Source organism: Synechococcus sp. BO 8801 (assembly GCF_002252675.1).
Taxonomy (GTDB): Bacteria; Cyanobacteriota; Cyanobacteriia; order PCC-6307; family Cyanobiaceae; genus Cyanobium.
Genome location: NZ_NQKY01000010.1, coordinates 1 through 99,487, shown reverse-complemented (window position 1 = coordinate 99,487; position 99,487 = coordinate 1). Strand labels below are relative to the sequence as shown.

General features: G+C 70.3%; 83 protein-coding genes. 43 read left to right on the top strand and 40 right to left on the bottom strand.

Annotated elements, in window-relative coordinates; genetic code table 11:
• Both CJZ86_RS09585 and gloA read right to left on the bottom strand, forming a co-directional pair.
• Nucleotides 1–563: Clp protease N-terminal domain-containing protein (locus CJZ86_RS09585; protein ID WP_286145712.1), on the bottom strand; the 563-nt coding region annotated here is incomplete at its 3' end.
• Nucleotides 553–954 carry a lactoylglutathione lyase gene (gloA, locus tag CJZ86_RS09580; RefSeq protein ID WP_094585726.1) on the bottom strand — a complete coding sequence of 134 codons (402 nt, stop codon included), beginning with the start codon at nucleotides 952–954 and terminating at the stop codon, nucleotides 553–555. The genes gloA and CJZ86_RS09585, both read right to left, overlap by 11 nt.
• A gap of 100 nt (nucleotides 955–1,054) precedes the next feature.
• On the opposite strand from gloA, the gene eno reads away from it, so the two are divergent.
• Nucleotides 1,055–2,350, top strand: coding sequence for a phosphopyruvate hydratase (gene eno / locus CJZ86_RS09575; RefSeq protein ID WP_094585725.1), 1,296 nt, complete (start codon nucleotides 1,055–1,057; stop codon nucleotides 2,348–2,350).
• A gap of 18 nt (nucleotides 2,351–2,368) precedes the next feature.
• On the opposite strand, the gene CJZ86_RS09570 is transcribed toward eno, so the two are convergent.
• The 7 genes from CJZ86_RS09570 to CJZ86_RS09540 all read right to left on the bottom strand — a co-directional run bounded on the left by CJZ86_RS09570 (nucleotide 2,369) and on the right by CJZ86_RS09540 (nucleotide 9,843).
• Entirely contained in the window at nucleotides 2,369–4,066 is a 1,698-nt protein-coding gene (locus CJZ86_RS09570; RefSeq protein WP_094585724.1) for an ABC1 kinase family protein, read from the bottom strand.
• Nucleotides 4,066–4,407 (bottom strand): hypothetical protein, encoded by a 342-nt coding sequence (locus CJZ86_RS09565; RefSeq protein ID WP_094585723.1) that lies wholly within the window; start codon nucleotides 4,405–4,407, stop codon nucleotides 4,066–4,068. The genes CJZ86_RS09570 and CJZ86_RS09565 overlap by 1 nt, the downstream gene beginning before the upstream one ends.
• Before the next feature lie 34 nt (nucleotides 4,408–4,441).
• Nucleotides 4,442–5,023, bottom strand: a complete 582-nt coding sequence (locus CJZ86_RS09560) for a hypothetical protein (protein ID WP_094585722.1) — start codon at nucleotides 5,021–5,023, stop codon at nucleotides 4,442–4,444.
• Nucleotides 5,024–5,066: 43 nt separating this feature from the next.
• A complete protein-coding gene (locus tag CJZ86_RS09555) occupies nucleotides 5,067–5,507 on the bottom strand; it encodes a type II toxin-antitoxin system VapC family toxin (protein WP_198960111.1) in 441 nt (146 codons plus the stop codon).
• Nucleotides 5,504–5,746: a type II toxin-antitoxin system Phd/YefM family antitoxin gene (locus CJZ86_RS09550; protein WP_094585721.1), complete on the bottom strand. Its 243-nt coding sequence runs from the start codon at nucleotides 5,744–5,746 to the stop codon at nucleotides 5,504–5,506. Before CJZ86_RS09550 ends, CJZ86_RS09555 begins: the two co-directional genes overlap by 4 nt.
• A 142-nt stretch (nucleotides 5,747–5,888) precedes the next feature.
• The gene (gene argJ, locus CJZ86_RS09545) at nucleotides 5,889–7,124 is read right to left on the bottom strand and encodes a bifunctional glutamate N-acetyltransferase/amino-acid acetyltransferase ArgJ (RefSeq protein ID WP_094585720.1); all 1,236 of its coding nucleotides are present in this window, start codon (nucleotides 7,122–7,124) and stop codon (nucleotides 5,889–5,891) included.
• 4 nt (nucleotides 7,125–7,128) lie between these two features.
• Nucleotides 7,129–9,843 carry a cyclic nucleotide-binding domain-containing protein gene (locus tag CJZ86_RS09540; RefSeq protein WP_094585719.1) on the bottom strand — a complete coding sequence of 905 codons (2,715 nt, stop codon included), beginning with the start codon at nucleotides 9,841–9,843 and terminating at the stop codon, nucleotides 7,129–7,131.
• A gap of 131 nt (nucleotides 9,844–9,974) precedes the next feature.
• Here CJZ86_RS09540 and coaE point away from each other — a divergent pair, with 131 nt between their 5' ends.
• Complete coding sequence (coaE, locus tag CJZ86_RS09535; protein WP_094585718.1) at nucleotides 9,975–10,595, top strand: dephospho-CoA kinase; 621 nt, start codon at nucleotides 9,975–9,977, stop codon at nucleotides 10,593–10,595.
• On the opposite strand, the gene gatB is transcribed toward coaE, so the two are convergent.
• Complete coding sequence (gene gatB / locus CJZ86_RS09530; protein ID WP_094585717.1) at nucleotides 10,573–12,054, bottom strand: Asp-tRNA(Asn)/Glu-tRNA(Gln) amidotransferase subunit GatB; 1,482 nt, start codon at nucleotides 12,052–12,054, stop codon at nucleotides 10,573–10,575. The two genes, coaE and gatB, sit on opposite strands and share 23 nt — an antisense overlap.
• A 109-nt stretch (nucleotides 12,055–12,163) precedes the next feature.
• Here gatB and CJZ86_RS09525 point away from each other — a divergent pair, with 109 nt between their 5' ends.
• Nucleotides 12,164–13,306 (top strand): FAD-dependent oxidoreductase, encoded by a 1,143-nt coding sequence (locus CJZ86_RS09525; protein ID WP_094585716.1) that lies wholly within the window; start codon nucleotides 12,164–12,166, stop codon nucleotides 13,304–13,306.
• Here the strand turns inward: CJZ86_RS09525 and CJZ86_RS09520 are convergent.
• The 3 genes from CJZ86_RS09520 to ndk all read right to left on the bottom strand — a co-directional run bounded on the left by CJZ86_RS09520 (nucleotide 13,303) and on the right by ndk (nucleotide 16,341).
• On the bottom strand, nucleotides 13,303–15,144 hold the full coding sequence (locus CJZ86_RS09520) for an adenylate/guanylate cyclase domain-containing protein (RefSeq protein WP_094585715.1): 1,842 nt from the start codon (nucleotides 15,142–15,144) through the stop codon (nucleotides 13,303–13,305). The two genes, CJZ86_RS09525 and CJZ86_RS09520, sit on opposite strands and share 4 nt — an antisense overlap.
• The gene (locus CJZ86_RS09515; RefSeq protein WP_233133943.1) at nucleotides 15,144–15,812 is read right to left on the bottom strand and encodes a FecR family protein; all 669 of its coding nucleotides are present in this window, start codon (nucleotides 15,810–15,812) and stop codon (nucleotides 15,144–15,146) included. Before CJZ86_RS09515 ends, CJZ86_RS09520 begins: the two co-directional genes overlap by 1 nt.
• A gap of 70 nt (nucleotides 15,813–15,882) precedes the next feature.
• Nucleotides 15,883–16,341 carry a nucleoside-diphosphate kinase gene (gene ndk, locus CJZ86_RS09510; RefSeq protein WP_094585713.1) on the bottom strand — a complete coding sequence of 153 codons (459 nt, stop codon included), beginning with the start codon at nucleotides 16,339–16,341 and terminating at the stop codon, nucleotides 15,883–15,885.
• 108 nt (nucleotides 16,342–16,449) lie between these two features.
• On the opposite strand from ndk, the gene CJZ86_RS09505 reads away from it, so the two are divergent.
• Nucleotides 16,450–18,606 carry an FUSC family protein gene (locus CJZ86_RS09505; protein WP_094585712.1) on the top strand — a complete coding sequence of 719 codons (2,157 nt, stop codon included), beginning with the start codon at nucleotides 16,450–16,452 and terminating at the stop codon, nucleotides 18,604–18,606.
• A gap of 17 nt (nucleotides 18,607–18,623) precedes the next feature.
• The gene (gene speA / locus CJZ86_RS09500; RefSeq protein ID WP_233133942.1) at nucleotides 18,624–20,636 is read left to right on the top strand and encodes a biosynthetic arginine decarboxylase; all 2,013 of its coding nucleotides are present in this window, start codon (nucleotides 18,624–18,626) and stop codon (nucleotides 20,634–20,636) included.
• Here the strand turns inward: speA and CJZ86_RS09495 are convergent.
• From CJZ86_RS09495 to CJZ86_RS09480, 4 genes are read right to left on the bottom strand one after another with little or no spacing between them, the layout of a single operon-like run.
• On the bottom strand, nucleotides 20,621–22,522 hold the full coding sequence (locus CJZ86_RS09495; protein ID WP_094585711.1) for an adenylate/guanylate cyclase domain-containing protein: 1,902 nt from the start codon (nucleotides 22,520–22,522) through the stop codon (nucleotides 20,621–20,623). The two genes, speA and CJZ86_RS09495, sit on opposite strands and share 16 nt — an antisense overlap.
• On the bottom strand, nucleotides 22,519–23,604 hold the full coding sequence (locus CJZ86_RS09490) for a FecR family protein (RefSeq protein ID WP_143594115.1): 1,086 nt from the start codon (nucleotides 23,602–23,604) through the stop codon (nucleotides 22,519–22,521). Before CJZ86_RS09490 ends, CJZ86_RS09495 begins: the two co-directional genes overlap by 4 nt.
• Nucleotides 23,605–23,608: 4 nt before the next feature.
• Complete coding sequence (locus CJZ86_RS09485; protein ID WP_094585709.1) at nucleotides 23,609–24,328, bottom strand: FecR family protein; 720 nt, start codon at nucleotides 24,326–24,328, stop codon at nucleotides 23,609–23,611.
• Nucleotides 24,329–24,363: 35 nt separating this feature from the next.
• Complete coding sequence (locus tag CJZ86_RS09480) at nucleotides 24,364–25,068, bottom strand: SIMPL domain-containing protein (RefSeq protein WP_094585708.1); 705 nt, start codon at nucleotides 25,066–25,068, stop codon at nucleotides 24,364–24,366.
• A gap of 89 nt (nucleotides 25,069–25,157) precedes the next feature.
• On the opposite strand from CJZ86_RS09480, the gene CJZ86_RS09475 reads away from it, so the two are divergent.
• Both CJZ86_RS09475 and CJZ86_RS09470 read left to right on the top strand, forming a co-directional pair.
• Nucleotides 25,158–26,639: a mechanosensitive ion channel family protein gene (locus tag CJZ86_RS09475; protein ID WP_094585707.1), complete on the top strand. Its 1,482-nt coding sequence runs from the start codon at nucleotides 25,158–25,160 to the stop codon at nucleotides 26,637–26,639.
• Nucleotides 26,639–28,591 (top strand): CHASE2 domain-containing protein, encoded by a 1,953-nt coding sequence (locus CJZ86_RS09470; protein WP_094585706.1) that lies wholly within the window; start codon nucleotides 26,639–26,641, stop codon nucleotides 28,589–28,591. Before CJZ86_RS09475 ends, CJZ86_RS09470 begins: the two co-directional genes overlap by 1 nt.
• On the opposite strand, the gene CJZ86_RS09465 is transcribed toward CJZ86_RS09470, so the two are convergent.
• The 3 genes from CJZ86_RS09465 to CJZ86_RS09455 form a co-directional block, all read right to left on the bottom strand.
• Nucleotides 28,545–29,279 carry a hypothetical protein gene (locus CJZ86_RS09465; protein WP_143594114.1) on the bottom strand — a complete coding sequence of 245 codons (735 nt, stop codon included), beginning with the start codon at nucleotides 29,277–29,279 and terminating at the stop codon, nucleotides 28,545–28,547. The two genes, CJZ86_RS09470 and CJZ86_RS09465, sit on opposite strands and share 47 nt — an antisense overlap.
• 82 nt (nucleotides 29,280–29,361) lie before the next feature.
• The gene (locus tag CJZ86_RS09460; protein WP_094585704.1) at nucleotides 29,362–29,685 is read right to left on the bottom strand and encodes a DUF3307 domain-containing protein; all 324 of its coding nucleotides are present in this window, start codon (nucleotides 29,683–29,685) and stop codon (nucleotides 29,362–29,364) included.
• A gap of 120 nt (nucleotides 29,686–29,805) precedes the next feature.
• Nucleotides 29,806–33,834, bottom strand: coding sequence for a CHAT domain-containing protein (locus tag CJZ86_RS09455; RefSeq protein WP_094585703.1), 4,029 nt, complete (start codon nucleotides 33,832–33,834; stop codon nucleotides 29,806–29,808).
• Between the two features lie 275 nt (nucleotides 33,835–34,109).
• Between CJZ86_RS09455 and CJZ86_RS09450 the strand changes: the two genes are divergently transcribed.
• Nucleotides 34,110–35,843: a ShlB/FhaC/HecB family hemolysin secretion/activation protein gene (locus tag CJZ86_RS09450; RefSeq protein WP_094585702.1), complete on the top strand. Its 1,734-nt coding sequence runs from the start codon at nucleotides 34,110–34,112 to the stop codon at nucleotides 35,841–35,843.
• A 3-nt stretch (nucleotides 35,844–35,846) separates the two neighbouring features.
• On the opposite strand, the gene alaS is transcribed toward CJZ86_RS09450, so the two are convergent.
• The 3 genes from alaS to CJZ86_RS09435 all read right to left on the bottom strand — a co-directional run bounded on the left by alaS (nucleotide 35,847) and on the right by CJZ86_RS09435 (nucleotide 42,256).
• Nucleotides 35,847–38,525 carry an alanine--tRNA ligase gene (gene alaS, locus CJZ86_RS09445; protein WP_094585701.1) on the bottom strand — a complete coding sequence of 893 codons (2,679 nt, stop codon included), beginning with the start codon at nucleotides 38,523–38,525 and terminating at the stop codon, nucleotides 35,847–35,849.
• Between the two features lie 76 nt (nucleotides 38,526–38,601).
• Entirely contained in the window at nucleotides 38,602–40,455 is a 1,854-nt protein-coding gene (gene glsA, locus CJZ86_RS09440) for a glutaminase A (protein ID WP_158219538.1), read from the bottom strand.
• The gene (locus CJZ86_RS09435) at nucleotides 40,448–42,256 is read right to left on the bottom strand and encodes an HD family phosphohydrolase (RefSeq protein WP_233133941.1); all 1,809 of its coding nucleotides are present in this window, start codon (nucleotides 42,254–42,256) and stop codon (nucleotides 40,448–40,450) included. Before CJZ86_RS09435 ends, glsA begins: the two co-directional genes overlap by 8 nt.
• A 243-nt stretch (nucleotides 42,257–42,499) precedes the next feature.
• Between CJZ86_RS09435 and CJZ86_RS09430 the strand changes: the two genes are divergently transcribed.
• Complete coding sequence (locus CJZ86_RS09430) at nucleotides 42,500–42,949, top strand: hypothetical protein (RefSeq protein WP_094585698.1); 450 nt, start codon at nucleotides 42,500–42,502, stop codon at nucleotides 42,947–42,949.
• Nucleotides 42,946–46,044 (top strand): DEAD/DEAH box helicase, encoded by a 3,099-nt coding sequence (locus tag CJZ86_RS09425; protein WP_094585697.1) that lies wholly within the window; start codon nucleotides 42,946–42,948, stop codon nucleotides 46,042–46,044. Before CJZ86_RS09430 ends, CJZ86_RS09425 begins: the two co-directional genes overlap by 4 nt.
• A gap of 21 nt (nucleotides 46,045–46,065) precedes the next feature.
• Here the strand turns inward: CJZ86_RS09425 and CJZ86_RS09420 are convergent, their stop codons facing one another.
• Entirely contained in the window at nucleotides 46,066–47,226 is a 1,161-nt protein-coding gene (locus CJZ86_RS09420; protein WP_233133940.1) for a fatty acid desaturase family protein, read from the bottom strand.
• A gap of 70 nt (nucleotides 47,227–47,296) precedes the next feature.
• Between CJZ86_RS09420 and CJZ86_RS09415 the strand changes: the two genes are divergently transcribed.
• The 5 genes from CJZ86_RS09415 (at nucleotide 47,297) to CJZ86_RS09395 (ending at nucleotide 51,329) form a co-directional block, all read left to right on the top strand.
• On the top strand, nucleotides 47,297–48,163 hold the full coding sequence (locus CJZ86_RS09415; protein WP_094585695.1) for an SWIM zinc finger family protein: 867 nt from the start codon (nucleotides 47,297–47,299) through the stop codon (nucleotides 48,161–48,163).
• Between the two features lie 186 nt (nucleotides 48,164–48,349).
• Nucleotides 48,350–49,240 carry a DUF1194 domain-containing protein gene (locus tag CJZ86_RS09410; RefSeq protein ID WP_094585694.1) on the top strand — a complete coding sequence of 297 codons (891 nt, stop codon included), beginning with the start codon at nucleotides 48,350–48,352 and terminating at the stop codon, nucleotides 49,238–49,240.
• A gap of 106 nt (nucleotides 49,241–49,346) precedes the next feature.
• On the top strand, nucleotides 49,347–50,225 hold the full coding sequence (locus CJZ86_RS09405) for a hypothetical protein (RefSeq protein WP_094585693.1): 879 nt from the start codon (nucleotides 49,347–49,349) through the stop codon (nucleotides 50,223–50,225).
• The gene (locus CJZ86_RS09400) at nucleotides 50,200–50,757 is read left to right on the top strand and encodes an MEKHLA domain-containing protein (RefSeq protein ID WP_353615219.1); all 558 of its coding nucleotides are present in this window, start codon (nucleotides 50,200–50,202) and stop codon (nucleotides 50,755–50,757) included. The genes CJZ86_RS09405 and CJZ86_RS09400 overlap by 26 nt, the downstream gene beginning before the upstream one ends.
• Before the next feature lie 137 nt (nucleotides 50,758–50,894).
• Nucleotides 50,895–51,329, top strand: a complete 435-nt coding sequence (locus CJZ86_RS09395) for an Hsp20/alpha crystallin family protein (protein ID WP_094585691.1) — start codon at nucleotides 50,895–50,897, stop codon at nucleotides 51,327–51,329.
• Nucleotides 51,330–51,334: 5 nt separating this feature from the next.
• Here the strand turns inward: CJZ86_RS09395 and CJZ86_RS09390 are convergent, their stop codons facing one another.
• On the bottom strand, nucleotides 51,335–51,700 hold the full coding sequence (locus CJZ86_RS09390; RefSeq protein WP_094585690.1) for a PilZ domain-containing protein: 366 nt from the start codon (nucleotides 51,698–51,700) through the stop codon (nucleotides 51,335–51,337).
• A gap of 147 nt (nucleotides 51,701–51,847) precedes the next feature.
• Here CJZ86_RS09390 and CJZ86_RS09385 point away from each other — a divergent pair, with 147 nt between their 5' ends.
• On the top strand, nucleotides 51,848–53,635 hold the full coding sequence (locus CJZ86_RS09385) for a diflavin flavoprotein (protein ID WP_094585689.1): 1,788 nt from the start codon (nucleotides 51,848–51,850) through the stop codon (nucleotides 53,633–53,635).
• Complete coding sequence (locus CJZ86_RS09380) at nucleotides 53,635–55,452, top strand: diflavin flavoprotein (protein ID WP_094585688.1); 1,818 nt, start codon at nucleotides 53,635–53,637, stop codon at nucleotides 55,450–55,452. Before CJZ86_RS09385 ends, CJZ86_RS09380 begins: the two co-directional genes overlap by 1 nt.
• A gap of 83 nt (nucleotides 55,453–55,535) precedes the next feature.
• On the opposite strand, the gene CJZ86_RS09375 is transcribed toward CJZ86_RS09380, so the two are convergent.
• The 6 genes from CJZ86_RS09375 to CJZ86_RS09350 form a co-directional block, all read right to left on the bottom strand.
• Nucleotides 55,536–56,447 (bottom strand): hypothetical protein, encoded by a 912-nt coding sequence (locus CJZ86_RS09375; RefSeq protein WP_094585687.1) that lies wholly within the window; start codon nucleotides 56,445–56,447, stop codon nucleotides 55,536–55,538.
• A gap of 240 nt (nucleotides 56,448–56,687) precedes the next feature.
• Nucleotides 56,688–57,401, bottom strand: coding sequence for a DUF1194 domain-containing protein (locus CJZ86_RS09370; protein ID WP_233133939.1), 714 nt, complete (start codon nucleotides 57,399–57,401; stop codon nucleotides 56,688–56,690).
• Between the two features lie 420 nt (nucleotides 57,402–57,821).
• Entirely contained in the window at nucleotides 57,822–58,055 is a 234-nt protein-coding gene (locus tag CJZ86_RS09365) for a hypothetical protein (protein ID WP_233133938.1), read from the bottom strand.
• An 86-nt stretch (nucleotides 58,056–58,141) separates the two neighbouring features.
• Nucleotides 58,142–61,021 (bottom strand): aminomethyl-transferring glycine dehydrogenase, encoded by a 2,880-nt coding sequence (gene gcvP / locus CJZ86_RS09360; protein ID WP_233133946.1) that lies wholly within the window; start codon nucleotides 61,019–61,021, stop codon nucleotides 58,142–58,144.
• Between the two features lie 95 nt (nucleotides 61,022–61,116).
• Nucleotides 61,117–61,506 carry a glycine cleavage system protein GcvH gene (gcvH, locus tag CJZ86_RS09355; RefSeq protein WP_094585684.1) on the bottom strand — a complete coding sequence of 130 codons (390 nt, stop codon included), beginning with the start codon at nucleotides 61,504–61,506 and terminating at the stop codon, nucleotides 61,117–61,119.
• Nucleotides 61,507–61,533: 27 nt separating this feature from the next.
• Entirely contained in the window at nucleotides 61,534–62,727 is a 1,194-nt protein-coding gene (locus tag CJZ86_RS09350; RefSeq protein ID WP_233133945.1) for a methionine gamma-lyase family protein, read from the bottom strand.
• Between the two features lie 320 nt (nucleotides 62,728–63,047).
• On the opposite strand from CJZ86_RS09350, the gene CJZ86_RS09345 reads away from it, so the two are divergent.
• Nucleotides 63,048–63,920, top strand: a complete 873-nt coding sequence (locus CJZ86_RS09345; protein ID WP_233133944.1) for an acyl-CoA desaturase — start codon at nucleotides 63,048–63,050, stop codon at nucleotides 63,918–63,920.
• Between the two features lie 9 nt (nucleotides 63,921–63,929).
• Here the strand turns inward: CJZ86_RS09345 and CJZ86_RS09340 are convergent, their stop codons facing one another.
• Nucleotides 63,930–64,745: a DUF8644 domain-containing protein gene (locus tag CJZ86_RS09340; protein WP_094585681.1), complete on the bottom strand. Its 816-nt coding sequence runs from the start codon at nucleotides 64,743–64,745 to the stop codon at nucleotides 63,930–63,932.
• Nucleotides 64,746–64,801: 56 nt separating this feature from the next.
• On the opposite strand from CJZ86_RS09340, the gene CJZ86_RS09335 reads away from it, so the two are divergent.
• The 4 genes from CJZ86_RS09335 (at nucleotide 64,802) to CJZ86_RS09320 (ending at nucleotide 68,678) form a co-directional block, all read left to right on the top strand.
• Nucleotides 64,802–65,818: an acyl-CoA desaturase gene (locus CJZ86_RS09335; RefSeq protein WP_094585680.1), complete on the top strand. Its 1,017-nt coding sequence runs from the start codon at nucleotides 64,802–64,804 to the stop codon at nucleotides 65,816–65,818.
• Between the two features lie 42 nt (nucleotides 65,819–65,860).
• Entirely contained in the window at nucleotides 65,861–66,322 is a 462-nt protein-coding gene (gene rplI, locus CJZ86_RS09330; protein ID WP_015110235.1) for a 50S ribosomal protein L9, read from the top strand.
• Between the two features lie 118 nt (nucleotides 66,323–66,440).
• Nucleotides 66,441–67,850: a replicative DNA helicase gene (gene dnaB, locus CJZ86_RS09325; protein WP_094585679.1), complete on the top strand. Its 1,410-nt coding sequence runs from the start codon at nucleotides 66,441–66,443 to the stop codon at nucleotides 67,848–67,850.
• A 177-nt stretch (nucleotides 67,851–68,027) separates the two neighbouring features.
• Nucleotides 68,028–68,678, top strand: coding sequence for a sterol desaturase family protein (locus tag CJZ86_RS09320; protein ID WP_353615218.1), 651 nt, complete (start codon nucleotides 68,028–68,030; stop codon nucleotides 68,676–68,678).
• A gap of 6 nt (nucleotides 68,679–68,684) precedes the next feature.
• On the opposite strand, the gene CJZ86_RS09315 is transcribed toward CJZ86_RS09320, so the two are convergent.
• Nucleotides 68,685–69,251: a cysteine hydrolase family protein gene (locus CJZ86_RS09315; RefSeq protein WP_094585677.1), complete on the bottom strand. Its 567-nt coding sequence runs from the start codon at nucleotides 69,249–69,251 to the stop codon at nucleotides 68,685–68,687.
• 91 nt (nucleotides 69,252–69,342) lie between these two features.
• Here CJZ86_RS09315 and mnmG point away from each other — a divergent pair, with 91 nt between their 5' ends.
• From mnmG to CJZ86_RS16735, 4 genes are all read left to right on the top strand, one after another.
• The gene (mnmG, locus tag CJZ86_RS09310) at nucleotides 69,343–71,298 is read left to right on the top strand and encodes a tRNA uridine-5-carboxymethylaminomethyl(34) synthesis enzyme MnmG (protein ID WP_094585676.1); all 1,956 of its coding nucleotides are present in this window, start codon (nucleotides 69,343–69,345) and stop codon (nucleotides 71,296–71,298) included.
• 26 nt (nucleotides 71,299–71,324) lie between these two features.
• Complete coding sequence (locus tag CJZ86_RS09305) at nucleotides 71,325–72,167, top strand: hypothetical protein (RefSeq protein WP_094585675.1); 843 nt, start codon at nucleotides 71,325–71,327, stop codon at nucleotides 72,165–72,167.
• Nucleotides 72,168–72,185: 18 nt separating this feature from the next.
• The gene (locus CJZ86_RS09300) at nucleotides 72,186–72,797 is read left to right on the top strand and encodes a chorismate lyase (RefSeq protein ID WP_094585674.1); all 612 of its coding nucleotides are present in this window, start codon (nucleotides 72,186–72,188) and stop codon (nucleotides 72,795–72,797) included.
• A 77-nt stretch (nucleotides 72,798–72,874) separates the two neighbouring features.
• Complete coding sequence (locus CJZ86_RS16735) at nucleotides 72,875–73,393, top strand: hypothetical protein (RefSeq protein ID WP_143594113.1); 519 nt, start codon at nucleotides 72,875–72,877, stop codon at nucleotides 73,391–73,393.
• Here the strand turns inward: CJZ86_RS16735 and CJZ86_RS09295 are convergent.
• The 3 genes from CJZ86_RS09295 to CJZ86_RS09285 form a co-directional block, all read right to left on the bottom strand.
• Nucleotides 73,314–73,835, bottom strand: a complete 522-nt coding sequence (locus tag CJZ86_RS09295; protein WP_094585673.1) for a DUF1269 domain-containing protein — start codon at nucleotides 73,833–73,835, stop codon at nucleotides 73,314–73,316. The genes CJZ86_RS16735 and CJZ86_RS09295 overlap by 80 nt on opposite strands.
• A 68-nt stretch (nucleotides 73,836–73,903) precedes the next feature.
• On the bottom strand, nucleotides 73,904–74,587 hold the full coding sequence (locus CJZ86_RS09290) for an RNA helicase (RefSeq protein ID WP_233133937.1): 684 nt from the start codon (nucleotides 74,585–74,587) through the stop codon (nucleotides 73,904–73,906).
• Between the two features lie 129 nt (nucleotides 74,588–74,716).
• The gene (locus CJZ86_RS09285; protein WP_094585672.1) at nucleotides 74,717–75,259 is read right to left on the bottom strand and encodes a SprT family zinc-dependent metalloprotease; all 543 of its coding nucleotides are present in this window, start codon (nucleotides 75,257–75,259) and stop codon (nucleotides 74,717–74,719) included.
• A 61-nt stretch (nucleotides 75,260–75,320) separates the two neighbouring features.
• On the opposite strand from CJZ86_RS09285, the gene CJZ86_RS09280 reads away from it, so the two are divergent.
• The 8 genes from CJZ86_RS09280 (at nucleotide 75,321) to CJZ86_RS09245 (ending at nucleotide 87,573) form a co-directional block, all read left to right on the top strand.
• Nucleotides 75,321–75,743 carry a hypothetical protein gene (locus tag CJZ86_RS09280; RefSeq protein ID WP_094585671.1) on the top strand — a complete coding sequence of 141 codons (423 nt, stop codon included), beginning with the start codon at nucleotides 75,321–75,323 and terminating at the stop codon, nucleotides 75,741–75,743.
• A gap of 3 nt (nucleotides 75,744–75,746) precedes the next feature.
• The gene (ligA, locus tag CJZ86_RS09275; RefSeq protein ID WP_094585670.1) at nucleotides 75,747–77,843 is read left to right on the top strand and encodes an NAD-dependent DNA ligase LigA; all 2,097 of its coding nucleotides are present in this window, start codon (nucleotides 75,747–75,749) and stop codon (nucleotides 77,841–77,843) included.
• 73 nt (nucleotides 77,844–77,916) lie between these two features.
• A complete protein-coding gene (locus CJZ86_RS09270) occupies nucleotides 77,917–78,987 on the top strand; it encodes an endo-1,4-beta-xylanase (RefSeq protein ID WP_094585669.1) in 1,071 nt (356 codons plus the stop codon).
• Between the two features lie 123 nt (nucleotides 78,988–79,110).
• Entirely contained in the window at nucleotides 79,111–80,397 is a 1,287-nt protein-coding gene (locus tag CJZ86_RS09265) for an HlyD family secretion protein (RefSeq protein WP_094585668.1), read from the top strand.
• Entirely contained in the window at nucleotides 80,394–82,580 is a 2,187-nt protein-coding gene (locus tag CJZ86_RS09260; RefSeq protein WP_094585667.1) for a glycosyltransferase, read from the top strand. Before CJZ86_RS09265 ends, CJZ86_RS09260 begins: the two co-directional genes overlap by 4 nt.
• A gap of 90 nt (nucleotides 82,581–82,670) precedes the next feature.
• On the top strand, nucleotides 82,671–83,465 hold the full coding sequence (locus tag CJZ86_RS09255; protein ID WP_233133936.1) for a peptidylprolyl isomerase: 795 nt from the start codon (nucleotides 82,671–82,673) through the stop codon (nucleotides 83,463–83,465).
• On the top strand, nucleotides 83,462–86,404 hold the full coding sequence (locus CJZ86_RS09250) for an ABC transporter transmembrane domain-containing protein (protein ID WP_094585665.1): 2,943 nt from the start codon (nucleotides 83,462–83,464) through the stop codon (nucleotides 86,402–86,404). Before CJZ86_RS09255 ends, CJZ86_RS09250 begins: the two co-directional genes overlap by 4 nt.
• Complete coding sequence (locus CJZ86_RS09245; protein WP_094585664.1) at nucleotides 86,404–87,573, top strand: HlyD family secretion protein; 1,170 nt, start codon at nucleotides 86,404–86,406, stop codon at nucleotides 87,571–87,573. Before CJZ86_RS09250 ends, CJZ86_RS09245 begins: the two co-directional genes overlap by 1 nt.
• Here the strand turns inward: CJZ86_RS09245 and CJZ86_RS09240 are convergent.
• Nucleotides 87,539–88,438 carry a class I SAM-dependent methyltransferase gene (locus tag CJZ86_RS09240; protein ID WP_094585663.1) on the bottom strand — a complete coding sequence of 300 codons (900 nt, stop codon included), beginning with the start codon at nucleotides 88,436–88,438 and terminating at the stop codon, nucleotides 87,539–87,541. The two genes, CJZ86_RS09245 and CJZ86_RS09240, sit on opposite strands and share 35 nt — an antisense overlap.
• Nucleotides 88,389–89,075, bottom strand: coding sequence for a TVP38/TMEM64 family protein (locus CJZ86_RS09235; protein WP_094585728.1), 687 nt, complete (start codon nucleotides 89,073–89,075; stop codon nucleotides 88,389–88,391). Before CJZ86_RS09235 ends, CJZ86_RS09240 begins: the two co-directional genes overlap by 50 nt.
• Nucleotides 89,076–89,126: 51 nt before the next feature.
• On the opposite strand from CJZ86_RS09235, the gene CJZ86_RS09230 reads away from it, so the two are divergent.
• Both CJZ86_RS09230 and CJZ86_RS09225 read left to right on the top strand, forming a co-directional pair.
• Entirely contained in the window at nucleotides 89,127–90,677 is a 1,551-nt protein-coding gene (locus CJZ86_RS09230; protein WP_094585662.1) for a jacalin-like lectin, read from the top strand.
• Nucleotides 90,678–90,704: 27 nt separating this feature from the next.
• The gene (locus tag CJZ86_RS09225; protein ID WP_094585661.1) at nucleotides 90,705–91,562 is read left to right on the top strand and encodes an NAD(P)-dependent oxidoreductase; all 858 of its coding nucleotides are present in this window, start codon (nucleotides 90,705–90,707) and stop codon (nucleotides 91,560–91,562) included.
• A 323-nt stretch (nucleotides 91,563–91,885) separates the two neighbouring features.
• On the opposite strand, the gene CJZ86_RS09220 is transcribed toward CJZ86_RS09225, so the two are convergent.
• The gene (locus tag CJZ86_RS09220; protein WP_094585660.1) at nucleotides 91,886–92,218 is read right to left on the bottom strand and encodes a winged helix-turn-helix transcriptional regulator; all 333 of its coding nucleotides are present in this window, start codon (nucleotides 92,216–92,218) and stop codon (nucleotides 91,886–91,888) included.
• A 95-nt stretch (nucleotides 92,219–92,313) separates the two neighbouring features.
• Between CJZ86_RS09220 and CJZ86_RS09215 the strand changes: the two genes are divergently transcribed.
• The 6 genes from CJZ86_RS09215 (at nucleotide 92,314) to CJZ86_RS09190 (ending at nucleotide 95,757) form a co-directional block, all read left to right on the top strand.
• Nucleotides 92,314–92,934, top strand: coding sequence for an FMN-dependent NADH-azoreductase (locus tag CJZ86_RS09215; protein ID WP_094585659.1), 621 nt, complete (start codon nucleotides 92,314–92,316; stop codon nucleotides 92,932–92,934).
• Nucleotides 92,935–93,152: 218 nt separating this feature from the next.
• Nucleotides 93,153–93,392: a DUF4160 domain-containing protein gene (locus tag CJZ86_RS09210; protein ID WP_094585658.1), complete on the top strand. Its 240-nt coding sequence runs from the start codon at nucleotides 93,153–93,155 to the stop codon at nucleotides 93,390–93,392.
• Nucleotides 93,364–93,660 carry a DUF2442 domain-containing protein gene (locus CJZ86_RS09205; RefSeq protein ID WP_094585657.1) on the top strand — a complete coding sequence of 99 codons (297 nt, stop codon included), beginning with the start codon at nucleotides 93,364–93,366 and terminating at the stop codon, nucleotides 93,658–93,660. The genes CJZ86_RS09210 and CJZ86_RS09205 overlap by 29 nt, the downstream gene beginning before the upstream one ends.
• Before the next feature lie 76 nt (nucleotides 93,661–93,736).
• Nucleotides 93,737–94,426 carry an SDR family oxidoreductase gene (locus CJZ86_RS09200; RefSeq protein ID WP_094585656.1) on the top strand — a complete coding sequence of 230 codons (690 nt, stop codon included), beginning with the start codon at nucleotides 93,737–93,739 and terminating at the stop codon, nucleotides 94,424–94,426.
• Nucleotides 94,427–94,568: 142 nt separating this feature from the next.
• Nucleotides 94,569–95,309 carry a helix-turn-helix domain-containing protein gene (locus CJZ86_RS09195; protein WP_094585655.1) on the top strand — a complete coding sequence of 247 codons (741 nt, stop codon included), beginning with the start codon at nucleotides 94,569–94,571 and terminating at the stop codon, nucleotides 95,307–95,309.
• On the top strand, nucleotides 95,302–95,757 hold the full coding sequence (locus CJZ86_RS09190; RefSeq protein ID WP_233133934.1) for a VOC family protein: 456 nt from the start codon (nucleotides 95,302–95,304) through the stop codon (nucleotides 95,755–95,757). The genes CJZ86_RS09195 and CJZ86_RS09190 overlap by 8 nt, the downstream gene beginning before the upstream one ends.
• A 146-nt stretch (nucleotides 95,758–95,903) precedes the next feature.
• Here CJZ86_RS09190 and CJZ86_RS09185 read toward each other — a convergent pair whose 3' ends face one another.
• A complete protein-coding gene (locus CJZ86_RS09185) occupies nucleotides 95,904–98,723 on the bottom strand; it encodes a valine--tRNA ligase (protein WP_198960110.1) in 2,820 nt (939 codons plus the stop codon).
• A gap of 60 nt (nucleotides 98,724–98,783) precedes the next feature.
• Here CJZ86_RS09185 and CJZ86_RS09180 point away from each other — a divergent pair.
• Nucleotides 98,784–99,487 (top strand): DUF2157 domain-containing protein (locus CJZ86_RS09180; protein ID WP_143594112.1); only part of this gene is annotated, 704 nt, incomplete at its 3' end.

Here is a 99,487-nt window from a genome sequence, read left to right as displayed (position 1 = left end):
GGCGGCGGGGCCGGGGCCGGTGGGGCCGCGACCGGGGCCGCCGGTGGTGCGGGGGCGACCGAGGGCACGGCAGACCCGGCTGGCAGGGGTCGCCACTGGCGCAGCAGCAGGTCCTCGCTCAACCCCTCCTCCGCCAGCAGGGAGGCCCCGATCCGGGGCTCCGCCAGCAGGGCCAGCAGCAGGTGGGGCACATCCAGCAGGCGCGATCCCCAGGCGGCGCGGCGGCGATCGGCCTCCTCCAGCAGGTCCTCGAGGGCATCGCCGATGTACAGGGTGCCGCCGCCGCCATCCGGCTGTTCGGCGCAGAAGGCTTCGAGCCGGTCCAGCAGCCGGTCCTCGTCGAGGGGCAGGGGGTCCACCCAGGTGGCGAAGCGCCGGTTCAGCAGCAGGGTGAGCAGCAGGTGCTCCACGTCCATGGCGCCGTGGCGCCAGCGCCGGGCCTGCTCCTGGGAGGCGATCAGCAGATCCCAGGCGGCGTCGCTGAAACGGTCGGGATCGCCGGTGAGGCTGGCCGCAGCGCCCCCAGTTCCCCGGTCGTCACGCAGGCGGGAATCAGTGCGCATCGGACCGTGACGACGTCTGGATCAGTTCCACCTTGTAGCCATCCGGATCCTCCACGAAGGCGAGCACGGTGGTGCCGTGCTGCTTCGGACCGGGCTCCCGCACCACCCGCCCGCCCTTGGCGGCGATCGCTGCGCAGGTGGCGTAGATGTCATCCACGCCGATGGCCAGATGGCCGAAACCGGTCCCGAGCTCGTAGGCCTCGGTGCCCCAGTTGTGGGTGAGCTCCAGCACGGTGGTGTCCGTCTCGTCGCCGTAGCCGACAAAGGCCAGGGTGTACTCGCCACCGGGATAGTCCTTGCGGCGCAGCAGCTTCATGCCCAGCACCTCGGTGTAAAAGCGCAGGGAGCGCTCCAGATCACCCACCCGGAGCATGGTGTGGAGGAGTCGCATCGGCGGTGCACCAGCTGGGGCCATTCTGACCAGGGTGGCGCAGGGAACACAGGCGAGGGCGGAGGGTGACCCATAGGATTCGCCCACCAGCACACCGCCTGTGTACGACTCCCTCGACCTCGTCATCGACTCCATCGTTGCCCGCGAAGTGCTCGACTCGCGCGGCACCCCCACGGTCGAAGCGGAGGTGTATCTGGAGGGAGGGGCCAGCGGCCGCGCCATCGTGCCCAGCGGCGCCAGCACCGGCGCCCATGAGGCCCACGAGCTGCGGGACGGCGAGAAGGCCTACTTCGGCAAGGGCGTCAGCAAGGCGGTGGAGAACATCGAGGAGCGCATCGCCCCGGCCCTCTGCGGCCTGAGCGCCCTCGACCAGGGCGCCGTCGACGAAGCCATGAACGAACTCGACGGCAGCGACAACAAATCCGCCCTAGGCGCCAACGCCATCCTGGCCGTGAGCCTGGCCACGGCCCACGCCGCCGCCAAGGCCCTTGGCCTGCCCCTCTACCGCTACCTGGGCGGCCCGATGGCCACCCTGCTGCCGGTGCCGCTGATGAACGTCATCAACGGCGGCGCCCACGCCTCCAACAACCTGGACTTTCAGGAATTCATGCTGGTGCCCCATGGGGCCGGCAGCTTCCGCGAAGCCCTGCGCATGGGCGCCGAGGTGTTCCACACCCTCAAGGGTCTGCTCAAGGACCAGGGCCTGTCGACGGCGGTGGGCGACGAGGGCGGTTTCGCCCCCGACCTGGCCGGCAATGATGCCGCCGGTGAACTGCTGATGCAGGCGATCGAGAAAGCCGGCTACCGGCCCGGCGACCAGATCTCCCTGGCCCTCGACGTGGCCAGCACCGAGTTCTACGCCGATGGCCGTTACGCCTTCGGCGGCGGCAGCTACACCAGCGCTGAGATGGTCGACCAGCTGGCAGCCCTGGCGGCCCGCTTCCCGATCGTCTCGATCGAGGACGGCCTGGCCGAGGACGACTGGGAGGGCTGGCGCCTGCTGACCGAGCGCCTGGGGGGCACGGTGCAGCTGGTGGGCGACGACCTGTTCGTGACCAACACCACCCGCCTGCAGCAGGGCATCGAGCAGGGGATCGCCAACTCGATCCTGATCAAGGTGAACCAGATCGGCTCGCTGACCGAAACCCTCCAGGCCATCGACATGGCCACCCGCGCCGGCTACACCAGCGTGATCAGCCACCGCAGCGGCGAGACGGAGGATGTGACCATCGCCGACCTGGCCGTGGCCACCCGGGCCGGCCAGATCAAGACCGGCTCCCTCAGCCGCAGTGACCGGGTCGCCAAGTACAACCAGCTGCTGCGCATCGAGGACGAGCTGGGCAGCCAGGCGGTCTACGCCGGCGTGGAGGACCGGGGACCCCGGGGCAAGGCCTGAGGCCGCACCCGGCCCCGCTCACTCCCGCCGGGTCGGGGCCGAGACACCGGGCAGCTGATCCAGGCGGCCATCCCGCTTGAGGCGCGCCTGCATCTTCAGCCAGCCGACGGTGAGGGGCAGGGCCAGCACCACCGGCACGGCGGTGAGCACCGGGCGGCTGCTCACCGCCAGCACCGAGGCGGCGACGGCCAGGGCCCCGATCAGAACGGACTGGCCGGCGCTTTGCTGGGCCAGGGCCAGGCGCCTCAACAGGCGATCGGTTTCGCCGGCGCGGATCAGCACCTGGAGATCCCCCTGTTCGATGCGGGCCAGGCTTTCGTCCAGGCGCCGCGGGATGCCGAAGGCGCGGCTGCCCACCTCGGCCGCCTGGCGGGAGAGCTCGCTGAACAGTTCGTTGGGGCCGTTGCCGCTGGCGGTCATGAGGGGCAACAGGTAGGGACGGGCGATGGCGATGAGGCTAAAGCCCGGATCGAGGCTGCGGCCCACCCCCTCGAAGGTGGAGAGGGCCCGCATCACGAAGATCAGCTCGGGCGGCAGCCGGAACGGCTGGCCGTAGACGAGCTCGTAGAGGTCACCGGAGAGCTTGTCGATGACGTTGGCGCTGAACGGTGGCGTGAGGGCTTCGGTGAGCATCACCCGCACCAGCCGCCGCACCGGCCCCTGGTCGATGCCGGCGGCGATCAGGCCGGCCTGCTGCAACTCGTCCACCAAGGAGGCGGCATCCCGGGCCGCCGCGGCCCGCACCATCCGTCCGAGCCGGCTGCGCAGCCGCTCGGAGATCTGGCCCATCATGCCGAAGTCGTAGTAGATCAGCGCCCCGTCACTGGCGACGGCGAGGTTGCCGGGATGGGGGTCGGCGTGGAAGAAGCCGAAGCGGACCAGCTGCTGCAGATAGCTGGCCGCCCCCTTCTCGGCGACGGCCGACGGATCGATGCCGGCACTGACCAGCGCCTCACGGTCGTTGATCTTGATGCCAGGGACGTAGTCGAGGCAGAGCACCCGCCGGGAGCTCAGCTCCCAGATCACCGCCGGGATGCGGATGCCGGGGTCGTCGAGGAACTGCTGGCGGAAGCGGGCGGCGTGCTCCGCCTCGAGGCGGAAGTCCAGCTCCCGCAGCAGCACCCGCCGGCACTCCTTGGCGATGCCCACCCAGTCACGGCCGGCCCCCCAGCGGGGATGGCGCTGCACCGCGGCCGCCACCTGCTGGAGCACCTCCAGATCGAGGCGGAACAGGCGCTCCAGCCCCGGCCGCTGCACCTTGAACACCACCTGGCGGCCGCTGCGCAGGCTGGCCCGGTGCACCTGGGCCAGGCTCGCCGAGCCCAGCGGCACGATCTCCAGATCGATGATCTCCGCCCGCCGCTCGCCCAGCTCCTGCTCCAGCAGGGACTCCACGACGGGGAAGGGGAAGGCCGGCACCCGGTCCTGCAGATGGGCCAGTTCCTCCACCACGTCGGCGGGCAGCACGTCGGGGCGGGCCGAGAGCAGCTGGCCCAGCTTGATAAAGGCGGAACCGAGCTCGAGGAACTGGGCCGTGAGCCAGCGGGCCCGACGGCGCTGGCGGGCGGCCTGGGCTTGCGGGGTGCGTCCGCCCGGGTAGGTCCAGGGGCGGGCGTCCCACCAGAGGCCGGCCAGCAGCTGGAGCACGAGGCGCCAGATGCGCAGCGAACGCCAGAGGCGGGACAGCAGGATCCCGGGGGTGGAGAGGGCCGCCATCAGGCCTGCCCCGGAGACCGCGGCGGACCATCGGGGGCGGCGGGCATCTGGTCGAGGCGCCGGGAGAGTTCGGCCACCTTGGCCCGCAGTGCATCGATGCGCTCCTGGGGATCCTCGGCGGCGCCGCCTCGGGACGCGGAGACACCGGCGTCGCGGTCGTTCTCGATCCGTTCCGCTTCCATCGACACCTCCTCCCAGAACAGAGTGAGTTCCTGCTGCACCCGGGCGGGGGCCTCCTGGGCGAGGGCCGCCAGGGTGGCGGCCGCGTCGGCCAGACCGCTGCCCAGACGGGCGGCCAGGCGGTTCATGGCCGCCTGGGCGAGGGACTGCGGCGCGCTCATGACCTGACCGGAGGGTTCACCGAACTGTGGCAGATCAGGGCTGGCTTCCGGGGGCCAGTGGGGCGCTCAGCGGAGGCGGGGCGATCGGCGCGGGACCAGCGGACTCCCGCTCGCGGGCCGGGGGCGTTCGCGGCGGCGGCAGGACAGGGGCGGCCGGGAGCTCGGCCTCGGGGGCCCCGGGGGCGGCCGGCTGGTCGGACGGGGGCGTCTCGGCGCCCTCGAGCAGGCGCTGGCGCTCCTGGGCGTCCCGCTCCTCCATCTGGCGGCGACGCTCCTCGATCGCGGCCTCCTCCTGTTTCTGCTCCTGCTCCAGCTCGAGCAGATCGAGATCGCCGCGGATCTCGCGGGCGTCGCCGCCGAAGCGCTGGCGCAGGGAATCGAGCGTCGTCCCCGGGGCGGGCTGCACATCGAAGCGCTGGCGGCTGCCCCCCTCCTCCGGGCCGGCCAGGCTGAGCAGGCGCAGGCTGGCGGCGTAGCCCACGCCGAAGCAGAGCCCCACGATGGCCCACAACCGCCAGTCCCAGGCGGGGCGGCCCGTCGCCCGCTGCTTGCCGCCGGGGGGCGCGCCCCGGGGAGGGGCACCGCCGGGGGGGGAGGAGGGCCTGGCCGTGACCATCGACGTCCGCGCAATCGCTGCCATCTTGCCCGGCTGGGGCCGTTCAGGCCCCGGCGAACAGGGCGACGCCGATCGCGGCGGCGGCGCGATTCAGCCGGCGATCGAAGCTGGCGAGGGTGGCATCGAGGCGCTGGGCCAGTTCCAGGTAGCTGGCGTCGTAACTGGAGAGCCCATGGGTACGGGCCAGGGCCAGCAGGCGGGCTCCGCGATCTGGTGGCGGCCCAATGTCGGTCTGGAACGGCAGGCTGTTCAGCCGGGCCAGGAACAGATCGCTGTCGGCCTGGGGGATCACGGAACGCCGCTCCGCCACCAGCAGGGCATTGGTGACCTCCAGATGCCAGAGACCGGGAACCCACCAGGGCACGTCACCGCAGGCGTCGAGCAGGCGATTGGCCCTTTCCGCCTCGCTGGGCTGCTGCCGCTCGAACGCCCACGCCAGGGCCATCGACGCATCGATCACCAGGGTCGAGGGCGCCCCGCTCACCGTCGCCCCTCGCTCACGAAGCTGGCGACATCGGCCGCACTGACACCGCGAATCCGCGGGAACGCCCGCAGGGCCGCGACCGCCGCGCCCACGCCCTGGCCGGGATCGCTGCGGTGGGGCACCAGATCCGCCACGGGTTTTCCGCGCACGGTGATGGTGAAGCGCTCACCGTTTTCCACGGCGCGCAGGAGTCGGGAGAGCTGGGCCTTGGCCTCGAAGGCCCCGATGCTGGCGTCCATGAGCCATGAGCTGGTTCACGAACTAGTTTATTCAGCCCCGGTGGACGGCGCACTGACTTGACCCGCCACGGCCAAAAGGTACAGCGTGTTGATGGGCGCGCCTGGGGTCTGCAGATCTCCTGCGAAAGACCAGCCCCCCTCCCTACGTCGTGTAATCGGCGTTGATGCGCACGTACTGATCCGAGAGGTCACAGCCCCAGGCCAATCCGCAGCCGGGCCCCTGCCCCACCCGCAGCCGGATCGCCACCGTGTCGTCGGCCAGGTAGGCGCCGGCGGCGCGGGCCTTGAGGTAGGCGGAGGCGGCCGGACGGTCGAAGGCCAGGGGCTGGCCCGCTGCCATCAGCTGGTGTTCCCCCAGCCACAGGGCCACGGCCTGCGGATCGAAGGGCACCCCGGCCCGGCCGGCGGCGGCCACGATGCGGCCCCAGTTGGGGTCGCGGCCGTGGACGGCGCACTTCACCAGCGACGAGCCGGCCACGGTGCGGGCGATGGCGCGGGCGCCGGCGTCATCGGTGGCGCCCTCCACCCGCACCTCGATCAGGCAGGTGGCGCCTTCGCCGTCGCGGGCGATCGCCCGGGCCAGGTGCTGCGACACCGCCGTCAGGCCGGCCTCCAGTGCCTCGAAGTGCTCCGGGCCCAGGGGCTCACCGGCGGCAAAGGCCAGGTACGTGTCGTTGGTGCTGGTGTCGCCGTCCACCGTGATCGCGTTGAAGGAGCGGTCCACCGCCCGCTTCACCATGTCCTGCCAGATGTCGGCCGGCACGCCGGCATCACACGTCAGGTAGCCCAGCATCGTGGCCATGTCCGGGTGGATCATCCCAGAGCCCTTGGCCATGCCGCCGATCCGCACCCGGCGGCCGCCCAGCTGGGCCTCCAGGGCGATCGCCTTGGCCACCAGATCCGTGGTGAGGATCGCCTCGGCCGCCGCACCGCCGCCCGTGGGGCCGAGGGCGGCCACCAGGGGATCGAGGCCCGCCACGAGCACCTCCATCGGGATCGGCACGCCGATCACGCCGGTGGAGCAGATCAGCACCTCGTCGGGCGCCAGGCCCAGCCGCCCGGCCAGCTCGGCGGTGGCCCGCAGGCTGTCGGCCAGGCCGCGCTCGCCGGTGCAGGCGTTGGCCTGGCCGGAGTTGGTGAGCACCGCCCGGGCGTGGCCGCCGCCGGCCGCCAGGCGCCCGGCGCAGAGGTCGACGCAGGCGGCCCGCACCAGCGAGGTGGTGAAGGTGCCGGCGCACGCGGCGCCGAACGGGGAGAGCAGCAGGGAGAGATCCGGCTTGCCGGAGGCCTTCAGGCCGGCGGTGACGGCGGCGGCCAGGAAGCCCTCCGGGGCCGTGACGCCTCCGGGGATCGGCTGCCACGGAGAGGGAGGGGTCACGGACTCAGCGGGGGACGTTGGTGGTGCCCAGCTTGCCGTAGGAGTCCTCGAGCCTCAGGGCGAGGGTGTGCAGCAGACCGCGGTTGAACTCCGAGGACTGCTGCAGCAACTGCTCGAACTCCGAACTCTCGAACACCAGCACCGTGGCGGGTCCGTCGATGGCCCGCACCGCGGCGCGGCGGGGATGGTCCACGAGGAAGGACACCTCTCCGATCGGTTCGCCGCTGTGGATCCGGGCCATCGTCTCGAGCCCGCCGTCGCTGGCCGAGGGGCGCCGCACCTCGCAGCGGCCCTCCAGCAGGATCGCCACGGTGTCGGGGGAATCGCCGACCGAGAACAGCACCTCGCCGTTCTGCAGCTGCCGCTCCTCGCCCCAGTGCAGCATGTTGATCAAGGCCGCCGGCGACAGTCCCGCCATCAGCGGCACCTCCAGGAGCCGGCGGAGGCGCCCGCCCAGGGCGAGCCCCTCCCCGGACCGCAGCCGGTCGAGGGCCGCGCTGCTGGGCAGACCCACCCTCGGCTCCCGCCGCAGGGCCGCCGCCCGCGCCGGATCCCGCTGGTCCTGCACCCACAGGGCCCACAGGGCGGTGTCCGGATCGGGGTCCCGCCACAGTCCATCGAGCACGTCCGCCGGATCGGGGAGCGGGTCGAGGGGGGCGGGGACCCCTGCGCCTGCCGGGGCCCACCGTTCCCGGTCCTGGCGCCGCAGCTGGGTGAGCACCCCTTCGGGGACATGGGGGAGCAGCCCTTGGAAGCGCTGCACCAGGGGGTCGTCGGCGGCGAAGGGCTGCAGGGAGGGCGAGACGGTGACGAACAGGCTGACCAGTTCGCGATCGATCACCGGCAGCAGCGGCCGAAGCAGGGGCTCGCCGGCGGCGGCCTGGGCCAGGGCCTGGCGGGCCGCCAGCCTGTCGCGGACCTGCTGCAGCTGCTCCTCGGCCCGCTCGCGGGCGAAGCTGGAGGCGGGCCCGAAGGAGGCCAGCAGCTCCGACCAGCTGGCCTCATCAAGCGCGTACTCCTGGCGGATCCGCTCCAGCCGATCGCCGTGGTCACCGTCGGCCAGGGCCGTGCTCAGGTCGCCGAGGCCGGTGGTCTCGAGCAGATCCTCGATCGCTTCGGCGGCGGCCTCCTGGCGCAGGCTGCGGATCTCCCGCTGGCGATGGTCGAGCTGCAGGATCCTGGGGTCGCTGACCGAAAGCTCGCGCACGGCGGCGTGGTGGTCCTCCTCCTTGAGGTCGAGGGACTGCCGCAGCTCCTCCAGCTGAACCAGGGCGGCGGCGCGGTCGAGCCGGCCGCTGCCGAACAGGTCGGAGAGCACCTCGCGGTAGATCCCGCGCTTGGTCTGGCTGATCTGGCTGGGCAGCACCTTGGCGAGGGTGAACACCTCCCCCGGGCTGAGCTCCGCCAGGGAGCGCCCGTCCAGCAGATCGCCCATCTCCGGCACCAGCTTCTCCAGCTGCTTGCGCAGGCTGGCGCTGGTGCTCTCGCGGGTGTAGGTGGCCTTGTCGCGGGACCAGCCCCGGTAGAGCCACATGCCGCTGACGACCAGCACCAGGGAGCGGATCAGCTGCCCGCCCCTCGGACCGAGGAGGCCCAGCGAGGGATCGGCGAACCAGAAGAAGATGTTCACCGCCAGGAAGGTGGCGGCCAGGCGGGTGCGATGGCCCGCCACGGCCGTGGCCCGCTCGGCCGGCAGCCCGGCGAGGCCGGATCGCAGCCAGCGTTCCAGAGCCCCGAACAGGGCCACCGAGAGGACGCCGCCCAGCACCAGCAGGGCGGGCATGGTGAACCAGCGGGGCAGCACGGTGTCCCAGCCCCAGAACACCAGGGGCTGGGCGATCCGATCGATGGCGCGCGCGTCGTAGGCCCAGAGGCCGCTGCGCAGATAGTCGATGCCGCCGGGCCCCGCGGCGCGGATCAGCAGAAAGAAGGCCAGCACCAGGCCGGGATAGGAGGCCCAGGCCCAGGCCAGACCCTTCTTGCCGCTGAAGGTCTGCCAGTAGGCCCGCTCGGAGTCGATGTCGATGCAGGGGGCCTGGCAGGCCACGCAGGCGCTCTGCAGCTTGCCCTTCTCGCCGATGGTGCGGCACATCGACTGGGTGATGCGGGAGGTGGTCTCCAGGTGGGCGGGGCTGCCCAGCAGGCTGCGGGGGCCGGTCACCACGGCCTGCACCGGCGCCATCGGGCAGAAGTACTGGCACCAGGCCTTGCCGCCGTAGGCCCAGCCCACCGCCAGGGCCGCCGCCACCGTGAGCGCCAGGAACAGCCCCAGTCCCAGGGGGCTGCTGTTCACCACCAGCAGCCGCAGGCTGAGACCGGCGATGAACAGGCTCCACTGCAACTGCACGTGATGCTGTCCGAGCCAGGAGTCCGCCTCGATCTTCACCACGTCGCGGCGGCCGCCCTTGCCGGGGACGGTGCGCTGCCAGCGGAGAGCGCGGAACAGCTGGGAGAGGAAGGCCAGCGGGCAGATGCGGCGCCAGACCTCGTGGCTGAGCGCCACCAGGATCAGCAGACCGCTGGGCACCACCAGGCCCCAGAAGATCTGGTTGCCCTCCCGGCTGTGGCACTCCAGCAGGGGGCCGCAGCGATCCAGGTCGAACGGCCAGGGATCGACGCCGGGAAGCAACAGGCTGACGATCAGCCCCAGCCAGCCCACCAGCAGCACCCAGCGGGTGAGGCGGGCCTGTTGCTCGGACCAGGAGCTGAAGAGTTGCATCGTGCCGGCGGGGGACGGGCCAGCCGTTAGCTTGCGGCGCACCGGCGGATCTGTCCGCCGACCGAAGGGAACGCTCACGTTCCGTCGTCCCGACGGCGACGCCCCAGCCACCGCTGCCACCCAACCGTTCCATGGCACAGCGCCGCATCGGCCTCACCGGCGGCATCGCCAGCGGCAAGAGCACGGTGGGGCGCCTGCTGGCCGAGCGCGGTCTGCCGGTGCTGGATGCGGATGTCTATGCCCGCGGGGCGCTGGCGCCGGGCAGCCCAGGCGCCCGGGCCGTGGCGGAGCGCTACGGCGAGCAAGTGGTGGCAGAGGGAGCGGGTGAGCCCGGTGAGCCGCTGCCGGCCCTGGACCGGGCGGCCCTCGGCCGGATCGTGTTCAGTGATGCCGCCGAGCTCCGCTGGCTGGAGCAGCTGGTGCATCCGCTGGTGCGCCGGCGCTTCGCCGCGGAACTGGAGCGGCTGCGGGAGGCGCCGGCCGTGGTGCTGATGATCCCGCTGCTGTTCGAGGCGGGGCTGGACACGTTCTGCAGCGAGATCTGGCTGGTGGACTGCGACGAGGACCAGCAGCTCCAGCGCTTGATGGGGCGTGATCGGCTCAGCGCTGACGACGCCCGCGCCCGGCTGGCGGCCCAGTGGCCCCTGGCGCGCAAGCGGGCCCTGGCCACGGTGGTGCTCGACAACCGCGGCGGGCCCGACGCCCTGGCGCCGCAGGTGGAGACGGCGCTCAGCCCTTCAGCTGCTCGCTGAGGATCCGGTTGGCCAGCTTGGGGTCGGCGCGGCCGCCGGTGCGCTTCATCAGCTGCCCGACGAAGAAGCCCTGCAGCTTGGTCTTGCCGCCGCGGAAGGCCTCCACCTCCTCCGGGTGGGCGGCCAGCAGCTCCGCCACGATGGCGGAGATCGCCGCCGGGTCGGAAATCATGCCCAGGCCGCGGGACTCGACGATCGCCGCCACCGAGCCGCCCTTCTCGAGCAGTTCGGGCAGCAGGTCCTTGGCGATCTTGCCGCTGATGGTGCCGTTCTCGATCAGCTGCACCATCTCGGCCAGCTGCTCGGGTTTCAGCGGCAGCTCGGCGATCGACAGCCGGTTGGCGTTCACGTGGGCGGCGATGTCGCCGGTGACCCAGTTGGCCACGGCCTTGGGGTCGCCCCCGGCCGCCACCGCCGCCTCGAAGTACTCGGCCATCGAACGCTCATCGGTGAGCACCCGGGCGTCGTAGATCGAGAGGCCCAGGCTTTCGGCATAGCGGTGGCGCTTGGCCGCCGGCAGTTCGGGCAGCTCCGCCAGCCAGCTTTCGCGCTGCTCCGGGCTCACCTCGATCGGCCCCAGATCGGGATCGGGGAAGTAGCGGTAGTCGCTGGCCCCCTCCTTGCTGCGCATGCTCTTGGTGAGCTGCTTGGCCTCATCCCAGAGGCGCGTCTCCTGCACCACCGGCTCACCGGATTCGTAGGCCTTGATCTGGCGGGCGATCTCGAAATCGATGGCCTTCTGGATCGCCGAGAAGGAGTTCATGTTCTTGATCTCCACCTTCACGCCGAAGGGGGCATCGGGGCCGCGGCGCACGGAGATGTTGACGTCGCAGCGCAGGGAGCCCTCCTGCATGTTGCCGTCGCTGACGCCCAGGTAGCGCATGATGCGGCGGATCTCCGAGGCGTACTCGGCCGCCTCCCGGCCCGTGCGCAGGTCCGGCTTGGAGACGATCTCAGCCAGGGCGACGCCGGCCCGGTTGTAATCCACCAGCGAGTGGGTGGAGCCGGCCAGGCGGTCGCTGCCGGCGTGGACGAGCTTGCCGGCGTCCTCCTCCATGTGCAGCCGCTCGATGCCCACCTTCTTCAGGTAGGTCTCCTTGCCCTTCTCGGCCACCTCCACCTCGATCCAGCCGTTCTCGGCGATCGGCTGGTCGTACTGGGAGATCTGGTAGTTCTTGGGCAGGTCGGGATAGAAGTACTGCTTGCGGTCGAACTTGCTGTGCTCCGCCACCTGCAGGTTGAGGGCCAGGGACGCCTTGACCGCGTACTCGAGCACCTTCTGGTTGAGCACCGGCAGGGTGCCGGGCAGGCCGCACACCACCGGGTCGATGTGGGTGTTGGGATCGTCGCCGAAGCTGGTGGAGGCGGCGGTGAAGATCTTGCTGGCGGTGCCCAGCTGCACGTGGGTCTCCAGGCCGATGACGGCCTCCCAGGCCCCCTGTTCCTTTGCTTCAGCCATGGTCGCGAGTCCTGCCGGCGCTGTCGGCCCCCCGCGCTCGGCCGGAGGCACTGGGGGCGATCCTAGGCAGCGGCAGGCGGCCGCTTGAATGGGGCCTTCAAAGCTGGAGATGAGCGCCCTGGCTGGCCCCCCTCCCGACGCCGAACCCGTCCTGATCCTCGGCGGTGGCCTGATGGGTCTGGCCATCGCCCACCAGCTGGCCCGTCTCGGCCGCTCCGCCACCGTGCTCAGCCGCCGCCGCAGCGAGGCGGCCGGCTTCGTGGCCGCCGGCATGCTGGCCCCCCACGCCGAGGGGCTCAGCGGGCCGATGCTGGCCCTGGGCCAGGCCAGCCTGGAGCGGGTGCCGGCCTGGGTGGCCCGCATCGAGGCCGACAGTGGCCTGCCCTGCGGCCTGCGCCCCTGCGGCATCGTCGTCCCCTTCACAGGTGCGGCCGAGCGGGACGCCTACCCCACGGCCCCCTTCGGCGAACCCCTCGACCGGGCGGGGCTGGAGCGGGAGGTGCCGGGGATCGGACCCGCCTGGCGGGCGGGCCTGCTGTTCGCCCAGGACGGACAGATCGACAACCGCCGCCGCCTGATGCGCGCCCTGGAGCGGGCCTGCGCCGCCCTGGGGGTGCGCTTCGAGGAGGGCACCGAGGTGCTGGAGCTGCTCACCGAAGGCGGCGGGCGCCTGCGGGGGGTGCGGCTGCGCCGGGCCGAGGGGGGCGAGCACGCCATCGCCGCCACCACGGCGGTGCTTGCCTGCGGCGCCTGGAGCGGCCGGCTGCTGCCGTCACTGCCGGTGCATCCGGTGAAGGGGCAGATGCTGTCGCTGCAGGGCCCCAGGGCCAGCCTGGAGCGGGTCGTGTTCGGGCCCGGCACCTACCTGGTGCCGCGGGAGGACGGCCTGCTGGTGGTGGGCGCCACCAGTGAACCGCAGGCCGGCTTCGACGACGGCCTCACCCCCGAAGGCCAGAAGCAGCTGCAGACCGGCATCGCCGCCCTGCTGCCGGAGGCGGCCCTGTGGCCGCCGATGGAGCGCTGGTGGGGCTTCCGGCCCGGCACCCCCGACGACGCGCCGCTGCTCGGCCCGGGGCCCATCGAGGGGCTCTGGCTGGCCACGGGCCACCACCGCAACGGCGTCCTGCTGGCGGCCATCACGGCGGAGCGGATCGCTGCAGCGATCACCGCGGCCGGCTCCGGGACAGGTGCGGCGCCCGACGCCCTGCTGGCGCCCTTCCGCTGGGACCGGCCGTTCCCGTTGGGGGCCTAGCCAGGCGCGGCCCCCAACGGCCGCAGCCCCTGGAGGGCATAGACCTCCAGGGGCACGGGCCAGCCCTTGATCCGGTGGCTCCCCAGCGGCAGCACCTCCAGCTCCTCCGGCAGCAGGGCCAGCAGATCGCCGCTGACCAGGATCGGGTGCTCGGGGAACAGGCGCGTCAGCCCCTCCAGGCGGCTGGTCACGTTGACGCTCGCCCCCACGACGGTGAACTCCAGGCGCTGGGAGGAGCCCAGGTTGCCGGCGATCACCTCGCCGAAGTGGAGCCCGATCCCGTGCCGCAGCGGTGGGATGCCCGCCGCCGCCAGCTCAAGGTTGAGGGCCTCCAGTCGCTCCTGCATGGCCAGGGCGGCCCGCACCGCGGCCCGGGCCTCCTGGGCATCCCCCCGGCTGCGGGGCACCCCGAACTCCGCCATCACCGCGTCACCGATGAACTTGTCGAGCAGGCCCTCCTGCTCCAGCACCGCCCCGGCCATGGCCTCGAAGTAGCGGTTGAGCAGGGCGAACAGCTCGGCGGGCTCCAGCACGGCGCTCAGGGGCGTGAACCCCACCAGGTCGCTGAACAGCACGGCGCAGCGGGCCCGGCTGCCCACCGCCTGGTTCCAGAGCGGCCCGGGGCTGCGCAGGATGTCGCGCAGCAGGGTGGGGGAGACGCGCCGGCTCAGCACCTGGTGCAGATAGGCACGCTCCCGGCTCTCCGCCAGCCCCTGGCCCACGGCCCGCACGCCGCCCCCGGCCACGGGGGCCAGCAGCAGGGCGGCCAGGGGCAGGCGCAACAGGGCCAGGGCCCACGCCGCCCAGCCAGCCACCAGCACCGTCCCTGCCAGGGCCAGCGCCAGCTGCAGGGTGCCGCCGGCGCTGGCGGGGCGCCGCAGCAGCAGCCCCGCCAGGGCGCCCCAGCCCAGCAGCAGCAGCCCGTCCCCCGCCAGGGGCAACCGCCCCAGCCCCCGGCCCTGGAGCACGTTGGCCAGGGCCACCGCCTGGATCTCAGTGCCGGCCATCGGGCCGAAGGGCGTCTCCTGCAGGTCCCCCAGGCCCGGGGCCGTGACCCCGATCAGCACGGTGCGGCCCCGCCAGGTGGAGGCCGGCACCTCCAGCACCCGCCAGGCCGGAACGCGGGGCATGGTGCCGGCGGGACCGGGAAAGTCGAGCCCCATCGGCGCCGGCGGCGGCGGCGCCGGGCGCACCAGGAAGGCCATCGGCCGGGGCAGGGGCGGCGGGAAATCGCCCAGCCGGGCAGCGATCCAGTCCTGGCCCGGCACCGCCTCCACCACCCCCCGGGGGGACTGGAGCAGGGTGGTGAGGCCGGGGGCACCCAGCGGCTGGATGGGCAGCCGCAGCCGGCTCTGCACCAGCCCCCCCTCCTCCTGAACCCCGTAGACCGCCGCCAGGTGCACCCGCTGGCGCCAGGGGGCGAGGGTCGCGGCGAAGGCCCGGTCGTCGGCGGGGCCGAAGCGGCTGGGCTGGCTGAACTCGATGTTGAACAGCACCCGGGCCGCCCCCTGCTCAAGCACATGGGCCGCCAGCCGGGCCTGCAGGGCCCGGGGCCAGGGCCAGGGACCCATCTGGCGCCACAGGGGCGATGCCTGGCGCTCGCCCGGGGCCAGCAGCTCCCCCAGCTCCAGGGAGTCGGCGTCGATGGCCAGGATCACCGGGTCGGCCGGGGCGGGACGGGCCCCCCGCAGCAGGAAGAAGGTCTGGAGGAGCTGGTCGTCGAGCAGCCGCGGCCCCTGGCCCAGGGGCGTGAGGGGCGCCCGGTCGAGGCCCGCCAGCAGGGGGGCGGCCAGGGCCAGCCACCAGAGCCGGCGCCCCAGCCCGGGCCAGGGGGGCATCAGGGGGTGAGTCCGAGTTCGCGCTCGAGCACCGGCAGCGTCTCCATCGGCGCCCCGAAACCGTTCAGCAGCTCGCTGTTGCGCCGCCGCAGCCTCGCCTCGCTGGCGTCGATCCGGCGCGGGCCCTTCCAGCCCCCGGGGGTGGCCTCCAGCCGCTGGCCGCTGGCCAGCTGGTAGACGGTGCCGTCATCGGCGCGCACCTCCACCTGCCCTTCCCAGCTCAGGAAGAGAACCGAGTCGGCGGTGTCCTCGATGAAGACCGTGGTGCCCTGGATCGAGGCGGTGCCCACCCGGGTCCGGATCTGCAGGGGGGTGGGACTCTTCGTCCCGGGAGCGATCCAGGCGATGATCCGGCCGCGCACCAGTTCGAGCAGCGTCGGCTCGATCCTCAGCAGGGCGTTGCCCCCCAGGCGAAAGCTGCGGCCATCGGCCAGCAGGATCTGCAGCCGGCCAGGATTCTCGGTGCGCAGCACGGTGGACGGACGCAGCACCTGACCCACCAGGGCCGGGCGCTCCGGCGCCGCCGGCGGCATCACATAGGCCGGCCGTGACGGCACCTCCACCACCCGGGGCACCCGGGGGGCCGCCGTGGCCCCGGCGAGGGGGCCGGCAGCGGGCAGAGCCCATGCAAGGCCGGCGACCAGCACGGCCACGGGCGCCAGCTTCATCAGCCTGGGAGGCCGGAGGCTTCTGCGCAGCAGCATGACCTGGGGACCCGAAGGTCCCCAGAATGGCCGCTCAGGGCTCGACCCGCCACACCTGGTCGGCCGGCGTCCACTCGCACAGCTCGGAGGGCTGGAACCAGAGGCCGATCTCGAAGACGGCGGTTTCCGGGGCATCGGAGCCATGGATGACGTTGCGGCCGATGTTCACCGCCAGGTCGCCGCGGATGGTGCCGGGTTCGGCCTCCAGGGGCTTGGTGGCGCCGATCAGCTTGCGAGCACTGGCGATCACGCCATCCCCTTCCCACACCATGGCCACCACCGGCCCGCTGGTGATGAACTCCACCAGGCCGGCGAAGAAGGGGCGCTCCCGGTGCACGCCGTAGTGGCTCTCGGCCAGTTCCCGGCTGGGCACCAGCTGCTTGAGGCCCACCAGCTTGAAGCCCTTGCGCTCGAAGCGGCCGAGGATCTCGCCCACCAGGCCCCGCTGCACCCCGTCGGGCTTGATGGCGAGGAAGGTGCGTTCGGTGGCCATGGGGAAGGGAAAGGTGTTCGGGCCATCGTCCGCGCTGGGGCTGCCGCTTGGCAAGCAACCCCGTGACCGCCGGGCGCCATACGATCGGGGCCACCCCGGCCGCCGCGGATGCCCGGAGCAGCAACTGGGCGCGCCACCTGGCTGGCCGCGCCGGGGGCCGGGCCCAATCTCCGGCTCGGCCTGCGCACCACCCTGGCCAGCGTGCCGCCGCTGCTGGCCGCCGCCCAGCTGCACGAACCCGCCCTGATCTGGATGGCCCTCGGGGGGCTGTACGTGAACATGGCCGACACGGGTGGGGCCTACCGCACCAAGGCCACGGCGATGGGGCTCGCCTCCCTGCTCGGCGCCCTGGCCCTCGGCGGCGGCATCGGCCTGGCGGCCTGGCCCTGGCTGTGCGTTCCGGCGATGGCCGCCGTGGCGCTGGGCTGCGGGATGCTGGCCCTCTACGGCAACAGCGGGGCCCTGATCGGGCTGGTGACGGCCTGGTGCTTCCTGATCGGCATCAACGTCTCAGAGCCCGATCCGGCCAAGGCTCTGGCCTGGTCGCTCCTCTACCTGGCCGGCGGGGGCTGGGCCACCTTGCTCGCGCTCGCCCTCTGGCCGCTGCGGCCCTACCGGCCCGTGCGGATCGCCCTGGCCGCTGCCCATCGGGCCGTCGCCCGTTACCACCGCCTGGCCTGCCAGGCCGATGGCGGCCCGCCGGCCACGGAGGCCCAGCTCTTCACCGAAAAGCTCAGGGTCCGCGACGCCCTCGGCAGCGCCCGGGCCACCCTGGCGGACACCCGCAGCGGCCGCCTCGGGGCCAGCCCCGCCGACGGGGCCTTCACCCGCCTGATCGAGACCACCGACGCCCTGTTCGTGACCAGCGCGGCCCTGGGGGACCTGCTGGCGGCACTGCCGGCGCCGGAGCCATCCACCGTGCACCGGCGCCTGCAGGCGCTCAACGGCCGCTGCGTCGACGCCCTGCTGCAGCTGGAGCAGGCGCTGCTGGGGCGGGGCCCCCTGCCCGCCCTGCGGGACCTCAGGCAGGAGCTGGAGGGGATCGCCGGGGCAATCGAGGGCCTGGATCCGGCGCTGCGCGACACCTACCGGCAGATTCAGGCGGCCCAGGCCCACTGGATCGCCACCCTGGACGGGGCCGGCGAGGCCATCCCCCTGACGGCACTCAGCCCCACCCAGGTGCCGACGGCCCTTGCCGGCGCCGGGGGGCGTGCCGCCCTGGCCCAGGGCTGGGCGACCCTGCGGGCGAACCTGACCCTGGAGTCGAGCGTGTTCCGGCACGGGCTGCGCTTCGGCGTGGCTTCGGCCGCCGCCGTGGCCGTCTACACCCTGTTCGCCCTGCCGATCGGCTACTGGATCACCCTGACGGTCTCGGTGATCCTGCGGCCCTCGGCGGGGGAGAGCCTGTCGCGCACCGGCCAGCGGGTGCTGGGCACCGTGCTGGGGGGGATCGTGGCCATCGTGCTGGCCACCTGCTTCCCCCACCCGCTGATGCTGGTGCTGCTGCTGGTGCCCCTCACCCTCGTGATGATGGCGGTGCTGCCGGTGAACTACGGCCTGTTCGTCTTCTTCCTCACCCCCTGGATCGTCCTGTACAAGGACATCGACCAGCCCGGCGACTGGAACCTGGCCCTGTGGCGGATCGCCAACACCCTGATCGGCGCCGCCCTGGCCCTGGCCGCCATCCATCTGGTGCTGCCGCGCTGGGAACGGTCCCAGCTGCCGGCCCGGCTGGCGGCCAGCCTCCGCTGCAATGCCCGCTTCGTGCAGCAGGTGCTCGACCGGCTGCAGGAGCCGCCCCAGGCCGCCCCCGGGCCGCTGGCCACCCCAGCCGAGGTGCGCCTGGAGATGGGCAACGCCCATGTCTCCATCCAGCGCTTCCTGAGCGAAAAGCCTGCCCACCGGGCGATGGCGGTGCCCCTGATGGCCTTCCTGCTGCACAGCCAGCGGCTGATCGACGCCGCGGTGGTGCTGGGCCGCGGCGATCCCCGCCGTGACGGTCGGCCCCTGCCGCCCGGCTTCGGGGCGCTGCGGGAGCGGCTGCCGGCGTCCCTGGCGGCCCTGGCCACGGCGCTGGAGCAGCACAGCCGGCCCCCGGACCCGCCGGAGCGCCCCCGCCCGGACACCGGCGGCGACCCCCTGGCCCGACAGCTGGGCCGGCTCGTCGATCCGGTGATCGGGCTGCACGACGCCGTCGCCGCCTGGAGCGACTGGCAGGGCCTGCCGGCCGCGGCGCCCCGCCTAGATTGCCCGCCTGAGGCCTGAGCCAAACCAAGGCTGCGATGGTGTTCGCCGAACCGACCAGCCCCCCGGGCGTGCCCTCCGTCGCTTCCGGGCGGCCCGACGCCTGGAGCGCCGCCGACGGGGCGGCCCTCTACGGGCTCGACCGCTGGGGTGAGCCCTACTTCGGGGTGGGCGCCCGGGGCCACGTGATCGTCCAGCCCCGCGGCGACCGCGGCGGCTCCCTCGATCTGGTGGAGCTGGTGCGGGAGCTGCAGGGCCGCGACCTGTCCCTGCCGCTGCTGATCCGCTTCGACGACATCCTTGAGGACCGGCTCGAGCGTCTCCACGGCGCCTTCGAGCGGGCCATCGCCCAGTACGGCTACAACGGCCGCTACCAGGGGGTGTTCCCGGTCAAGTGCAACCAGCAGCGCCACGTGGTGGAGCAGCTGGTGGAGAGCGGCCGCCGCTGGCACTTCGGCCTGGAGGCTGGCAGCAAGGCCGAGCTGCTGATCGCCCTGTCCCTGCTGGACGATCCCGACGCCCTGATGATCTGCAACGGCTACAAGGACCGGCGCTACATCGAGACGGCGATCCTGGCCCGGCGCCTGGGGCGCCAGCCGGTGGTGGTGATCGAGCAGGCCGATGAGGTGGAGCGGATCATCGCCGCCAGCAGCGCCCTGGGCGGGGCCCCGTTCATCGGCATCCGCGCCAAACTCTCGGCCCGCAGCACCGGCCGCTGGGGCAGCTCGGTGGGCGAGCGGGCCAAGTTCGGCCTCTCGATCCCCGACGTGCTCACCACGGTGGAACGCCTGCGGGAGGCGGGCCTGCTCGACGACCTGCGCCTGCTGCACTTCCACATCGGCAGCCAGATCAACGACATCGCCGTCCTCAAGGACGCCCTGCAGGAGGCCGGGCAGATCTATGCCGAGCTCACCCGGCTGGGGGCGCCGATGGGCTTTCTGGATGTGGGCGGCGGCCTGGGCATCGACTACGACGGCAGCCGCACCGCCACCGCCGCCTCCACCAACTACTCGCTGCAGAACTACGCCAACGACGTCGTCGCCACGATCCGGGAGTGCTGCGAGCCCCACGGCATCCGCCCGCCCACCCTGGTGAGTGAGAGCGGCCGGGCCCTGGCCAGCCACTTCAGCGTGCTGGTGTTCGACGTGCTCGGGGCCGGCGGCCGCGGCGAAACGGTGCCGCCGCCGGCCGAGGGGGAGGCGCTGATCCTGCGCAACCTGCGCGACACCCACGCCCTGATCACGGCGATCGCCGCCGAGGGTGGTCTTGAAGGGGACGACGCCGGTGAGCGGGCGGTGGTGGAACGGCTCCAGGAGGCCTGGAACGATGCCCTCAAGTTCAAGGAGGACGCCCTCACCGCCTTCCGGCTCGGCTACCTGAGCCTGCCGGAGCGGGCCACGGCCGAGCGCCTCACCTGGGCCAGCTGCCAGGCGATCGCCCGCCAGCTCGAAGGCCTGCCCCCAGGCACCGTGATCCCCCAGGAATTGCAGGCCCTGCCGGCGGCGCTGGCCGGCACCTACTACGCCAACCTTTCGGTGTTCCGCTCGGCGCCCGACACCTGGGCGATCGACCAGCTCTTCCCGGTGCTGCCGATCCACCGGCTCGACGAGCGCCCCACCCGCCTGGGCAGCTTCGCCGACCTCACCTGCGATTCCGACGGCAAGATCGCCCGCTTCATCGACCGGGGCCAGGTCAAGCCCCTGCTGGAACTGCACGGCCTGCGGCCCGGCGAGCCCTACTGGATCGGGCTGTTCCTCGGCGGCGCCTACCAGGAGGTGATGGGCAACCTGCACAACCTGTTCGGCAGCACCAACGCCGTGCACATCCGGCTGGCGGCCGGCGGCGGCTACCGGGTCGACCACGTGGTGCGGGGCAACACCAACGCCGAGGTGCTCGAGGCGATGGAGCACGACCCCGACCTGCTGCTGGAGCGGCTGCGGCTGGCCAGCGAGCAGGCGATCGGCCGGGGCGACCTGGCGATCAGCGATGCCCGGCGCCTGATGGCCCACCTGAAGGCCAGCCTGGAGCAGACGACTTACCTGGAGGCCTGACCTTCCCTGGAGGCCTGATCCGCCAGGGCGACGGTGAAGATCTCCACCTCCCCGAGGCTCTTCACCGCCTGGGGGCCCAGGGAGCGGGCCGCGAGCCCGGGGTCGGCCGCGATCAGGCTGGCGGTGTGGGCGTCACACACCACCGCCGCATCCACATTCCGGGTGGCCGATTCGAGCCGGGCCGACAGGTTCACCGTGTCGCCGATGACGGTGAACTCCATCCGCTTGGGGCTGCCGATCTGGCCCACCATCACCTGGCCGCTGGCCAGGCCGATGCCGTTGTCAAGGGTGGCGATGCCCCGCCGCGCCCAGTCCTCGTTGAGGCCGGCCAGGGCCGCCCGCATGGCCAGGGCGCAGCGCACCGCCTGGCTGGCCTCCTCGGCCACCCCCCGGCTCACCGGTGAGCCGAAGACGGCCATCACCGCATCGCCGATGAACTTGTCGACGGTGCCGCCATGGGCCATCACCACCTCCACCATGGCGCCCAGATACTCGTTGAGCTGGAGCACGTGCAGCTCGCTCTGGCCTTCGCCGCTGCGCTGCTTGGTGAGCACCGTGAAGCCCTTGATGTCGGTCATCAGCACGGTCACCTCCAGCAGGCGGCCGCGCAGGATGCCCTGGGCCGATTCCGGGTCGGAGAGGATCTCCGCCACCACCCCGGGGGCCACGTAGCGCTCGAAGGTGCGGCGCAGCCGCCGCCGCTCCTGCCCCTCCCGCAGGTAGGCATCCCCGCCGTAGAGCAGGCCCAGCAGGACCAGGCCCGAGGAGGGCGCCAGCAGCGGCAGCCAGCGGTTGGCCTGCTGCAGCGCCACCACCACCACGCCGCCCTGAAGAACCAGCACCAGGACCACCAGGGCGAGGCGCCAGCGCAGGTCGGTCCAGCGGAGGGCCGCCCCCAGCACCAGCAGCAGCGGCAGCAGGGCCAGCAGGGCCCGTCCCGGCGCGCTGCGGGGCCAGGGCTGCAGCCCGTCCCCCTGCAGCGAATTGGCGGTGGCGGTGGCCAGCACCTCCAGTCCCGACAGGGGGCCGAAGGGGGTGGGGTAGCCGTCGGTCCCCTGGGCGACCACCGGGCCGAGCAGCACCAGCGCCCCCTGGATCTCCTTGCGCAGGGGATGGGTCTGCCAGCGCGCGGGGTCGAGCACCTCCCAGGCCGGCAGGCGCTGGAAGCTGCCCTCCGGGCCATAGAAATTGAGCGCGCTGGCCCGGTCGTCCTGGCGGCTCCGCTGGCCCCCCAGCCGCAGCAGGGTGGAGGAGAGGGCGCTGTGGCCCTCGGCGCCGCGGGCGGGGAGCACGCCGCTGGCGTAGGCCTCGGGGTGGCGGCTCGGCTCGCTGGAGGTGCCGGCGAGGATGTTGGTGAGCCCGAGGGAGCCGGTGCCGCCGATGGCCGCCAGGAAGCGCTCCGGCCGCACGAAGGTGAGGGCTCCAGCTCCCTGGGTGTCGCTGGATTCGAGCATCTCCGCCGCCAGGGCGACCCGGCCGGGGTAGCGCCGCAGCCGCAGCTCCAGGGCATCGTCATCGGCCGGCCCCTTGCCGCTGGGCCCCTCGAAGACCACATTCACGGCCACGGCCCTGGCGCCGGCCTGCAGCAGCTTCTCCGCCACCATCCCGTAGGTGGCCCGGGGCCAGGGCAGGCTGCCGACGCCCTTCGCCCATTCCGGGATCCTGCCTTCCTCCTCGAACCAGTCCCCCTGCTGGAGGGTGGCGTCATCGACCGTGACCAGCACCACCTTCGGCGGTGGTCGGCGGGGGCCGCGCAGCAGCAGCAGCTGCTGCTCCACCCCCCGCTCCCAGACCCGCATCCGGGGCCCCGGCCAGCCGGAGCTGACCCCCACCCAGGCCAGCACGGCCACCACCAGGACCCTGAAGGTGCGGCGTCGCGCCATCATCGCGGCAGCGGGCTCCAGAGCGTGCAGATGGCGACGGCCCGGCCGGAGCGCTCCAGGCGCACGCAGTCGATGGCCTGGGCCTTGGGACGGTTGATCAGGATCTGGGTGTGCAGGGGCGAGCCCATCCAGCGGGACACGATCACTTCGGGGTTCCAGGCGGCGGCCGGCATCGGGCAGGCGATCACCTCACTGGTGGGCATGAGCCTTCCCTTCGCCGCCATGCGCTCCTGGAACGCCCCCCAGAGGGCGCGGTCGTGGTCGCAATCGCGGCTGGCCAGCACCCCCTCGAGCACCGGGGCCAGATGGGCGGCATTCTCGGCAGCCAGGGGCGCCGGCAGGGGTTGCAGGGCGGGGCGCCCGCCCTGGGCCCGGTAGCGGTTGATGATCTCCACCAGGGGGTCACGGCTGACCGACGGCCTGGGCGCGGTGGGGATCACCCCGGGGAAACGGCGCTCCACAAAGGCCTCCAGGGCCGCCATGCCGGGCAGGGGGGCCGTGAACCCCTCGAACAGGGGCCCCCGCAGGATGGCGGCGTAGTCGTCCGCCGACAGGGGTCGCTGCCAGAGCAGGGCCCCCTGGCTGGAGAGCCGCACCCTGGTGCCCCCCGCCACGAGGATCGGCGCCCCAGGCAGGGGCCGTCCATCGGCAAGGGGCTGGAGCTCCACCGAACCCTCCAGCACCGCCACCTCCTGCTCGCCGCCGTCGAGCAGGGTGATCACGTAGTTGGTCCCCCGGGTGCTCAGCCGCGAGGAGCGGGTGCAGCCGTTCTGCTGGCCTGACACCAGGATCTGGCCGCTGCTGAGCAGGAAGCAGGTGCTGCCGAGGCGCAGCTGGGAGAAGCGGTTGAGGCGGCCGGCGGCACCACCGGCAAAGCCCAGCTGGCCGCGGCTCTTCTGGGTGCGGACCAGCTCGGGTGTGAAGGCCCGCTCCTGCACCTGGGCCTGGCGCCGTTCGATGTACAGCTCCCGGCCATCAAGGATCTCCTGCACGACGGCCGATCCAGTCGGGCTCGCCACGCTGGCGCTGGGCCAGGCCAGGGCCGCCGCCAGGGTCGTCAACAGAAGCCGGTGGGGTCGGATCACCGGCTCAGAAGAAGCGCGGCAGGCCGAAGGGCAGCGACGGCGGACTGACCGGAACGGGCAGGTTCACCCCCGGCACCCGGGAGCGGATGTAGCTCTCCAGGGAGCCGTAGGCGGGCAGCGGCACCCGGAAACCCTGGAACAGGGGGCCGCCCAGGATGCTGTTGTAATCACTGACGCTCAGCCCCAGGATCGCCAGCACCACCCCGGCGGGGGAGAGCCGCAGCTTCTGGCCCGCTTCCACGGTGGTGGCGGGCTTTCCGGTGGGTTCCCCGTCGGCGAGGGGCTCCACCTCCACCGACCCCTCCAGCACGGAGATCTCCGCCTCCCCCGACTCGTTGACGTCGAGGAGGTAGTTGGTGCCCCGCACGCTGAGGCGGGCGGAGCGGGTGCAGCCGCTCTGCTTGCCGGAGACCAGGATCTGACCCTTTTCGATCAGGAAGCAGCCCTGGCCCAGCTTGAGCAGGGCGAAACGGTTGAGGCGGCCGGCGGCGCCGCTGTCGAAGCGGATCTGGCCCCGGCTGTTCTGGGTGCTGACCTTCTGGGGGGCGACGGCCTTCTCCTTCACCTTGGCCGTCTTGCCATCGATGAACAGCTCGTTGCCATCGAGGATCTCCTGCACCACGGCGCTCTCGGAGGCCCGCACCGGCAGCGGGCCGAGGGCGGGACCGACCAGGAGCACCAGGATCGGCACCATCGAGAGGCTCGGCAGGTGGCGGCGGCGCATGGGCTCAGGGCTCCGGTGCGGATGGCCCATTCTGCTCAATGGGCGCAGAACCGCACCATCAGGCCCAGCCGATCCTTCGGTTGGGCCAGTTCGGCGGGATCGAAGGGGGGAGCGGCCTCGGCGGCGGCGGCCCGCATCATCATCGGCCGCAGGTCGTTGCCGTCCACCTGCACCTCCAGGGGGGCCAGCCGGCTGAGACCCACGGCGGCGGCCACCTCCCTGGCCTGCTCAAGGGCGTCCTGGTAGGCCGCCCGCAGCAGCTGGCGCCGCACCGCCCCATCCAGGCCGCGATCGGCTTCGGTGGCCACCGGCGCCAGCCGCACCCCGCTCAGGGCCCCCACCTCCCGGATCAGGGCCTGCAGCCGCTGGGGCACCAACCGGCCGCTGACCTGCAGGCTGGCCGTCACCGCCGCCGGCCGGTTGCGTTCGGCCTCGCGCTTCCAGGTGCTCGGGGAGGTGACCCGCAGCTCCTCCACCTGCTGCCCCTGCAGGGCGGTCCGCACCGCCGCCAGCCGCTCCTGCAGGCTCTGGAGCGCCCCATCGGCCGTGGCGGCCTCGGCCTCGAGGGACAGGGAGAAGGCCAGGCGGCGGGTGGGCCGTTCCTGTTCAGCGCTGCCCCTGGCCTCGAGCAGGGTGCCCTCGCAGCGGAGCTGCACCTGGGCGACCACGGTGCCCGGCCAGGAAGCGAGCGCCGTCAGGCCCAGCAGCGGGACGACGGAGCGCAGGCAGATCGGGCGCATCGACTTGGGGGACGGTTGCTTCCAGCCTGCTCCGCCATGGAGCCGACGGCCAGGATCGGCGGCAGGATGGGGCGATCGAAGCGAGCGCCTTGGCCCTGCTGCAGATCTGGATCGGCGCCCTGGCCGCCACGGCCGGGCTGCTGGTGCTGGCCCGCCTCTGCCGCCACCGGGCCCTGCCCACCGTGCCGCTGCGGTTGCCGCTGCTGGCGATCGCCACCTGGGCCCTGCTGAGTTCGCTGCCGCTGCAGGGGCTGCCGCCGGCCTACCGGGTGTGGGTGCTGCTCACCGACGACCTGCTGCTCACCTACGCCGCCATCCTCCTGGCCCTCTGGGCAGCCCTGCAGGTGCCCGCCCACCTGGGTCTGTGGCGGCCGCCGCCGCAGCTGCTGATGCAGCTGCTCACCCTCGGCAGCGGCGCCCTGGCCACGGTGGTGCTGGTGCGCCAGTCGGCACGGCTGGATCTGGTGGGCCTGGTGACCACCTCCGCCGTGCTCACCGCCGTGATCGGCCTGGCCGCCCAGGAGTCCCTCAAGGACCTGTTCGCCGGCCTGGAGCTGCAGCTGGGGGACGAGTTCACCGAAGGGGACTTCCTGGAGCTGGACGAGGGGGTACGCGGGGTGGTGGTCCAGGTGAGCTGGCGGGACACCATGCTCCGCAACATGGACGGCCAGCTGGTGGTCGTGCCCAACAGCCTCGTCACCGAGGGGGTGCTGCGCAACCTGGGCCGCTCCGGGGCCGTCAGCAACCGGTTCAGCGTCGGCCTCGACTACGACCTGCCGCCCGCCCAGGCCAGGGCCCTGCTGGAGAAGGTGGTGCTGCAGCATCCCAAGGTGCTGCGGGAGCCCGCCCCCCGCATCCGCGTCAAGGAGTTCCAGGACAGCGCCATCGCCTACGAGCTGCAGGTGTGGCAGCGGGAGCTGGGGGACGGCGCCATCGGCGACCTGCGCAGCGACCTGCTCGAGCAGATCTGGTATGCCCTGGCCCGGGAAGGCCAGAGCATCCCCTTCCCGGTGCGTGAGCTGCAGCCCCGCCGCTCCCGGGACCGGCCCCAGCTCCCCGCCAGGCCGTCCCCCAAACAGTGCTGCCAGACCCTGGCCAGCGTGGGCATCTTCACCGACCTGAGCAGCGAGCAGCTCGAGACCCTGGTGGATGGCAGCCACCAGGTGGCCTACGGGCCCGGCGAGGCGGTGGTGCAGGAGGGGGCCGAGGGGCGTTCGATGTTCCACGTGCTGCGGGGAAGCGTGGAGATCCTCAAGGAGCTGGAGCCGGGCCACACCGTGGCCGTGCGCCAGCTGGGGCCGGGTGAGGTGTTCGGCGAGATGACCCTCTTCCTCGATGCCCCGCGCAGCGCCACGGTGAGGGCCACCGAGGAGTGCCTGCTGCTGGAGGTGGACCGGGACAGCATCAGTGGCCTGCTGAACGAGAATCCGGACCTGCTGGAGCGCTTCGCCGCCATGGTCCAGGAGCGCCAGGCGGAACTGAAGAGCCTCGACCGCGAACAGCACGCGGAGCGCTCCAATGCTCTGCTGGACACCATGAAGCGACTCTTCTACGCCTTCAAGGGCAGCTGATGGACAGCGGAACCCCGCCCGACTCCAAGGCAGCCACCTGGCTGGCCCGGCTGAAGGCCCTGCATCTGGGGGATGGCCTCCGCTCGCTCGTCCCCTACGCCGCCGCCGGCCTGCTGCTGCTGGCGCTGCAGCGCAGCCCCGTCAACGAAACCCTCAACCTGCTGCTCTACGACCTGATCACCAGCCTGCGTCCGGCGCCGCCGGGCACGGACAAGCCGATCACGATCATCGGCATCGACGAGTCGGACCTGGCCACCTACGGCTTTCCCATCGACGATCGGGTGCTGTGCGAGGCGATCGACCGGCTGAGCGCCGGAGGGGCGGTGGCGATCGGCCTCGACATCTACCGCGACCAGGGGGTGGGCCCCGACCAGGCCTGCCTGCGCGAACGGTTCCGCACCAATCCCCGCCTCGTTTCGATCTTCAACGTGGCCGAAGCCATCGGCCCGGTGCCCGGGACGCCGGCCGATCGCCAGGGGTTCAACGATCTGGTGCTGGATACCGACGGGGTGCTCCGCCGCGATCTGGTGCATGTGGCCGGGCAGGACGAAGCCACCGTGTCGCTGGCCCTGCGCCTGCTGGAGGTGGGCAAGGGCCAGCGGAGCCTGCGGCAGCGGCTCGAGAAGGGGAGCGAACCGGGCCCCTGGCTGGAGCCGGCGTCGGGGGGCTACGACCAGCTCGATGCCGCTGGATACCAGCAGATGCTGTCCTTCCACCAGCTCGGCAGCTTCCACCTCTGGAACCTCCAGGATGTGCTCGGCCGCCGGCCGATCCCCGCCGACCAGATCCGTGGCCACATCGTGCTGATCGGCAGCACCGCGCCGAGCCTGCGGGACCTGTTCCCGGTGCCCCAGACCCGCTCCACCCTCGGGGCCAGTCAACTGCTGGTGCCGGGCGTCGAGATCCATGCCCATCGCCTGGCCGCCCTGATGGACCGCAGCGTCGCCGGCGACCCCCGGCGCCTGCGGACGCTGCCGGGCTGGGTGGAGCGGGTCGCCGAAGTGGTGGCGGTGGTGCTGGGGATCGTGCTGGGGGAAGCCTTCCTGCTGCTGCGCCGCAGCGTGCTCGTGGTGGGGCTGGTGGCCAGCCTGATGGTCGGTGGCGCCGTGCTGCTGCTCTACAACTTCGTCTGGGTGGGTCTGAGCCTGCCCCTGACGGGTTTCATCGCCATGGCCGGCGCGGGCTGGGTGCGCCGGGGCGCCTCCAGCCAGAAGCAGCGCCAGCAGATCGAGCGGCTGCTGGGCCAGACCACCTCCCCGGCCGTGGCGCGCCAGCTCTGGAACCAGCGGGATGGGCTGCTCAGCGACGGGCGCTTCGAGGGGCGCCAGCTGCCGGTCACCGTGCTGATGTCAGACACCTGCTCATTTACGAGCGTGTCGGAACGGCTCAGTCCCGGAGAGCTGCTCGACTGGCTGAACCGGGGCATGGCCCTGTTCGTTCCCGCGATCACGCGCCGGGGCGGGATGGTCAACAAGTTCACCGGCGACGGCCTGCTGGCGGTCTTCGGGGCCCCCCTCAGCAGCGGCGAGGAGGCCGATGCCAAGGCGGCCATCGATGCCGCCCTGGCCATCCAGCGGGCCGTGGACAACCTCAACGAGGAACTCCAGAAGGAGGGACTGCCGGCGATGGGGCTGCGCATCGGCGTCCATTCCGGCGCCGTGCTGGCCGGATCGATGGGCAGCAGCGAACGGCTGGAATACGCCGTGATCGGCGATGCCGTGAACTGCGCCGCCCGGCTGGAGAGCCTTGACAAGCAGCGTCAGACCAATCTCTGCCGGGTGCTGGTGTCCTCCAGCACGTTGGATCTGCTGCCCAAGGGCCTGCCGCTGGAGTGGCTCGACTGGGGGGAGCTCAATGTCAAGGGGCGCACCGAGCCCCTGCGGATCTGGGAGCTGCGGGGTGGCCTCAGGCGGGACAGCGCACTGGAATCTGCTCGGGCCACTGGGCCGTGATCAGGTCGGACAGACCGAAGGCGGTGCCGACCTCCGCCCGGGGCACGCTGGCGCCGCAGGAGCGGCGCAGCTTCGCCAGGGAGGCCTGCACGGCCCCATCCTCCTTGGAGGCATCGGTCACCAGCAGGCTGAGGGCCGGCGGAGATTCGGCGGCCACGAAGCTGAGCGGATCGGCGGGGGTGGCGGTCGCCGCGGCCCCGGGGCAGAGGTAGCTCGACTCCCACATCGTCGGCACTTTCACCGAGGGGAGGCTGATCAGGGTGATGCCCGGGCCGGAGGCCGGCAGCACCCGGCGCTGGCCCGAGGTCATCGAACCATCCGCGGTGCCGCGTCCGCTCAGGGGCCGGAAGGTGATTTCCAGCGGGCTGGGGGAGGCGCTGGGGCCTTCGAGCAGGCCGAGGTAGCGGTCCTTGCCGGGGGCGAAAACGCTGCTGTCCGGCACCAGGTGGGCCAGCAGGCGGCTGGAGCAGTCACCGCGGGTTCCTCCGCCGACGCGGCGCCCCGGGAAGGTCTTGCGCAGTTCGCTCTGGGCCTGCGCCTGCGGCGGCTCCAGCACCGCCAGCGGGGCCAGGGTCAGCAGGCCGGCCGCCAGCACCATCAGGCCCCTGCGGCCGGGGCGAATTCCAGCCGTGTGACGGGCAGCCGTGTGACGGGCAGCCTGGCGTTGGTCGACAACGGCTTTGCTCATGGCCCCTCTGTCCAGGATCGCTTTCTGAATAACCGATTTCCGCATGAAAACTGTCTTCATGACCACAGTTGACGGCAACGTTTCATGACAACCAGAACCCAGGCGATGCGTGCTGGATGGCCAGCCAGGCCCAGAGGAGCTTGGTGATGATGTGAAGGGCCTGGTCGAACGACAGGGTCCAGAGACGACGGCATTTGCCGAAGTCAATCAACAGATGCACGATCCACTCTGCCACACCCAAAAGGGGGGACTGGGTGATCGCGCCCACAAGAAACCCATGGATGGCGGCATGGGAGGTGAGCCACCAACCCCAGCCGAGGGTCACACCGCAACCGGGGCATTTCTCCCGGGCCATACGATCGCTCTGGAGCCCGAAATCCCCGACGAAATGGGCCATCGCCAGCATCAGAAAGACGTTGAAGACGGCTGGAAGATCAGGCACAGAATGAAGAACCGGGGTGGCCGGAGAGGCGCGTCAGGTGAGGCAGGGGGAGGGAACCGGGCCACGGAACCCGTGGGTGAGGCCTCACCAGGGAGTCCCGATCAACTGAACCCCGGCCCAGAAGTAGGGATGGGTCACGCCTGCCGCAATCCGACGCCGCTGGGATGGGCTCAACTCCGTGAGAAGGGGAACGCCATCGGACCCGATGACCTTATCGCCTTCCAGCCGCACCTTGCCAGTGGACATGGCCTGGCGCGTGGCCCGCAGGGCATCGGCTTTCTGCATCCCCTGGTCGAGGAAGCGATAGAGCTGCAGGAAATAGGCAGAGGTGGCGACATCGTCGACATACCAGAGCGTGCCGATGGCACTGCGGGATCCCGCCTGCAGGGCCAGGCCGGCGAATCCGAGTTCGCTGTCGCTGTCGCCCAGGGCCGTGCGGCAGGCGCTGAGCACGAACAGTTCCAGCGGGCTGCCGCTGCGCTGCTGGCGCAGGCTGGCGAATTCCTGCAGGCTCACCGAGCCGGTGCCGGTGTAGATGCGCGCCTGGGAGGGGCCACCGGGCAGGAATTCGGCATGGGTGGCCACGTGCAGGCGCTCGTAGTGCGGGTCGGCGGCCCGGCTCAGCAGCACCTCCGGGGAAAAGTTTTTGTTGAGGAACCGGTCGACCCCGACCCCCTCCGGAATGCCGGCCAGTTCCTCGGGCACCAGGGGCAAGGGGCTGAGCCCCTCGAATTCCGAGGCTCCCGCCGCCAGCACCCGCCCCCGGGTCTGGCGCGGAGGCCCGAAGGAGGTGAGGTTGAGGGACGGGGTCATCGAGAAGCCGTAGCGATCTCCGAAATAGCTGGTGCCGTCGTGGAGGGCCGCGAAGGGGAGGCCCTGGAGGCCCCGGTCGGCGACGATCACCAGGGTGGTGATGCCCTTGGCCCGCAGTTCCGCAGCAATGGGCTCGATCAGGGCCCGGTGGATCTGCCGTGACGGGGAGTCCGGATTCTCCACCTGGAGGGGCTCGAGGCGGGCCAGCTGGCGGTAGAGCGCCCGCAGCTGCTCCCCGAAGCGTTCCCTGGAGAGCTCGACACGCTTGCCGACGGGCTCCCCCCGGCGGCTGAGCAGGATCAGATCGAGGAACGAGTTGGTCGGTTTCTTGCCGCTGGTGTCGGCGGCCTTGGGCTCCTCGCCCGCGGCGGGCTTCTGTTCGGTGAAGGACACCATCAGCACGGCCGGATTGAAGCGCTCGTCATCCCGGTCCCCCTTCTGGGAGGCCTTGCTCAGCAATTGCTGCAGTTCCTCGAGGCGCATGGTCCCGCCGGAATCTCCGGCCATTCCCACATCCCCGAGGGTCCGGCGCACGTCCTCGGTGCGCTGCTGATCGCCGTCGGTGATCGCCGCGGCCACCTGGGCCGTGGAGAGGCTGCTGGTGGTGGTGGTGAGGGGGCCGGGCACCGGCACCGACCCGCCCGTGAGACTGAAATCCGCCTCCGAGAGGTTCACCGCCAGGGCATCAGAGCCCACCCCGCGCTGGATGCTGCTGACGGTGGAGCCGAAGGGGGTTGTCTGGGTCGAGGGGAAGATGCGGTAGCCGAGATCGGGCAGGAGGAACGACGGGGCCGGCGGGCTCGAGGGGCTCGGCGGGGAGGACGGTGATGGGGTTGCCGGAGACGTGACCGCCTGGGGTGGGAGCGGGGTGACGGGCGGTGTGGGGATGACGGGCGGATCGGGCGGGGCCGGGGGCGGCGGCGGCGTCGCCGCCAGATCGCCGCCGAAGCTGAATGGCAGCTGGGGATCGCCGGTCGTGACGACGCCCTGAAGCGTGAAACCGATCGGCAGGACGATCTGGGCGGGATCGAAGGCGCCGGTGATGCCACGGGCCCGGATCAGCTCGAAGGGGGTGATGACCCCCACGACCGGGGGCGACACCACCTCCAGCCCCCCGCCGAGGAGGGTGTCGCCGAAGACGGAGAGCTCGTCGGGGGTGGAAAGATCGAACAGCAGCCGACTGTTGGGCTCCAGCGTGAGGCTGCGGGCACGAATCTGCAGCGCGCCGACCGGATCGAGCAACGCCTCCGGTGCCCCCGGCAGCAGGGAGGTTCCGTTGGTGAACGTCCCCAGACCGGAACCCACCTCGATCAGGCCGGATCCCTCGATCGTTCCTTCATTCCGGAAGGCGGCGCCGTCGATCAGGAGCCGCGCCGAACCATTGCCCTGCAGGACGATCGAGGCCCCGGGGGAGACGGCCGCGCTCTGCAGGTCAAGGGTGGCGCCGGGAGCGATCACGATCGATCCGGCGTTGTCGAGGGCCGCCAGCTGGTTGGCCCCCGACAGCTGGAGCTGGGCCCCGCTCTCCACGGCCAGATTCGGGCCAGCGATCGTGGCCTGGTTGAGCGCCAGGGTCGCCCCCGTGGCGACATTGATCAGGGTGGTCTTGACGGGGGTCAAATCCGTGACCGTGCCACGGTCGATCAGGCTGCTCTGGGCCGAAGGGCCGATCTGCAGCAGCGCCGTCGAGAAGGCGGTGACGTTGCGGCCGGGCCCCTGGACATAACGCCTGGAGATATCCAGAACGGCCGGCCGGCCATCATTGAAGCTCGATAGTTGAATGGCCCCGAAACTTGTGGGGCTCCAGCTGAATTCTCCGGTCCGAATGGTGCCGGAACGAAGCTGGAAGGGTTCGATGGCTCCGGTGAGTTCGATGTTGCCGTCGATCCGGGACGCCCCCTGGAAGGTGCGCAGGGTTCCGGTGTTGATGTCCACCGCGCCCTTCTGCCAGCTGATCGCTCCCACGGGGGCGGAGGGATCGGCACTTTTCTGGTACCAGAGATTGACATCCAGCCTCCCGGTCGCGGAAGTGTTCGAGAAGGCCGTGGGATCCACGCCCGGGACGTTGATCTGGATGTTGCCATCGGCCCTCAGCTCCAGGGTGGCGTTCGCCCCGGCCGTCTTCTGCACCGGGGCCAGCAGGGAGATGGTCCCCGACTGGGTCCCGGCAGGGTCGGTGGTGTCCACGATCACCGTCTGGCCTCCGTTGAGGGCGGTGTTGATCAGCCCCACGTCGATCAGCGACGCCGAGCCCGGCAATCCGCCACCGGAACCGCCGGGCGGAGGACCGCCACCGGATCCGGCGGGAACGATGTCGATGTCGCGGGGGTCGATCAGCCAGGTGCCGCCCCGCCCCCGCGCCGCCGACAGATCGGGAGCGGTGGAGAGCACCAGGCTGCTCGCCGAGGTTTCGACGAAGCCGCCATCGCCGCCCTGGGGACCGCCCCGGGCGCTGATGACGCCATGGACCTCGGCCCGCTGCTTGCCCAGGATCTCGATGCTCCCGCCCCGGCCAGCGCCGCTGGCATCCGCCCGCAGGCTGGAGCCGGCCATGGAGACCCGTTCCCCGGCCAGCCGGATGCGGCCGCCGTCCGGGCCGGAGACCTCCACCGTGCTGTCCTGGAGCGACACCGCCTGCCCCTGCAGGGCCACGTTGCCGCCAGGCGCCTGCAGCCGGGATCCCCCCAGCAGCACGTGGCCGCCCTGGGCATCCAGAAGAAGGCCCCCATCGACGGTGAGCAGGCCGCCGTCGATGGCCAGGTCCCCCTGGGCGGAGAGGCCCAGCTGACCCAGGCTGGCCGGATCGGTGCTGAGACCGGACAAGCCCAGAAGCGGAGTGCCCGTCAAGGCGGCGGCGGCGGCGGCCGTGGTGCCGAGCACGTCGAAGCGTCCGTCGCCCACCCGCAACGTGGTGGCGGTCGTCAGGTTGAGCTGCTGGACGTTGGTGAACGTGCCGGCCCCGCTGAGTCGGAGCCCCCCCGGGGAGAGCCAGACCAGGTTGGCCGGACCGCTGAGGGTGACGGCCTTGTCGATGAAGCTGCCCAGGGGGTGGGTGACCCCCACCATCACGTTGCGATGCCCACCCACATCGAGCGTGACGCCCGTGATCGCCCCGCGGGTGTCGAAGGCGGAGAAACGGTGAAAGAGGTTGGCCCCGGCGGAGGTGCCCCCCCGGATCGCACAGGCCCCGCTGGAGCAGCTGCCGCCGAGTTGGCCATTCACCACACTGCCGAGTCCGAGGATCCCGCCGGTGGCGGTGATCTCACCGGCGGCAACGGGGGAGGCCAGCAGGCCCAGCACAACCGTGAGCCCCAGCGGCAGGAGGCGAGACCGCCGTTGCGTCAGCCATGCCGGACAAATGAGGCGGATCCGGACCAACTCACCGGGCAAAAAGTAGCGGTTGTTACTCAAGATTGGCCCCACTCTTCACCACAGCAGGTAAGTTCCCTAGGCGCCGATGGCTGAACCACTTGCTGGGTCATCATTCACGCCTCAGGTGTTAGTCCACCTGATCTCATCAACACCTCAGCAAGCTACCAGCCTCTCTTTCTGAGCGGGAACTCGGCCCACCCTGCATGCTCCTCCTTCTCGCCCAGCTGGTGGCTCCGCCCCTGCAGGATGGGCCGATCCGCCTTCCGGGCCCGCCCCGCCAGCTGGAACGGCCCTCTCCCGCCGAGCCCCAGCCGGCCCCTCCGGTCGACGTCCGCCCCCTGGAGACTCCCGCCCCCCAGCCCGACGGCGGCGGAGCCCCGCCCGCCGGCGCTGGCCCCGCCGCCCCGGAACCGGCCCCCCAGCCCCCCACCTCACTGGCACCGGCCGCCCTGCCCGAGATCCGCGGGCTGACGCTCTACACCCCTGAGCAGGTGCCCACGATCCTGGCCGAATGCAGCAGGATCACCGATCCCCAGGAGCGGCTCAAGGCCTGCGCCGTGGCCCTGAGCACCCGGCTCGTCTTCGACGGGTACGTCAGCAGCCGTGTCTATGTGGTGAGCGACCCGGCGCCGGGGTATCTCGATGTGGTGGAAGGCCGTGTGGTCGGCATCCAGGTCTCCGGCAGCGATCCCTGGCTGAACCGTCGCGTCGGCCGGCTGTTGCGCCCCCTGCGGGGCCAGATCCTGCGGCTGTCGACGGTGGAGCTGCAGCTGCAGCTGCTCAAACGGCAGCCGGGAATCGAGAGCGTGCGGGGCACCCTGGCCCGGCTGGGCAGCGACCCCTCCGAAGGGGTGTTCCGCGTCGCCGTGGAGCCCTCGCGGGAGCCCTGGCAGGGGGATCTGTCCCTGCGCAACGACGGCAACAGCGGCTCGGGGGAGTTCCGCGCCGTGGCCACGCTGCTGAAGCCGAGCCTGCTGCGGCGCGGGGACACGCTGCTGGTCTACGGCGAGCTCGATGCCACCGACACCCCCGAGCTGGGCGCCGCCATCGCCTCCCTCAGCTACACCTACCCCTTCAGCGACAACCTCAGCCTCACCGGCGGCATCGGCTTCAGCCGCCGCAACCTGGTGGAACTGCCGGCCCCGGCCGACGGGTTCTCCACGAACCAGTACCAGGCCCTGGCCCAGTTCGAGTGGGTGTTCCGCGAATCCCTCAGCCAGCGCTGGAGCCTGTTCGCCGGCTACAGCAACAGCCGCAGCAACATCTACGAGCAGGGCAGCTCCCTGCCGGTCTCGGTGCCCGCCAGCGTCCGCGCCCCCGCCGGCGGCTACCTGCGGCTGGGCGTCAACGGCAGCGGCGCCGGCCGCCACAGCAGCTGGAGCGGCAGCGCCTACCTGCTGCAGGGGGTCGCCGCGGCGACCCCGACCGTCCAGCGCCAGGAACTGGCCGAAGCGGGCATCACGGCGGGCCGGGCCACCGCCATCGGCGGCTTCCTCTCCGGCTCCTGGACGATCTCGCCCCGCTGGCAGGTCAACCTGCGGACCGCCGCCCAGCTGGCCTTCGCTCCGCTGACCTCATCGATGCAGTTCACCCTCGGCTCCGATGTGGGGCTGCGCGGGCTGCCCGGCCAGCTGATCAGCGGCGACAGCGGCTGGCTGGCCAGCACCGAAGCGGTCTGGACCTTCTGGGACAGCAAGACCAGCGCCCTCCAGCTCGTCCCCTTCATCGGTGCCGGCGGCATCCGCACGAGCTTCAGCGGCGGCACCTTCGGCGACACGGTGGGCTCCGGCGGCGTGCTGCTGCGCTGGCTGGCCAGCAACCACTGGTCGGTGGAGCTGGGCTGGGCCGTGCCCTTCTCCACCACCGACAACCTGGGCCCCTGGAACGACTGGCTGCTGGGCCAGGGGCTCTACACCCGGGTGAACTACCGCTTCTGAGCCTCAGCCACCCAGCTGGGCGGTCAGCAGCCGACGGGCCTCCGCCAGCGCCCCATCGAGGGCGGCGCCGTCCCGCCCCCCCGCCTGTGCCAGCTGGGGCCGGCCACCGCCGCCGCCGCCGCAAAGCTTGGCGATGCCACCGATGAAGGCCCCCGCCTTGGCCCCGGCGGCCACCACCGCGGGGCCGAAGGCCGCCACCAGGATCACCTTGCCCAGGTCCGCCGGGTCCGGCAGGCCGCCGAGCACCACCGCCGCCCCCTCCCCGAGCTGCTGCTGCAGGCGCTGGGCCGCCTCCTGGAGGCCGGCGCCATCGACGCCATCGAGGCGCTCCACCAGCAGCCGATGGGAACCGAGCGCTTCGGCCCGCTCCGCCAGGGCGCTGGCCTTGGCCGCCGCCAGGGCCCCCCGTGCCGCCGCCAGCTCCTTGAGGGTGGCCCGCAGCTCCTCTCCCTGGAGGGCCACCCGCTCGAGGATCTCGCCGGGCTGGGCCTTGAAGCGATCGGCCAGCTCGCGCACCACCCGGTCACGCTCCCGCAGATAGGGGAGCAGGGCCGGACCCGCCACGGCCTCGATGCGGCGGATGCCCGCCGCCACCCCCGTCTCGGCGACGATCCGGAACAGGCCGATCTCGGCGGTGTTGGCCACGTGGGTTCCGCCGCAGAGCTCCATCGAGACGCCGGGCACGTCCACCACCCGCACGACCTCGCCGTACTTCTCACCGAACATGGCCACGGCCCCGGCGGCCCGGGCCCGCTCCAGGGCCATCTCCGCCACCTCCAGGGGGTGGGCCTCGGCGATCCAGCCGTTGACCAGGTCCTCGATCCGCTCCAGCTCGGCCGGGGTCAGGGCCCGGGGGCAGTGGACGTCGAAGCGCAGCCGGTCGAAATCGACCAGGGAGCCCGCCTGGGAGACGCCGTCATCCACCACCTGCTTGAGGGCCGCCTGCAGCAGGTGGGTGGCGGTGTGGTGGGCCTGGGCGCGGCGGCGGCAGCTGCGATCCACCCGGGCCTGCACCACATCGCCCACCGCCAGACGGCCGCGCTCGATCCGGCCGCTGTGGACGAACACGCTGCGGTTGCGGCTCACCGCCTCGATGGCCACGATCAGGCCTCCCCCGACCCCGGCGCCCCCTTCCCCGGCCAGCAGCACGCCCCGGTCGCCCACCTGGCCGCCCGATTCGCCGTAGAAGGGGGTGCTGTCGAGCACGATCTGCACCGCATCGCCGGCGGCGGCGGCGGTGGCCGGTTCCCCGTTCACCACCAGGGCCAGCACGCAGGCCGGCTGGTCGAGGGCTTCATAGCCACGGAAGTCGGTGGGCTCGAGGGCGCCCGCCACCTGCTCGATCGCCCCCTGGAGGGTGAGGTCGATGCTGACGGCCGCCGCCTTGGCCCGCTGGCGCTGGCGCTCCATGGCCGCCTCGAAGCCGTCCAGGTCCACCGTCAGGCCGTGCTCCTCGGCGATCTCCGCGGTGAGCTCCAGCGGGAAGCCGTAGGTGTCGTAGAGCTCGAAGGCCGCGTCGCCGCTGATGCGCTCCGGCCGGGCGGCGAGCACCTCGGCCAGCAACTTCTCGCCCCGCTCCAGGGTGTCCAGGAAGCGGGCCTCCTCCCGCACCAGCTCGGCCAGGATCACCTCGCGGCGCTCCGGCAGCTGGGGATGGGCCGGGGCCATCAGCTCGATCGCCGCCTCCCCCATGACCGCCAGGAAGGGACGGTCGATGCCCAGCAGCCGGCCGTGGCGCACAACGCGGCGCAGCAGGCGGCGCAGCACGTAACCCCGGCCCAGGTTGGAGGCGGTGACCCCATCGGCGATCAGCTGGGTGATGGCCCGGCTGTGGTCGCCGATCACCTTCAGGGAGGTCTGGGCGCGGGCGTCGAGGGCGCGGTAATCGACCCCTGCCAGCGCGGCGGCGGCTTCCACCAGCGGATAGATGAGGTCGGTCTCGTAGTTGTTCGGAACCTGCTGCAGGATCTGGGCCATGCGCTCCAGACCCATGCCGGTGTCGATGCTGCGCCGGGCCAGGGGCGTGAGGGTGCCGGCCGCGTCGCGGTTGTACTGCATGAACACCAGGTTGTAGAACTCGATGAAGCGGCTGTCGTCCTCCAGGTCGATGCCGTCGTCGCCCCGTTCCGGGTGGAAGTCGTAGTAGATCTCCGAGCAGGGGCCGCAGGGGCCGGTGGGGCCGGAGGCCCAGAAGTTGTCGGCCTCATCCATGCGGATGATCCGCTTCGGATCCACCCCCACGGCATCACGCCAGAGGGCGGCGGCCTCGTCGTCCTCCCGGAAGACGCTGACCACCAGGTTGGCCGGATCGAGGCCGAAGACTTCGGTGGTGAGTTCCCAGGCCCAGGCGATCGCCTCCTCCTTGAAGTAGTCGCCGAAGGAGAAGTTCCCCAGCATCTCGAAGAAGGTGTGGTGCCGGGCCGTGCGGCCCACGTTCTCGATGTCGTTGGTGCGGATGCACTTCTGACTGCTGGTGGCCCGGGGCGCCGGCGGCGCGGCCTGGCCGAGGAACACCGGCTTGAAGGGCAGCATGCCGGCGATGGTGAGCAGCACCGTCGGGTCGTCGGGCACCAGGGAGGCGCTGGCCATCCGCCGGTGCCCCTGCCGCTCGTAGAACGCGAGGAAGGCCTCCCGGATCTCGGCTCCGCTGCGGGGCCTGGGGCGGGTGGAATCGGCAGCCATCACAACAACGCAGGGAGAGGTCCTGGGACAGGCATGATCGCCCAGCGCCGGGGCCCCCGGGGTCGCTCCGCTGGCCTCAGTAGTGCTCCATCAGCGTCAGCTGGACGCTCGTCTGGCTCAGCTTGGCGCCGATGTCGCAGGTGAGCGCCTTGAGCAGGGCGATCACCACGTCGGGATGGCTGGCACTGAGCTCGTCGAAGGCGTTGCGGTGCAGCACCCAGCACTCGCCGGGGCGGGTGGCGATGATGTCGGCGGTGCGCGGCGTCTGGGCCACGAAACCGATCTCGCCGAAGCAGAGCCCGGGGCCGAAGGTGGCCAGCCGGGTGGAATGGCTCTGTCCGTCGCCGGTCTTGATGTCGAGGGCGATGTCGAAGGAGCCGGAGCGCACCAGGAACAGCTCGTCGCCGGGATCCCCCCGGCGGATCACGAAATCCCCGGCCATGAACGATCGCCTCACCAGGTGCTCCGCCAGGATCCGGCGGTGGTCCGCCCCCAGGGCGGCCAGGACACCCTGATCCGCCAGATCGTCGTCGTCGCCGTTGTCCGCGTCGGCCGCGGGGGCGTACCAGGTGAGCAGCAGCTCCTCGGCGGCCTCGAGGGCGGAATCCAGGTGCTCATAGGCATCGATCCGTTCGGTGATGGCCCAGCCGGCCCTGGACACCAGGGGCAGCCGGCCGGCCCGCGACAGGAGGATCTCCACCCCCTGATCCTCCAGGGAACAGAGCTGGCGGTCCAGCAGCCCCGAGGACTCCATCGGGCACTCGGTCACGTGGGCCAGATCAAGGATCAGGATGCGCACGTCGCCGCTGAGCCGCACCAGCTCGGCGGCCAGCTGCTCGATGCCGCCGAAATCGAGCACCCCCTGCACGTGAATGATGCGCACTTCGTCCCGGTGGGGCGCCAGGATCTCCAGCTCCCGCTCACTGCGCCAGCGGCGCGATTTGCGCTGGGAGCCCTGGTAGGAGCGGCGGATGGTGGCATCGACCTGGTAGTACTGATTGAACAGGCTCAGGCCCACTCCCGCCGACAGCTGGCGGCAGACCGCCACCCCCCGGACGCTGTTGCCGAAACCGTCGAGGGGCGGTGAATAGGTGGCGATGCCGAGTCGTCCAGGAATCACCGCCATGACGCCGCCGGCGACGCCGCTCTTGGCCGGGATGCCGACGTCATGGAGCCACTGGCCGGCGAAGTCGTACATGCCGCAGGTGCCCATCAGGGCCAGCACCCGCACGGTGATGTCATAGGAGAGGGGCTGGCCGCCGGTGAAGGGATTGCGGCCCTGGCAGGCCAGGGTGGCGGCCATCACGGCCAGGTCGCGGCAGGTGACGGAGATGGCGCACTGGCGGAAATAGAGATCGAGGGCCGGCTCCGGATCCGATTCGATGATGTTGAAGTTGCGCAGCAGGTGGCCGATGGCGCGGTTGCGGTGGCCCGTCTCCTTTTCCGAGCGGTAGACGGCCTCGTTGATCGTCAGGGGCCGGCCGGCCAGCTCGGCGAAGTACTCCAGCAGCAGATCGACGGCCCCGCCGGGGTTGGCGTCACAGATCTGGGCGGAGGCGGCGATCGCCCCGGCGTTGATCATCGGGTTGCGCGGCTTGCCGGAGTCCGGATCCAGGCTGATGGCGTTGAAGGCTTCCCCGGAGGGCTCCACGTCAATCTTGCTGGCCATGACGTCGAAGGAGAGCATCTTCAGCGCCAGGGCATAGATGAACGGCTTGGAGATCGACTGGATCGTGAACTCCTTCCTGGTGTCACCGATCTCATAGATGCGTCCGCCCGAGGTGGCGATGACGATGCCGAAGTCGTCGGGGCAGGCCTTGGCCAGCTCGGGGATGTAATCGGCCACCCTCCCTTCCCGGACCCCGGCGAAGGAGGCGTGAAGCTCGCCCAGCAGTTCCTGGATGACGTTGGAATGGGGCTGGTCAGGCATGGGGCCCCAGCAGGGCGTCCAGATCCACCGGATCGATCTGGTCGGCGGCCATGAAGCGCTCCGCGTAGGTGAGGTAGGCGCCGGATCGCAGGAAGAGCGCGAAAAGGTCCGCATCGATGCGGCCGCGATCCCGCAGACCGGCCAGGATCGCCAGGGACTGGGACAGGGGCATGCCCCGCTTATAGGGCCGATCGGCGGCGGTCAGGGCCTCGAAGATGTCGGCGATGGCCAGGATCCGGGCCGGGATCGACAACTGCTCCGCCCCCAGCCCCCGAGGGTAGCCGCGGCCGTCGAGGGTTTCGTGGTGCCCTCCCGCGATCTCCGCGACGCGGGCCAGGGAGGGGGGAAAGGTCATGCTCTCCAGCATCACGATCGTGTGGATCATGTGCTCGCGGATCTTGTAGATCTCCTCGGGGGTGAGGGTGCCCCTGGCCACCGAGAGGTTGTAGAGCTCGCCGCGGTTGTAGAGCAGTTCCGGCACCGCCAGGTTGAACCCCCAGCGGGCCTCCGGCACCTCCTCCGGCGGCCGGGGGATGCGGTGGTGGGGGGCGTCGTCGAGCAGGAACTCCCGGGCGGGCAGGGGCGGCGGCGGCCCGCTGTACCGGGTCTGCTCCTCCCAGCCCAGGCCGATCCGGTCGTCGAAATGGCGCCACCAGGTGCGCTCCGCCAGCCGCCGGAGCTGGGCGAGATCCTCCGGATCGGTGCCTTCGCTGCCCAGGTTGCAGCGGGCCACGCAGGCGAAATCCTGCTGCAGCTCCTGCTCCAGCCGGGCGTACTCCCGCTCCAGGGCGACCGGGTCGCCGCCCGCCAGCAGACCCTCGAGCATGGCGATGCGTCCATCCCGGAGCAGCACCTCGAAGCGGGTGCGGATCTCGTGCAGCCGGTTGGCGGGGGCGTCCAGCTTGGTGGCCTTCTCCACCACCGCCTCGGGGGTGACGATCTTGCCGCAGTCGTGCAGCCAGGCCGCCGTGCGGAACTCCCGGCGCTCCGCCTCCCCCTTGAAGCGGAAGGGGGCCAGCGGCCCGTCTTGGGTGGCCTCCGCCGCTTCCGCCAGCAGCAGCGCCAGCTCCGGCACCCGGGAACAGTGGCGGCCCGTGTGGGAACTGCGGGCATCGATCGCCCCCGCCAGCAGGGCAATCATCGAATCGATCTGCCGCTGCTGCCCCTCCAGGGCCTGGGTGCGCTCGACGCAGACCGCCGCCAGGGCGGCCAGGGCCTCGATCAGCTGCTGGTCGCCGGCGTCGTAGGGGCGCACCAGCGAGGGGGCCGTTTCAGGGGTGAGCAGCGAGGAGGACTCCCGCTTCCTGTTGATCAGCTGCATCACCCCCACCACCTCCCCGGCCATGGTCCGCAGCGGCACCACCAGCATCGAGACCGCCCGGTAGCCCATGCGGCGATCCAGTTCGGCATTGAAGCGGTAGGGACGGTCGGCGGGGATCGCGTAGACGTCGGGCAGGTTGAGCGCCTCACCGTGCAGGGCCGTCCAGCCCACCAGTCGCTCGGGGGTGATCGGGAAGCGCTCATCCAGCAGGGTGGCATCGATGCCGGTGTCGCCGGCGGCCAGGGAGCTGTTCTGGAAGGCGGTGAACCAGAGCCGCTTCTCCCCCTTCTCCTGCTCCACCAGGTAGATGCTGCCGGCGTCGCTGAGGGTGAGATCCCTGGAGCTGGAAAGGATCTGCCGCAGCAGGGCCGGCAGGTTGACCGCACCGCTGATGGCGGTCGCGATCTGCAGCATCTCCGGCAGCGCGCGCCGTGCCTGGTGGGCATCGGAGGCGTGCGGTGGCGGATGGGCGGCGCTCAAGGGGGTGGCCAACCGTGGTGGGAGTCCGTTCCCTGCCCGGCAGCAGTGACGCGTGACTGGAATCAGGGAAACACCGGAAAGCCGTGACGGCAACAGCGGCCTGCTGCCGAGGCCCAGTGGCCGTGCTGGAGGGACGTTCTGTAGAGCTGCTGGAACAGCGATGGGCTGGCTGACCCGTAGCACTGGCCACAGCCGATGAATAATGTAAGGCTGCCGGTGGCCAGGCATGATCGGGCCATCGCCATGGCCTTGCCGTTGACCCAGGCGTCCGACGATTCCCGTGCCCGTCTGCGGCTGCAGTCCCTGTCGTGGGCGCTGCTGGGCGGGTTCGCCGCCGCCCTGATCGGCCTGCCGGCCGGCCTGGAGAGTGGGCTGCGCTCGGCGGGCTGCGGCTTCTTCTACGGCCTGCTGGCCTTTCACCTCCAGCGCGTCGATCCGGATGACGACCACCTGGCCGCCGGCCTGGTGGGGGCGGTCTGCGGCATCCGCAGCCTCGGGGGCCCCGTTCCGGTCACCGCCCTGGCCCTGCCGGTCCCGGAGATCCAGTCCCTCCTGCACCAGCCCCTGGCCCGCGGCGCGGTCGGCGCGATCCTTGAGCTGCTGCGCGGCTGGTTGCCGCTCTGGCTTCCCCTGATCGGCAGCGCCTTGCTGCTGCAGGCCGCCCAGCGCCTCCTGCCCGCCCTGCGGCCATGAGCCTGCTCCATGCCACCTGGCTGTTTCCCCCGGAAGGGGCCGGTGGCCGGCTGCTGCTCTGGGCCGACACCTGGAGGGTCGCCACTCCGGTGGCACCGCTGCGCACCGTTCCCGACCATCCCCTGTCCCTCAGCGTCGACGATCTGGGCGCCTGGCTGGATGACCATGGCCTCTGGTCGGAGGCCTTCCGGCCGGCGGAGGCCCAGCTCACCCTGCCCAGCCGCAGCCAGGGGGCCCGGGGCCGCCGCAAGGCGGCCAGCGAGGGTCTGGCGGCCTGGAGCGGTCTGCCGCTGCAGGCGGGCGAGCCGATCCCGAAGGAAGTGCAGTGGTGGCCCTGGCGGGTGGAGGGCCTGGCCCTCGATCCGGCGGGGGCGGGCGAATGGCTCGCCGGGCTGCCCCTCTCCGGCGACGACCCCGGCCTGGCCGACGACCTGCGCTGGTGGAGCCATCTGGAGCGCTGGGCCCTGAGCCTGATCGCCCGCGGCCGCTGGCTGCCCCAGGTGGAGGAGGACCGGGCCCGCTGGCTGCCCCTGCTCAACCGGGAAGGGGACCGGCGCCGGCTGGAGGAACTGGCCATCCGGCTGCCCCAGGTGGCCACCTGCGCCATGGCCCCCGGAGCGCCGGGGGAGGGGGGGCTGGCCTGCCGCCGCCCCGGCAGCGGCCGGCTGCGGGTGGCCAGCCTGCTGGAGGCGTTGCTCGACGGCCAGCTGCGCGCCGGCTTCCGTCCCCCCGCCGAGGGCCTCGATCCCCTGCTGGGCGCCTGGCAGAAGGCCCTCGGCCCCGGCCCCGGCCGGCTCGACCTGGACGAGGAGGAGCGGGAGCGGCTGGCGGTGGCCACCCAGCACTGGCGCGAAGCGGTGGCGGGGCGGGTGGCCCCGGCCCGGGCCTGCCTGGAACTGTTCACCCCCGAGGAGGGCGAGGAGCTCTGGGAGCTGCGCTTCTCCCTGCAGGCGGAGGCCGATCCCAGCCTGCGCATGCCGGCCCGCACGGTCTGGAATGCGGGCGACGGCCGGCTCCAGCTTGGCGAGGTGGATGTGGCCGAGCCGGGCCAGCTGCTGCTGGAGGGCCTGGGCCGGGCCCTGCAGGTGTTCGAGCCGATCGGGCGGGGCCTCGATGCGGCAGCCCCGGAAACCATGCAGCTCACCCCGGCCGAGGCCTTCGTGCTGGTGCGCACCGCCGCCGCCCAGCTGCGCGACGTGGGGGTGGGCGTGGTGCTGCCGGCCAGCCTCAGCGGCGGGCTGGCCAGCCGGCTGGGACTCGCGATCGTGGCCGAGCTGCCGGACCGTTCCCGCGGCTTCTCCCTGGGGGAGAGCCTCGAATGGAAATGGGATCTGATGATCGGCGGGGTCACCCTCACCCTCAAGGACCTGGAGCGCCTCTCCACCAAGCGCAGTCCGCTGGTGCAGCACAAGGGCGCCTGGATCGAGCTGCGGCCCAGCGATCTCAGGAACGCCGAGCGCTTCTGCGCGGCCAAACCCAACCTCAGCCTCGACGATGCCCTGCGGCTCACGGCCAGCGATGGCGACACCCTGATGCGGCTGCCGGTGCATCGCTTCATCCCGGGGCCCCGGCTGAGCGCCGTCCTGGAGCAGTACCACCAGCAGAAGGCCCCCGATCCCCTGCCGGCGCCGGAGGGCTTCGCCGGCCAGCTGCGGCCCTACCAGGAGCGGGGCCTGGGCTGGCTGGCCTTCCTGCACCGCTTCGACCAGGGGGCCTGCCTGGCGGACGACATGGGCCTGGGCAAGACGGTGCAGCTGCTGGCCTTCCTGCAGCACCTCAAGGTGGAGCAGGAACTGAAGCGCCCCGTCCTGCTGGTGGCCCCCACCTCGGTGCTCACCAACTGGAAGCGGGAGGCGGCGGCCTTCACGCCGGACCTGGAGGTGCGGGAGCACTACGGTCCGCGCCGGCCCTCCACCCCCGAAAAGCTGGCCAAGGCCCTGGACGGGGTGGACCTGGTGCTCACCAGCTATGGGCTGCTGCAGCGCGACAGCGAACTGCTGGAGAGCATCGACTGGCAGGGCGTCGTGATCGACGAAGCCCAGGCGATCAAGAACCCGGCGGCCAAGCAGAGCCAGGCGGCCCGCGACCTGGGCCGTCCGGGCAAGCAGGGCCGCTTCCGCATCGCCCTCACCGGCACCCCGGTCGAGAACCGGGTGAGCGAGCTGTGGGCCCTGATGGACTTCCTCAATCCGCGGGTGCTGGGGGAGGAGGGCTTCTTCCGCCAGCGCTACCGGCTGCCGATCGAGCGCTACGGCGACATGAGTTCCCTGCGGGATCTCAAGGCCCGGGTCGGGCCGTTCATCCTGCGGCGGCTCAAGACCGACCGCTCGATCATCTCCGACCTGCCGGAGAAGGTGGAGCTGCGCGAATGGGTGGGCCTGTCGGCGGAGCAGACGAAGCTCTACCGCAAGACCGTGGACGAGAGCCTCGATGCCATCGCCCGCGCCCCCCTCGGCCAGCGCCACGGCCAGGTGCTCGCCCTGCTCACCCGGCTCAAGCAGATCTGCAACCACCCGGCCCTGGCCCTCAAGGAGAGCGGAGTCGACAGCGGCTTCGCCGGCCGCAGCGCCAAGGTGCTGCGGCTGGAGGAGATCCTCGAGGAGGTGATCGAGGCGGGCGACCGGGCCCTGCTGTTCACCCAGTTCGCCGAATGGGGCCACCTGCTCAAGGTCTACCTGGAGCAGCGCTGGCGCCAGGACGTGCCCTTTCTGCACGGCGGCAGCAGCAAGACGGACCGCCAGGCGATGGTGGACCGCTTCCAGGAGGATCCCCGCGGCCCCCAGCTGTTCCTGCTCTCACTCAAGGCCGGGGGTGTGGGCCTCAACCTCACCCGGGCCAGCCACGTGTTCCACATCGACCGCTGGTGGAACCCCGCCGTGGAGAACCAGGCCACCGACCGGGCCTACCGGATCGGCCAGACCAACCGGGTGCTGGTGCACAAGTTCATCACCAGCGGTTCGGTGGAGGAGAAGATCGACCGCATGATCGAGGAGAAATCCAGGCTGGCCGCCGACATCGTCGGCAGCGGTGAGGAATGGCTCGGTGGCTTCGACGTGGGCCAGCTGCGGGACCTGGTGGCCCTGGAGGAGGGCTGAGGAGCGGCGCGGCGAGGGGCCTCAGCGGCGGGCCAGGGTGACGTCGGAGGGGTGGGCGAGTCCCGCGCTCTCCCCGATCACCGGCAGCAGCAGGGGCAGGGCCGGCACGGCAGGGGGCTGGCCCATGCGCCGCAGCCAGCGGTAGTGGGAGGCCACACCGGCCAGGAAGGACGGGTGGGTGCGGAAGGGAACCTGGCAGTCGCGGCAGGTCTGCTCGACGATGGCGGAGATCTGGGGGTAATGGACGTGACTGATCTGGGGGAACAGGTGATGTTCCACCTGGAAGTTCAGGCCCCCCAGCAACCAGCTCAGCAGGGGGTTGGAGCGGCTGAAGTCGACGGTGGTGGCCACTTGATGGCCGGCCCAGGGACCCATGGCCGGGCTGGCGGGGTCGGCCATGGGGAAATCGGCCTCCTCCACGCAGTGGGCCAGCTGGAACACCACGCTCAGCACGACGCCCTGCACCATCGCCGTCACCAGGTAGCAGCCGATCACCGCACCGACGGGATGGAACTGAAGGGGGATGACGAACGCCAGGGAGAAGAAGATCGCCTTGCCGGCCAGGAACACCACCCAGTCGGCGGGGCCGAGGCGGGGCAGGGAATGGTCGCCGCGGCCACGGCCGGCCAGATCGGCGAAGTCATCGAAGAACTGCCACTTGATGGGCAGCATCCCGTAGAGGGGCCAGAGGTACAGGTGCTGCCAGCGGTGCCACCAGCGGTGGGGCTGGTGGGGGGAGAGCCGACCGATCAGGCCGAGGTTGATGTCGTCGTCGTGGCCGGAGATGTTGGTGAAGGTGTGGTGCAGCCCGTTGTGCTTGTGGGCCCAGATCAGGGAGCTGCCACCGAGCAGATCGAGGGTCATGGCGGCGGCCCGGTTGATCCAGCGGTGGCGGGAGTAGGCGCCGTGGCCGCCGTCGTGCTGGATGTTGAAGCCGATGGCGGCGATCGCCAGACCCAGAACGGCGGACAGGGCGATCGCCCCCGGAGTGTTGCCGACGCGGAAGACCAGCAGCCCGTAGGTGAGGACGAACCAGGCCAGGATCACGGCCGATTTGATCACCATGGCCGGCGCATCGCGCCGCTCCTGCCCGGTGGCCTCGAAGTGATCCTGAACCCTTGTCCTGAGAAGACTTTGAAAACCGTCGCCGGCGCCGAACGTGATGCGATTCAAGGACTCCACGCCCTGCGTCGGGACAACCTAGGCCAGTGGGTCCGGCAGGCGGCAGGATGGGCCGCGTGAGGCCGGCGGCATGACCAGCTCCTTCCCCGGCGCCTCCGGCGCCATCACCACGCAACTGGGCCAGCAGGGCCTGGGGCAGCAGCCCTGGTGGGTGGAGCAGTGGATGGAGCTGATCCATTCCTATCGGTTCAAGAAGCGCCTGGAGCGTGCCTGGACCTATGCCCGGGAGGGCAACCTCGTCTCGATCCGCTTCGAGGGGCGCCGGGTCCACGCCCGGGTGCAGGGCACCGACCCGGACCCCTACAAGGTGAAGCTCTGGCTCGACGTGCTCAACGACGAGGACTGGGGCTACGTGCTGGAGGCCCTGAGCCAGAAGGCCCGCTGGTCGGCCCAGCTGCTGGCGGGGATCATGCCCGCCGACATCGAGCGGGCCTTCGCCGCCAGCGGCAAGCGCCTGTTCCCGTTCAAGCTCCAGGAGGTGCGCAGCGAGTGCAGCTGCCCCGACAAGGCCAACCCCTGCAAGCACATCAGCGCCGTCTACTACCTGATGGGGGACCGCTTCAGCGAGGACCCCTTCGTGCTGTTCCAGCTGCGCGGCCGCACCCGCAGCCAGCTGCTGGGTGACCTGGCCAAGCGCCGCCGGGAGGGGGTGGCCGCCCCCCTGGAGCACGCCCCCCATCCGATCCATCCGGCCATCGCCGACCCGGCCCGCTGGTGGCGCTACGACGCCCCCCTCGATCCCGATCTGGTGGTGATCACCCCGGCCATGGAGGGGGAATCCGGCCTCGATGGCGCCGGTCCCCTGCCACTGGCGGAGGAGCCCCGCTTCCCAGAGGCCAACCGGCTCTTCCTCGAGCGGCTCAAGGCCCACGGCACGGCCATGGCCCAGCAGGCGATGGTGCGGGCGATGGCCACGGGTAACGACAGCGACGACTGAGGCGCGGCCCAGGGGAGGGCCGAATTCATCCGGTGTTAAGTTTATGACGGTTGGGTGAGAGTTCTATCACCCGCTGCTAAGTTTCAGGCGTTGGTCGCTCACCTCCCTGGAGGCCCTGTGCACTGTCTGTCCTCAGGCAGGCTCCGGTCATCCGGAGCACCACACCGTCCCCCCATCCCATCCGCCATGAGATCCACCCTCAAGCCCCTGCTCCGGGGAGGAGCGGCCGCTGCGGCCGTCGCCATCGGCCTGTTCGGCACCTCCCAGCCGGCCCACGCCGTCACCAACGTCTTCCAGGAGCTGTTCCTGTCGCTGGATGTCTCCGGCAGCATCAACAGCAGCGAATTCGCCCTGTACAAGGGCGGCTACGTGAGCGCCTTCCAGGACGCCGCCGTCCAGGCGAAAATCGCCGAAACGTTCGCCTTCGGACGCGGTGGCCTGGCCATCGCCGTCGGCCAGTGGTCCGAGGTGGCCGCTCCGACCCTCGCCATCGACTGGAAGCACATCACCGACCTCACCACGGACGGTATCAATGGCGGCACCTCCCTGAACAGCTTCATCACCGCCCTCCAGGGCATGGGCCGTCAGGGCGGCATCGGTAGCTCCACCTGCATCGACTGCGGCATGCTGGCCGCCATCACGGCCATCAATACCAACGCCTTCGAGACGACTCGTGCCAGCGGCCGAGTGATCGACATCTCCACCGATGGCGTGGGCAATGTGGACGCCTGCGGGCCGGGCGTGAACGAGGCCCAGTGTGCCCAGACCCGCAGGGCGCAGGCCGTCGCCAGCGGCATCATCATCAACGGTCTGGGTGTCGGGAACACCGCCAGCGGCTTCCTGACGGCCAATGTGGCGACACCCGCCAATGGCGACACCAAGGCGGGCTTCGTCGAGACCGCCAACGACTTCGACACCTTCGAGACAGCGATCACCAACAAGCTGATCCGCGAGGTGGGTCCCGGTCCCGAGGACTCGGTGCCCGGCCCCCTGCCCGTTCTGGGCGCCGCCGCCGCCTTCGGGTTCTCCCGCAAGCTGCGCCGCCGCATCCACACCGCCAACCTGCATCAGGCCTGATCCGCTCCGGCCGGCAGACCACCAAGCCCGGCCCCGTGCCGGGCTTTTTTTTCGGTGCCCCCTGGCTATCGGCACCCCCTCGCTCAACCTGAGCCCTTTCCTTCCCATGAGCCCCCACGCCGACCCCCAGCCCACGGCCGACCGCCATCCCGAGCCCCACCCCCGCGCCGGCGCGGAGCGGACCTTCAGCGAGAACTATGGCGAGGAGGTCGCCATGGCCCTCCACTGGGGGGCGATCCTGCTGTTCGTCCTGTTCCTGGTGGGCCTGGCCGCCTCCGCCTGGCCGGTGCGCCTGATCGATCCCCTCTGGCTCCAGGCGGTGGGCGACAAGCTGCTCGCCTCGGGCCCGATCGCCATGGTCGGCGCGATCCTGCTGCTGCTCGCCAGGCTCATCGATCCCGCCTCGACGACGATCCAGGGCCGGGTGGTGCTGATGCGGCGCCTGAGCTTCTGGATCGCCTTCGGCTTCCTGCTGCTGATCCCTGTGCAGGTCTACAGCGGCATCAGCCTGCTGCGCCAGTTCAGGGCCAACGACACCCGGGAGCTGAACGCCTACATCGCCACCACCCGGGCCATCGAAAGCGCCCGCTCCTACGACGACATCCTCCGGGCCATGCGGCTGCTGCCAGGCCAGGCCCCGAACCTTCCCCCCTCCATCGACCTGCCCCTGGACGCCGTCAAAACCAGGCTCAGCAACGACCTCAATCCCTTCATCAAGCGCTACCAGAACAGCGCCGATGCCCTGGGCATGAGGCGGCTCAACGACTGGTTCGTGCAGCTGGCCAGGAATGTCCTCGCCGCCGTGCTGCTCTTCTGCTGCTTCGCCGCGATCGGCAAGCGCTTCGCCGCCCAGCCCACCCTGCTCCAGAACGTGCTCTCCGGCCGGCTGCTCTCCTCCTTTGCAAGCAGGCGGCATCAGGCCCCGCCGGAGCTGGACGCGGCCATGCGGATGATGATGCCTGACGAGAACGAGCCCCGCCGCTGAGGCCCGAGCCATCCCACCGCCGGAACCACCCCCCTGGCTGAGCCAGGACGCCATCGCCACCGCCGGGCGCCTGATCGAGGGCCACCGGCTGGCCTTCGGCCGCCCGCTGCTCGCCGGCGTTTCGGCCGGCCTCTCGCCCCTGCAGGCGGCCCAGGAACTGTTCGTGGCCGCCACCGTCGTGCTGGCCCATGACGGCGGCGCCGATCCCCGGCTGATCTACGCCAACCGGGCCGCCCTGGTGCTGTGGCGCCGCCCCTGGGGCGCCATGGTGGGCCTGCCCTCGCGGCTCACGGCGGAGCCGGCCGAACGGCAGAGCCGGGCCCTCGCCCTTGAGCGGGCCCGCAGGGTCGAAGCCCTCGAGGGCTACGGCGGCATCCGTATCGACAGCGGCGGGCGCCGCTTCCGGATCGAGAACGCCCGGCTGTGGACCCTGCGGGACCGGGGCGGCCAGCCCTGCGGCCAGGCGGCCGCCTTCGGCCGCTGGTGGTGGCTGGAGCCGCCCCGTTCCGGTTCTCCGCCCCCTCTGGCGTAGGGGCCGAACCCGGTCCGGGGGACCGAACCTGCCGCGGCGGTTCTCCCCCTCCAAGTCCACAGGCAAGGCGGGCACATTGATCGGACGGGTGGTTCCTCACCCGACCATCCCCGTCGCTCCCTTCGGAAGCACCAACCATGCGCACGCTTCATCCCTCCCCCTTCGATCTGTTCGACCGGCTGGAGCAACAGCTGCAGACGGCCGAGCGTGTTCCCGCCGCCGAGATCCACGAAACCGAGGACAGCTACACCATTGCCCTCGAGCTCCCCGGCGTCGACCGCGGCTCCATCGACGTCAAGGCCACGGACCGGTCCCTGATCATCAGTGCCGAGCGCCGCTGCCAGCCGCCAGCCATCCCTGAGGCCGGCAACGGCGAGGCCCCGGCCGCGGAAGGCCGCCGCCGCGCCCCGCTGCTGAGCGAGTTCCGCTACGGCACCTGGAGCCGCAGCTTCCGCTTCCCCGGCGGCATCCAGCGTGACGCCCTCGAAGCCCACTACCGCGATGGCCTGTTGACCGTGACGGCGCCCAAGGCGCAGTCCCTGACGACGGTCAGCGTGAAGGTGGCCGACTGAGGCCCTCAGGCCTCGAGGCGCTGGGCGGAATCGAGGGAGAGACCGATGACCGAGATGTAGCTGGTGGCTTCGATCCACCGGATCGTGCCCTGAAGGTCGTAGGTCTCTCCCTCCCCATCCCCCACCACCACGCTGCAGGGCTGGCCGACGGCGGGATGGTGACCAGCCTCGATGGCGATCCTCAGACCATCGGCACTCAGGTCAAGCACCTCGGCGAACACCCCTTCGGCGGGTTGCATCGATGCGAGATGGAGGCGGGCCGTGGCCAGGCCCGTCGGAGGCTTGTACCGGTCGGCGCGCGAGGCCTCCTCCAGGCGCTTCTCGAGGCGCCTGAAGGACTCCTGAAACCGTTCCAGGTCTCCGGTGGCCACCTATCGACTCGACCTCGGAATGGTTCTGATCATTCTCCAGGGTTCCTCGGGATACCAGGGTTCTTCGGGATACCCTCGCTTTGTCTAACAGACCCAAAACCAACCTGCCTGCCTAAAGTCTTGTGTCTGCGGAAGGAGTCTGACCCCATGAGCAGCAGCACCGCCGACGCCCCGACCACCCTGCCGTCCCCGGCGGGGGCCGCCGCCTCCCGGCTCAGCCTGCAGTGCGAGCCGATCGCAGCCGACACCACGGCGATCCGCTCCCTCGACTGGGACCGCAGTCGCTTCGACATCGAATTCGGCCTGCGCAACGGCACCACCTACAACGCCTTCCTGGTGCGGGGCGAGCGCACGGCCCTGGTCGACACCAGCCACGCCAAGTTCCGTGACACCTGGATCCCCCTGCTCGAGGGTCTGATCGAACCCACCGCGATCGATCACCTGATCGTCTCCCACACCGAGCCGGACCATTCCGGCCTGATCGGTGATCTGATCGACCGCCATCCGGACATCGAGATCGTCGGCTCCAAGGTGGCGATCCAGTTCCTTCAGGACCAGGTGCACCGCCCCTTCCGCAGCCGAGCCGTCAAGAGCGGAGAGGAGCTCGACCTGGGCGTGCATCCCGAGAGCGGCGTGGGACACCGCTTCAGCTTCCTCAGTGCCCCGAACCTGCACTGGCCCGACACGATCTTCTCGTTCGACCACGGCACCGGCCTCCTCTACACCTGCGACGCCTTCGGCCTCCACTACTGCTCCGACGACCTGTTCGATGTCGATCCGGGGGCCATTGCTCCGGATTTCCGCTTCTACTACGACTGCCTGATGGCCCCCAACGCCCGCAGCGTTCTGCAGGCGCTCAAACGCATGGAGGGGCTGCCGGAGATCACCACGATCGCCGTGGGCCATGGCCCCCTGCTGCGGGACCACCTGCCCCTCTGGGTCGGCGACTACCGCGACTGGAGCGGCCAGCGCAGCGCCGGCGAGGCCTACGCGGCTGTCTGTTACATCAGCCAGTACGGCTTCTGCGACCGGCTCAGCCAGGCCATCGCCCGGGGCGTCGGCAAAGCCTCCGGCCAGGTCCAGCTCGTCGATCTGCGCGCCACCGACGCCCAGGAGCTTGCCGCCCTGGTCGGTGAGGCCAGTGCCGTGGTGGTTCCCACCTGGCCGGCCTCCCCCGACGCCGACCTGCAGACGGCCATCGGCACCCTGCTGGCGGCCCTCCATCCCAAGCAGTGGGTGGGCTGCTACGACGCCTTCGGCGGCAACGACGAGCCGATCGACACCCTGGCCGGCCAGCTGCGCAACCTGGGCCAGAAATGGGCGTTCGAGCCCCTGCGCATCCGCCAGGTTCCCGGTGGCGCCGACTACCAGCGCTGCGAGGAGGCCGGCACCGACCTGGGGCAGCTGCTCACCAAGGCCAAGACCATCGCCGCCATGAAGGCCATCGATGGGGATCTGGACAAGGCCCTGGGGCGCCTCAGCGGCGGGCTGTACATCGTCACGGCCCGCCAGGACGACGAGGCCGGCAGCCGCAGCGGCGCCATGGTGGCCAGCTGGGTGAGCCAGGCGAGCTTCGATCCGCCGGGGCTCACGGTGGCGGTCGCCAAGGACCGGGCCATCGAGGCCCTGATGCAGGTGGACGACCGTTTCGTGCTCAACGTGCTGCGGGAGGACAACCACCAGCCCCTGCTGCGCCATTTCCTGCGCCGCTTCCCACCGGGCGCCGACCGCTTCGCCGGCGTGAGCGTCCTCGAGGGCGTGGCCGCCGGTGGACCGGTTCTGGGGGATGCCCTGGCCTACCTGGGCTGCCGGGTGACCCAGCGCATGGAAGGCCCTGACCACTGGATCATCTACGCGGTGGTGGAGGAGGGCAACGTGGCCGACACCACCGCCGCCACGGCCGTGCATCACCGCAAGGTGGGCAACCACTACTGATGACGTCCTCTCCCACCGCGACCGATCGGCGCGTCATCACCCTGCCGATCGAACCCGGCCTGCTCTGCCTGCGTGGCCTCAGCCCCCGGCGGCTGCGCTTTGAGGTGGAGTACGGGCTTGAGCGGGGCACCACCGCCAACAGCTTTCTCTTCCAGCAGGGCGCCTCCGGCGGCGCCCCGGTGCTGGTGCATCCACCGGGGGCCTCCTTCGCCGCCCCCTTCCTGGAGCAGCTGGCCCTGCTGGTGCCAGCCAACGCCCCCCTCAAAGTCGTGGTCGGCCACGTCAACCCCAACCGGGTCGCCCTGCTGAAGCAGCTGGCAACAGGCTGGCCGGCCACGGTGCTGGTGGCCTCCAACCCAGGCGCCCAGGTGCTCGCCGAACTCTGGGAGCAGCAGCGGCCCGGCCCAGGGGGCGAGGCCGCCGCCCCAACCGACGCCGTGCCCCTGCCGACGATCGAGGTGGTCAAGCAGGAGACCAGCCGCACCCTCGCCGACGGCCATGTCCTCACCCTGATCCCCACCCCCACCCCCCGCTGGCCCGGCGGCCTGATCGCCTTCGAGGCCACCACCGGGCTGCTGATGAGCGGCAAGTTCTTCGCCGCCCACCTCTGCACCGAGGACTTCGCCGAGGCGAACCGCACCAGCACCGAGGAAGACCGCCGCTACTACTACGACTGCCTGATGGCGCCGATGGCCCGCCAGGTGGAGTCGGTGGTCGACCGGCTCGACGAACTGCCGATCCGCACCATCGCGCCGGGCCATGGCCCGGCCATCGCCCAGAGCTGGCGCAGCCTGCTGGCCGACTACCGCCGCTGGGGGGAGAGCCAGGAGAAGGCCAGCCTGTCGGTGGCCCTGCTGTACGCGAGCGCCTACGGCAACACCGCCGCCATCGCCGACGCCCTCTCCCAGGGGGTGGCGCGCAGCGGCGTGCGTGTCGAGAGCATCAACTGCGAATTCGCGCCCGCCGAGCAGCTGCTGGAGGCGATCCACTCCTGCGACGCCCTGCTGATCGGCTCCCCCACCCTCGGGGGTCATGCGCCGACGCCGATCGTCTCAGCCCTCGGCACCGTGCTCGCCGAAGGCGACCGGGCCAAGCCGGTGGGGGTGTTCGGCAGCTTCGGCTGGAGCGGCGAAGCCATCGACCTGCTCGAAGCCAAGCTCCGCGACGGCGGCTTCCAGTTCGCCTTCGATCCGATCCGGGTGAAGTTCAGCCCCGATCTGGCCACCCTGCGGACCCTGGAGGAAACGGGCACCGCCCTGGGCCGACGCCTGCGCCAGCAGCATCGCCAGGCCCAGCGGCGCAGCACCGGCGGCGGTCTCAGCGAGAGCCGCACCAACCCGGCGATCCAGGCCCTTGGCCGGGTAGTGGGGTCCCTGTGCGTGGTGCTGACCCGCAAGGGGGACGGCGCCGACGCCATCGGTGGGGCGATGGTGGCCAGCTGGGTGAGCCAGGCCAGCTTCAGCCCCCCCGGCTTCACCGTGGCCGTGGCCAAGGACCGGGCGATCGAGAGCCTGCTGCACGTGGGGGACGCCTTCTCCCTCAACGTGCTGGCCTCCGGGCGCGAAAGCGGCCCGATGAAGCGGTTCCTGCAGCCCTTCCCCCCCGGAGCCGACCGGCTGGCGGGACTGGAGCTGGAGACCAGCCCCGGCGGCCAGCCCCTGCTGCCGGAGGCCCTGGCCTGGCTGGAGGCCCGGGTGAGCCAGCGGATGGAATGCGGCGACCACTGGCTGCTGTACGCCGAGGCCCTCAGCGGCGACCTGCTGGATCCGGCCGCCACGACGGCCGTGCACCAGCGCCGCAGCGGCGCCAGCTACTGACCCTGGCAGGACCCTGGCAGGGGTGGGTCACCCAATGGGTCGTTGGATCTTCAGGCTGGAAGAAATCGATGAAAGGATGCCGCTCACAGAGCTTCATCGCCGCCACTGAGTTTCCGGAAGTAGTCTTCATCGTCAACGGGAGACATTGATCGTCTACGGCCCCCCCTGCGAAATCTCCTGTCCCAGCCATGCTGCCAGGACTCCAGAAGGGAGATGTCGCTGTTGCGGCCCTGTGCGCCAGCGGCAAAGGCCAGGGCAAGGGCAAAGGCGGCAACGATCAGCTTCAGGACACTCTGGATCAAGGACCAGAGGCCTTCACGCAAAACAGCTCCAGAGCTGGCTTTCTTTGCCTCCAGATTTCCTTGGGCTTTATCCAGGTTTTCGAGGAGCTGCTGCTTCAGACGCGGCAAAGGCTCGCGGAGGTCGGAGGGCTTCAAGCCAGGGACCCCGATGGATTCCAGTCGCTGCTGCAGATCCTCTGGAGTGGTGGCCGAACTGACGATCTGCCGAAACTTGTCAATCCTGCGCACGGCGTCCACTTCAACCCTGCTTCTGGTGGCTTGAAGGTTGCCCAGGCCTGTCCAGACGGCATAGACATTCAGCGGGATCAGGAGCAGGAAGCCCAGCGCGGCTGCCACGGCCATACGGGAAAGCTGTTGCTTCCGCTGCTTGAGGAGGGGACTGCTGGGGTCAACGTAGGCGGCCAGATGCACCAGGATCAGGCCAAGCAGGGCAATCGGGGCCGCATCGATCAGGCTCGCTGAAAACTCCAGTTGCCAACTCGCGAGAAGCAAGCGAAAGGGGATGATCCTTGCCAGCACACTGGCGGTGTAGACAATGAACAGAGCGATGGCGATGGAGCCAAGCCGCCGGGCGAAGACACCCTGTTGCACTCTGGAGTAGTCGTTGGTGTTGGACACGCTGAAAGCCAGGAGCGGATCAATGAATGCAAAATCTTGATGGTGCCAGGAGGCGGGAGACTCTGAGATCAACATCCTTTCGCCATGGCCTGCTGACGGCAATGATCTGATCTTCGATTCTCGAAGGGACAGGGCTCAAGGGCAGCATTGCCCCGTCCAGGGACCTTGCGCGAACCTCCGGTCGTCCCATGCCGGCAGCCAAACGATCCATGCCTGTGAAAAGCAACCGCAGCCCGGGGAGCGAGGGAAGAAAGGGACCCACCGACAAGGAGGGTCCCATGGCACCAGCCTCCGAGCGGAAGCCGCTTTCTCGCCTCAGGCCAGGGTGGCGACGGTGATGCGCCTGCGAAGGCGACGGCTGAAACCGAAAGCCACACCGGCGCCAAGAATCGGCAGGGGGCCAGGAACGGAATCGCCGGCGATCTCCCTGACAATCTTCAGCTTCACAGCTTGATCAAAATCAGCGAAGGTGGCTGCTGGCTGGGTGAAGCCAGTGGCTGTCTGGACATTGGCTTGATACCACACGCCCAGATTGGGATCATCAGTGAGGATGGGCAGACCATTGATCTTGATTCCAAGAGCAGCTGCAGCATCGCGAGCTGCCGCGGTGGCTGCAGTGCCAACGACGTTATCTTGACCATCGCCAGAGACATCAATGACGCTCGCACCGACATAGTTGTTGCTTCCCAGTTCAGCCACCGCCGCGTTGATGCCGCAAGCCACGCAGGTGGCACCGGACGATTGCCTGCCCATGGCGTTGATGGCCGCTGCGAACGCATTGGAGCTCGCCGCGTCTGTCAGCAATGTCCAGCCAACGGCAAGCGGGGAGTCGGCGGCGGAGCTCCACTGTCCCAAAGCCACGGCGACGCCATTGGGCTTGCTTGCAATGGCTGCCTGAACGGCCGCGTCCTGGAACGCCTGGACATAACCCAGTTTCTGAAGGTTGAATTCTGTTGTGTCAACGCTCCCGGAGACATCCACGGAGAGGAACAGCTCCAGGTCGACGGGTGTGGGAGCCGCCACCGCCATGGAAGCGGAGAGAAGGGTGGAGGCAGCCACAGCCGCGGATCCGAACGCAGCTTTCACCCAGAACGGATAAGAAGAGGGATTCATCATGGAAAAGGTGAAGACTCACTCGGGAGCGTACTCATTCAGTCTTCACTTGTGCCCATTGATGACTAAATTCAGCCCACTTGCTGCACGGCTGCAGCGATGACGCATCACCGTGCATATAGATCTACTGGAACTTCCGAACGTTGGGGTGATTCACTGGCCTGAGGTGTTCAACCAGCCGCGGGGCAGCTCCGGCAGACCAGAAGCAAGCTGCGCCCATCGGCTACAGACCATGGCCACCGTCAACCCCTCGCACCGACGCGGGGGGAGGGGTGGGTGCACGGACGCCATCAGGCGTCGCCGGTCCTCGACCGGGTCGGTCCTGTCGCTGGCGGCCTAGGCCGCGTGGGGCGGCGTGGGCGACCCGCCGCCGCCCGCCTGGAAGGGCAGGACGAGGGTGGCCCAGTGGTCGGGCCGCTCGGGCCGGCTGCGCCGGGCCCGGCGCACCCCGAAGGACACCCGCACCACGTTGGTGCCGTCCACCCGCTGGCTGGCTTCCGGCAGATCCGGGGAAAGGATCCCCGTGCCCGGCTCACCGCCTGAACTGTCGTTGCCGTTCATGAACCCCATGACAATGAAAGGCGGTTGCCATCGCCGCAGGGGGATGGCACAGCAATGATGCGCCATCCCGGGCAGAAAAGGTACCGCCGGAACACTCAGGCGGCCAGTTCGGGGATTGCCACTTCCTCGACGCTCGGACAGGTGCAGACGAGGTTCCGATCGCCGAAGGCGTTGTCGATGCGGGCGACGGCCGGCCAGAACTTGGCCTGCCGCTGGCTCTCCCCGGCGGGGAAGGCCGCCTCACTGCGGCTGTAGGCCCGATCCCAGTCATCGGCGGTGACCGCCGCCAGGGTGTGGGGCGCCATTTTGAGCGGGTTGTCCAGGGGGTCGGCGGCGCCGGTCTCGATCGCCCAGGCCTCGCGGCGGATCCCCTCCATGGCCGCGCAGAAGCGGTCGATCTCCGGCAGCGACTCGCTCTCGGTGGGCTCCACCATCACCGTGCCGGCCACGGGCCAGCTGACGGTGGGGGCATGGAAGCCGTAGTCCATCAGCCGCTTGGCCAGATCGTCCACCTCCAGGCCGCAGCTGCGCTTGAGGGGCCGCAGGTCGAGGATGCATTCGTGGGCCACCCGGCCGCCCCGGCCCCGGTAGAGCACCGGGAAGTGGGGCTCGAGACGCTCGGCGATCAGGTTGGCCGCCAGCAGGGCCACCTGGCTGGCGGTGCGCAGACCCGCGCCGCCCATCATGCGGATGTACATCCAGCTGATCGGCAGGATGCCGGCACTGCCCAGGGGTGCCGCCGACACTGGCCCGATGGCCTCATCCGCCGCCCCTGCAGCCAGGGGGTGGGAGGGCAGGAACGGCACCAGGTGGGCCGCCACGCCGATCGGCCCCACCCCGGGGCCACCGCCGCCGTGGGGGATGCAGAAGGTCTTGTGGAGGTTGAGGTGGCAGACGTCGGCGCCGTAGAAGCCGGGCTTGCAGAGGCCCACCTGGGCATTGAGGTTGGCGCCGTCCAGGTACACCTGGCCGCCGTGGTCATGGACCACCTGGCAGATGCGGCGGATGCCGGTCTCGAAGACTCCGTGGGTGGAGGGGTAGGTGACCATCAGGGCCGCCAGGTCGGCGGCGTGGGCGACGGCCTTGGCCTCCAGGTCGGCGATGTCGATGTTGCCCTGGGCGTCGCAGGCCACCGCCACCACCCGCATCCCCGCCATCACGGCACTGGCCGGATTGGTGCCGTGGGCGCTGGTGGGGATCAGGCACACCTGGCGATGGCCCTCGCCCCGGCTGCGGTGCCAGGCCCGGATCACCATCAGGCCGGCGTACTCGCCCTGGGAGCCGGCGTTCGGCTGCAGGGACACCCCGGCGAAACCGGTGATCGCCCCCAGCCAGGCCTCCAGATCCGCCACCAGGGCGGCGTAGCCGGCGGTCTGGTCGGCGGGGGCGAAGGGGTGGATCTGGCCGAAGGCCGGCCAGCTCACCGGCGCCAGCTCGGCGGCGGCATTCAGCTTCATGGTGCAGCTGCCCAGGGGGATCATCCCGTGGACGAGCGACAGGTCCTTGCTCACCAGGCGCTGGATGTAGCGCAGCAGTTCGGTCTCGCTGCGATAGCGGTGGAACACCTCCTGACGCAGCCAGGGGCGCTGGCGCAGGGGCACGCCGTCGAGCAGCTCCGCCAGGGGCCGGGCCTCCAGGGTGGACAGGCCGGCCCGCAGGGCCGCCTGGGCCGCCGCCGCCGCGGCGGCATCCGGCGCCAGGGCGGTGAGCAGGGCGGCCAGCTCCTCGGCCGTGGAGAGTTCATCGAGGCTGATGGCCAGGGCATCCTGGCCGTCGTCGCCGCGGACGCCGCAGCGCAGGTTGAAGTCGGCGGCCACGGCCCGCTGGCGCAGGGCGGGGGCCGCGCTGGTGCGCACCACGACGGTGTCGAAGCCGGCCCCGGGATCGGCGGGCAGGCCCAGGGCGTCCAGGGCCAGCACCAGGCCCTGGCGCAGCACCAGAAGCCGACGGGCGATGGCCTCGAGGCCATCGGGGCCGTGGTGAACCGCATAGAAGCTCGCCATCACGGCGAGCAGCACCTGGGCGGTGCAGATGTTGCTGGTGGCCTTGTCGCGCCGGATGTGCTGCTCCCGGGTCTGGAGGGCCAGGCGCAGGGCCGGGTTCCCCTCCGCATCCTTCGACTGGCCCACCAGGCGGCCGGGGATCTGGCGCTTGAAGTCCTCCCGGGTGGCGAAGAAGGCGGCGTGGGGCCCCCCGAACCCCATCGGCACCCCGTAGCGCTGCAGGCTGCCGACGGCGATGTCGGCACCCAGCTCACCCACCGGGGCCAGCAGCGCCTGGGCCAGGGGATCCACGGCCACCGTGCTGATCACGGCGCCGGAGCGGGCCGCCGCCAGCAGCGGAGCGGGATCCCAGAGCCGGCCCTCGACGCCCGGCAGCTGCAGCAGCAGGCCGAAGACGTCTTCGCCCAGCACCGCGTCGGGGCCGGTGGCGGCGGCTTCGGCGTCGAACGTCTCGATGACGATCCCCAGGGGCTCGGCCCGGGTATGGAGCACGGCAAGGGTCTGGGGCAGGACGGCCCGGTCGACCAGGAAGCGGCGGGCGCCGCGGCGCGTCGTGACCGCCGCCGCCATCGCCATCGCCTCGGCGGCGGCGGTGGCCTCATCCAGCAGGGAGGCGTTGGCGATCGGCAGACCCGTCAGCTCGCTGACCAGGGTCTGGAAGTTGAGCAGGGCCTCCAGGCGCCCCTGGGCGATCTCCGCCTGATAAGGGGTATACGCGGTGTACCAGCAGGGGTTTTCCAGCACATGGCGCTGGATCAGGGCCGGCGTCGCCGTGCCGTGGTAGCCGAGGCCGATGAGGCTGCGCAGCACCTGGTTGCGGGAGGCGAGCACCCCCAGCTCCTTCAGGGCCTGGGCCTCCGGGCAGGGGAGCGGCAGGCCGACCGCGGCCTCCTCCGCCGTCAGCAGGATGTCGGCGGGAACGACCTCGGCCGCCAGCTGATCAAGGGAACCGAGGCCGAGCTCCGCCAGCATCCGTAGCTGATCCTCGGAATCCGGACCCAGATGCCGGACCAGGAAGGAGGCGGACACGGGCGTTCGGGCTGGAGGTGGCGGGATCCTAAGGACAATCAGCCCGCCTGCACCTTGGCCCCGTAGGTGGCGGCATCCATCAGTTCGTCGAGCTCGCCGGGGGCCCCCAGCCGCACCAGCAGCAGCCAGCCCTCCCCGTAGGGATCGTTCTGAAGCTCCTCGGGGCTGGCCAGGACCGCCTCGTTGCGGGCCTCCACCGTGCCGCTCACGGGGGCCATCAGATCTTCCACCGCCTTGACCGATTCGACGCTGCCGAAACTGGTCCCCTTCGCGAGGGCGGCCCCCAGCGCCGGCAGCTCGACGAAGACGATGTCCCCCAGCTGATCGACGGCGAAGGAACTGATCCCGAGCCGCACCAGGTCACCCTCGGGGCGCACGTATTCGTGGCTCTCGGAGTAGCGGCAGTCGTCGGGGAAGGTGTGCGCCAAGGCCGGTGCGATGCGGAGGAGCAGGCCTCAGTCTGCCTGGGCCAGGGCCGCCAGGGCCCGCTCGAGGGCCAGGGCCACATGGCCGTGGTGGGTGCCGCCCTGGGCATAGAGCACCCAGGGCTCCCTCAGGGGGGCGTCGGCGGAGAACTCGCTGGTGCTGCCATCGATGAACGTGCCGCCCGCCATCACCAGATCGCTGGCGTAGCCGGGCATGGGGGCCGGCACCGGATCCAGGTAGGCCCCCACCGGGGAGCACCCCTGGAACGCCCGGCAGACGGCGATCAGCCGGTCGGGGTGGCCGAGCCGCACCGCCTGGATCACGTCGCTGCGCTCGGCACCGGCGGCGGGGTTCACCGCATAGCCCAGGCCGGCGAACACCTCGGCCACCAGATCGGCGCCGATCAGGGCTTCGGCCACCATCTGGGGGGCCAGGAACAGCCCCTGGAACAGCAGGCGGTACTGGTCGAAGCCGGTGCCCCCCTCGCTGCCGATGCCCGGGGCGGTGAGGCGGCAGCAGGCCATCTCCACCAGCTCCCGGCGGCCGGCCACATAGCCCCCTGTTGGGGCGATGGTGCCGCCGAGGTTCTTGATCAGGGAGCCGGCGATCAGGTCGGCGCCCACCGCGGTGGGTTCCAGGTCCTGCACCAGCTCCCCGTAGCAGTTGTCGACGAAGCAGACGCAGTCCGGCCGCAGCGCCTTGACCCGTTCACAGAGGCGCCCGATGGTGGCCACGGGCAGGGAGGGGCGCCAGCTGTAACCGCAGCTGCGCTGGATCAGCACCATCCGCGTCTCCGGGGCCAGGGCGTCCTCCAGGCCAGCCTCGTCCACCAGGCCGTCGGCCGTCAGGGGCAGCTCGTCGTAGGTGATGCCGAACTCGGCGAGGGACCCCTGGCCCGAGCCCCGCAGCCCGATCACCTCCTCGAGGGTGTCGTAGGGGCGGCCGGTGAGCGCCAGCAGCCGGTCCCCGGGGCGCAGCACCCCGAACAGGGCGGCGGTGATGGCGTGGGTGCCGCTGACGAACTGGAGCCGCACGGCGGCGGCTTCGGCCTGCAGCACCCGCGCAAAGACCCGATCCAGCACCTCCCGACCCAGGTCGCCGTGGCCGTAGCCGCTGACCGAGGCGAAGTGATGCACCCCCAGGCGTTCGGCGGCAAAGGCGTCCAGCACCCGCGCCAGGCGGGGCCGCACGGCGGCGGTGCGGGCGGCGGCCACCGGGGCCAGCCGCCCAAGGGCGGCGGCGACGGTGTCAGCGGCAGCCGTGTCAGTGGCAGCCGTGTCAGCGGCGACCGTGTCATGGGCAGCCGTGTCAGCGGGGCCGGGACAGACCTGCTCCAAAGCCCTGGGGCCAGCAGGGGTCACTCTGCCATCGCTGCCGTGGGTCAGGATGGGAGGCCGAGCCCCAGACCACACCCGCCCTTTCCCCGGAGAACCGCTTGGTCGCACGATCCGAAGCCTCCCGATCAGGCCAGAGCGCCCGGACCGTGCGCGTGCCCCTGCAGGACGCCAGCCATTCCCGCAAGAAGGCCCAGCTGCTGGCGGCCATGGAATTGCCCCGGCCGCCCCTGCCGGCGAACCAGCGCAAGTTCAAGACCGGCACCACCGGTTTCATGCTCGCCATCCACGTGGGGGCCGTCTTCGCCCTGCTGCCACGTTTCTGGAGTCTGCAAGGGGTGATCGTGCTGGCGGTCCTCTACTGGGCCACGGTGCTGGGGGTGACCCTCGGGCTGCACCGGCTGGTGGCGCACCGGGGCTTCGAGGCGCCCCGCTGGGTGGAACGGCTGCTGGTGCTGATGGGCACCCTGGCCTGCCAGAGCGGACCGATCGAATGGGTGGGCCTGCACCGGCACCACCACCTCTTCTCCGACCAGCCCAACGACCACCACGACGCCGCCCGCGGCCTCTGGTGGGCCCACAGCGAGTGGATGCTGCACAAGATCCCGGCCCTCACCGAGATCCACCGCTTCACCGGCGACATGGAGAAGGATCCCTTCTACCGCTGGCTGGACCGCTGGTTCCTGCTGCTGCAGCTGCCCCTGGGCGCCGCCCTCTACTGGTACGGCAACTGGGCGGGCGTCCATGGCGGCGGCCTGGGACTGGTGCTCTGGGGCATCCCCCTGCGCCTGGTGCTCGTTTATCACGTCACCTGGCTGGTGAACTCCGCCACCCACGCCTTCGGCTACCGCAACTTCGACTGCCCCGACCGCTCCCGCAACTGCTGGTGGGTGGCGATCCTCACCTTCGGCGAGGGCTGGCACAACAACCACCACGCCTACCCCCACTCGGCCCGCCACGGGCTGCGCTGGTTCGAGTTCGACATCACCTGGCAGCACATCCGCGCCCTGCGGGCCCTCGGCCTGGCCAGGAAGGTGCGCATCGCCCCGGTCTTCGGCCGGCGCGCCGACGCGGCCGCCTGAATCCCTGAGTCAGAGCTCGGCCGGGTCCGCCGTGGCCGGAATCGCCGCGCCGATCTCGCGGCGGATGGCAGCCGCCAGGTCGTCCGGGGCCTGGGCGGCGCCCTCCCCCTGGAGCCGGCGGGCCCGCTGGCGCAGCAGCTCCAGGAAGCGGTCCGGGCCCAGCTCCTCCTCCCCCGCCGCCCCCAGGGCCGCCAGGGTGCGGCGCAGCTCGGGCAACTCGGCGTCCAGTTCCACCGCCGTGTAGTCGCGCTGGCCGGCGATCACCTCGGCGAAGCGTTCCCGCCGCTGGCGCTTGGCCACCGGATAGGCCGCCATCAGCCGGTCGCGACAGTCCCGCCAGGGCCGCCCGGCAGTGAGCAGCTGGGCCAGGGCCCCGCTGAGCCCGGCGGCCTCCGCCTCACTGATACGCAGATCGAAGCTGGCCGGCGGCTGGCGGAAGCCCACGAACACCTCGAGCAGGGCCCCGGGCCCCAGCACCCGCTGCTGCTCGTCGCGCACCGGCAGGGCCGAGCTGCAGAGGGCCTCCATGAGTTCGGGGTGGGCCGCCAGCAGGGTGCGCGCCGCCAGCGGCTCCAACCGGCCCCCGGGGGCCTGGGCATCGAGCCACAGGTTGACGCCCCCCAGGGCCAGGAACACCTCCGGACCGGGGGAGGCCAGCTTGCCGTTGCGCAGCATCGAGAGCTGGGAGTTGTGCACCCGACCCAGATCGAGGGCCTCGGCCAGCATCGGCAGAACCCGGTGGGACCAGCCGTTGCGCTCGTGCCAGACGCGGATCAGGTGGGCGAAGGCGACGCGACCAGATACGAGTTCGTCTCGATACCCCACTCGATCAGGATTCGTATTGCTACCATCTTAGTCACTCATCAGGAGCCCGGTCCTTCATGGCCGTCACCCCCCTCTCCCGCCCCGGCATCCAGCCAGGCGCCCCATCCGGCGACCGCCGCGATGCCGGCACCAAAGCCCGCCACACCCGCCGCCCCGCCACCATCAACCAGGGAAGCGATTCCCTCGTCAGGGCCCGGGCCCTGCACGAACCACGCCGCGGCGAACCCCGGGGCGTCTCCCCCAAGGGCACCCGCTGGGGCACGATCAGCTTCATGGTCCTGATCCACATCCTGGCGGTGGTGGCCCTGCTGCCCCGCTTCTGGAGCCTGGAGGCCGTCGGTGCCCTGCTGGTGATGTACTGGGTCACCGCCTGCCTGGGCGTCACGATCGGCTACCACCGCCTGCTCAGCCACCGCTCCTTCCGCGTTCCCCAGTGGCTGGAGCGCTTCTTCGCCACCTGCGGCGCCCTCAGCTGCCAGCACGGCCCCATCGACTGGGTGGGCCTGCACCGCCACCACCACAAGTTTTCCGATACGGAAGCGGATCACCACGACAGCAACAAGGGCTTCTGGTGGTCCCACATGGCCTGGATGTTCGAGGAGATTCCCGCCATGGCCGCCGTGCCCCGGCTCACGGGCGACCTGGCCACCGATCCCTACTACCGCTGGCTGAACCACAGCTTCCTGCTGCTCCAGGTGCCCCTGGGCCTGCTGCTCTTCTGGATCGGCAGCGTCACCGGTGCCGGCGGCTGGGCCCTGGTGCTGTGGGGCATCCCCCTGCGCCTGGTGATCGTCTACCAGTGCACCTGGCTGGTGAACTCGGCCACCCACATGTGGGGCGAGTCCGTCCACGACAGCGGCGACAAGTCGAAGAACAACCCCTGGGTGGCGGCGCTGACCTTCGGTGAGGGCTGGCACAACAACCACCACGCCTACCCCCATTCGGCCCGCCACGGCTTCGGCCCCCGCCAGTTCGACCTCACCTGGCAGCACATCCGCCTGATGCGGGCCCTGGGCCTGGCCACCCGGGTCCGCCTGCCCCGCGCCGCGGCCCCCACCAGCTCCATGTCGTAGGCTTGCCGATCGGATTTCAGATGGCTCAGCCGGGGCGTTGTCATGGTCAAGAAGCGTGTGCAGGTGGTCCTGAGCGAGGACATCCTTTCCCTGGGCAAAGACGGGGATCTGGTGGATGTCGCTCCCGGCTACGCCCGTAACTACCTCCTGCCCACCGGCAAGGCCCTGGCCGTCACCGCCGCTGTGCTGCGCCAGGTGGAGCACCGCCGGGCCAAGGAGGCGGAGCGCCAGGCGGCCCTGAAGGCCGAGGCGGTCGCCTTCCGCACCGCCCTCGACACCATCGGCCGCTTCACCGTCAAGAAGCAGACCGGCGGCGACGACGTCCTCTTCGGCACCGTCACCAACGGTGACGTGGCCGAGGCCATCGAGGCGGCCACCAAGAAAGAGGTCGACCGCCGCGCCATCACCGTTCCCGAGATCCACCGCACCGGCTCCTACAAGGTGCAGGTCAAGCTGCACCCCGAGGTCGTCGCCGACGTCAACCTGGAAGTGGTCAGCTACTGATCGGCCAGCAGCGAACCGATTCTTTCCGCTCCGGGCGCCAGAGTGATTCTCCTCACCCGCGCCCGATCCTGACCGATCCGGCTTTGCGTTCCGTGAGCCGCGTTCTGGAGTCCCGTCCATGGTGAGCGTGCCCCTGGCTGGTTCCGAGCCACCCCGGCCCGACGGTCCGAGGCAGGCGTCCCGGCGCGACGAGCAGGCCGGCTTCGAGGCCCTGCCCGATTCCGTCCCGCCCCAGAACCTGGAGGCTGAAGAGTCGGTTCTGGGCGGCATCCTTCTCGATCCCGACGCCATCGGCCGCGTCGCCGACGTGCTGCGCCCCGAGGCCTTCTATCTCGGCGCCCACCGCGAGATCTATCGCACCGCCCTGATGCTGCACAGCCAGGGCAAGCCCACCGACCTCACGGCCATGGCCGCCTGGCTCGCCGACACGGGCCAGCTGGAGAAGGTGGGCGGCAGCTCCCGGCTGGTCGAGCTGGTGGAGCGCACCCTCTCCACCGCCTCCATCGACCAGGTGGCGCGCCTGGTGATGGACAAGCACCTGCGGCGCCAGCTGATCCGCTCCGCCAACGAGGTGATCCGCCTCGGCTTCGACCAGAGCCTGCCGATGGAGCAGGTGCTGGATGAGGCCGAGCAGAAGATCTTCGCCATCAGCCAGGAGAAGCCCACCGCCGGCCTCACCCCCACCGCGGAGATCCTCACCAGCACCTTCAACGAGATCGAGAGCCGTTCCCTCGGCACCGCCGTCGCCGGCATCCCGGTCAACTTCTACGACCTGGACGCCATCACCCAAGGCCTGCAGCGCAGCGACCTGATCATCGTCGCCGGACGGCCCGCCATGGGCAAGACCTCGATCGTGCTCAACATCGCCAAGAACGTCGCCCAGCTGCACCAGCTGCCGGTGTGCGTGTTCAGTCTGGAGATGAGCAAGGAACAGCTCACCTACCGCCTGCTGTCGATGGAGGTGGGCATCGAGAGCGGCCGCCTGCGCACCGGCCGCCTGCAGCAGGAGGAGTGGCCCCTGCTCGGCCAGGGCATCAACAGCCTCGGCCAGCTGCCCCTGTTCATCGACGACAAGCCCAATTCCGGCGTGCTCGAGATGCGCTCCCTCTGCCGGCGCCTGATGGCCGAAACCGGCAAGGAACTCGGCCTGATCGTGATCGATTACCTGCAGCTGATGGAGGGCAGCACCCCCGACAACCGTGTCCAGGAACTCTCCCGCATCACCCGGGGCCTCAAGGGCATGGCCCGTGAACTGCATGTGCCCGTCATCGCCCTCTCCCAGCTCAGCCGGGGTGTCGAGTCCCGCACCAACAAACGCCCCATGCTCAGCGACCTGCGGGAATCGGGCTCGATCGAGCAGGACGCCGATCTGGTGCTGATGATCTACCGCGACGAGTACTACAACCCCGAAACCGCCGACCGCGGCATCACCGAAGTCATCGTCACCAAGCACCGCAACGGCCCTGTTGGCACCGTGAAATTGCTGTTCGAACCGCAGTTCACCCGCTTCCGCAATCTGGCTGCATAGCTTGCGCTGCATCGAGCCGTTGCATTGCGGCGCTGCATAGGGATATCCGCCGTATCCAGCCAGGGAAAGGGCCAGTAGTCTGAACATCAAGGCCCCGTGAAGCTATACGTGCAACATCATTCCTTCTGGTTTTACGTTATCGCCTTTTTCGCCATCATCCTGGCGCGCTATCTCGCCATGGCCGGCTTCGCCCACTGGCTTCTCTATCAGCGCCAGGAGGCCAGGGTCTCCGTTTTCAATGACATCCAGCTGTCCATCATCTCCGCCGCCATCTTCTCCCTGGCCACCGCCCTGCTGATGACGTTGCAGGAGCGGGGCCTGACCCGCCTGCATGGGCAGATCCATGCCGACACCTGGTGGAGCCTGCCGCTCAGTTACGTGGCCGTGCTGGTACTGCAGGATGCCTATTTCTACGCCACCCACCGGCTGTTCCACCAGCCAAAACTCTTCCCCTGGTTTCACCGCGGGCACCACCGATCCCGCCAGCCCACACCCTGGACCTCCTTCGCCTTCGACCCCCTCGAAGCCGTCGTTCAGGCCCTGTTCCTGATCGGCATCGTGATGCTGATTCCGATGCATTTCGCCACCCTGCTGGCGGTGCTCACCACGATGACGGTGTGGGCCGTGGTCAACCACCTGGGCCTGGAGGTGCTGCCGCTGAGCTTTCCCCACCACTGGCTGGGGCGCTGGCTGATCGGCCCTGCCCACCACTCCCTGCACCACCGCCGCCACGGCCATCATTTCGGGCTCTATTTCACCTTCTGGGACCGGGTGTTCGGCACCGAGGACCCCGCCTACGCCGCCTCGCTGCAGCCACCGGTGCCGTAAGCACGATCAGGCCAGGTCGGCCGCCCGCACCACGGCGGCCAGGCGGGACAGTTGAGCGATGGAGGCCTGATGCTCCTGCGGGCTCGCCGCCGCGCAGGCGTCCTCCACCAGCACCACCTGGAAGTCCCGATCGTGGGCCTCCCGGGCCGCCGCCTGCAGCGCCCAGGCGGTGCTGATGCCCCCCAGCAGCAGCCGATCGATCCCGGCGGCCCGCAGCAGCGTCGCGAGGGCGGTGCCATGGAAGGGGCTCAGCCGGTGCTTCACCAGCACCGGATCGCCAGGCTCCACCGCCAGATCGGCGTGGAAGTCCGTCCCCCACTGCCCCAGCCGCAGGCCCCCCAGCTCCCGCGCCCGGCCCAGGAGCGGCGCGTGGGCGGGCAGCTCCGGATAGCCGGCTCGGAAGGCCACCTTCACCAGGATCGTGGGCCAGCCCCGGGCCCGGGCCCGCTCGAGGGCCTGATTGGCCGCGCCCAGCACGCCACGCCGTTGCACTTCGGCGGCGCAGGTGGGCATCGCCCCGTCGGGGTGGATGAGGTCGTTGATCAGATCGATCAGCACCAGGGCGGTGCGCATGGGCGGGCGCCTCGACCGCAGTTACCCATCATCGGCCGCCGGACCGTGCCCGGCCGCCCCACCGGCCCCTGCAGCGCCATACATTCAAGGGATGGCCCTGAGCGCAGACCCCACCGAACGCTTCGACCTGATCGTGGTCGGCGGCGGCCATGCCGGCTGCGAGGCGGCCCTCACCGCCGCCCGGCTGGGCATCTCGACGGCCCTGTTCAGCCTCAACCTCGACCGCATCGCCTGGCAGCCCTGCAACCCGGCCGTTGGCGGCCCGGCCAAGAGCCAGCTGGTCCATGAGGTGGATGCCCTCGGGGGGGTGATCGGCCGGCTGGCCGATGCCACCGCCCTGCAGAAACGGCTGCTCAACGCCAGCCGCGGCCCGGCGGTGTGGGCGCTGCGGGCCCAGACCGACAAACGCCTCTACGCCCGCCAGATGCTGCAGCTGCTGCAGCACACCCCCAACCTGGCCCTGCGCGAAGCGATGGTCACGGGGCTGGAGCTGGAGGGCGATCCCAACGATCCGGCCGGCCCGCCGGCCCGGGTGATCGGCGTGCGCACCTACTTCGGCAGCGTCTACGGCGCCGGCGCCGTGATCCTCACCACCGGCACCTTCCTGGGGGGCCGCATCTGGGTGGGCAACCGCTCGATGGCGGCGGGCCGGGCCGGCGAACAGCCCGCCGAAGGGCTCACCGAAGCGCTTCAGGCCCTGGGGTTCCGCACCGACCGGCTCAAGACCGGCACCCCCGCCCGCGTCGACCGGCGCAGCGTGGCCCTCGACCAGCTGGAGGAGCAGCCCAGCGACGCCGCCGACCGCTTCTTCAGCTTCGATCCCACCGCCCGGGTGAGCGGCGAGCAGATGGCCTGCCACATCACCCGCACCACAGCGGCCACCCACCAGCTGATCCGCGACAACCTGCACCTCACCCCGATCTACGGCGGCTTCATCGACAGCAAGGGGCCCCGCTACTGCCCCTCGATCGAGGACAAGATCGTGCGCTTCGCCGATAAAGACAGCCACCAGATCTTCCTGGAGCCGGAGGGGCGCGACACGCCCGAGCTCTACGTCCAGGGCTTCTCCACCGGCCTGCCCGAATCCCTGCAGCTGGCCCTGCTGCGCACCCTGCCCGGGCTGGAGGCCTGCGTGATGCTGCGGCCCGCCTACGCCGTCGACTACGACATCCTGCCGGCCACCCAGCTGGAGCCCTCCCTGGAAACCAAACGGGTGCGGGGCCTGTTCTCGGCGGGCCAGCTCAACGGCACCACCGGCTACGAGGAGGCCGCCGCCCAGGGGCTGGTGGCCGGGCTGAACGCCGCCCGGCTGCTGGGGGGCCAGGACCCCGTCCATTTCCCCCGGGAAGGGAGCTACATCGGCACCCTGGTGGACGACCTGGTCACCCAGGACCTCAAGGAGCCCTACCGGGTGTTGACCAGCCGCAGCGAGTACCGCCTGGTGCTGCGCGGCGACAACGCCGATCGCCGCCTCACGCCCCTGGGCCACCGGCTGGGCCTGATCGACGAACGGCGCTGGCGCCTGTTCGAGCAGAAGCAGGCCGCCATCGACGCCGAGAAACAGCGCCTTGAAACGGTGCGGCTCAAGGCCTCCGATCCCGCCGCCACCGCCGTGGCCGCCGCCACCGGCGCCGGCATCAACGGCTCGATCACCCTGGCCGATCTGCTGCGCCGGCCGGGCCTGCACGGCGAGGATCTGGTGCGGCTGGGGCTCGCCGATCGGGATCTGCCGATCGATGTGCGCGACGGCGCCGAGATCGACATCAAGTACAGCGGCTATCTGGCCCGCCAGGAACAGCAGATCGAGCGGGTGCGGCGCCAGCTGGAGCGGGCCATCCCCGCCGGTGTTGACTACGTCGCCATCGGCACCCTCTCGGCGGAGGCCCGCGAGAAGCTGGCGGCCATCCAGCCCCGCAGCCTGGGCCAGGCCTCCCGGATTCCCGGAGTCAGCCCCGCCGACGTCAACGCCCTGCTGCTCTGGCTGGAACTGCAGCGACGCCGGGGACAGCCGGGCCCTCGTCAGACCATGGAAGCATCGTTACAGTGATGCACGCCTGACGCCGAGGTCTGCAGATGAGCCCCTCCCCTCGGCGTCCCCTGCGCGGCATTCCCACCTCCCGTGCCTACTGGGAGCTGAAGGCCGAGCAGATGATGAACCGGGTCTTCGATCCGGAGGCCACCATCGATCTCGACGTGGCCTCCCAGGCCGAGGCTCCCCCGCCCCTGCCCCTGGCCCCCCCGGTGCGGCGGCTGCGGGGCCGTCCCGCCGCCCCGGCCTCGGCCCCATCCCGGCACGATCGCAACACCCTGCTGCTCACGGCGATGGGCGGGGTGTGCATGGTCAGCGTCGCCAGTTCGGTGCTGTACCTCACCCACTCCAGCCGCATGCAGCAGACCCTCAGCCAGGAACGCAGCCTGCTGCTGGTGGAGCGGCTGCGCAGCCTCGGCCCGGCCAACCCGGCCCCGCTCGGGGCCGCCGGAACCAGCCTGGCCGGCGGCCCGTCCGTCCTGCCGCTCGCCAGCGACCAGCTGCCCCCGCCTCCGGAGGAACCCTGGATCGAGCAGCTCTCCCAGCTGCCCCAGCCGGAGGGCTCGAGGGCGCCGGTCCTGCGGGTGCCGGTGAGCTCGAAACTGGCCGCCGCCGCCCCCCCTGCCACCGGTGGCGGAGGCGGGGGCTACGGCGAACGCAGCGCCGCCCCGGCCGGTGGCGGCCCCGTGCCCGAACTGGTGGGAGTGGTGGGCTCGGCGGGGCGACCCGCCTCGGCGATCTTCCAGATGGGGGGGAGCTCCACCAGCGTCAACGTCGGCGAGGCCATCGGGGGCAGCGGCTGGCGCCTTCGCTCCGCCGATGGCGACACCGCCATGATCGAACGGGGTGGCGAGGTGCGGCGCATCTCGATCAGCAACGGCTACTGACCTGCCCCCCGGCCCGCCATGATCCAAGCCACCGGCGGCCTGCTGCCGTCTCCCACGTGCCTGTGGCAGGCCAGTGCCACCGATCGCCCCCAGCCTCCGGCCGGTGGTGAGCTGAGCGGCCCCTGGACCCTGCTGCTGCTGGGGGACGGCAGCCCGACCCGGCATCTGCAGCTTCTCACCGGCCATCCGGTGGAGGTGGAACTGATCGCCATGGCTTCCGAAGCGGGGGTCTCCGCCGGAGCACCGGCGGAGGTGGCCGAGCTGGCCGAGCCGCTGCTGCGGCGGCAGGTGTGGCTCACCTGCGGGCCCCAGACCCTGGGCTGGGCCGAGAGCTGGTGGAACCAGGCCGAGGCGGAGGCCCATCTGCAGGATCGCCGGCTGCCGATCTGGCGCAGCCTCTCGGCGGGGCGGGCGGAGCTGTACCGCGAGGTGGATGGCTTCGGCCAGGTGCAGGAACCCTGGCTCCAGGAGCGTTTCGGCCACGCGGGGCCCTTCTGGAGCCGGCATTACCGCTTCTTTCGCCACGGGCGGGAACTCACCGTGATCCGGGAGGTGTTCTCCCCGGCGCTGGAGCGCTGGCTGGGGCCGGCCCAGGCGGAATCGGTTCGTAACGACTCATCAATTCGGTAACACCGTGTGGCGGTTTGCTGTTGACGAATTGACGCTCGAAAGTCGCTGGCCAGCATTCGGATACTTGAAACCGCCCCATGTCCAACCGCCACAGCGCCCAGACCCCGCCGGGAGGGGACTGGCTCACCCTCACCGAACTGGGCCGCCGCTACGGCGTCTCCGCCGTGCACACCGGAAAACTGCTGGTGGCCTCCGGCCTGCGCCGCAGCAGCGGCGAACCCACGGCCGAAGCCCTGGCGGCCGGCCTGGCCATGCGTCCCCAGCCGGGCCACCACCACTCCAGCCTCTGGCTGCATCAGGGCTGCGCCCCCCACCTCGAGCGGCTGGGGCTGGTGCCCCAGGCCCAGCGCACCATGGTGAGCCTGTGGGCCGACCTGCTCAGCGCCCTCCAGAACGGCTCCCCGTCGATCAGCATCTCGGCCGAGGAGATGGCCGTTGACGTTCCCCGCGACCTGGTGAAGCCGGTGAACAGGGAACTGCGTCAGCGGGGCTGCAGCTTCCGGGTGAACCCGAAGCTCAGGACAGCCGCAGGGCCTGGGCCTGCTTGCTCGCCTGCTCGAGCATCTGACGCAGCCGGTCCTCGTCGGTATGGCTGAGGTTGGTGCGCAGCAGCTTGGCGTGGGGCGCATGAACCCGCAGCCGCTCGATCAGCCGGTCGGGGGTGGCGTCGCGCAGCAGCAGGCAAAGGGCCGCACTGCCGGGGGGGAGGGTTTCTCCCACCTCCCGCATGAAGTTGTCGTTGATGCCCAGGTCCGACAGGGAACCTGAAGCGGCCCCCAGGCCGACCCCGACGGCAGCCCCGAGCAGGGGATTGAGGAACAGCAGGCCCACGAGGGTGCCCCAGAAGCCACCGCCGAGGGCACCGGCCTTGGTGAGATTGAGCGACTGGTGCAGGCGCACCTTGCCGTCCGGTTCGGCCTCGACGACGACCGCATCCTCGAGGGCGATCAGTTCTTCCTTCTGGATCTCCACCAGCTGGCGCCGCACCTGGTCGGCCTCCGCCACGGACGGAAACCCAACCACCACCAGGCTGCTCATGGCCGACGTCCCTGCGAGTACTAAGCCAGTCCTAGCCCACTTCCCGCCGAAATGGCGGTGTCGCCGGCTCAGGCGCGGCGGCGGCTCGAGCGGGGCAGCGGCCGGCCGGAGGCCGGAGGCGTGAAGGTCGGTTCCGGCTCGCCGGGGCCTTCGGGGCGCTGCCAGCGGGGCAGGGTGAAGCTGGCGTCATCGGGCCAGTCGCCGTCGTCTGCCGCGCCGGAGCCTGGAGCCGAGAGAGGGGCGGCGGTGGAAGCCGAGGCGGGGGCGGGCGATGGCGGCGGCCCTGAGCGGCCGCGCCGGGAGACCGCCTCGAGCATCGGGCGGCGGGAACGGCCCGGGGCTGGTGCTTCCACCGGAGCCCCGGGGGCACCGCGGTCGCTCTCCTGCCAGGGTTCCCGCCAGTCGTCGCCGTCGTCGAGCAGCCAGTCGAGGCGGCCCTCGACCCAGCGGCCGAGCTCGTCCATCCGGGGCCGCAGCTGGGAGCGACGGTCGGTCCCCCGCCCGGCGGGTCGGCCCCCCGGCCGCGACCCCGCCACCCCCTCAACGAACTGTCGGCCGGCCGTCACCCAGCGATCAACGCGCTGATCGAGGGGATCGCTGCCGCCACGGGGCCGCCGGGACAGGTCGCGCTCCCGAGCATCGCGCGGCTGGATGTCGCGTTCGCGGGGTTCGCGTTCACGGGAGTCGCGCTCGGGAGGTTCGCGGTCCCAGGGATCCCGTTCGCGGCCGTAGCCCTGATCCATCGGATGCATCAGACCAATTTAGCGGCGCCGACCGGACAGCCAGTGCTCCCGCCCCATCCCCACCAGGGCAATGGTGAAGCCACCCCATTCCAGGGTCCACAGAAACGTCGCCATCGGCCCCAACACCTGCGCCAGAACCTAGGCGGTGTTGGGCTCGAACACCAGCAGACAGCTCGCATCCCAGCGCCCGCCATGGAGGCGCTCGCAGCAGCGGCGGCAGGCCAGGCCCTGCCGGCGGCGCTGGTAGGGCGTGCGGCTGTCGCAGCGCGGACAGCGGGCGATCCAGCGGCTGGCGACCACCGGCAGGGGATAGCGGTGCCGCAGGCTCACCTGAAAGTCGTCCTGGGCCCGGTTGATCTGCTCCATCCGGGCCCGGAACCGGGGGCCATGGACCTCCGACGCCACCAGCACCCGGTCCACCCAGGCATGGATCATTTCGTGGCAGAGGGTGCCCAGGGTGGCCTGCCGCGGCAGCGGCTCCAGCAGGGGCCTCGAGAGGACGATCTCGCAGAGGTCACGCCCGTCGGCCAGGCGCCCCCGCCGGTAGAGCCCGGCGGTGCGGGTCAGCCGGCCGTCGCTCCAGCGCACGTCCACCAGAGGCCGGTTCTCCCGGGTGAGCTGGCCGTCGAAGTGCTCGCGGTTGAGCCGGTGGAACAGGGGCAGCAGCGGTTCCAGGGGCATCGGCCCATTCTGGTGGGGTCGTCCGTCAGACTCTGCAACGCTGCGAACGGATGGGATCACCATGGACTGGGGACTGGCCCGCGACATCGGCACCAAGCTCCTGCTGGCGGGAGCCGGTGGCCTGCTTCTGTACTGGACCATCTCGGCGGTTCGGCTGGTGCTCAGCGCCCGGGGCATCAATCCGCTGATCAAGCAGTTCTTCACCCAGGTGGCCTCCGGCCAGGTGGACGGGGCCTACCTGCTCACCACCCGCAACTACCGCTCCCACGTCAACCGCCAGCAGTTCATCCGCTTCCTGGCCGGGCTGCAGCTCAACAAGTACCGCAACCTCAAGTCCGGCCGTCCCCGGCTGCAGGAGGGCCAGGTGATCCTGACGGTCAAGCTCAAGACCGACGGCAAGGAGGAACTCCCCCTCGACTTCACCTTCGTGAAGGTGGAGGAGGCCTGGCGGGTGGATCGGATCACCAAGCTGGCGGCCGCCTGAGCCGTGGCCCAAGCCCGGGCGGAGGAACTGCGGCGGCTGCTCAACCGCGCCGCCCACGCCTACTACGTGCTCGATGCTCCGGTGATGGAGGACCCGGTCTATGACCGGCTCTACCGGGAGCTCGTGGCGCTGGAGGAGGCCGATCAGGAGCTGATCCGGCCCGACAGCCCCACCCGACGGGTGGGCGGTTCCCCGGCCGAGGGGTTCACCAGCGTGGCCCACCGGATCGGCCTGCTGAGCCTCGACAACGCCTTCTCCCACGACGAGCTCGACGGCTGGTACTCCCGGCTGCTGCGGGTGCTCGACCGGGAGGCCCAGGAGGGCGCACCGGCGCCGGCCCTGCCGATGGTGGGCGAACTCAAGATCGACGGCAACGCCCTCGCCCTGAGCTACGAGCAGGGGGTGCTGGTGCGGGCCGCCACCCGGGGGGACGGGGAGCGGGGCGAGGAGATCACCGCCAACGTGCGCACGATCCGCAGCGTGCCCCTGCGGCTCGACCTGGAGCAGCCCCCCGCCTGGGTGGAGGTGCGCGGTGAGGCCTTCATCCCGGAGTCCACCTTCGCCGCCATCAACGCCGAGCGCGCCGAGCGGGGCGAGGCCCCCTTCGCCAATCCGCGCAACGCCTGTGCCGGCACCCTGCGGCAGCTGGATCCGAAGGTGGTGGCCTCCCGCGGGCTGTCGCTCTTCGCCTACACCCTGCACCTGCCCGAGGACTGGCGGGCCGGCCCCGGCGACCCGGCCGTGCCCCGCAGCCAGTGGCAGGCCCTGGATTGGCTGAAGGCGGCCGGGTTCCGCGTCAATCCCCACTGCGCCCTCTGCCCCGACCTGGCGGCGGTGAAGGCCTTCTGCGACCGCTGGGAGCAGGAGCGCCGCGGCCTGCCCTACGCCACCGATGGGGTGGTGGTGAAACTCGACGACCTGCGCCTGCAGGAGGAGGCGGGCTTCACCCAGAAGGCGCCCCGCTGGGCGATCGCCCTCAAGTACGCCGCCGAGGAGGCCCCCAGCCGTCTGCTGCGCCTCACCTGCCAGGTGGGCCGCACGGGGGTGGTCACGCCTGTGGCGGAGTTCGAGCCGGTGCCCCTGGCCGGCACCACCGTGAGCCGCGCCACCCTCCACAACGCCGACCGCCTGGCGGAGCTGGATCTCTGCGCCGGCGACACGATCGTGGTGCGCAAGGCGGGCGAGATCATCCCCGAGGTGGTGCGGGTGCTGGTGGAGCTGCGGCCGGAGGGGGCCAGGCGGCTGGAGCTGCCGCCCACCTGCCCGGAATGCGGCTCGGCGCTGGTGCGGGAGGAGGGGGAGGCCGCCACCCGCTGCGTCAACAACGGCTGCCCCGCCATCCTGCGGGGCTCCCTGCGCCACTGGGTGAGCAAGGGGGCCCTCGATGTGGACGGCCTGGGGATCAAGCTGATCGAGCAGCTGGTGGACCGGGGCCTGGTGAGGTCAATCCCCGGCCTCTACGGGCTCGATGCCGCCCTGCTGGCCAGCCTGGAGCGGATGGGGGACACCTCCGCCGCCAAGCTGGTGGCCGCCCTGGAGGCGTCGAAGCACCAGCCCTGGCACCGCCAGCTCTATGGCCTCGGCATCCACCACGTGGGGGAGGTGAATGCCAAGGCCCTGGCCCGGGCCTTCCCCAGCGCCGACGCGCTTGAGGCCGCCGCCCTGACAGGCGAAGCCGGCGAGGGCCCCGATCCGCTCACGGAGGTCTTCGGCATCGGCCCCGAGATCGCCCAGTCCCTGCGGCAGTGGTTCGCCACGCCGGCCAACCGGCTGCTGCTGGAGCAGCTGGGTGAACTGGGCTTCTCCCTGGCCGCCGCGCCGGAGCCGGACGGGGACGGCGATGGGGGGCCGCCGGCGGCGACGCCCCTGACGGGGCTCACCTTCGTGCTCACCGGCACCCTGCCCTCCCTGAGCCGCTCCGCGGCCCAGGCCCTGATCGAGGCGGCCGGGGGGAAGGTGAGCGGCTCGGTGAGCCGGAAGACCAGCTACGTGGTGGCCGGCGAGGAGGCCGGCGGCAAGCTCACCAAGGCCCAGGACCTGGGGGTGAGCGTGCTGGATGAGGACGGCCTGCGGGCGCTGCTGGCGGCGGATCCGGCCTGAACCTCCCGTTGGGATGACGGCGCCGGGATGGCCGGCCAGAGTGACGGGGGCGCCCCTCCCCCCGCCCCGCTCCATGCGACGTCGGCAACTGATCGTGATCGCCGTGGTGGCGGCCCTGGGCTGGAGCGTGGCCCGGGCCCTGCCGCCGGGGGCGGCCCCGACCCTGCAGGGGCTGGCGGCGGCGCGCGGGCTGCGCTGGGGCACCGCCGTCACCAATGACCAACTGCGGGATCCGGGTCTGCGCCGCCTGGTGGGCGAGCAGAGCGGCCTGATCGTGCCCGAGTCGGAGCTGAAGTGGGATGGGGTGGAGGCCGCGCCCGGCCGCTTCGACTTCAGCGCCCCGGACCGGCTGCTGGCCTTCGCCCGCGAGCAGGGTCTGGCGATGCGGGGCCACACCCTGGTGTGGCACGAGCAGCTGCCGGCCTGGGTGAAGGCCCTGCCGCCGGCGGAGCTGGATCGGGCCATGGCGACCTACATCCGCACGGTGGTGGGGCACTACCGCGGCCAGCTGCCGTCGTGGGACGTGGTCAACGAACCGATCGCCGACGACGGCACGGGCCTGCGCCGCAGCCTCTGGCTGGAGCGGCTGGGCCCCGACTACATCGCCCGGGCGCTGACCCTGGCGCACCAGGCCGACCCGAAGGCGGCCCTGGTGATCAACGAGTACGGGCTGGAGGGCGATGACGCCAAGACGGCGCGCAAACGGCAGGCCCTCCTGAAGCTCCTGCGGCAGCTGCGGCAGCGCGGCGTCCCGCTGAACGCCGTCGGTCTGCAGGCCCATCTCTATGCCAACGGCAGCGGACCCACCACCTTCCGCACCCTGCCCGCCTTCCTGAAGGAGCTGGCCGCCCTGGACCTGGACATCCTCGTGACCGAACTGGACGTGAACGACCGGGAACTGCCGGCGGCCATCCCGGAGCGGGACCGGGCCGTGGCGGCGGTGTATGGCGCCTTCCTGGCGGCGGTCCTGCCGGAACCGCGCCTGAAGCTGATCACCACCTGGGGATTGAGTGATCGCACCACCTGGCTGAATGCGTTCATGCCGCGGGCGGATGGCCTGCCCCAGCGGCCCCTGCCCTTCGATGAAGACAACCAACCCAAACCGGCAACCGCCACGATTCAGGCGGCCCTCGAGAAGCGCTGAGCGGCTCAGATGGGCGGCCTCAGGAGAGCCGGCTGCTGACAGATTCACAACCAATCGATAGGTCTTATCGAAGCAAAAAAATCCGGCGCTGTTAGAATGGAGTGTCTTCCATCCAACGCTGGGATGCCCCCATCCGCCGCGGGCACAAGTGAGCCTGAATCCGCCGGCCCTGCCGGTCAGGTCCTGGATGTCGCCGCCCCTGACATCGCCCCAACGGATGGCGACGACGCGATTCCCAGCTCCCGCAGGGCCGATCTCACCATCCTGCTGATTTCGGCGGGGCTGCTGATCACGGCCCTGGCCATCGTGATCAACTTCTTCACCGCCCGCTCCCGCGATGCGGTCATCAATGCCACCCCGATCGTGCTGAGGAGCCCGGTCACCGGCACCCTGGAAAGCCTCAACGTGGGGACGGGCGTGGAGGTCCGCCCCGGCCAGACCCTGGCGATCATCGTCAACCCCAGGGCCTCCCGGGATGCCCTCTCAGCCCTCGAGACGGATCTGGAGACGGCCCGGGGCCGGCTCCAGGAACTGCGGACGCGCCGCGACCTGCGCCAGAAGCTCGTGGAGCGGCTCACCCAGGACGCCCGCCAGCAGCGCAACCTGGAGGTGGCCCGCGACCAGGGCGACCGGGACAACCTGGGTTTCGCCCTGGATCGCGCCCGCAAGGAACTGGCCTTCGCCCAGCGGGAGACCCGGCGCCAGGAGGAGCTGTTCCGCGCCGGTGCCGTGGCCGCGAACGTGGTCGACCGGGCCCGCACCACCGAACTGCAGCGGGCCCGGGAGGTGCGGGGCCTGGAGGCGCAGCTGGCCGGCCAGGCGGCGGTGCTGGAGGCCTCCCGGAACGAACTGACCCTGCGCAACAACCGCAGCAACTCCGATCCGGTGGTGCGGCTCCAGGAGGCCACCATCGCCCTGGAGAACGCCGAAGGGGATGTGCGCACCCAGACGTTCCAGGTGAGTGGCCTGGAGCAGCAGGTGGCCGTGGCGAAGAAGGAATGGCAGGAGCGCAGCAGCGCCCGCCTGGTCAGCCCCCGCAAGGCGGTGATCTGGCAGCTGGGGGCCCAGCGGGGCGACTCCGTCGATGCGATGCAGTCAGTGATCCAGATGATCGACTGCAGCCAGCGCTGGCTCACCACCACGGTGGCGGAGAACGACCTCAACCGGATCCGCCTGGGCAGCAAGGCCAGGATCGAGCTGGTGGGCAGCCGCGACAAGCTGCGGGGTGAGGTGGTGGGGATCCGCTCCGGCATCGGCCGCACCCAGCTGGGCGAGGAGGCCCCCACGCCGGTGCCGATCAACCTGGCCAGGGAAAGCGAGGTGAAGATCCGCATCCTCAACGACTTCCCGGCGCCTCCGGGGGAGTTCTGCTACGTGGGATTCACGGCGAAGGTCAGCTTCCAGCGATGAAGTTCCTGCATTCGTTTTCGGATCCCCAGGGCCGCTCAAGGATCTCGCCCTGGGTCTGGATGGTGCTGCTGCTCTCGGCAGGGTGCCTGGTGATGGCGGTGCTGCTGGCCAACCTGCAGGTGTCCGTGGTGGCGGTCGGGCTGCTCAATCCCCTCAGCTTCCGGGTCCTGCCCGAGCTCTGGCAGGTGCGGGATGTGTGGGTCGACGTGCTGCTGCCCCTGGCCCTGGCGATCGGCATCTGCCTGGGGGTGAACCTGCTGCCCAGGCGTCCCTCCAGCTATCTGCTGGTGAACGTGGTGCTGTCGGTCTTCACGATCCGCTATTTCATCTGGCGCGCCACCACCATCAACACGGCCCACCCGGTCAGCCTGTTCTTCAGCCTCGTCTTCTTCCTCTGCGAGGTCACCTACCTGCTGACATCGGCGCTGCAGTTCTACCCCTCCCTCCGCTACAGGCCCCAGCAACGGCGACGCGAGGCGGACCAGCTGCTGGCCTGGGCAAAGGAACAGCAGCCCAGTGTGGATCTGTGGATTCCCACCTACAACGAATCCGAGCGACTGATCCGGCGTTGCGTCATGGCCTGCCGCAACATCCAGTACCCCAACAAGACCATCTACGTTCTGGATGATGGCCACCGCCCCGCCATTGCCGCCCTGGCCGCCGAGCTGGGGGTGCAGTATCTGAGCCGGCCCGACAATCTGCACCGCAAGGCCGGCAATCTCAACTACGCCCTGGCCCATTCCAAGGGTGAACTGATCGCCGTCTTCGATTGCGATTTCATTCCCTTCAGCCGCTTTCTCGACCGCACGGTGGGTTTCTTCAAGGACCCTGAGGTTGCCCTGGTGCAGACGCCACAGCATTACTTCAACTCCGATTTCCACAACCGCAACCTCGGGCTGGATGTGCTGGTGCCGGACGACATGGACTATTTCTTCCATTACGTCCAGGTGGTCCGGGATCCGTTCAATGCCGTGGTCTGCTGCGGCACCTCCTACCTGGCCCGGCGTTCGGCCCTGGAGGCGATCGGCGGCTACGTCACCCACTGCATCGTCGAAGACAGCCAGACGGGCACCCGCCTGCTCACCCGCGGCTGGCGCATGATCTACCTCGATGAGGTGCTGAGCCTGGGCGAAGTGCCCCGCACGTTCCGCGATTACCTCGAGCAGCGGCTGCGCTGGATGCAGGGCAATGTGCAGGTCTTCACGTCTCCCAAGCAACTGCCGATCTGGAAGACGCTGGATTTCTGGCAGAAGGTCTTCTATCTGAATCTGCTGCTCAGCCTGCTGACACCCCTGTTTCGCGCCGTCTACATCATTTTCCCGCTGTTGTCGATGCTGATCGGCTTCACCCTGATCGCCGCTCCGCCGGTGGAATACCTGGCCTACGGCCTGCCGTTCGTGATCATGCTCTACTTCCTGCCCTCCTGGCAGACCAACGGCCACTACTTCCACTTCTGGACGGAAGTCTATGAAGCCCTGTTCTGCTTCCCGGCCCTGAGGAGGTTGTCGCAGATTCTGTTCCGGCCGTTCCGATCCGTGGGCAGCCTGGTGACCAACAAGGACGTCACCAGCCAGAAACAGATCCTGGATCTGCGATTCGCCTGGCCCTTTCTCACCTACCTGTTCCTGTTCGTGGGTGTGCTGGTGCTGAACTACGGCCTGCCCCTGCTGGACATCCGCTGGTCCCGATCCGTCTTCGAGGGGGAAGGCCTGATGGTGGGCTGGAATCTCTACAACGGCCTGCTGATGTTCATCTGTCTGCTGGCCTGCATCGACAAGCCGGTGCGTCGCCAGGCCGACCGTTTCCCCCTGGAACTGGCGGCCTGCCTGGAACTGGGGGGCAAGGAGTACTGGGGCACCACCAACGACGTCTCCGAGCAGGGGGCGAGTCTGGTGCTCAACACCGCCGCCCCCACAGGGAAGGAAACCGAGGGCCTGCTGCGGGTGCCCCAGTTCCACCTGGAACTGCCGGTGCGCCTGATGCGCTCCGGCCGCCTGCGCCAGCTGCCGCTGCTGGGGCTGAGCTTCCAGATGCCGGCCCAGGAGACGGAGGCCGCCCTCATCCAGCTGATCTACGGGGAAAATGCCTGGTTCCAGAAAGTGACGCGGGTGGGCAGCATCGAGGCCCTGTTCCTGCTCCTCGGCAGCGTGGTGCGCGCCGATCCGATCGTGCGGCGCTCCTGACCGGCCGATCCGGTATGACGGCTGATCCTGCCGCCGATACATCGGGAATCGCCGGTTCAGCCCCAGAATGCCCGGGTGTTAGCCGATCCCGTGGCCGTCGCCCTTTCCTTGGATCACGACATCAGCCTCGATCCGCCCGCGCGTCCCTCCGGGCCACCGGTGGTGGTGCAGGTGGAGCCGCTGCCGGAGATCCCCGGGGAGCTGCGGCGCCACCTGGCCCGCCATCAGCTGCTGATTCCCCTGCTGCGCCAGTCGGTGATCGCCTCGGCCGTGGCCGCGGTGACCCTGGCGGAGGAGGAGCGCCAGAAGGCCCAGCAGGAGTGGGGGGCCAGCCACGGCCTCCGCTCCGCCGACGACCTCCGGGCCCACCTGCAGCGCCATGAGCTGTCGGAGGCCGACGTGCTCTGGCAGGCCGAGCTGCCGGCCAGGATCGATCGTCACTGCCAGGAGCATTTCCTGCACCGGGCCGAGCAGCGTTACCTGGCCCGCAAGAACCAGCTGGACCAGGTGATCTACAGCCTGCTGCGGGTGGAGGACGGTGCCCTGGCCCGGGAGCTCTACCTGCGCATCGCCGAGGGGGAAGCCGATTTCGCCGAGCTGGCGGCCACCTACGCCAAGGGGCCCGAGCGCTCCACCCGGGGGGTGGTGGGTCCGGTGCCGCTGCTGCAGGCCCATCCCTCCCTGGCCGAACTCCTGCGCACCAGCCGCCCGGGCCAGCTGCACCCGCCCCTGCGCATCGATCGCTGGTGGCTGGTGGTGCGGCTGGAAACGCTCCGATCCGCCAGCTTCGACGACGCCATGCAGAAACGGATGGCACGGGAGCTGTTCGAGGAATGGGTGGATCAGGAGGTGGCCCTGCGGCTGCGTCCGGGGCAGGGACGATGACTTCCACCGTCCCGGGGCGCACCGACTGGCTCACCCTGCCGCCCTTCGACGGCCTTTCCGCCGCCGGCCATGAGCGCCTGCTGGCGGAGGCCCGGCCCTGCCGCTTCCGCGTCGGCGAGGACCTCAGCAGCGCCGGCAACATCGGCGACCGGGTGCTGGTGCTCCTTGAGGGGGATGCACGCCTGCTGGCGGAACGGGACGGTCGGCCCTTCACCATCGAGCGCCTCGGACCCGGCGCCGTCGTGGGGCTGGCCTCGCTGCTGCGGGCCGAGGGGATCGAACCGGTGAGCGCCGCCTCCGACCTGCTGGCGACAGCGATCCCCGACGCGGTGATGCTCGAGCTGCTGCTGGCCGAGGACGGCCTGCGCCAGTGGTGTGGCCGCCACCTGTGGACGGCGGAGCTGCACCAGCTGCTGCTGCGGCGGGAGGGGGCCGCCGCAGGCCGCTTCGATCCGGCCCTGTGGCGGGAGAAGCTCGAACGCCTGCGCCATCGGGCACGGGCGGTGTCGCCAGACGATGGGGCCGTCACCCTGCTGGACGGCGAGGAACTGCTGCTGGCCAGCGCCAACGTTCCCGACCTGGCGATCGGCTCGGTGCTCAACCCCACGGAGCCCCTGCCCCAGGCCCGCCCGCCGCTGCCGCTGCGCCTGGTGGCCCTCGCCCCCGCCCCCGCAGAGGACCCGGCGCCGAAACCGATCGGCGCCGAAGCCGGCGGCCCGGGCGAACCGATCGAGGCCGAAGCCGGCGGGCTGGCCCAGCCCAGCAGCCTCGATCTGGGCCAGGAGCGGGCCGACCGCCACCTCACCCTGGTGCGGGGCAACGGTCCGCTGGAGGAGACCCTGGCCTGCTTCCAGATGCTCGGCAAGCTTCTGGAGCTGCCCTACCGCCGCGACGCGGTGGACAAGATCCTGCGCGACAAGATGCGCCGCGGCCAGCCGCCGGATCTGCAGCTCTGCGGCCAGATCGCCGCCATGCTCGGCCTGCTGGTCACCGGTGCCAAGGTGCCGGCGGCCTCCGCCACCCGGCTGATCACCCCCTGCCTGGTGCCGTGGAAGGAGGGCTTCGCCGTCGCCACCGCCAGCAACGCCGCCGGCCTGCGGCTGGCCTCGCCGGCGGAGGGCTGGGTTCACCTCAGCCCCGCCCAGATCGCCGAGCAGTACCCGGAGGGGCTGGAGCTGCTGCTGCTGGAGCGCAGCATCGACACCCCGGAGCAGACCTTCGGTCCGGGCTGGTTCTGGCCGGCCCTGAAGCGCTACCGGGGCATGTTGCTCCAGGTGCTGCTGGCCTCCTTCGTGGTCCAGCTGTTCAGCCTGGCCAACCCCCTGCTGATCCAGGTGATCATCGACAAGGTGATCTCCCAGCGCAGCCTCGACACGCTGCAGATCCTGGGCATGGCCCTGGTGGTGGTCACCCTGATGGAGGGGGTGATCGGCTCGCTGCGCACCTTCCTGTTCACCGACACCACCAACCGCATCGACCTGCGCCTCGGCGCCGAGGTGATCGACCACCTGCTGCGGCTGCCGCTCGGCTACTTCGACAAGCGCCCCGTCGGCGAGCTCGGCACCCGGATCGCCGAGCTGGAGAAGATCCGCAACTTCCTCACGGGCCAGGCCCTGATCACGCTGCTGGATGCCGCCTTCTCGGTGATCTACATCATCGTGATGGCGATCTACAGCTGGCTGCTGACCCTGATCGCCCTGGCGGTGCTGCCCATCCAGGTGGGGCTCACCCTGCTGGGGGCGCCCCTGTTCCGGCGCCAGTACCGCCAGGCGGCCGAGGAGAACGCCCGCACCCAGAGCCACCTGGTGGAGGTGCTCACCGGCATCCAGACGGTGAAGGCCCAGAACGTGGAGATGGTGAGCCGCTGGAAATGGCAGGAGATGTACGCCAAATACATCTCCCGCACCTTCGAGAAGACGATCACCGGCACCTTCCTCAACGAGACCAGCTCCGTGCTCCAGAAGCTCTCCCAGCTGCTGGTGCTCTGGGTGGGGGCCACCCTGGTGCTCAAGGGGGAGCTCACCCTGGGTCAGCTGATCGCCTTCCGGATCATCAGCGGCTACGTCACCCAGCCCCTGCTGCGGCTCTCCTCGATCTGGCAGAACATCCAGGAGCTGCGGGTCTCGTTCGAGCGCCTCGCCGACGTGGTCGACACCCCGGAGGAGTCGAGCGAAGCCGACCGCGGCCACATTCCCCTGCCGCCGGTGAAGGGCGACGTGGTGTTCGAGAACCTCAGCTTCCGCTTCAACCCCGGCGGGCCGGAGGTGCTCAGCAACGTCAGCCTGCATGTGCCCCCCGGCACCTTCACCGGGGTCGTGGGCCAGAGCGGCAGCGGCAAGAGCACGCTGATGAAACTGCTCCCCCGCCTCTATGCCCCCACCAAGGGCCGCATCCTCGTGGACGGCTACGACATCGACAAGGTGGAGCTCTACTCCCTGCGCCGCCAGGTGGGCATCGTGCCCCAGGACCCCCTGCTCTTCTCGGGCACCATCAGCGAGAACATCGCCCTGACCAACCCGGAGGCCCCCAGCGACGCCATCGTGCAGGCCGCCCGCATCGCCGGCGCCCACGACTTCATCATGGAGCTCTCCGCCGGCTACAGCACCCCCCTGGGGGAACGGGGCGCCTCCCTCTCCGGCGGCCAGCGCCAGCGCATCGCCATCGCCCGCACCCTTTTGAGCCAGCCCCAGCTGCTGGTGATGGACGAGGCCACCAGCGCCCTCGACTACGACACCGAACGCCAGGTGTGCGACAACCTGCGCGAGGCGATGAGCCAGAGCACCGTGTTCTTCATCACCCACCGCCTCTCCACCATCCGCCGCGCCGACCTGATCGTGATGATGCACCAGGGCGCCATCGTCGAGACCGGCACCCATGACGAACTGATGGCCCTGAAGGGCCGCTATTTCGCGCTGTATCGCCAGCAGGAGGCGGGCTGATGGCACGTCCTCCCCTGCCCACTCCGGCCGGCCTGCTGCGGAGGGCCCAGAACGGCCTCGAGCGCAGCATCCACACCGACAGCGACGATGTGGTGCTGCAGCAATCCCGCTTCTGGGCCCGCTCGATCACCTGGACCCTGATGGGGGTCACCCTGTTCGGCCTCGGCTGGCTGGCCTTCGCCCAGACCGAGGAGATCGTCACCGCCCCGGGCAAGCTCGAACCCATCGGCGCCGTGAAGGACATCCAGATGCCGGTCGGCGGCGTGGTGGACGAGGTGTTGGTGAAGGAGGGCGAGCGGGTGGAGAAGGGCCAGGTGCTGCTGCGCCTCGACACCGAGGCCACCCGCGACCGCCAGCGCAGCCTGCTGCAGACGATCCGGTACAAGCAGCAGCAGCTGCGGCTCAAGCAGGTGGAGCTCGACCGCTACCTGCAGTTCAACGACACCGAGCAGCGGGTGCTGCGCCAGAGCCTGACCCTGGAGAAGGACGTGCTCGGGCGGCTCGAGACCCTCAACAAGGAGGGCGCCACCGCCGAACTCCAGTACCTCTCCCAGCGCAACAAGGTGCAGGAGGTGCAGGGCAAGCTGGAGGAAACCCAGGTCGACCGGCTGCGCCAGCAGGCGATCCTGCAGCAGGGCGTCCGCGAGATCCAGAGCGAACTGGCCGATCTGCGCAGCAAGCTGACCGAGCTCAACGTCAACATCCGGTACCAGGAGATCCGGGCCCCCGAGTCGGGGGTGGTGTTCGAGCTCAAGTCCCGCTCCCGCGGCTTCGTCGCCCAGACCAGCGAACCGGTGATGAAGGTGGTGCCCTTCGACAAGCTGGAGGCGCGGGTGGAGGTGCCCAGCCGGGAGATCGGTTTCGTTTCGGTGGGCAAGGCCGCCGACATCAGCATCGACTCCTTCCCCGCCACCGATTTCGGCGTGCTGCAGGGCACGGTGCGGCGCATCGGCTCCGATGCCCTGCCCCCGGATCAGATCGACAACTTCTACCGCTTTCCGGTGGACATCCGGCTCAACTCCCAGCAGCTGAAGCTCAAGAGCGGCAAGGTGCTGCCGCTGCAGGTGGGCATGTCCCTCACCGCCAACGTCAAGCTGCGCAAGGTCACCTACCTGCAGCTGCTGCTCAGCGACTTCAAGGACAAGGCTGACGCTCTGCGGCAGATCTGAGCCGCTCCATGGCGATGGTGTGGTCGGGGATGATGCGGGTGCGCAGCCCCACCAGGGGCTCCAGCCAGGGCAGCAGCAGCCCATCGAGGCCCCGGTTCACCAGAGCGCCGGCCACCCGGAAGGCCCGCCGCCAGCGGGCCGAAGGGGCGATCAGATGCAGGGCCCGTGCATGCACGGGGCCGTCGATGCAGACCAGCCAGGACGGATCCATCCCCGCCTGCTCCATGGCCACCTCGAAGCTGCGGCGGCTGTGGAAGCTGATGTGCTGACCGTTGCCGAAGGCGTAGTACCACCAGTCCGGCCCGGGGATCTCGCCCTCCCGGCGCATCAGGGTGGAGAAGACGAACAGGGGCGTGGCCCCCACCTCCTGGCGCAGGAAGTCGGGGGTGCAGGGCACATGCTCGATCACCTCGAAGGCGGTCTTGCAGCCGATCGGCCCATCGCCGGGCGGGCCGCAGAAAGGACGGATGAGTTCCATGGCCGCATAGGCGTCGGTGCCGTGGAAATCGAAGCCGTGGTCGCGCAGCAGCCGCGGCAGCATGCCCAGGCCGGTGCCCAGGTCCCAGCCGGGCTCGCTGGCGCCGAAGCGGCCCAGCCGGCCGATCACCAGCAGCAGCCGCAGCAGCCGCGAGGCATGCAGGTTGCGGTCGACGTAGCCGGTGTCGCCGTAGAAGGACTCCTCGTAGGCCACGTCCAGCCAGGTGGGATCGGCCAGGAAAAGGAAGTCGCAGCTGGTGCAGTGGGCGAGCTCAGCCGCCACATGGGCCTTGCTCACCCGCACCTGTCGCACCGGGGTGAGGCGATCGCCGCCGCAGTTAGGGCAGGCGCCGGCGCTGGGGTGGGGGGGAGTCTCGGCCGTCACCATCGCTGGCCTGCATCGCAACGTGGGAGGCTACCCCGCGTTCCTCCAGGGCCAGGCGCACCTGGCGGCCCACCAGCAGCACCACCGCCAGGGTGGCCGCCACCCCCAGCAGCCGCAGGGCCCAGGTGACGCCATCGGCCGGGCCGGCCAGCAGGGCCGAAAAGCGCCGCGGATCGCCGGCCGCCGCCCCCAGGGCACAGAACAGCACGGTGCCGGGGAGGATGCCGATCAGGCCGATCGAGTAGTCGCGCAGGCTCACCTCGCTGAGGCCGTAGGCGAGGTTCAGCAGGCTGAAGGGGAAGGCCGGCGACAGGCGGGTGAGCAGCACCAGCACCAGGCCCTGGCGGCACACCGCCTGCTCCACCGCCTGCAGCCGCGGCGCCCCGGCCAGGCGGCGGCGGGCCCAGCCCCGCCAGCGGCCGCGCCCCAGCAGGAACACCGCCTGGGCCCCCAGGCAGGCCCCGGTGAACACCAGCACGCTGCCCGTCACCGGGCCATAGAGCACCCCGGCCAGCATCGAGGCCCAGACCCCCGGCAGCAGCAGGGTGACCCACAGGGCATAGAGGGGCACGAAGGCCAGGGCCCCCAGCGGCGAACGCAGCCAGGGCAGCAGGTGATCCGACAGCCAGAGCGGGTCCATGGGGCCACCGTATCGAGCCTGCCTAGGCTTGGGTTCTCTGCCCGTGTCGCCATGGCTGACCCGTCGGAGCTGGCGCTGCAGGTCGCCCGGGGGGCCCTGTTCCGGGGGCGCCACAGCGTCGCCGACCCCGGCGAGCCCCTTGAGGCGGCCGTGGGCGGCACGGTGCTGGCGGCGGGGGGCGGCAGCACGGTGGGCTGGCAGCTCTGCCGCAGCAGCGAGGAGCTGGTGCATTCGCTGCACAACGGCACCTCCCTGGGGGTCGGCCTGGGTCCCCTGAGCCTGCTGGGGGCCAAGCGGTCGTTCCGCGACACCCTGAAGACCACCGCCTTCAGCCTCTCGCTGGTGGTGTGGGCGCGGCAGGTGAGCGCCGCGGTGGAGGTGGGCCAGACCCGGCTGCTGGAGGGGGTGGCGGTGCCGGCCGGCGCCGCCGAGCTCGAGGCCTTCGTTGGCCTGCACGGGGATGGCTTCGTGGCGGCGGCGGAGGTGGGCGGGGAGTGCCATGGGGTGTTCACCTTCTACGCCCAGTCGCGGGAGCAGGCCCGCTTGGTGGAGCGGCAGATCGGCGCTGCAGTGGGCCTGGGCGGCCTGACCCTGAACCCCGCTCTGGTGGAGACCGTGACGACGGTCGCCCGCAGCGCCGCGGTGAACGTCGGCTTCCGGATGCAGGTGAGCGGCACCAGGGCCCAGCCGCCGGCGGACGCGGCCTCCCTGATCCCCTTCGCCCACGACTTCGCCCGGTTGCCGCTGGATCAGCCGGCGCTGATCAGGGTGCGGACGCGGGGCTACGAGACAGTGCCGGCCATCGGCGCCGCCTTCGAGCCAGTGGCCGCCAACCGGCGGCTGTTCAGCGGCGGAGACGCGGGCGACGGCCTGCTGGAGCGTCGCGAGCAGGTGGTGGGACTGATCCGCCAGATGGACTGGGTGGCGGAAACGTACCGCCTCTACGGCGTGGCGCCGGACCCGACCCTGGCCGTCCGGCGCGCCGCCGCCGCCGCCGATCGCCGGGCCATCGACGCCTGCCGGGCCGTCTACCGGGACGCCGCCGCCACCCCCCTGGAGGCCCCGGCGCTGCCGTCCCTGGCGGCGGGCAGCCCGGAACTGAACGTGACCCTGGCCGAGGAGCTGCCCATGGGGGGCAACGGCGGCGCCCCCTTCGCCTTCCCCGGGCGGGCCGACGCGATCCGCCGGCGGCAGCGGCTGGTGAAGGTGGGGCTGCGCACCGGCTCCCGGGTGGACCAGATCCGGCTGGGCTATGCCGGCGAGGACGAGACCCCCGAGCCGGAGGTCCATGGCGGCGGCGGCGGAGGCGACCGGGGCGTCCTGCAGCTGCCGGAGGGCGTCACGATCCGCCGCATCGAGGGCCTCAGCGGCAGCCGCGTCGACCGGCTGTTCCTGAGCAGCAGCGACGGCCAGCGCATCGGCGGCGGCGGCGATGCCGGCGACCGCCCGGTGGACTGGACGGTGCCCGAAGACTGTGTGGTGCTGGGCTTCAGCGGCCGCAGCGGCCGCGAACTCGATGGCCTGCGGGCCGTGGTGGCCCGCTTCGGGCCCCTGATCTGGCAGCCACTGGAGGAGGAAGCCGACGAGCCAGAGCACCGGTAGGTTGGCGGCCGCCGCAGGGCCGCACCGATGGAGATCAGCCTGCTGGGCACCGGCCTGCTGGGGGCGGCGATCGGCGAGCGGCTGCTGCAGGGCGGCCAGCCGCTGACGGTGTGGAACCGCCACCGGGAGCGCTGCGCGCCGCTGCAGGCCCTGGGTGCGCGGGTCGCGGCCACCCCAGCCGAGGCGGTGGCCGGAGCGGAGGTGGTGATCACGGTGCTGAGCGACGGCCCCACCACGCGGACCGTGCTGCTGGAGCAGGCCGGCGCGGCCCTGGCAGGCCGGCTGGTGCTGCAGGTGGCCACGATCGCGCCGGAGGAAAGCCGGGAGCTGGCCGCCGCGCTGGCGGAGCGGGGCGCGGAGCTGCTGGAGGTGCCGGTGCTGGGCAGCCGGCCGGAGGCCCTGGCCGGCAACCTGCAGCTGATGGTGGGCGGTGAGGCGGCGGCCCTGGAGCGGGCCCGGCCGGTGCTGGCGGCGCTGGGCGGTGAGCCCCGCCTGCTGGGCCCGGTGGGGGCGGCGCTGACCACCAAGCTGGCCCTCAACCAGCTGATCGCCAGCCTCACCCACAGCTTCAGCCTCAGCCTGCATCTGGTGCAGCGGGCCGGGGTGGACGTGGAGGCGTTCATGGCGATCCTGCGCGCCAGCGCCCTGTACGCCCCCACCTTCGACAAGAAGCTGGCGAAGGAACTGGCCGACGATTACGCCAACCCCAACTTCCCCACCGCCCACCTGCGCAAGGACCTGCTGCTGTTCCTGCAGACGGCGCGCGGACTGGGACTGGAGACGGAGGGACTTGATGGGCTGGCGACGCTGCTGGAGCGGGCGACGGCTGCAGGGCTGGATGATCTCGACTACAGCGCCCTGCACAGGCTGACGGCGGGGACGTAGCTGGGCGAACAGGGCGTGATCGGGTCCGCCAAGTGGATTGGAAGAATCGACTGGTGCAGGTATGGCAGCAGATCTTGGCTAAGGCATCAGAATGAACATGTGGTTCACGGGTCCGAGAACCACGTGTTCATGGGGGACAACTCGAGGTGAAACATGATGCCCTGCAATTGCTATCGAAGGACTCCCACCTGCGGACTCGCCGTGGTTCACGGAAGGGAGGTGCGTCTAGGCCATGGCTCTCGGAAATCGTCCAATAAGCGCTAGGTTGGCTAACGCTGGCAAACCACAAAGCCAGAGCGGAAACATAGCTTTTCTGTTGAAGCCTACAGGGGAGAAGTATTCTCATTCCAATACCATTCCACCGCATATTCATAAAGGCTGTCAAGAACCTCAGAAAGCTGTTTCCCGCGCTCAGTCAATTTATATGCAACTCTAGGAACCGTGCCTTGCTCAACTTGACGGTCGATAAGCTGAATGGATTCCAGCAAGCGCAATCTATCTGAAAGGACCTTTGTGGATATTCCATCAACCTTCCGCTTCAGTTCACCAAAGTGCAATTCGCCATGGGAGCTTAGGATCCACAAGATGTAGATCGACCACTGTGCTGAGATATGGCCAATTAACAATTCAAGCGGGCAGCACATCTGCTTGACCATTGGACGGAGTAGGTAGTTACCGAATGGAAACCAATTGACTTTTGTGTCGGATGGCGCGAGGTTTGCGCTGTCCTGAGCACGCCCAACGCTAGTCCATGGGAACGCTACTGCACATTGACTCAAGTCCTCGCGGCGAGAATTCAAGCTCGCGACTACTTGCCAGCACTTTCATTGCAGCATGGAAGGAGAGCCATCCTGACGAACAAGTAGTCTATCGTGACCTGAGGAATACATGTATACCTCATATCACAGAAGAATGGATCGCCGCAGATTTTACTCCAAGGGATGCATTGACAGCGGAGGCGCGTCAAGTGCTTGAGCTGTCCGACATATTGGTAGATGAGTTCCTTGCCGCAGACAGATGTTTATACAGCGTTCCGATGTACAATTTCGGAATCCCATCCAGCTTTAAAGCCTACATCGATAATCTTGTTCGCTTTGGTCGAACATTTACATCTGATCATGGATGCTACCAAGGGCTTGCAAAAGAGAAAAAGGTTCTGTTTGTCACGGCTCGTGGCGTTGAGTATGGCTCAAACTCGCCCTACCACGGATGGGATGCACAAGAGCCTGGGCTAAAGTATGCATTCCAGTTCATGGGAGTTTCTGACATCAGCTTTATTCATGCATGTGGCCTAGACTTAGGAGAGGAGTCTCGGCGCAGCAGTATTGACAAGGCAAAAGGCGAAGTTATGAGCTTTATATCATCCTGGTAGTTGACGAGCAGCCCAACACCATGATCCAGCGGACGAGATCAGTAGAGTGTCCAAGTCGTCCATCTCGTGCTCGCCGCTGATCTTGAGCGTTGGAAAGATGAAAGCAGACACCCCGAGCAGGAAAAGATACTGAGCATGTCAGGGATGTAGCTACAATTACCTCCCTCATCCCAGCACTGAAAGCGAGGCTAAGCTGTCAGGCAAGTCGGGAGGCCTACTTGTCACCAACCGTCTTTCGAGAAGGCGAGTTTCGGTTTTTCTTCTTTTCGCGAGAGGAGAGCCGTCTGCACATCCATGTCAGTCATCCAGATGGTGAGGCGAAGTTCTGGCTCAGGCCGACCATTGAACTCGCTCGCAACATTGGGCTAAGCTCATCAAAGATCAAAGACGCAGAACGCCTAATCGAGTCCCGCCAACAGGAGATCACCGATGCCTGGAACAACCACTTTGGGAGCTGAGGTCACGAATGTCTCTGGCCACTGCGTCTGGATGCTTATTGACGATGAAGAGCTAGCGCTTCCATACGCCGAGTTTCCTTGGTTCAAAGCCGCCACGATTGAGCAGATCCTGAACGTCTTGCGCCCGACTGCCGACCATCTCTATTGGCCTGATTTAGATGTTGACTTATCTGTTGAGTCTATACGCCATCCTGAGAGATTTCCGCTAAGGGCGATGATCACTTTCCAACCATGCCATTCAGCCGATTCGCCGCCGGAGAATCACTGATTCCATGGAGAAGATGGAGACCATGCTCTCTCCGACTAGGTGATGGCAAGCGTTGAACAAACCTGGAATTCCTGCCATGGCTAACGTCGCGGTCATTGGAAGCAGCAGAGGAATTGGGGAGGCCGTGTCGCGGCACCTCGTTACCAAATCAGAGCGAGTACTGTCTGTATCGCGCACTGTCTCAATGTATGGCGAGTGGATCAAGGCTGATGTTTCGACTCTCGAGGGAGTCAATACGGTTGCCGAAGCTGCTGGGGAAGGAAGTCTAGATTCACTCCTCTACATGGGAGGCACTTGGGAGACAGATGCCTTTACGTCATCATATTCATTTTCAAGTTGTTCTGACGATGACATTACAAGAGTTCTAAATGTCAATCTCTTGGCACCGATCAGAATCGTAAAGGCATTGCTGCCTGCCTTGCGAAAGTCCAGCAATCCGAAGATCATCTTCATGGGAGCGCTTTCCGGGCGTGACAACTTTCCCAGCAGAGAGGTCGCAAACTCTGCATCGAAGTTCGGACTCCGAGGCGTGGTCCACTCACTGCGTGAAGAGCTTCGGCCCGATCGGATATCTGTGACAGTGATCAATCCAGGCAATGTGGGAACTCCAGAGGTGCTTTCGGACTTGGGAGAGATTGGAGCTCCAGCAACAGATTCGATTCCGCTTGAAGATCTCCTTATGATTATCGACTGCGTTTTGTGCTTATCCCGCCAAACCTGTATCAAGGAGATTGATGTGCCCGCCATGTCCAGCAAGGGTGCCTAACATCACTGCTCACCTGAGCCGCCACCGCAAGTCCTGTTGGGCGATAGAGTTTGCGACGAGGTGATAGGAAGCGCTAGGCCTGGCGACCGAATCGCTATGTCTTCTCCGGTTTCCATGAGCTGATTGCCCGAACCGACCACCGATGTATTCCCCAACCGTTGACGGTTTCTCGATTCGTGGATCGGACCTGCGCTACAGCGAGTGCCCGCCGACCGATGACCTGACCGAAGTGGTCCACTGCTTCTGGGAACTGCGGGCACTTGCCACGCTGCCGGAGGACTTTCACTATCACGCGCTACCCGACGCCTGTGTCAATCTCCTGTTCAATCTGGTCGAGCCCACCATCGCCGGAGTCACGGCACTCCATACGCAAGCGACAACACTCAACCTTGGAAGGTCATTCCACTACGCAGGGGTTCAGTTCTATCCAGGCGCCTGGCAGGGAGACCGGTCCGAGATCGTGGACAGGTATGTCGGATCGCCATACCTGGGTACGTTGCCGCTCGTTGAAACGTGCCGACGACTCGTAGGTCTCGATTTTTCGGACATGGTGCCAGTCCTGGCTGAGCAAGTGCGGTGGTGCATGACCCATGGTCACGCCCGAGCGAACGCCATCACTGCGTGCATACTGTCGAATCTTGACGCCATCCGATCCGTTGCCGACATGGCGGCTTTGGTCGGACTGTCCACTCGGCAGTTGCAGCGTACGCTCCAGCGACTCACGGGATTCGCACCGCATGATCTGATCAAGGTTCTACGAGTGCAAGAGTCATTCCGCAAGCACTATCTTGATCTATACGCCGACCAGGCCCACTTCACCCATGCCTTCCGGCAAGCCACCGGCTATACCCCGGGCCAATACCAAAAGCGCTTTGGTGTCTGATCCATACAAGACGGTTGCGGGCAACACCGATAACCTCACGGCTTCACTTGCAACAACGGAGCTTGCGATGGTTATGCAGAATGCAATTGGTTGGTTCGATTTATATGTGGACGACATGGATCGCGCCACGGCCTTCTACGAGGCCGTCTTGCCGCACCGGCTGGAGCCGATTGACGACCCGACCGGAGACACCCTGATGCGGGGCTTTCCCGCGAACATGACCGCCTACGGCGCTGCTGGCGCACTCGTGAAATCTCCCCATGGTCATCCAGGAACTGGCGGCACCATGATCTACTTCAGCGTGAATGACTGCGCCGTGGAAGAAAAGCGGGTAGTGGCGGCAGGCGGCAAGATCCTGCGCCCTAAGTTCTCCATCGGGCCATTCGGTTGGGTCACTCTGTGCATGGATACGGAGGGCAACATGTTCGGATTGAACTCGATGCAGTAGCTGCAGCGCCGCCGACGGCGGCCTGACCCCTCGTTCAACCCTGACTTGCAAACGCGCCTGCCTCAGCGGTCAGGGTTGACTCGAAGGCCGCATCGGATGGCCGATGCCGAAGCGCCGCAGTCGGTCGCCTCCGAAGACAACCGGCCTCAACCCAGATCCGCCAGCCGCTGCCGCGCCAGGGCCGCCTGGGCCTCGGCTTCGGCCAGGTTGGCCTTGCACTCGGCCACCACCTCCGGCGGCGCCTTGCCGGCGAAGTTGGGGTTGGCGAGGCGGCCGGTCAGGCCACTGATCTCCTTGGTGGCCTTGGCGATGTCCTTCTCCAGGCGCGCCCGCAGGGCATCGAGGTCGACCAGGCCCTCCAGGGGCAGCAGCACCTGCAGCTCGCCGCTCACTGCGGCCAGGGCCCGGGCCGCAGGGCGCTCGGCTGCCGCCGCCGGATCGAGCACGGTCACGCTCTCGGCGCGGGTGAGGGTGGTGATGTCGGGGCTCCCTTCCCGCAGCACCGCCGCCAACTGCTCGCGGCCGGTGATGAACAGCACCGGCGCCCCCTGGGAGGGCTTCAGGCCCGCCACGGCCCGCAGGTTGCGCACCACCCGGATCGCCTCGATCAGCTCGGCGAACGACGCCTCCAGGCCTTCATCGAGGGCGGCCGCCTCGGCCGCCGGCCAGGGCTGCAAGGCCAGGAAGGTAACCTCGGGGGCGCCGGTGAGTCCGTGCCAGAGCTCCTCGCTCAGGTGGGGCATCAGCGGATGCAGCAGCACCAGCAGCTCCGCCAGCACCTTGGCCAGCACCTGCCGGGCGACGCGCTGGTCGGCCAGCACCTCGGCGGTGAGGGGCTCGCCTTCGACGGCGGGCCGCGGGTTGAGACGCCGTTTGAGCAGCTCGATCGTCCAGTCGCAGACCTCGTTCCAGGCGAACTCGTACAGCCCCTTGGCGGCTTCCCCCAAGCCGTAGCTGGCGTAGCGCTCGGCCGTCTCGCGCTTGACCCGCTCCAGCCGCGACAGGATCCAGCGGTCGGCGAGCTGCAGGTGCGCCGGGTCCGGGGCCCCCAGGCCGGCGGGCGTTTCACCGCCCAGATTCATCAGGGCGAAGCGGGTGGCGTTCCAGAGCTTGTTGGCGAAGTTGCGCGCCGCCTCCACCGTGGCGGAGCTGCCGTCGTTGCGGTCGTAGTCAAGGCGGATGTCCTGGCCGGCGCCGGCCACCTCCCGCACCAGGGCGAAGCGCAGGGCATCGGCGCCGTAGCGCTCGATCAGCGGCAGCGGATCGATGCCATTGCCGGCGCTCTTGCTCATCTTGCGGTTGTTCTCGTCCCGCACCAGGCCGTGGATCATCACGTCGGCGAAGGGCATCCAGGCCTTGCCGGCGCCGAGGGGCTGCATGGCGCCGGCCAGCATCGTCATGCGGGCCACCCAGAAGAAGATGATGTCGAAGCCCGTCACCAGCACGCTGGTGGGGTACCAGCGGGCCAGATCGGCGGCCTCCGTCTCGGGCCAGCCCAGGGTGGAGAAGGGCCACAGGCCGCTGGAGAACCAAGTGTCGAGCACGTCCGGGTCCTGCTCCAGCTGCAGCTCCCGGCCCGCGGCCCGGGAAGCCTCGCCGTGGGCCGCTTCCGCCTTGGCGGCGGCCTCCGCGGCATCGCGGGCCACCACATACGGCGTGGCCTCGGTGATCACGCCGCCGGTCTCGCTGACCACGAACCAGGCGGGGATGCGGTGGCCCCACCAGAGCTGGCGGCTGATGCACCAGTCGCGGATGTCGGTGAGCCAGTCGCGGTAGACCTTCTCCCAGCGCTCCGGCACGAAGCGGGGCGCGCCGCCGTCGAGGGCCTCGCGGCAGCGGGCCGCCAGCGGTTCGGCACGTGCGAACCACTGGGTGGAGAGCAGTGGCTCCACCGGCACCTTGCCGCGATCCGAAAAGGGCACGCTGTGGCGGTGGGGCTCCACCTTCACCAGGAACCCCTCGGCCTCCATCGCCGCCACCACCGCCTTGCGGGCTTCGAAGCGATCCAGGCCGGCGAAGCGTCCGGCGGCCGCATTCATGCTGCCGTCCTTGGCCATCACCGTGATCAGGGGCAGGCCGTGGCGGCTGCCGATGGCGAAGTCGTTGGGGTCGTGGGCGGGGGTCACCTTGACGCAGCCCGTGCCGAAGGCAGGGTCCACGTGCTCATCCGCCACGATCGGGATCTGGCGCCCCACCAGGGGCAGGGTGATCGTCTGGCCCACCAGGGCGGCGTAGCGGGGATCGGTGGGGTGCACCGCCACGCCGGTGTCGCCCAGCAGGGTCTCGGGGCGGGTGGTGGCCACCACCAGGTGGTCGGTGCCATCGGCGGCGGGGCCGCCGCTGAGGGGATAGCGGAAGTGCCAGAGGTGGCCGTCCAGCTCCTTCATCTCCACCTCCAGATCGCTCACCGCCGATCCCGAGGCCGGGCACCAGTTCACCAGGTATTCGCCGCGGTAGATGAGCCCCTGCTCGTGCAGGCGCACGAAGGCCTCCACCACCGCCGCGCTCAGGCCGGGATCGAGGGTGAAGCGCTCCCGGCGCCAGTCGACCGAGTAGCCCAGCCGGCGCAGCTGGCCCACGATCGTGCCGCCGCTCTCCCCCTTCCAGGCCCAGGCCCGCTCCAGAAAGGCGTCGCGGCCCAGGTCGTCCTTGCTGCCGCCCTCCGCCTTGATCTGCTTCTCCAGCAGCGTCTGCACCGCGATCGAGGCGTGGTCGGTGCCGGGCAGGCACAGCACGTTCTTCCCCTGGAGGCGCTGGAAGCGCACGATCGTGTCGATCAGGGCCGTCTCGAAGCCGTGGCCCATGTGCAGGCTGCCGGTCACGTTCGGCGGCGGGATCACCACCGAGAACGGCTCCCCGGGCGCCGTGGGGTCGGGGTGGAAGGCGCCGGCCTCCTCCCAGGCCGCCTGCCAGCGCGCCTCGGTGGCGGCCGGGTCGTAGGTCTTGGGCAGGGGCTCGGCGGACACGTGGGGCCTGGGGCAGTGGGCCCATGGTCGCAAAAGGTGGGCCACTCCTAGCCTGGGTCCATGGCTGACGGCTGGGAATCACGGCTGGAGCGCTGGCGGCAGGCGGGCCTGATCGCCCCCGCCGGCGCCGAGGCGATCCGGGCCTGGGAACGGGCCCAGCCGGGCCGCCCACGGCTGCGGGTGCCGGTGCTGGTGGCGGTCGCTCTCGGGGGCGTGCTGGTGGCCGCCGGGCTGCTGCTGTTCGTCTCCACCCACTGGGCGGCCCTCGGACCCGGCCAGCGCTTCGGCCTGCTGCTGGCGCTGGTGGTGGGCCTGCACGGGGGCGCCGCCGCCGTGGAGAGCCGCTTCCCGCCCCTGGCGGTGAGCCTGCATGGGGTGGGCACGGTGGCCCTGGGGGCGGGCCTTTTCCTGGCGGGCCAGCTGTTCCACCTCGAGGCCCACTGGCCCCTGGGGCTGCTGCTCTGGGCCATCGGCGCGGGCCTGGGCTGGGCCCTGCTGCGCCAGTGGCCCCAGCTGGCGCTGCTGGCCCTGCTGGGGCCGGCCTGGCTGCTCAGCGAGTGGCAGAGGGCCGTCGACACCGCCACCGAGGCACTCCAGCGGGGATCCGGGGATCCGACGGCCGTGCTGGCCCCGGCGGCGGGTCTGGTGCTGCTCAACCTCTGCTATCTGGCGGCCCCAGCGGGGGCGGGCCCCGCCCCGGCGCCGCGGCGGGTGCTGCTCTGGCTGGGTGGGCTGGGCCTGCTGCCGGCGGGCCTGCTCTGGCA

Excerpts from the sequence above, each read along its gene's own strand:
- gatB (WP_094585717.1), bottom strand. The coding sequence starts at position 12,054 with ATGGCTGAAGCAAAGGAACAGGGGGCCTGGGAGGCCGTCATCGGCCTG.
- CJZ86_RS16735 (WP_143594113.1), top strand. The coding sequence starts at position 72,875 with ATGTCCAACCGCCACAGCGCCCAGACCCCGCCGGGAGGGGACTGGCTC.
- CJZ86_RS09315 (WP_094585677.1), bottom strand. The coding sequence starts at position 69,251 with ATGCGCACCGCCCTGGTGCTGATCGATCTGATCAACGACCTCATCCAC.
- gcvP (WP_233133946.1), bottom strand. The coding sequence starts at position 61,021 with ATGCTGGCGGAGCTCGGCCTCGGTTCCCTTGATCAGCTGGCGGCCGAG.
- CJZ86_RS09205 (WP_094585657.1), top strand. The coding sequence starts at position 93,364 with ATGCCTGGAACAACCACTTTGGGAGCTGAGGTCACGAATGTCTCTGGC.
- dnaB (WP_094585679.1), top strand. The coding sequence starts at position 66,441 with ATGGTGAGCGTGCCCCTGGCTGGTTCCGAGCCACCCCGGCCCGACGGT.
- CJZ86_RS09285 (WP_094585672.1), bottom strand. The coding sequence starts at position 75,259 with ATGCCCCTGGAACCGCTGCTGCCCCTGTTCCACCGGCTCAACCGCGAG.
- CJZ86_RS09525 (WP_094585716.1), top strand. The coding sequence starts at position 12,164 with ATGAGCGCCCTGGCTGGCCCCCCTCCCGACGCCGAACCCGTCCTGATC.
- ndk (WP_094585713.1), bottom strand. The coding sequence starts at position 16,341 with ATGGCCACCGAACGCACCTTCCTCGCCATCAAGCCCGACGGGGTGCAG.
- CJZ86_RS09495 (WP_094585711.1), bottom strand. The coding sequence starts at position 22,522 with ATGATGGCGCGACGCCGCACCTTCAGGGTCCTGGTGGTGGCCGTGCTG.
- CJZ86_RS09520 (WP_094585715.1), bottom strand. The coding sequence starts at position 15,144 with ATGCCCCCCTGGCCCGGGCTGGGGCGCCGGCTCTGGTGGCTGGCCCTG.
- CJZ86_RS09265 (WP_094585668.1), top strand. The coding sequence starts at position 79,111 with ATGCCCCCATCCGCCGCGGGCACAAGTGAGCCTGAATCCGCCGGCCCT.
- CJZ86_RS09245 (WP_094585664.1), top strand. The coding sequence starts at position 86,404 with ATGGCACGTCCTCCCCTGCCCACTCCGGCCGGCCTGCTGCGGAGGGCC.
- CJZ86_RS09280 (WP_094585671.1), top strand. The coding sequence starts at position 75,321 with ATGGACTGGGGACTGGCCCGCGACATCGGCACCAAGCTCCTGCTGGCG.
- CJZ86_RS09570 (WP_094585724.1), bottom strand. The coding sequence starts at position 4,066 with ATGGCGGCCCTCTCCACCCCCGGGATCCTGCTGTCCCGCCTCTGGCGT.
- CJZ86_RS09470 (WP_094585706.1), top strand. The coding sequence starts at position 26,639 with ATGGACAGCGGAACCCCGCCCGACTCCAAGGCAGCCACCTGGCTGGCC.
- coaE (WP_094585718.1), top strand. The coding sequence starts at position 9,975 with ATGGCACAGCGCCGCATCGGCCTCACCGGCGGCATCGCCAGCGGCAAG.
- CJZ86_RS09485 (WP_094585709.1), bottom strand. The coding sequence starts at position 24,328 with ATGCGCCGCCGCCACCTGCCGAGCCTCTCGATGGTGCCGATCCTGGTG.
- CJZ86_RS09270 (WP_094585669.1), top strand. The coding sequence starts at position 77,917 with ATGCGACGTCGGCAACTGATCGTGATCGCCGTGGTGGCGGCCCTGGGC.
- CJZ86_RS09460 (WP_094585704.1), bottom strand. The coding sequence starts at position 29,685 with ATGCTGGCGATGGCCCATTTCGTCGGGGATTTCGGGCTCCAGAGCGAT.
- CJZ86_RS09225 (WP_094585661.1), top strand. The coding sequence starts at position 90,705 with ATGGAGATCAGCCTGCTGGGCACCGGCCTGCTGGGGGCGGCGATCGGC.
- CJZ86_RS09230 (WP_094585662.1), top strand. The coding sequence starts at position 89,127 with ATGGCTGACCCGTCGGAGCTGGCGCTGCAGGTCGCCCGGGGGGCCCTG.
- speA (WP_233133942.1), top strand. The coding sequence starts at position 18,624 with ATGGTGTTCGCCGAACCGACCAGCCCCCCGGGCGTGCCCTCCGTCGCT.
- CJZ86_RS09220 (WP_094585660.1), bottom strand. The coding sequence starts at position 92,218 with ATGGTCAAGCAGATGTGCTGCCCGCTTGAATTGTTAATTGGCCATATC.
- CJZ86_RS09505 (WP_094585712.1), top strand. The coding sequence starts at position 16,450 with ATGCCCGGAGCAGCAACTGGGCGCGCCACCTGGCTGGCCGCGCCGGGG.
- CJZ86_RS09410 (WP_094585694.1), top strand. The coding sequence starts at position 48,350 with ATGAGATCCACCCTCAAGCCCCTGCTCCGGGGAGGAGCGGCCGCTGCG.
- CJZ86_RS09345 (WP_233133944.1), top strand. The coding sequence starts at position 63,048 with ATGGAATTGCCCCGGCCGCCCCTGCCGGCGAACCAGCGCAAGTTCAAG.
- CJZ86_RS09430 (WP_094585698.1), top strand. The coding sequence starts at position 42,500 with ATGGCCTTGCCGTTGACCCAGGCGTCCGACGATTCCCGTGCCCGTCTG.
- CJZ86_RS09385 (WP_094585689.1), top strand. The coding sequence starts at position 51,848 with ATGAGCAGCAGCACCGCCGACGCCCCGACCACCCTGCCGTCCCCGGCG.
- CJZ86_RS09515 (WP_233133943.1), bottom strand. The coding sequence starts at position 15,812 with ATGAAGCTGGCGCCCGTGGCCGTGCTGGTCGCCGGCCTTGCATGGGCT.
- CJZ86_RS09405 (WP_094585693.1), top strand. The coding sequence starts at position 49,347 with ATGAGCCCCCACGCCGACCCCCAGCCCACGGCCGACCGCCATCCCGAG.
- CJZ86_RS09370 (WP_233133939.1), bottom strand. The coding sequence starts at position 57,401 with ATGGCGGTGGCGGCTCCCACACCCGTCGACCTGGAGCTGTTCCTCTCC.
- CJZ86_RS09295 (WP_094585673.1), bottom strand. The coding sequence starts at position 73,835 with ATGAGCAGCCTGGTGGTGGTTGGGTTTCCGTCCGTGGCGGAGGCCGAC.
- CJZ86_RS09415 (WP_094585695.1), top strand. The coding sequence starts at position 47,297 with ATGACCAGCTCCTTCCCCGGCGCCTCCGGCGCCATCACCACGCAACTG.
- CJZ86_RS09235 (WP_094585728.1), bottom strand. The coding sequence starts at position 89,075 with ATGGACCCGCTCTGGCTGTCGGATCACCTGCTGCCCTGGCTGCGTTCG.
- CJZ86_RS09320 (WP_353615218.1), top strand. The coding sequence starts at position 68,028 with ATGGCCGGCTTCGCCCACTGGCTTCTCTATCAGCGCCAGGAGGCCAGG.
- CJZ86_RS09450 (WP_094585702.1), top strand. The coding sequence starts at position 34,110 with ATGCTCCTCCTTCTCGCCCAGCTGGTGGCTCCGCCCCTGCAGGATGGG.
- mnmG (WP_094585676.1), top strand. The coding sequence starts at position 69,343 with ATGGCCCTGAGCGCAGACCCCACCGAACGCTTCGACCTGATCGTGGTC.
- alaS (WP_094585701.1), bottom strand. The coding sequence starts at position 38,525 with ATGGCTGCCGATTCCACCCGCCCCAGGCCCCGCAGCGGAGCCGAGATC.
- CJZ86_RS09365 (WP_233133938.1), bottom strand. The coding sequence starts at position 58,055 with ATGGGGTTCATGAACGGCAACGACAGTTCAGGCGGTGAGCCGGGCACG.
- rplI (WP_015110235.1), top strand. The coding sequence starts at position 65,861 with ATGGTCAAGAAGCGTGTGCAGGTGGTCCTGAGCGAGGACATCCTTTCC.
- CJZ86_RS09540 (WP_094585719.1), bottom strand. The coding sequence starts at position 9,843 with ATGCAACTCTTCAGCTCCTGGTCCGAGCAACAGGCCCGCCTCACCCGC.
- CJZ86_RS09560 (WP_094585722.1), bottom strand. The coding sequence starts at position 5,023 with ATGGTCACGGCCAGGCCCTCCTCCCCCCCCGGCGGTGCCCCTCCCCGG.
- CJZ86_RS09335 (WP_094585680.1), top strand. The coding sequence starts at position 64,802 with ATGGCCGTCACCCCCCTCTCCCGCCCCGGCATCCAGCCAGGCGCCCCA.
- CJZ86_RS09305 (WP_094585675.1), top strand. The coding sequence starts at position 71,325 with ATGAGCCCCTCCCCTCGGCGTCCCCTGCGCGGCATTCCCACCTCCCGT.
- CJZ86_RS09480 (WP_094585708.1), bottom strand. The coding sequence starts at position 25,068 with ATGCGCCCGATCTGCCTGCGCTCCGTCGTCCCGCTGCTGGGCCTGACG.
- CJZ86_RS09395 (WP_094585691.1), top strand. The coding sequence starts at position 50,895 with ATGCGCACGCTTCATCCCTCCCCCTTCGATCTGTTCGACCGGCTGGAG.
- glsA (WP_158219538.1), bottom strand. The coding sequence starts at position 40,455 with ATGCCTGACCAGCCCCATTCCAACGTCATCCAGGAACTGCTGGGCGAG.
- CJZ86_RS09195 (WP_094585655.1), top strand. The coding sequence starts at position 94,569 with ATGTATTCCCCAACCGTTGACGGTTTCTCGATTCGTGGATCGGACCTG.
- CJZ86_RS09465 (WP_143594114.1), bottom strand. The coding sequence starts at position 29,279 with ATGAGCAAAGCCGTTGTCGACCAACGCCAGGCTGCCCGTCACACGGCT.
- CJZ86_RS09380 (WP_094585688.1), top strand. The coding sequence starts at position 53,635 with ATGACGTCCTCTCCCACCGCGACCGATCGGCGCGTCATCACCCTGCCG.
- CJZ86_RS09290 (WP_233133937.1), bottom strand. The coding sequence starts at position 74,587 with ATGCATCCGATGGATCAGGGCTACGGCCGCGAACGGGATCCCTGGGAC.
- CJZ86_RS09260 (WP_094585667.1), top strand. The coding sequence starts at position 80,394 with ATGAAGTTCCTGCATTCGTTTTCGGATCCCCAGGGCCGCTCAAGGATC.
- CJZ86_RS09250 (WP_094585665.1), top strand. The coding sequence starts at position 83,462 with ATGACTTCCACCGTCCCGGGGCGCACCGACTGGCTCACCCTGCCGCCC.
- CJZ86_RS09550 (WP_094585721.1), bottom strand. The coding sequence starts at position 5,746 with ATGGACGCCAGCATCGGGGCCTTCGAGGCCAAGGCCCAGCTCTCCCGA.
- CJZ86_RS09240 (WP_094585663.1), bottom strand. The coding sequence starts at position 88,438 with ATGGTGACGGCCGAGACTCCCCCCCACCCCAGCGCCGGCGCCTGCCCT.
- CJZ86_RS09300 (WP_094585674.1), top strand. The coding sequence starts at position 72,186 with ATGATCCAAGCCACCGGCGGCCTGCTGCCGTCTCCCACGTGCCTGTGG.
- CJZ86_RS09375 (WP_094585687.1), bottom strand. The coding sequence starts at position 56,447 with ATGTTGATCTCAGAGTCTCCCGCCTCCTGGCACCATCAAGATTTTGCA.
- gloA (WP_094585726.1), bottom strand. The coding sequence starts at position 954 with ATGCGACTCCTCCACACCATGCTCCGGGTGGGTGATCTGGAGCGCTCC.
- CJZ86_RS09200 (WP_094585656.1), top strand. The coding sequence starts at position 93,737 with ATGGCTAACGTCGCGGTCATTGGAAGCAGCAGAGGAATTGGGGAGGCC.
- CJZ86_RS09425 (WP_094585697.1), top strand. The coding sequence starts at position 42,946 with ATGAGCCTGCTCCATGCCACCTGGCTGTTTCCCCCGGAAGGGGCCGGT.
- CJZ86_RS09565 (WP_094585723.1), bottom strand. The coding sequence starts at position 4,407 with ATGAGCGCGCCGCAGTCCCTCGCCCAGGCGGCCATGAACCGCCTGGCC.
- CJZ86_RS09215 (WP_094585659.1), top strand. The coding sequence starts at position 92,314 with ATGGGAACGCTACTGCACATTGACTCAAGTCCTCGCGGCGAGAATTCA.